105 protein-coding genes, 2 tRNA genes, 4 pseudogenes and 2 riboswitches (2 of these 113 cut by a window edge) are annotated in these 110,468 nt (G+C 60.6%); of the genes and pseudogenes, 68 read left to right on the top strand and 43 right to left on the bottom strand.

Going from position 1 to position 110,468, the window contains the following annotated elements; all coding sequences use genetic code 11:
- Window positions 1-328 carry the 3' portion of a MerR family transcriptional regulator gene (locus AQUI_RS0107130; protein WP_027256891.1) on the top strand. Its footprint begins 89 nt before the window's first position, so only the last 328 of its 417 coding nucleotides appear in the window; the start codon falls outside the window, past its left edge; its stop codon occupies window positions 326-328.
- A gap of 66 nt (window positions 329-394) precedes the next feature.
- Here AQUI_RS0107130 and aroC read toward each other — a convergent pair whose 3' ends face one another.
- The gene (gene aroC / locus AQUI_RS0107125) at window positions 395-1,495 is read right to left on the bottom strand and encodes a chorismate synthase (RefSeq protein WP_027256890.1); all 1,101 of its coding nucleotides are present in this window, start codon (window positions 1,493-1,495) and stop codon (window positions 395-397) included.
- A gap of 232 nt (window positions 1,496-1,727) precedes the next feature.
- Window positions 1,728-1,819, top strand: a riboswitch (TPP riboswitch).
- A gap of 32 nt (window positions 1,820-1,851) precedes the next feature.
- Between aroC and thiB the strand changes: the two genes are divergently transcribed.
- From thiB to AQUI_RS0107110, 3 genes are read left to right on the top strand one after another with little or no spacing between them, the layout of a single operon-like run.
- Entirely contained in the window at window positions 1,852-2,829 is a 978-nt protein-coding gene (gene thiB, locus AQUI_RS0107120; RefSeq protein WP_027256889.1) for a thiamine ABC transporter substrate binding subunit, read from the top strand.
- Window positions 2,805-4,361 (top strand): thiamine/thiamine pyrophosphate ABC transporter permease ThiP, encoded by a 1,557-nt coding sequence (locus AQUI_RS0107115; RefSeq protein WP_027256888.1) that lies wholly within the window; start codon window positions 2,805-2,807, stop codon window positions 4,359-4,361. Before thiB ends, AQUI_RS0107115 begins: the two co-directional genes overlap by 25 nt.
- Window positions 4,348-5,040, top strand: a complete 693-nt coding sequence (locus AQUI_RS0107110; protein ID WP_027256887.1) for a thiamine ABC transporter ATP-binding protein — start codon at window positions 4,348-4,350, stop codon at window positions 5,038-5,040. Before AQUI_RS0107115 ends, AQUI_RS0107110 begins: the two co-directional genes overlap by 14 nt.
- On the opposite strand, the gene AQUI_RS0107105 is transcribed toward AQUI_RS0107110, so the two are convergent.
- Complete coding sequence (locus AQUI_RS0107105) at window positions 5,037-5,474, bottom strand: 6,7-dimethyl-8-ribityllumazine synthase (protein ID WP_027256886.1); 438 nt, start codon at window positions 5,472-5,474, stop codon at window positions 5,037-5,039. The genes AQUI_RS0107110 and AQUI_RS0107105 overlap by 4 nt on opposite strands.
- Before the next feature lie 78 nt (window positions 5,475-5,552).
- Window positions 5,553-5,702: riboswitch (FMN riboswitch) on the bottom strand.
- 50 nt (window positions 5,703-5,752) lie between these two features.
- On the bottom strand, window positions 5,753-6,049 hold the full coding sequence (locus tag AQUI_RS0107100; protein ID WP_027256885.1) for an antibiotic biosynthesis monooxygenase family protein: 297 nt from the start codon (window positions 6,047-6,049) through the stop codon (window positions 5,753-5,755).
- 114 nt (window positions 6,050-6,163) lie between these two features.
- Between AQUI_RS0107100 and AQUI_RS0107095 the strand changes: the two genes are divergently transcribed.
- The 4 genes from AQUI_RS0107095 (at window position 6,164) to AQUI_RS0107080 (ending at window position 9,689) form a co-directional block, all read left to right on the top strand.
- Entirely contained in the window at window positions 6,164-6,766 is a 603-nt protein-coding gene (locus AQUI_RS0107095; protein WP_027256884.1) for a glutathione S-transferase, read from the top strand.
- 210 nt (window positions 6,767-6,976) lie between these two features.
- On the top strand, window positions 6,977-7,537 hold the full coding sequence (petA, locus tag AQUI_RS0107090; RefSeq protein WP_027256883.1) for a ubiquinol-cytochrome c reductase iron-sulfur subunit: 561 nt from the start codon (window positions 6,977-6,979) through the stop codon (window positions 7,535-7,537).
- A 12-nt stretch (window positions 7,538-7,549) separates the two neighbouring features.
- Entirely contained in the window at window positions 7,550-8,884 is a 1,335-nt protein-coding gene (gene petB, locus AQUI_RS0107085; RefSeq protein WP_027256882.1) for a cytochrome b, read from the top strand.
- A gap of 19 nt (window positions 8,885-8,903) precedes the next feature.
- Entirely contained in the window at window positions 8,904-9,689 is a 786-nt protein-coding gene (locus AQUI_RS0107080; protein WP_027256881.1) for a cytochrome c1, read from the top strand.
- A 150-nt stretch (window positions 9,690-9,839) separates the two neighbouring features.
- Here the strand turns inward: AQUI_RS0107080 and AQUI_RS0107075 are convergent, their stop codons facing one another.
- On the bottom strand, window positions 9,840-10,277 hold the full coding sequence (locus tag AQUI_RS0107075) for a glyoxalase superfamily protein (RefSeq protein WP_027256880.1): 438 nt from the start codon (window positions 10,275-10,277) through the stop codon (window positions 9,840-9,842).
- 262 nt (window positions 10,278-10,539) lie between these two features.
- Here AQUI_RS0107075 and AQUI_RS27415 point away from each other — a divergent pair, with 262 nt between their 5' ends.
- Window positions 10,540-10,953: a nuclear transport factor 2 family protein gene (locus AQUI_RS27415; RefSeq protein WP_051371845.1), complete on the top strand. Its 414-nt coding sequence runs from the start codon at window positions 10,540-10,542 to the stop codon at window positions 10,951-10,953.
- Between the two features lie 17 nt (window positions 10,954-10,970).
- Here AQUI_RS27415 and mtaB read toward each other — a convergent pair whose 3' ends face one another.
- Together mtaB and dapF are read right to left on the bottom strand one after the other, a co-directional pair.
- Window positions 10,971-12,233, bottom strand: coding sequence for a tRNA (N(6)-L-threonylcarbamoyladenosine(37)-C(2))-methylthiotransferase MtaB (gene mtaB, locus AQUI_RS0107065; protein ID WP_027256879.1), 1,263 nt, complete (start codon window positions 12,231-12,233; stop codon window positions 10,971-10,973).
- The gene (gene dapF, locus AQUI_RS0107060) at window positions 12,230-13,072 is read right to left on the bottom strand and encodes a diaminopimelate epimerase (protein WP_027256878.1); all 843 of its coding nucleotides are present in this window, start codon (window positions 13,070-13,072) and stop codon (window positions 12,230-12,232) included. Before dapF ends, mtaB begins: the two co-directional genes overlap by 4 nt.
- A 187-nt stretch (window positions 13,073-13,259) precedes the next feature.
- Between dapF and AQUI_RS0107055 the strand changes: the two genes are divergently transcribed.
- From AQUI_RS0107055 to AQUI_RS0107030, 7 genes are all read left to right on the top strand, one after another.
- Window positions 13,260-13,335, top strand: a tRNA-Lys gene (locus tag AQUI_RS0107055).
- Window positions 13,336-13,440: 105 nt separating this feature from the next.
- Entirely contained in the window at window positions 13,441-13,734 is a 294-nt protein-coding gene (locus AQUI_RS32440; protein WP_156916921.1) for a 4'-phosphopantetheinyl transferase family protein, read from the top strand.
- A gap of 339 nt (window positions 13,735-14,073) precedes the next feature.
- The gene (locus tag AQUI_RS0107050) at window positions 14,074-14,772 is read left to right on the top strand and encodes a fumarylacetoacetate hydrolase family protein (RefSeq protein WP_027256877.1); all 699 of its coding nucleotides are present in this window, start codon (window positions 14,074-14,076) and stop codon (window positions 14,770-14,772) included.
- Between the two features lie 326 nt (window positions 14,773-15,098).
- Complete coding sequence (locus AQUI_RS0107045; RefSeq protein WP_027256876.1) at window positions 15,099-16,142, top strand: TRAP transporter substrate-binding protein; 1,044 nt, start codon at window positions 15,099-15,101, stop codon at window positions 16,140-16,142.
- Window positions 16,143-16,222: 80 nt separating this feature from the next.
- The gene (locus AQUI_RS0107040) at window positions 16,223-16,804 is read left to right on the top strand and encodes a TRAP transporter small permease (protein ID WP_027256875.1); all 582 of its coding nucleotides are present in this window, start codon (window positions 16,223-16,225) and stop codon (window positions 16,802-16,804) included.
- Window positions 16,801-18,306 carry a TRAP transporter large permease gene (locus tag AQUI_RS0107035; RefSeq protein ID WP_027256874.1) on the top strand — a complete coding sequence of 502 codons (1,506 nt, stop codon included), beginning with the start codon at window positions 16,801-16,803 and terminating at the stop codon, window positions 18,304-18,306. The genes AQUI_RS0107040 and AQUI_RS0107035 overlap by 4 nt, the downstream gene beginning before the upstream one ends.
- A 9-nt stretch (window positions 18,307-18,315) precedes the next feature.
- Window positions 18,316-18,762 (top strand): acyl-CoA thioesterase, encoded by a 447-nt coding sequence (locus AQUI_RS0107030; protein ID WP_027256873.1) that lies wholly within the window; start codon window positions 18,316-18,318, stop codon window positions 18,760-18,762.
- A gap of 6 nt (window positions 18,763-18,768) precedes the next feature.
- On the opposite strand, the gene AQUI_RS0107025 is transcribed toward AQUI_RS0107030, so the two are convergent.
- Together AQUI_RS0107025 and AQUI_RS0107020 are read right to left on the bottom strand one after the other, a co-directional pair.
- The gene (locus AQUI_RS0107025; protein WP_027256872.1) at window positions 18,769-19,971 is read right to left on the bottom strand and encodes a winged helix-turn-helix domain-containing protein; all 1,203 of its coding nucleotides are present in this window, start codon (window positions 19,969-19,971) and stop codon (window positions 18,769-18,771) included.
- Entirely contained in the window at window positions 19,971-20,996 is a 1,026-nt protein-coding gene (locus AQUI_RS0107020; RefSeq protein WP_027256871.1) for a LacI family DNA-binding transcriptional regulator, read from the bottom strand. The genes AQUI_RS0107025 and AQUI_RS0107020 overlap by 1 nt, the downstream gene beginning before the upstream one ends.
- 147 nt (window positions 20,997-21,143) lie before the next feature.
- Here AQUI_RS0107020 and AQUI_RS0107015 point away from each other — a divergent pair.
- From AQUI_RS0107015 to AQUI_RS27410, 5 genes are all read left to right on the top strand, one after another.
- Window positions 21,144-21,220: transfer RNA gene (locus AQUI_RS0107015), tRNA-Arg, on the top strand.
- Between the two features lie 277 nt (window positions 21,221-21,497).
- Window positions 21,498-21,947: a helix-turn-helix domain-containing protein gene (locus AQUI_RS0107010; RefSeq protein WP_027256870.1), complete on the top strand. Its 450-nt coding sequence runs from the start codon at window positions 21,498-21,500 to the stop codon at window positions 21,945-21,947.
- A gap of 301 nt (window positions 21,948-22,248) precedes the next feature.
- Window positions 22,249-22,587: a plasmid mobilization protein gene (locus AQUI_RS31855; protein WP_245596880.1), complete on the top strand. Its 339-nt coding sequence runs from the start codon at window positions 22,249-22,251 to the stop codon at window positions 22,585-22,587.
- On the top strand, window positions 22,581-22,796 hold the full coding sequence (locus AQUI_RS31850) for a hypothetical protein (RefSeq protein ID WP_051371844.1): 216 nt from the start codon (window positions 22,581-22,583) through the stop codon (window positions 22,794-22,796). The genes AQUI_RS31855 and AQUI_RS31850 overlap by 7 nt, the downstream gene beginning before the upstream one ends.
- Entirely contained in the window at window positions 22,793-23,461 is a 669-nt protein-coding gene (locus AQUI_RS27410) for a relaxase family protein (protein WP_051371843.1), read from the top strand. The genes AQUI_RS31850 and AQUI_RS27410 overlap by 4 nt, the downstream gene beginning before the upstream one ends.
- Here AQUI_RS27410 and AQUI_RS27405 read toward each other — a convergent pair.
- The 4 genes and pseudogenes from AQUI_RS27405 to AQUI_RS27400 form a co-directional block, all read right to left on the bottom strand.
- Window positions 23,417-24,430 (bottom strand): annotated as a pseudogene (locus AQUI_RS27405) (IS3 family transposase); the annotation flags it as partial. The gene AQUI_RS27410 and the pseudogene AQUI_RS27405 sit on opposite strands and share 45 nt — an antisense overlap.
- Window positions 24,431-24,592: a hypothetical protein gene (locus AQUI_RS31845; RefSeq protein ID WP_245596879.1), complete on the bottom strand. Its 162-nt coding sequence runs from the start codon at window positions 24,590-24,592 to the stop codon at window positions 24,431-24,433.
- Between the two features lie 26 nt (window positions 24,593-24,618).
- On the bottom strand, window positions 24,619-25,794 hold the full coding sequence (locus tag AQUI_RS0106985) for an IS110 family RNA-guided transposase (RefSeq protein WP_027256868.1): 1,176 nt from the start codon (window positions 25,792-25,794) through the stop codon (window positions 24,619-24,621).
- Window positions 25,795-26,019: 225 nt separating this feature from the next.
- Window positions 26,020-26,262 (bottom strand): annotated as a pseudogene (locus tag AQUI_RS27400) (transposase); the annotation flags it as partial.
- A gap of 91 nt (window positions 26,263-26,353) precedes the next feature.
- On the opposite strand from AQUI_RS27400, the pseudogene AQUI_RS30625 reads away from it, so the two are divergent.
- Window positions 26,354-26,509, top strand: a pseudogene (locus tag AQUI_RS30625) (IS110 family transposase); the annotation flags it as partial.
- A 270-nt stretch (window positions 26,510-26,779) separates the two neighbouring features.
- Here AQUI_RS30625 and AQUI_RS31480 read toward each other — a convergent pair.
- Window positions 26,780-27,814 (bottom strand): annotated as a pseudogene (locus AQUI_RS31480) (IS5 family transposase).
- 262 nt (window positions 27,815-28,076) lie between these two features.
- On the opposite strand from AQUI_RS31480, the gene AQUI_RS0106960 reads away from it, so the two are divergent.
- Both AQUI_RS0106960 and AQUI_RS0106955 read left to right on the top strand, forming a co-directional pair.
- On the top strand, window positions 28,077-30,266 hold the full coding sequence (locus AQUI_RS0106960) for a dehydrogenase E1 component subunit alpha/beta (protein WP_027256866.1): 2,190 nt from the start codon (window positions 28,077-28,079) through the stop codon (window positions 30,264-30,266).
- Entirely contained in the window at window positions 30,263-31,297 is a 1,035-nt protein-coding gene (locus AQUI_RS0106955) for an acyl carrier protein (RefSeq protein WP_027256865.1), read from the top strand. The genes AQUI_RS0106960 and AQUI_RS0106955 overlap by 4 nt, the downstream gene beginning before the upstream one ends.
- 244 nt (window positions 31,298-31,541) lie before the next feature.
- On the opposite strand, the gene AQUI_RS0106950 is transcribed toward AQUI_RS0106955, so the two are convergent.
- From AQUI_RS0106950 to AQUI_RS0106940, 3 genes are all read right to left on the bottom strand, one after another.
- Window positions 31,542-33,116, bottom strand: a complete 1,575-nt coding sequence (locus AQUI_RS0106950) for a DUF427 domain-containing protein (RefSeq protein WP_027256864.1) — start codon at window positions 33,114-33,116, stop codon at window positions 31,542-31,544.
- Between the two features lie 142 nt (window positions 33,117-33,258).
- A complete protein-coding gene (locus tag AQUI_RS0106945) occupies window positions 33,259-33,960 on the bottom strand; it encodes a winged helix-turn-helix domain-containing protein (protein WP_027256863.1) in 702 nt (233 codons plus the stop codon).
- A complete protein-coding gene (locus AQUI_RS0106940; RefSeq protein ID WP_027256862.1) occupies window positions 33,932-34,225 on the bottom strand; it encodes a hypothetical protein in 294 nt (97 codons plus the stop codon). The genes AQUI_RS0106945 and AQUI_RS0106940 overlap by 29 nt, the downstream gene beginning before the upstream one ends.
- Window positions 34,226-34,394: 169 nt before the next feature.
- Between AQUI_RS0106940 and AQUI_RS0106935 the strand changes: the two genes are divergently transcribed.
- The 4 genes from AQUI_RS0106935 (at window position 34,395) to AQUI_RS0106920 (ending at window position 38,415) form a co-directional block, all read left to right on the top strand.
- Window positions 34,395-34,910, top strand: coding sequence for a hypothetical protein (locus AQUI_RS0106935; protein WP_027256861.1), 516 nt, complete (start codon window positions 34,395-34,397; stop codon window positions 34,908-34,910).
- Between the two features lie 95 nt (window positions 34,911-35,005).
- Window positions 35,006-35,623 (top strand): ribonuclease HII, encoded by a 618-nt coding sequence (locus tag AQUI_RS0106930; protein WP_027256860.1) that lies wholly within the window; start codon window positions 35,006-35,008, stop codon window positions 35,621-35,623.
- A 107-nt stretch (window positions 35,624-35,730) separates the two neighbouring features.
- Window positions 35,731-36,834, top strand: coding sequence for a site-specific DNA-methyltransferase (locus AQUI_RS0106925; RefSeq protein ID WP_027256859.1), 1,104 nt, complete (start codon window positions 35,731-35,733; stop codon window positions 36,832-36,834).
- A 192-nt stretch (window positions 36,835-37,026) separates the two neighbouring features.
- Window positions 37,027-38,415 carry an adenylate/guanylate cyclase domain-containing protein gene (locus AQUI_RS0106920; protein WP_027256858.1) on the top strand — a complete coding sequence of 463 codons (1,389 nt, stop codon included), beginning with the start codon at window positions 37,027-37,029 and terminating at the stop codon, window positions 38,413-38,415.
- A 3-nt stretch (window positions 38,416-38,418) separates the two neighbouring features.
- Here the strand turns inward: AQUI_RS0106920 and AQUI_RS0106915 are convergent, their stop codons facing one another.
- The gene (locus tag AQUI_RS0106915; protein ID WP_027256857.1) at window positions 38,419-39,552 is read right to left on the bottom strand and encodes an alkane 1-monooxygenase; all 1,134 of its coding nucleotides are present in this window, start codon (window positions 39,550-39,552) and stop codon (window positions 38,419-38,421) included.
- An 85-nt stretch (window positions 39,553-39,637) separates the two neighbouring features.
- Entirely contained in the window at window positions 39,638-40,702 is a 1,065-nt protein-coding gene (gene mutY, locus AQUI_RS0106910; protein WP_027256856.1) for an A/G-specific adenine glycosylase, read from the bottom strand.
- A gap of 84 nt (window positions 40,703-40,786) precedes the next feature.
- On the opposite strand from mutY, the gene AQUI_RS0106905 reads away from it, so the two are divergent.
- Both AQUI_RS0106905 and AQUI_RS0106900 read left to right on the top strand, forming a co-directional pair.
- Complete coding sequence (locus tag AQUI_RS0106905) at window positions 40,787-41,314, top strand: DUF721 domain-containing protein (RefSeq protein WP_027256855.1); 528 nt, start codon at window positions 40,787-40,789, stop codon at window positions 41,312-41,314.
- Window positions 41,311-41,982, top strand: a complete 672-nt coding sequence (locus tag AQUI_RS0106900) for a DsbA family protein (protein ID WP_027256854.1) — start codon at window positions 41,311-41,313, stop codon at window positions 41,980-41,982. Before AQUI_RS0106905 ends, AQUI_RS0106900 begins: the two co-directional genes overlap by 4 nt.
- A 106-nt stretch (window positions 41,983-42,088) precedes the next feature.
- Here AQUI_RS0106900 and lpxK read toward each other — a convergent pair whose 3' ends face one another.
- The 5 genes from lpxK to AQUI_RS0106875 form a co-directional block, all read right to left on the bottom strand.
- Window positions 42,089-43,090: a tetraacyldisaccharide 4'-kinase gene (lpxK, locus tag AQUI_RS0106895; RefSeq protein WP_027256853.1), complete on the bottom strand. Its 1,002-nt coding sequence runs from the start codon at window positions 43,088-43,090 to the stop codon at window positions 42,089-42,091.
- A complete protein-coding gene (locus AQUI_RS0106890; protein WP_027256852.1) occupies window positions 43,077-44,270 on the bottom strand; it encodes a 3-deoxy-D-manno-octulosonic acid transferase in 1,194 nt (397 codons plus the stop codon). The genes lpxK and AQUI_RS0106890 overlap by 14 nt, the downstream gene beginning before the upstream one ends.
- A 112-nt stretch (window positions 44,271-44,382) precedes the next feature.
- Window positions 44,383-45,186, bottom strand: a complete 804-nt coding sequence (locus tag AQUI_RS0106885) for an inositol monophosphatase family protein (protein WP_027256851.1) — start codon at window positions 45,184-45,186, stop codon at window positions 44,383-44,385.
- Window positions 45,173-46,519, bottom strand: coding sequence for a TldD/PmbA family protein (locus AQUI_RS0106880; protein WP_027256850.1), 1,347 nt, complete (start codon window positions 46,517-46,519; stop codon window positions 45,173-45,175). Before AQUI_RS0106880 ends, AQUI_RS0106885 begins: the two co-directional genes overlap by 14 nt.
- A 122-nt stretch (window positions 46,520-46,641) precedes the next feature.
- Entirely contained in the window at window positions 46,642-48,165 is a 1,524-nt protein-coding gene (locus tag AQUI_RS0106875; RefSeq protein ID WP_027256849.1) for a DUF2125 domain-containing protein, read from the bottom strand.
- Window positions 48,166-48,300: 135 nt separating this feature from the next.
- Between AQUI_RS0106875 and AQUI_RS0106870 the strand changes: the two genes are divergently transcribed.
- The 3 genes from AQUI_RS0106870 to AQUI_RS0106860 are packed head-to-tail and all read left to right on the top strand — an operon-like array spanning window position 48,301 to window position 50,341.
- Window positions 48,301-49,050, top strand: a complete 750-nt coding sequence (locus AQUI_RS0106870; protein ID WP_027256848.1) for an SDR family oxidoreductase — start codon at window positions 48,301-48,303, stop codon at window positions 49,048-49,050.
- On the top strand, window positions 49,047-49,658 hold the full coding sequence (locus AQUI_RS0106865; protein WP_027256847.1) for an enoyl-CoA hydratase/isomerase family protein: 612 nt from the start codon (window positions 49,047-49,049) through the stop codon (window positions 49,656-49,658). The genes AQUI_RS0106870 and AQUI_RS0106865 overlap by 4 nt, the downstream gene beginning before the upstream one ends.
- On the top strand, window positions 49,649-50,341 hold the full coding sequence (locus tag AQUI_RS0106860; RefSeq protein ID WP_027256846.1) for a VOC family protein: 693 nt from the start codon (window positions 49,649-49,651) through the stop codon (window positions 50,339-50,341). The genes AQUI_RS0106865 and AQUI_RS0106860 overlap by 10 nt, the downstream gene beginning before the upstream one ends.
- 62 nt (window positions 50,342-50,403) lie before the next feature.
- On the opposite strand, the gene AQUI_RS0106855 is transcribed toward AQUI_RS0106860, so the two are convergent.
- The 3 genes from AQUI_RS0106855 to AQUI_RS0106845 form a co-directional block, all read right to left on the bottom strand.
- The gene (locus AQUI_RS0106855; protein ID WP_027256845.1) at window positions 50,404-51,954 is read right to left on the bottom strand and encodes a TRAP transporter large permease; all 1,551 of its coding nucleotides are present in this window, start codon (window positions 51,952-51,954) and stop codon (window positions 50,404-50,406) included.
- Entirely contained in the window at window positions 51,951-52,448 is a 498-nt protein-coding gene (locus AQUI_RS0106850) for a TRAP transporter small permease subunit (protein WP_027256844.1), read from the bottom strand. Before AQUI_RS0106850 ends, AQUI_RS0106855 begins: the two co-directional genes overlap by 4 nt.
- A 65-nt stretch (window positions 52,449-52,513) precedes the next feature.
- Window positions 52,514-53,599 (bottom strand): TRAP transporter substrate-binding protein, encoded by a 1,086-nt coding sequence (locus AQUI_RS0106845; RefSeq protein WP_027256843.1) that lies wholly within the window; start codon window positions 53,597-53,599, stop codon window positions 52,514-52,516.
- A 204-nt stretch (window positions 53,600-53,803) separates the two neighbouring features.
- On the opposite strand from AQUI_RS0106845, the gene AQUI_RS0106835 reads away from it, so the two are divergent.
- Window positions 53,804-54,505 carry a GntR family transcriptional regulator gene (locus AQUI_RS0106835; RefSeq protein ID WP_027256841.1) on the top strand — a complete coding sequence of 234 codons (702 nt, stop codon included), beginning with the start codon at window positions 53,804-53,806 and terminating at the stop codon, window positions 54,503-54,505.
- Window positions 54,506-54,643: 138 nt separating this feature from the next.
- Window positions 54,644-55,843, top strand: a complete 1,200-nt coding sequence (locus tag AQUI_RS0106830) for a TIGR03862 family flavoprotein (protein WP_027256840.1) — start codon at window positions 54,644-54,646, stop codon at window positions 55,841-55,843.
- Here the strand turns inward: AQUI_RS0106830 and AQUI_RS0106825 are convergent.
- The 5 genes from AQUI_RS0106825 to AQUI_RS0106805 form a co-directional block, all read right to left on the bottom strand.
- Complete coding sequence (locus AQUI_RS0106825) at window positions 55,816-56,406, bottom strand: glutathione S-transferase family protein (protein ID WP_027256839.1); 591 nt, start codon at window positions 56,404-56,406, stop codon at window positions 55,816-55,818. The two genes, AQUI_RS0106830 and AQUI_RS0106825, sit on opposite strands and share 28 nt — an antisense overlap.
- Before the next feature lie 75 nt (window positions 56,407-56,481).
- Window positions 56,482-57,510 (bottom strand): DNA polymerase III subunit delta, encoded by a 1,029-nt coding sequence (gene holA / locus AQUI_RS0106820; RefSeq protein ID WP_027256838.1) that lies wholly within the window; start codon window positions 57,508-57,510, stop codon window positions 56,482-56,484.
- A complete protein-coding gene (gene lptE / locus AQUI_RS0106815) occupies window positions 57,507-58,022 on the bottom strand; it encodes an LPS assembly lipoprotein LptE (protein WP_027256837.1) in 516 nt (171 codons plus the stop codon). The genes holA and lptE overlap by 4 nt, the downstream gene beginning before the upstream one ends.
- Complete coding sequence (gene leuS, locus AQUI_RS0106810) at window positions 58,009-60,573, bottom strand: leucine--tRNA ligase (protein WP_027256836.1); 2,565 nt, start codon at window positions 60,571-60,573, stop codon at window positions 58,009-58,011. Before leuS ends, lptE begins: the two co-directional genes overlap by 14 nt.
- Window positions 60,574-60,661: 88 nt before the next feature.
- The gene (locus tag AQUI_RS0106805; RefSeq protein ID WP_027256835.1) at window positions 60,662-61,144 is read right to left on the bottom strand and encodes a DUF3576 domain-containing protein; all 483 of its coding nucleotides are present in this window, start codon (window positions 61,142-61,144) and stop codon (window positions 60,662-60,664) included.
- 310 nt (window positions 61,145-61,454) lie between these two features.
- Here AQUI_RS0106805 and AQUI_RS0106800 point away from each other — a divergent pair, with 310 nt between their 5' ends.
- Window positions 61,455-62,465, top strand: a complete 1,011-nt coding sequence (locus AQUI_RS0106800; RefSeq protein ID WP_027256834.1) for a porin — start codon at window positions 61,455-61,457, stop codon at window positions 62,463-62,465.
- A 123-nt stretch (window positions 62,466-62,588) separates the two neighbouring features.
- Complete coding sequence (locus AQUI_RS0106795) at window positions 62,589-63,239, top strand: YggS family pyridoxal phosphate-dependent enzyme (protein ID WP_027256833.1); 651 nt, start codon at window positions 62,589-62,591, stop codon at window positions 63,237-63,239.
- A gap of 57 nt (window positions 63,240-63,296) precedes the next feature.
- Here the strand turns inward: AQUI_RS0106795 and AQUI_RS0106790 are convergent, their stop codons facing one another.
- Both AQUI_RS0106790 and ribA read right to left on the bottom strand, forming a co-directional pair.
- A complete protein-coding gene (locus AQUI_RS0106790) occupies window positions 63,297-63,809 on the bottom strand; it encodes a L,D-transpeptidase family protein (protein WP_245596876.1) in 513 nt (170 codons plus the stop codon).
- On the bottom strand, window positions 63,806-64,894 hold the full coding sequence (gene ribA / locus AQUI_RS0106785) for a GTP cyclohydrolase II (RefSeq protein WP_027256831.1): 1,089 nt from the start codon (window positions 64,892-64,894) through the stop codon (window positions 63,806-63,808). The genes AQUI_RS0106790 and ribA overlap by 4 nt, the downstream gene beginning before the upstream one ends.
- A gap of 173 nt (window positions 64,895-65,067) precedes the next feature.
- Here ribA and AQUI_RS0106780 point away from each other — a divergent pair, with 173 nt between their 5' ends.
- Both AQUI_RS0106780 and AQUI_RS0106775 read left to right on the top strand, forming a co-directional pair.
- Entirely contained in the window at window positions 65,068-65,754 is a 687-nt protein-coding gene (locus tag AQUI_RS0106780; protein WP_027256830.1) for a response regulator transcription factor, read from the top strand.
- Between the two features lie 233 nt (window positions 65,755-65,987).
- Complete coding sequence (locus tag AQUI_RS0106775; RefSeq protein WP_027256829.1) at window positions 65,988-66,776, top strand: exodeoxyribonuclease III; 789 nt, start codon at window positions 65,988-65,990, stop codon at window positions 66,774-66,776.
- A gap of 179 nt (window positions 66,777-66,955) precedes the next feature.
- Here the strand turns inward: AQUI_RS0106775 and AQUI_RS0106770 are convergent, their stop codons facing one another.
- Complete coding sequence (locus tag AQUI_RS0106770; protein WP_342665619.1) at window positions 66,956-67,426, bottom strand: DUF6653 family protein; 471 nt, start codon at window positions 67,424-67,426, stop codon at window positions 66,956-66,958.
- 125 nt (window positions 67,427-67,551) lie between these two features.
- Here AQUI_RS0106770 and AQUI_RS0106765 point away from each other — a divergent pair, with 125 nt between their 5' ends.
- From AQUI_RS0106765 to AQUI_RS0106755, 3 genes are read left to right on the top strand one after another with little or no spacing between them, the layout of a single operon-like run.
- Window positions 67,552-68,478, top strand: a complete 927-nt coding sequence (locus tag AQUI_RS0106765) for a tetratricopeptide repeat protein (protein WP_027256827.1) — start codon at window positions 67,552-67,554, stop codon at window positions 68,476-68,478.
- 27 nt (window positions 68,479-68,505) lie between these two features.
- Window positions 68,506-69,150: an LON peptidase substrate-binding domain-containing protein gene (locus AQUI_RS0106760; protein ID WP_027256826.1), complete on the top strand. Its 645-nt coding sequence runs from the start codon at window positions 68,506-68,508 to the stop codon at window positions 69,148-69,150.
- Window positions 69,147-69,335 (top strand): Trm112 family protein, encoded by a 189-nt coding sequence (locus tag AQUI_RS0106755; RefSeq protein WP_027256825.1) that lies wholly within the window; start codon window positions 69,147-69,149, stop codon window positions 69,333-69,335. Before AQUI_RS0106760 ends, AQUI_RS0106755 begins: the two co-directional genes overlap by 4 nt.
- 26 nt (window positions 69,336-69,361) lie before the next feature.
- Here AQUI_RS0106755 and AQUI_RS0106750 read toward each other — a convergent pair whose 3' ends face one another.
- Window positions 69,362-70,588 carry an FAD-dependent monooxygenase gene (locus AQUI_RS0106750; RefSeq protein ID WP_027256824.1) on the bottom strand — a complete coding sequence of 409 codons (1,227 nt, stop codon included), beginning with the start codon at window positions 70,586-70,588 and terminating at the stop codon, window positions 69,362-69,364.
- A gap of 111 nt (window positions 70,589-70,699) precedes the next feature.
- Here AQUI_RS0106750 and AQUI_RS0106745 point away from each other — a divergent pair, with 111 nt between their 5' ends.
- From AQUI_RS0106745 to AQUI_RS0106730, 4 genes are all read left to right on the top strand, one after another.
- Window positions 70,700-72,031 carry an amidase gene (locus tag AQUI_RS0106745; protein WP_027256823.1) on the top strand — a complete coding sequence of 444 codons (1,332 nt, stop codon included), beginning with the start codon at window positions 70,700-70,702 and terminating at the stop codon, window positions 72,029-72,031.
- Between the two features lie 109 nt (window positions 72,032-72,140).
- Window positions 72,141-73,319, top strand: coding sequence for an aminotransferase class I/II-fold pyridoxal phosphate-dependent enzyme (locus AQUI_RS0106740; RefSeq protein WP_027256822.1), 1,179 nt, complete (start codon window positions 72,141-72,143; stop codon window positions 73,317-73,319).
- Between the two features lie 121 nt (window positions 73,320-73,440).
- Window positions 73,441-76,461, top strand: coding sequence for a DNA translocase FtsK (locus tag AQUI_RS0106735; RefSeq protein WP_027256821.1), 3,021 nt, complete (start codon window positions 73,441-73,443; stop codon window positions 76,459-76,461).
- Between the two features lie 79 nt (window positions 76,462-76,540).
- Window positions 76,541-77,125 carry a LolA family protein gene (locus tag AQUI_RS0106730; RefSeq protein ID WP_027256820.1) on the top strand — a complete coding sequence of 195 codons (585 nt, stop codon included), beginning with the start codon at window positions 76,541-76,543 and terminating at the stop codon, window positions 77,123-77,125.
- A gap of 222 nt (window positions 77,126-77,347) precedes the next feature.
- Here AQUI_RS0106730 and AQUI_RS0106725 read toward each other — a convergent pair whose 3' ends face one another.
- Entirely contained in the window at window positions 77,348-77,935 is a 588-nt protein-coding gene (locus AQUI_RS0106725) for a transglycosylase SLT domain-containing protein (protein ID WP_027256819.1), read from the bottom strand.
- A 73-nt stretch (window positions 77,936-78,008) separates the two neighbouring features.
- Window positions 78,009-78,890, bottom strand: coding sequence for an AEC family transporter (locus AQUI_RS0106720; protein WP_027256818.1), 882 nt, complete (start codon window positions 78,888-78,890; stop codon window positions 78,009-78,011).
- An 86-nt stretch (window positions 78,891-78,976) separates the two neighbouring features.
- On the opposite strand from AQUI_RS0106720, the gene hspQ reads away from it, so the two are divergent.
- On the top strand, window positions 78,977-79,303 hold the full coding sequence (gene hspQ / locus AQUI_RS27385; RefSeq protein WP_035920248.1) for a heat shock protein HspQ: 327 nt from the start codon (window positions 78,977-78,979) through the stop codon (window positions 79,301-79,303).
- 36 nt (window positions 79,304-79,339) lie between these two features.
- On the opposite strand, the gene AQUI_RS0106710 is transcribed toward hspQ, so the two are convergent.
- From AQUI_RS0106710 to AQUI_RS0106700, 3 genes are all read right to left on the bottom strand, one after another.
- Entirely contained in the window at window positions 79,340-80,914 is a 1,575-nt protein-coding gene (locus AQUI_RS0106710; protein ID WP_027256817.1) for a gamma-glutamyltransferase family protein, read from the bottom strand.
- Window positions 80,915-81,217: 303 nt separating this feature from the next.
- Window positions 81,218-81,667 carry an ATP-binding protein gene (locus AQUI_RS0106705; protein ID WP_027256816.1) on the bottom strand — a complete coding sequence of 150 codons (450 nt, stop codon included), beginning with the start codon at window positions 81,665-81,667 and terminating at the stop codon, window positions 81,218-81,220.
- Window positions 81,668-81,702: 35 nt separating this feature from the next.
- Window positions 81,703-82,047 (bottom strand): STAS domain-containing protein, encoded by a 345-nt coding sequence (locus AQUI_RS0106700; RefSeq protein ID WP_027256815.1) that lies wholly within the window; start codon window positions 82,045-82,047, stop codon window positions 81,703-81,705.
- Window positions 82,048-82,142: 95 nt separating this feature from the next.
- On the opposite strand from AQUI_RS0106700, the gene AQUI_RS0106695 reads away from it, so the two are divergent.
- The 11 genes from AQUI_RS0106695 to AQUI_RS0106640 all read left to right on the top strand — a co-directional run bounded on the left by AQUI_RS0106695 (window position 82,143) and on the right by AQUI_RS0106640 (window position 95,249).
- Window positions 82,143-83,315, top strand: a complete 1,173-nt coding sequence (locus tag AQUI_RS0106695; protein ID WP_027256814.1) for a thiolase family protein — start codon at window positions 82,143-82,145, stop codon at window positions 83,313-83,315.
- 93 nt (window positions 83,316-83,408) lie between these two features.
- The gene (locus tag AQUI_RS0106690; RefSeq protein ID WP_027256813.1) at window positions 83,409-83,864 is read left to right on the top strand and encodes a GAF domain-containing protein; all 456 of its coding nucleotides are present in this window, start codon (window positions 83,409-83,411) and stop codon (window positions 83,862-83,864) included.
- Between the two features lie 200 nt (window positions 83,865-84,064).
- Window positions 84,065-84,634, top strand: a complete 570-nt coding sequence (locus AQUI_RS0106685) for a helix-turn-helix domain-containing protein (RefSeq protein ID WP_027256812.1) — start codon at window positions 84,065-84,067, stop codon at window positions 84,632-84,634.
- Window positions 84,635-84,643: 9 nt separating this feature from the next.
- Window positions 84,644-85,015, top strand: a complete 372-nt coding sequence (locus tag AQUI_RS0106680; RefSeq protein WP_027256811.1) for a GFA family protein — start codon at window positions 84,644-84,646, stop codon at window positions 85,013-85,015.
- Between the two features lie 15 nt (window positions 85,016-85,030).
- Window positions 85,031-87,478: a GcvT family protein gene (locus AQUI_RS0106675; RefSeq protein ID WP_027256810.1), complete on the top strand. Its 2,448-nt coding sequence runs from the start codon at window positions 85,031-85,033 to the stop codon at window positions 87,476-87,478.
- A 122-nt stretch (window positions 87,479-87,600) separates the two neighbouring features.
- Complete coding sequence (locus AQUI_RS0106665; RefSeq protein WP_027256809.1) at window positions 87,601-88,497, top strand: homocysteine S-methyltransferase family protein; 897 nt, start codon at window positions 87,601-87,603, stop codon at window positions 88,495-88,497.
- Window positions 88,498-88,510: 13 nt separating this feature from the next.
- Complete coding sequence (locus AQUI_RS0106660; protein ID WP_027256808.1) at window positions 88,511-89,524, top strand: GlxA family transcriptional regulator; 1,014 nt, start codon at window positions 88,511-88,513, stop codon at window positions 89,522-89,524.
- A gap of 83 nt (window positions 89,525-89,607) precedes the next feature.
- The gene (locus AQUI_RS0106655; RefSeq protein ID WP_027256807.1) at window positions 89,608-92,058 is read left to right on the top strand and encodes a GcvT family protein; all 2,451 of its coding nucleotides are present in this window, start codon (window positions 89,608-89,610) and stop codon (window positions 92,056-92,058) included.
- A gap of 294 nt (window positions 92,059-92,352) precedes the next feature.
- Window positions 92,353-93,474: a DNA polymerase III subunit beta gene (dnaN, locus tag AQUI_RS0106650; protein ID WP_027256806.1), complete on the top strand. Its 1,122-nt coding sequence runs from the start codon at window positions 92,353-92,355 to the stop codon at window positions 93,472-93,474.
- A 60-nt stretch (window positions 93,475-93,534) separates the two neighbouring features.
- Window positions 93,535-94,632: a DNA replication/repair protein RecF gene (recF, locus tag AQUI_RS0106645; protein WP_027256805.1), complete on the top strand. Its 1,098-nt coding sequence runs from the start codon at window positions 93,535-93,537 to the stop codon at window positions 94,630-94,632.
- Window positions 94,629-95,249: a LysE family translocator gene (locus AQUI_RS0106640; RefSeq protein WP_027256804.1), complete on the top strand. Its 621-nt coding sequence runs from the start codon at window positions 94,629-94,631 to the stop codon at window positions 95,247-95,249. Before recF ends, AQUI_RS0106640 begins: the two co-directional genes overlap by 4 nt.
- Here AQUI_RS0106640 and AQUI_RS0106635 read toward each other — a convergent pair.
- Window positions 95,246-95,839 (bottom strand): TetR/AcrR family transcriptional regulator, encoded by a 594-nt coding sequence (locus AQUI_RS0106635; protein ID WP_027256803.1) that lies wholly within the window; start codon window positions 95,837-95,839, stop codon window positions 95,246-95,248. The two genes, AQUI_RS0106640 and AQUI_RS0106635, sit on opposite strands and share 4 nt — an antisense overlap.
- Window positions 95,840-95,946: 107 nt before the next feature.
- Between AQUI_RS0106635 and AQUI_RS0106630 the strand changes: the two genes are divergently transcribed.
- A complete protein-coding gene (locus AQUI_RS0106630; protein WP_027256802.1) occupies window positions 95,947-96,537 on the top strand; it encodes an NAD(P)H-dependent oxidoreductase in 591 nt (196 codons plus the stop codon).
- Between the two features lie 93 nt (window positions 96,538-96,630).
- The gene (gene gyrB, locus AQUI_RS0106625; RefSeq protein ID WP_027256801.1) at window positions 96,631-99,048 is read left to right on the top strand and encodes a DNA topoisomerase (ATP-hydrolyzing) subunit B; all 2,418 of its coding nucleotides are present in this window, start codon (window positions 96,631-96,633) and stop codon (window positions 99,046-99,048) included.
- A gap of 683 nt (window positions 99,049-99,731) precedes the next feature.
- Here gyrB and AQUI_RS0106620 read toward each other — a convergent pair.
- On the bottom strand, window positions 99,732-100,472 hold the full coding sequence (locus tag AQUI_RS0106620; protein ID WP_027256800.1) for a GntR family transcriptional regulator: 741 nt from the start codon (window positions 100,470-100,472) through the stop codon (window positions 99,732-99,734).
- A gap of 163 nt (window positions 100,473-100,635) precedes the next feature.
- Here AQUI_RS0106620 and AQUI_RS0106615 point away from each other — a divergent pair, with 163 nt between their 5' ends.
- The 7 genes from AQUI_RS0106615 (at window position 100,636) to ehuA (ending at window position 108,432) form a co-directional block, all read left to right on the top strand.
- The gene (locus AQUI_RS0106615; protein WP_027256799.1) at window positions 100,636-101,418 is read left to right on the top strand and encodes a maleate cis-trans isomerase family protein; all 783 of its coding nucleotides are present in this window, start codon (window positions 100,636-100,638) and stop codon (window positions 101,416-101,418) included.
- A 4-nt stretch (window positions 101,419-101,422) separates the two neighbouring features.
- Entirely contained in the window at window positions 101,423-102,601 is a 1,179-nt protein-coding gene (locus tag AQUI_RS0106610; protein ID WP_027256798.1) for a M24 family metallopeptidase, read from the top strand.
- Window positions 102,602-102,619: 18 nt separating this feature from the next.
- Complete coding sequence (locus AQUI_RS0106605; RefSeq protein ID WP_027256797.1) at window positions 102,620-105,076, top strand: GcvT family protein; 2,457 nt, start codon at window positions 102,620-102,622, stop codon at window positions 105,074-105,076.
- Window positions 105,077-105,361: 285 nt separating this feature from the next.
- The gene (locus AQUI_RS0106600; RefSeq protein WP_027256796.1) at window positions 105,362-106,210 is read left to right on the top strand and encodes a transporter substrate-binding domain-containing protein; all 849 of its coding nucleotides are present in this window, start codon (window positions 105,362-105,364) and stop codon (window positions 106,208-106,210) included.
- 69 nt (window positions 106,211-106,279) lie between these two features.
- Entirely contained in the window at window positions 106,280-106,945 is a 666-nt protein-coding gene (gene ehuC / locus AQUI_RS0106595) for an ectoine/hydroxyectoine ABC transporter permease subunit EhuC (protein ID WP_027256795.1), read from the top strand.
- A 3-nt stretch (window positions 106,946-106,948) separates the two neighbouring features.
- Window positions 106,949-107,617: an ectoine/hydroxyectoine ABC transporter permease subunit EhuD gene (ehuD, locus tag AQUI_RS0106590; protein ID WP_027256794.1), complete on the top strand. Its 669-nt coding sequence runs from the start codon at window positions 106,949-106,951 to the stop codon at window positions 107,615-107,617.
- Window positions 107,617-108,432, top strand: a complete 816-nt coding sequence (gene ehuA / locus AQUI_RS0106585; protein ID WP_027256793.1) for an ectoine/hydroxyectoine ABC transporter ATP-binding protein EhuA — start codon at window positions 107,617-107,619, stop codon at window positions 108,430-108,432. The genes ehuD and ehuA overlap by 1 nt, the downstream gene beginning before the upstream one ends.
- Before the next feature lie 3 nt (window positions 108,433-108,435).
- Here ehuA and AQUI_RS0106580 read toward each other — a convergent pair whose 3' ends face one another.
- On the bottom strand, window positions 108,436-109,311 hold the full coding sequence (locus AQUI_RS0106580) for a LysR family transcriptional regulator (protein WP_245596873.1): 876 nt from the start codon (window positions 109,309-109,311) through the stop codon (window positions 108,436-108,438).
- Window positions 109,312-109,437: 126 nt separating this feature from the next.
- Here AQUI_RS0106580 and AQUI_RS0106575 point away from each other — a divergent pair, with 126 nt between their 5' ends.
- Window positions 109,438-110,468 carry the 5' portion of a M24 family metallopeptidase gene (locus AQUI_RS0106575; RefSeq protein WP_027256791.1) on the top strand. Its footprint extends 112 nt past the window's final position, so 1,031 of the gene's 1,143 nt are visible here — the first part of the coding sequence; its start codon is at window positions 109,438-109,440; its stop codon lies off the right edge, out of view.

Below are 110,468 nucleotides of genomic sequence, written 5' to 3'. Positions count from 1 at the left end.
GGGCCGCAATGCCGGTAACCAGCGCCGGTACGGGCAGGGCGGCATGGATACGCTGGGCTTCATCAAACACGCCCGCGACCTTGGATTTTCACTGGAGGATATCAAATCGCTGATGGGTCTCGACGGACACCTGGGCGATGACTGTGCCGCAGCCGACAAAATTGCCCGCAGTCAGTTGGCCAATGTCCGCGACCGGATCCGCAAGCTGGAACAGCTGGCAACCGAGCTGGAGCGGATCAGCCATCTGTGCGACGACGGCAATGGCGGCTGCTGCCAAGTGCTGACGGCGCTGGGCGATCACAGGCTATGTGCGGGTGATCACAGCTAGAAAAGCTGCCTGAAGGACGTCGCGCCCGGACCTTTTCGGGCGATACACTTTATTAGAGCCTTAAGTTCAGCCGATCCGGCCCTGATTCTCGCCGATCTGACCGCGGTGCAGCAGCAGGTGGTCCAGAATCACACAGGCCATCATCGCCTCGGCCACCGGCACCGCGCGGATGCCGACGCAGGGGTCGTGGCGGCCCTTTGTGATGACTTCCACGGATGAGCCATCCTTGCGGATCGACTGGCGCGGGGTGAGAATCGAGGAGGTCGGCTTCACCGCAAAGCGTACCACCACATCCTGCCCGGTGGAGATCCCGCCCAGAATTCCGCCGGCGTGGTTGGAGGAATACTCCGGGCCTTTTTCACCCATGAAGATCTCATCGGCGTTTTCCGAGCCTTTCAGCTTTGCTGCATTCATGCCCTCGCCGATCTCCACGCCCTTCACTGCGTTGATCGACATCATCGCAGCGGCCAGATCAGTGTCCAGCTTGCCGTAAACCGGCGCGCCGATGCCTGCGGGGACATAGCGGGCCACAACTTCGACAACAGCGCCAACCGAATCGTGCGCCTTGCGCAGGCCCTGCAAATAATCTTCCCATTCCTGCACTGCGCCTGCGTCAGGGATCCAGAAGTCATTCTGCTCTATCGCGTCCCAGTCGAACCGGCTACGGTCGATCTCCAACTCGCCCATCCGGGTCATGTAGCCCTTGATCTCCAGCCCCGGCGCCAGCGCCTTGATTGCTTCACGTGCAACACCGCCCGCAGCCACCCGCGCCGCGGTCTCGCGCGCCGAGGAGCGGCCGCCGCCGCGGTAGTCGCGATTGCCGTATTTCTGGAAGTAGGTGATGTCGGCGTGACCGGGGCGGAAGGTCTGGGAGATCTCGCCATAATCCTTGGAGCGCTGGTCGGTGTTTTCGATCATCAGCTGTATCGGGGTGCCGGTGGATTTGCCGTCGAACACGCCTGACAGGATTTTCACCGCGTCCGGCTCGTTGCGCTGGGTGGTGTTCTTGTTCTGGCCGGGGCGGCGCTTGTCGAGCCACTGCTGCAGCATCTCCGGCTCCAGCGGCACGTTCGGCGGGCAGCCGTCGACGGTGGCGCCTAGCGCGGGCCCGTGGCTCTCGCCCCAGGTGGTGACGCGGAAGAGGTGTCCGAAGCTGTTGATCGACATGAGGCGCTGTCTCCTTTGCGGCGTGCTTAGCGGGCGGGGGCGGCTCTCTCAAGGGGATTCCTGTGTTGCAGCGCGGGTATTAGGGGCGCTACCCCCGCCGCCTGCGGCGGCTCCCCCGGGATATTTTCAGCCAGATGAACAGGGGATCCGGGTTGCCAGCGGTCCGGTTTGGGCAAGCGGTAGGTCCTGGCCTGACTTTGGCTTGTCATTGCCGCTCGAGGGGCCTAGGGTGCGCGCCACCTCGGGGTGCGCGGCAGCGCTGAGATGACACCCGTTGAACCTGAACCGGCTCACACCGGCGGAGGGAAGGTACTGGACAGCCTCCACCCTTGCCCGAAGCCGCAAAGGAGGATGCCATGAAACATCTTGTTTTTGCAGCGGGACTGCTCGGCGCATCGGCAGCTTTTGCCGAAACGCCTGAACTGGTCGTTTACACCTATGACAGCTTTGTCTCCGACTGGGGTCCGGGCCCGGCGGTGGAAAAGGCGTTTGAAGAGGCCTGCGGCTGCGACCTGAAACTGGTCGGCACGGGCGACGGCGCGGCGCTGCTGGCGCGGGTCAAGCTGGAGGGCGAGCGCTCTGACGCGGACGTGGTACTGGGCCTCGATACCAACCTGACTGCGGCGGCCAAGGAAACCGGCCTGTTTGCGGAGCATTCGGTCAGCGCCGATTTTGCGCTGCCGGTCGAATGGAACGACGCGACCTTTGTGCCTTATGACTGGGGCTATTTTGCCTTTGTTCACAACGCCGATGCAACGGCACCTGCGGATTTCAAGGCGCTGGCTGCCAGCGACAAGAAAATCGTGATCCAGGACCCGCGCTCCTCGACTCCCGGTTTGGGCCTGCTGTTGTGGGTGAAGGCCGCCTATGGCGACGAGGCGCCGGAGATCTGGAAGGGCCTCTCTGACAACGTGGTCACCGTGACCAAGGGCTGGTCCGAGGCTTATGGAATGTTCCTGGAGGGCGAGGCCGACATGGTGCTCTCCTACACCACCTCGCCCGCGTACCACCTGATTGCTGAGGAAGACGGCTCCAAGGCTGCTGCCGCCTTTGGCGAAGGTCATTACATGCAGGTGGAAGTTGCCGGCAAGCTAGCAAACACCGACCAGCCGGAGCTGGCCGACCAGTTCCTGGCCTTCATGGTGTCTGATGCCTTCCAGTCGATCATCCCGACCACCAACTGGATGTACCCGGCGGTAACGCCGGAGGGCGGACTGCCGGAAGGGTTTGACACATTGATCGCGCCGGAGAAATCGCTGCTGCTGAGCGAAACCGAAGCCGCGGAGGTGCGCGATGTGGCGCTGGGCGAATGGCTGGACGCGCTCAGCCAGTAAGCGCCTTTCTAGGGATCTGTGCGGCCCTTTTGGTGGCTGCGCTGATCCTCGGAACCCTTGGGGCAGTTGCCCTAAGGGCTGAGGCCGGAAGCGGATTCGCAGCCAGCGACTGGGCCGCGGTCCGCTTTACGCTGACACAGGCGAGCCTGTCGGCGCTGCTGAGTGTCGGCCTCGCCATTCCCGTTGCCCGCGCTTTGGCGCGGCGGCGGTTTCCGGGGCGGGGGTTTCTGATTGCCCTGCTGGGCGCACCGTTCATTCTGCCAGTTATTGTTGCCATTCTTGGGCTCCTCGCGGTCTTTGGCCGGGCTGGCTGGCTGAGCAGCCTTCTTGGCCAATTCGGGATGGAACCGGTGCAGATCTACGGGTTGCACGGCGTGGTGCTGGCGCATGTCTTTTTCAATCTGCCGCTGGCGACCCGGCTGATCCTGCAGGGCTGGCAGGAGATTCCTGCCGAGCGCTTCCGCCTTGCGGCGCAGCTGGATGCCGGGGCGCTGGCGATGTGGCGGCTGCTGGAAGGGCCGATGCTGCGGCGAGTGGTGCCCGGCGCACTGGCGGTTGTCTTCGCCATCTGCCTCTCCAGCTTTGCGGTGGCGCTGACATTGGGCGGCGGGCCCAGAGCCACAACCATTGAACTCGCCATCTATCAGGCGTTCCGCTTTGATTTCGATCTGGGCCGCGCGGCGCTGCTGTCGGGCATGCAGTTGCTGCTGACCGGCGCCGCTGCGCTGGTGGCGCTGCGGGCGTCGGCAGGAGAGGGCTTTGGCGCTGGTCTTGACCGTGCGGCGCGGCGCTGGGACGGGCAGGGTGCGCTGGCGCGCGGCTTGGATGTTTTCTGGATTATCCTGTCTGCGGCGTTCCTGCTGCTGCCGTTAGCCACAATCGTGCTGGCGGGACTGCCGGGGCTGGCAGATTTGAAAAGCAGTATCTGGCAGGCCGCTGGAAACTCCATACTGGTTGCTGCGGTCAGCACATTGATCCTGCTGGGGCTGGCCCTGCCGATGGCCGCCGCGGTGGCCGCCGGGCGCAACGGCATGACTGAACTGTCGGGCATTCTGGGCCTTGCGGCCTCGCCTCTGGTGATCGGCACCGGGCTGTTCATCCTGATCTACCCCGTTGCCGATCCCTTTGTCTTGGCTGTGCCGGTGACGGCGCTGGTCAATGCGGTGATGGCGCTGCCGTTTGCCATGCGGATCCTGGTACCCCGCGCCAGCGAGGTGCTGGCGCGCTATGGCCGGCTGTCGCTGTCGCTGGACATGCGGGACTGGGCTTTTGTCCGTAGGGTTTACTTGCCCCGGATGCGGGCGCAGACAGGGTTTGCCGCCGGGCTGGCCGCGGCCTTGTCGATGGGAGATCTGGGGGTGGTGGCGCTGTTTGCTGATCCGGATTTTGCAACGCTGCCCTTGCAGATCTACCGGCTGATGGGGGCGTACCGGATGGAGGCAGCGGCGGGTGCGGCGCTTCTGTTGCTGATGCTGTCGATGGGCGCATTCTGGATTTTGGACCGCGGAGGACGCTGGCATGCTGAGGCTTGAGAACTGCCGGATCATGAACGGCGACTATGCGGTCGAGGCGGATCTGGAGATCGCGCCCGGTGCTTGCGTGGCGGTGATCGGCCCCTCCGGTGCTGGGAAATCCACGCTGGTGGAGGCTGTGGCCGGTTTCCTGCCTGTCACCCGCGGGTGTATCTTGTGGAAGGGCGCGGACATGACCAACCGGCCGCCGGGCAAGCGGCCGGTGGCGATGCTGTTTCAGGACGGCAACCTGTTTCCGCATCTGGCCGTGGCGCAAAACGTCGGCTTGGGGCTGCATGCCAACCTTCGGCTGAGCCGGGCGGAGTGGAGCCGGGTCGATGCAGCGCTGGAGCGGGTCGGCCTTGGCGGCATGGGTACACGCAAGCCTGCGGCGCTGTCCGGGGGGCAGCAAAGCCGGGTGGCACTGGCGCGGGTTCTGGTGCAGGGGCGGGGCATTCTGCTGCTGGATGAACCCTTTGCCGCGCTTGGCCCGGCGTTGAAGGCAGAGATGCTGGATCTGGTCGCGGAGCTGGCCCGCGAAAGCGGTGCCACGGTGCTGATGGTCAGCCACGATCCGGATGATGCGCGCCGGATTGCAGATCAGGTGGTCCTGGTGACGGATGGCACGGCGCATCCGCCGCAACAGACGGCGGAGCTGCTGGACAACCCGCCGCCTGCCTTGAAGGCCTATTTGGGTTAGGCGGCCAGCGCCGCTTCTCGAGTTTTGGTGATCATCAGCGCGGCGCAGGCGGCTTCTTTGCCTTTTTGAATGAAGTGCTGGCGGTAGATGGCGACGTGGTGATCGGTTTCCTGAAATTGATGCGGGGTCAGCGAGACCGACAGCACCGGCACTCCGGTTTCCATGCCTGCACGCATCAGCCCGTCGACAACTGCCTGGGCGACAAAGTCATGCCGGTAGATGCCGCCATCCACCACCAATGCGGCGCAAGCCACGGCGGCGTATTTTCCGGTCTTGGCAAGCTCCTGCGCCAGCAGCGGCATTTCAAAGGCGCCGGGCACGTCGAAGACATCGACTTGCGCTTCCGGGATCAGCTGCAAAAACCCTTCCAGCGCCCGGTCAACAATATCAGCATGCCATTGCGCCTTGATGAAGGCATAGCGGGTGTGTGTCATATCGTAATCTCCTTTGGTTCTGACACGTCACCCAAGGCGATCACGAACAGACGGGCGCGTTTCTGGCGCCGCCCTTCTGCACGTTCTCTTCCATCCGGACTGTGACCGTCGGCTCTGGAGTTGCACCAAATCTGCTGACACTTCCAAATCCTTGGAAGCCGCTCGCGGGCTTACGGGATTGGCCCGCTTACCGCCGGTGGGGAATTCCGCCCCGCCCTGAGAACGGCGGGACTGTGCCAACCAGCAGGGATGCCTGCAAGCGGGAATTTCACAATGAGTTAGGTTTCCACCAGATCATAGTGTTTAATGGTGCGCGACTCGACCAGTTCTGCCTCAGCCGGGTCGATATGCGGGCTGGTGTAGTCCTCGCCCGCGAAGGCTTTGAGCGACGCCAGATCCTTCCACACCATCACAAAACTGAACTCCCGCGGAGTTTCGGCGCGGGGTGCGCCGGGCAGGACGGAAACGATGCCTTCGGTGCCTTTCATCAATGGAATTGCGGTTTCATGAAAGAACTTGCTGAACTCGGCTTCCTTGCCGGGCCGGATGACAACCTGGAATATCCGCATGATCATTTGGAGACCCTCCTGACACTGGTTTTGCCCGCCCAGCGTAACACAGAGTGATGATTGCCCCTTTCCCTTGGCAGGGCTTGCAGTAGGCTGCAGCCAAACAGCGGAGGATTTTCCATGAAGCTTACATATTCACCGGCGTCGCCCTTTGCCCGCAAGGTTTTGGTGCTGCTGCATGAGACCGGGCAGATTGAGGATGTTGAAATCCTGAATGTGACCACAACGCCCCTCAGCCCCAGTGCAGAGGTGAAAGCCAGCAACCCGCTGGCCAAAATCCCGGCGCTTGAGCGCAATGACGGCCCGGCGCTTTATGACAGCCGGGTGATCTGCGCCTATCTGGACGACCGCGCAGGCGGCATGCTGTATGGCGGCGGTTGGGACAGTAAGGTTCTGGAAGCCACCGCCGACGGTATTATGGATGCGGCGATCTTGATGGCTTATGAAAAACGTCTGCGACCTGAGGAAAAACAATGGGATGGCTGGCTGGATGCGCAGCGCAGCAAGGTCCTGGGCGGCTGTGCCGCGCTGAATGCGCGCTGGATGAGCCACCTGCTGGGGCCGCTTGATATTGGCCAGATCGCGGTGGCCTGTGCGCTGGGATATGTCGATCTGCGCCACCCGGATGCGGGCTGGCGCCAGGGCAACGAGGCGCTGGCGGAGTGGTTTGCGGGCTTCGAATCGCGCCCCTCCATGCAGGCTACAAAACCGCCGGCGGGCTGAGAGCGCCCTTGATAATGACAGGTGCCGCACCGATATGGGTGCGGCACGGTCACACAGTCGTGACAGAATTGCCGTCTGCGGCTTTCTGCGCGCCTATGACCGCTGGACGAATGCCCTTCTCCCCGCTAGACACGCGCCTGAGTCACTGCGAGCAATCGCGGTGCATGCGCATGTTTGCCCTAAACGGGCGCTGGAATTGGAGAAAACCTCGTGTCCCACGCAGAAGACCACGAAGGAACCCGGAGAGATTTCCTCTACTACGCCACTGCCGGCGCCGGGGCAGTGACCGCGGGTGCCGCCGTATGGCCCCTGGTCAACCAGATGAACCCCTCCGCCGACGTGAAAGCACTGTCCTCGATCCTGGTCGATGTCAGCGGCGTGGAAGTTGGCACGCAAATCTCGGTCATGTTCCTGGGCAAGCCGGTGTTCATCCGCCGCCGCACCCCGGAAGAGATCGAAGAAGCCCGTGCCGTGGAGCTGTCCGAGCTGATCGACCCGCGGTCGGAAAACCCGAACAAGCCGGGCACCGACGCGGCTGACGCCAACCGCACCATGGACGAGGCCGGCGAATGGCTGGTGATGATGGGTGTCTGCACCCACCTGGGCTGTGTGCCGCTGGGCGACGGCGCCGGCGAATTCAACGGCTGGTTCTGCCCCTGCCACGGGTCGCACTACGACACCGCAGGCCGCATCCGCAAAGGCCCGGCGCCGGAGAACCTGCATGTGCCGGTGGCTGAGTTCACCGACGCCAACACCATCAAGCTGGGATAAGGAAACGCGCTCATGTCCGGTATTCCGCACGACCATTACGAGCCGAAGACAGGCGCAGAAAAGTGGCTGCACAGCCGCCTGCCCATCGTCGGTCTTGTCTACGACACAATCATGATCCCCACCCCCAAGAACCTGAACTGGTGGTGGATCTGGGGCATCGTCCTGGCTTTCTGCCTGGCGCTGCAAATCGTCACCGGCATTGTCCTGGTGATGCATTACACCCCGCATGCTGATCTGGCCTTTGCCTCGATCGAGCACATCATGCGCAACGTGAACGGCGGCCATATGCTGCGCTACCTTCACATGAACGGCGCCTCGCTGTTCTTTGTTGCTGTCTACATCCACATCTTCCGCGGCCTGTACTACGGCTCCTACAAGGCGCCCCGCGAGATCACCTGGATCGTCGGCATGCTGATCTACCTGATGATGATGGGCACCGCCTTCATGGGCTATGTGCTGCCGTGGGGCCAGATGTCCTTCTGGGGCGCAACCGTGATCACCGGCCTGTTCGGCGCCATCCCGTTCATCGGCGAACCGATCCAGACCTGGCTTCTGGGCGGACCGGCGGTGGATAACGCCACGCTGAACCGCTTCTTCTCGCTGCATTACCTGCTGCCCTTCGTGATTGCGGCGCTGGTGATCGTGCATATCTGGGCCTTCCACACCACCGGCAACAACAACCCCACCGGTGTTGACGTCCGCAAGGGCTCCAAGGAAGAAGCCAAGAAAGACACCCTGCCGTTCTGGCCATACTTCGTGATCAAGGACTTCCTGGGCCTGGCCGTTGTGCTGGTGATCTTCTGGGCAATCGTCGGCTTCATGCCGAACTACCTGGGCCACCCGGACAACTACATCGAAGCCAACCCGCTGGTAACGCCCGCGCACATCGTGCCCGAATGGTACTTCCTGCCGTTCTACGCGATCCTGCGCGCCTTTACCTCGGAAGTGTGGGTGGTGCAGTTCGCCTCCTTCGTGACCGGCGGCATTGTTGACGCCAAGTTCTTTGGTGTTCTGGCGATGTTCGGTGCGATTGCCGTGATGGCGCTGGTGCCCTGGTTGGACACCTCGCGCGTCCGTTCGGGCCGTTACCGTCCGATGTTCAAATGGTGGTTCGCGCTGCTGGTGATCGACTTCTTTGCCCTGATGTGGCTGGGCGCGATGCCGGCGGAAGAGCCCTATGCATCGTTCTCGCTGATCGCATCGGCCTACTGGTTCGGCTACTTCCTGGTGATCCTGCCGCTCCTGGGCGTGATCGAGAAGCCGACGGCGCAGCCTGCTACCATCGAAGAGGATTTCGACGCCCACTACGGCAAGAAGTCTTCTGCTGAAGCCACTCCTGCCGAGTAAGAAGAAGGAACACCTGACTATGTTCAAGAAACTGGCAACCGGTGCCGCCTTCGCTCTGGCCCTGATCCCTGCGGCGTCTTTCGCAGCAGGCGGCGAGCAGCACATCACCGACTACGCCTTCTCGTTTGAAGGCCCGTTCGGCACCTATGACCGCAACCAGCTGCAGCGCGGCCTTCAGATCTACACCGAGGTTTGCGCAGCCTGCCACGGTCTGAAGCTGGTGCCGCTGCGCACCCTGAGCGACGAGGGCGGCCCGCAGCTGCCTGAGGATCAGGTGCGGGCTTACGCAGCTGACAATTTCAGCGTTTATGATGCGGAACTGGATGAGGACCGCCCGGCAAAGCCGGTCGACCACTTCCCGGAAAACAACAACGCCGGCGCCCCGGATCTCAGCATGATGGCCAAGGCGCGCGCGGGCTTCCACGGTCCCTACGGTTCGGGTCTGAACCAGCTGTTCAAAGGCATGGGTGGTGCCGAGTATATCGCCTCTCTGATGGCTGGCTATACCGGCGAAGAAAAGGAAGAGGCTGGCACCATCTTCTATCAGAACACTGCCTTCCCGGGCGGTTGGATTTCGATGGCGCCGCCGCTGTCGGATGAACAGGTGGAGTTTGCAGATGGCCACGCCAATGACGTGGACGCCATGGCGCAGGACGTCGCTGCATTCCTGATGTGGACTGCTGAACCCAAGATGATGGCACGCAAGCAGGCCGGCTTTGTCGGCGTGCTGTTCCTGACCGTTCTGTCGGTGCTGCTGTATCTGACCAACAAGAAGCTGTGGGCGCCGCACAAGGGCAAAGACTGATCCTTGTCTGACTGACAGCGTGAAACATCAAACCCCCGCAAGTGTCTCTTGCGGGGGTTTTCGTTGCCAGGGGAACAGGGGCGCTGCCCCTCTGCCCTGCGGGCATTCACCCCGGAGTATTTGGGACTAGAAAGAAGACAGGCCTTTGGGTCACAACAGCGGGCTGACCGTCAGATGGGGCAGCCCGTTGGCGGTTTTCTGCGGCGACCGGTCGTCTGCGCCAATCACCGCGGACACCCTTTGGCGCCAGGATGAAAAGCTGTCGAACCGGACCACATCCACCGGAGTATCGAACTGCAGGGTTATCCGGCGGTGGCCGTTGGTGCCGCAGGCCGAGAGACCGTGGATATAGCCGGTGAAAGGCTGGCCCAAGTACTTGCCTTCGACTCGCATCCCGACCTGCAAATCGAGGATGTTTGATGCACGCGCGCTAAGGGTGTTCCAGTCGCGGAAGCCGTAGTATTGCGCGATTCGCTCCAGGGAGGTGCTGTGGCTGATGGGTTGGCCCTGGGCCTGTGAATGCTTGCGCAGCAGGCGCGCTTCGGCCTTGAGCTGCGGAACAGGTGGGAGAGCAGGCTGTTGCTGCATGGAGTTACCTTTCGCGTGAAGGTGCAGTTGCCGATACAGACAGGGCTCGCGTTGCTATCCGGGCATGCACCCAGGCGTCAGGAATATTCCTTGTCCGGGTTTCACCAAAGCTAAAGGCTGCGAGCGGCAGGTATCCGGGACCTTGTTGAAGTCATAGCGCAGTTCAGACTGCGCTGCAATTGCGGGCAGGCACGCTTGACGGATGAGGAGACCGGAGCGCACCCTTTAGAGGTTGTATCAATACGAGTTGGGAGGCGTTGCAATGACGGGACTATCGAATGCAGAGATCCTGCGTGAGGTGATGGCCAAGTGGAATGACTGCAAGGCGGGCGATTTGACCATGTGGGACGGCTACACAACCGAAGACATGTGCATGCGTTCGATGGGAGAGGGCGCGCATGGGCTGGATTTCAGTGCGGCACGGAACGGGCGCGCGCAGCTGCAGAGCTATCTGAGTGAGCTGACCAGCGCCTTTGAAATGGAACATTGGACGTTGGAAGAGACGGTTTCGGAGGGCGACCGGGTGGTTGGGCTGGGCACCACGGCCTGGACCTGCAAGGCCACAGGAAAGCGGGTGGAGACGCCTGTTGCCATTGTGTGCCGGTTCCGGGACGGGCGCATCTGCGACCTGCACGAGTTCTACGATTCCGCTTCGGTGGCGGCCGCAACTTGCTGACGCATTCAGCGCGCTGATCAGGCGGTGAGCTGGCTGCCGCTGGCGCCTGTTATGGCGGCGGTGACGATCCGGCCCTCTGCCTGCGGCGCGGCAAAGGCCACTTCGGTGAACTGCTCAGTGCGGCCCATATGCGGGTTTTCCATCAGGATGCGGTGGGTCTTGCCGAGCTGTTCAGCCAGATGGCGGTCGATCTGGGCGTCGCCTGCCGCACGCAGACGGGCGGCGCGCTCCTTGACAACGTTGCCGTTCACCTGATTGGGGATCTTTGCGGCCGGGGTGCCGTCGCGTTTGGAGTAGGGGAAGACGTGCAGCCATGTCAGGTCGCAGTCAGTGACCAGTTTCAGTGAGTTCTCAAAATGAGCGTCGGTCTCGGTTGGAAAGCCGGCGATGATGTCTGCGCCAAAGGTCATCTCCGGGCGCAGGCGCCGGGCCTCCTCGCAAAACGCGATGGCGTCGCCGCGCAGATGGCGCCGGGCCATGCGCTTGAGGATCAGGTCGTCGCCATGCTGCAATGACAAATGCAGATGCGGCATCAGGCGCGGTTCGGTGGCAATCGCCTGCATAAGATTCTCATCCGCTTCAATCGAATCGATCGAGGAGATGCGCAGGCGGGGCAGGTCCGGCACCAGCTTTAGAATGCGCATCACCAGATCGCCCAAACGCGGCTGCGCAGGCAGATCAGCGCCCCAGGAGGTGAGGTCCACTCCGGTCAGCACCACCTCATTATAACCCTTGTCCACCAGGCGCTTGATCTGGTCGATCACCACGCCTGCAGGGACGGAGCGGGAGTTGCCGCGGCCATAGGGGATAATGCAGAAGGTGCAGCGGTGATCGCAGCCGTTCTGGACCTGCACATAGGCGCGGGATCGGGTGCCGAATCCGTCGATCAGATGGCCTGCGGTTTCCGTCACCGACATGATGTCGTCGACCTGCACCTTTTCCGTGGTGCCAATGAAGTCCGGGCCCTTGGCGATCTGCTGCCAAGTCTCGGCCTGCATTTTTTCAGTGTTGCCGATGACGCGGGTGACTTCTTCCATCGCGGCAAAGGTGTCCGGTTCGGTCTGGGCGGCGCAGCCGGTCACGATGATGGGCGCCTCTGGGTGTTCCCGGCGCAGCTTGCGGATTTCCTGGCGTGCCTTGCGCACCGCCTCTGCGGTCACCGCGCAGGTATTGACGACCACAGCCTTCTCAAGGCCCGCCTGCTGGCTCAATTCCTTCATCGCCTCGGTCTCATAGGCGTTGAGGCGGCAGCCAAGGGTGGTGAACTTGGGTACGCTCATTTCAGTGTCTCCAGAAATTCGCGTGTGAAGCTGCCGTCGAACACATGCATGGTTGGGCCGGTCATCCAGACTCCGTCCTCCGCCCAGTTGATCCACAGGGTGCCGCCATCGAGATCAACCTGCACCTTGCGCCCTGTCAGCCCGCGGCGGGCCGCAGCAACGGCTGTGGCGCAGGAAGAGGAGCCGGAGGCCAGTGTCACCCCCACACCGCGCTCCCACACGCGCATGCGGATGCGGTTGGGGCCAGTCACCTGGGCAACTTGCACATTGGTGCGCTGGGGGTACAGGGGGTGATGCTCGTAGCGGGGGCCGAATTCTTCCAGCGGAATGATCGTGGCATCCTCGACAAAGAATGTGCAGTGCGGGTTGCCCATGCCAGTTGCAGCAGGGCCGCCTTCAATGGGCAGTTCCAATGTATCCGCGTCTTCGGCCAGCGGGATGTCCTGCCAATCAAGCTGTGGCTGTCCCATGTTGACAGACGTAAGGCCATCGCCGGCATCGCGTGCATAAAGGTCGCCGCGATCGGTGGTCAGATGCAGCTCGGACTTGCCGCTTTCCAGGATCAGATGGCGGGCAATGCAGCGGGTGGCGTTGCCGCAGGCTCCGGACGTGGATCCGTCGGCGTTATAGAAGGCCAGATGTGCGTCCCCGGCGCCGTCCGAGATGACGGTCAGCTGGTCAAATCCCACGCCGAACCGGCGGTGGGCAATTCCCTTGGCCATCGCCGGGGTGATGACGATGTCCTGCGCGCGCGCGTCGACAACAACAAAGTCATTGCCCAGCCCGTGCATCTTCATGAAGGGGAGTGCGGTATCTGCTTGGGTGTTCATTCCGGGCATATAGACCTGTGCTGACGATGAATCCAGTCTTCGGTGAGAAAAGTTGAAAAAAGGGGTTGACCCCTCGCTGCACTGGCCCTAGATACGCCGCCTATCGGGACAGCATGACACAGGCTGCCAGGCAGTCCCGAAGCGAAATAAGTGCTTGATCCTTCTGGAAAAAACACTTAGACCGCAGCGAAGAAGTGGGCCGTTAGCTCAGTTGGTAGAGCAACTGACTTTTAATCAGTGGGTCGCAGGTTCGAATCCTGCACGGCTCACCACTTCCTCCAGTGAAATCAAAGAGATGCCGGTAGAGTGCATTAACACTTTGCTTGGGGTGCCGACTTTGGTGAAAAATAAGTGCAAATCTCTCCTGAAATCCACTAATCTGGACGACAACCAACATCGCCAATGCCGCCGCAGCCCTTTGCCTGACACCCGAAGAAACCCGGATTTTTGATAGTCCCTGCGCGGTTTTATGTGCTTTTTCGGCCAAAGAGGCGGTGTTTAAGGCGATAGCACCGGACTCTACCTCCCGGTTTTGGCTCGCAGGGATAGATCTGACACGTGATGCGTCAAATCTACTGTCCTGGACCATTCCGGAAATATACGCATCCGGACACACACATCTCTATCTGGCTGGAGATCTGGTGGTGTCACTGTGCATGGCACCCGGTTGAACCTAGTCTGGGACTCAGATGGCGGTAGCCAGAGCAGTATCCGTAATGTGATAGAAGCGCCTGTTTCTGGTCTTGTTTTTTGCAGGAACGCAACTGTTCGTGACCCCAGTTATCATGTTGAACTCAAATTGCGATTGCCGCAGCTTGATTGTTGCTTTGGGGCCGGTCTCAATCAAGCCGCAAATACGTGACCGCAAAGCAGTTGCTGGCGTTCCGAAAATATGGATGGGTACGGGCATTCAAATCATTTCAAGCCGAACGCGGGGTTTACAGGCTCTTGGATTGCGGCTCTGACTTGGGGCGGCGGAATGTGGCTTCAACTTTACGAGGGATTCTTTGATGGGTAAGCTTCTGTTCACATTACCGGAAGCGCCGGTGGTTCCGGTTGCCGGAGAACCGGCTGGATACCCGGTAGGGCGGATTTTCTGCGTTGGGCGCAATTACGCGGCTCATGCTGCCGAAATGGGCAACGAAGTGGACCGTGAGGCGCCATTCTATTTCACCAAGGCGGCGGCCAATGCGGTGCTGACAGGTGCGGTTGTGCCCTATCCACCTGGGACTGAAAACTTCCACTACGAGATGGAGCTCGCTGTGGCGATTGGCGCGCCGGTGTTCCGCGCATCCGCCGAAGAGGCGAAAGCTGCTGTCTTCGGCTATGGATGTGCGCTGGATATGACCCGGCGCGATCTGCAGATCCGTGAGCGGCAGAAGCAGCGCCCCTGGGATCTGGGCAAGGATTTGGAAAATGGGGCAGTGTTTGCGCCCCTGACCCGGGCAGCAGATTGGGGCAACCCGTCTGGCCGGCGAATTTGGCTGGAGGTGAACGGGGAGATCCGGCAGGACGCCGCGCTGGAGGAAATGATCTGGTCCGTTGAGGAGATTATCTGCCATCTGTCCGGCTTTTATCACTTGCGGCCCGGAGATGTGATTCTGACCGGCACGCCGGCCGGTGTTGGAGCCGTTCAGGCAGGCGACCGGATGAGCGGCGGGGTTGATGGGCTGCCACAGGTCGACTTGACGCTGGCTGCTGCGGAATGACGCAAGGCGTCGCAAAGCCATGATTTTTGTTGCCATGCGGCCATCTCAATATGTATCAATTTGGATGTGATCGCTGGGGGCTTTGTAACATATGAACTGTGAAACTTGTTTGCGATCAGGAAGCGCAGTCAGATTTCATGAGTAGAAAATGCATAATCCGCTGTTGATAGTTACAAATGCACCTAATAGCAGAGAGGCAACTGGTTCGTTAAACGAACCCTGTGCGGGGCTCTGGCGGCGAAAACGGAAAGAATTCTGCCATCTGCTGCAGTAATGTTGCGAAAGCAGCGGGTCTGGCAAATGATTTGGTCAAAGGGAGGACAGACATGACCACTCGGAGAAATATTTTGGGGGCAGCGGGTGCAGCGGCCCTGGCAATGTTCGGCGCAATGCCGGCATTTGCCCAGGAAGTGACCCTGAAGCTGCACCAGTTCCTGCCGGCACAGGCAAACGTGCCGAAACTGATCCTGGATGTCTGGGCGGACAATGTCGAGGAATCCTCGGGCGGGCGCATCAAGATTGATCGCTTCCCGTCGATGCAACTGGGGGGCAAGCCGCCTGAGCTGATGGACCAGGCCATTGATGGCGTGGCGGATATCGTCTGGACCGTGGTGGGCTATACCCCGGGCCGATATCCCTCGACCGAAGTGTTCGAGCTGCCGTTTATGATGACCAATGCGCGCGCCGTGTCGCATGCCTATTGGGAAATGTTCGACAAGCACATGAAGGACACTGAGTTCAAGGATGTCCACATCCTGGGCACCTGGGTGCATGGGCCGGGCCTGATCCATACTTCGGATCCGGTGGAAACGCCCGAGGATCTGGAAGGCATGAAGATCCGTGGCGGCGGACGGTCGGTCAACGCGTTGCTGACCGAACTTGGCGCAACACCGGTGGGGATGCCGGTTCCGGCCATTCCGGAAGGGCTGTCCAAGGGCGTGATCGACGGCACCACCATTCCCTGGGAAGTGACCGCGGCGCTGAAGGTTCCGGAACTGGTGGAAAACCACACCGAGTTCACTGGCAAGGCGCTGTACACGCTGACTTTTGTTCTGGCGATGAACAAAGAGAAGTATGAGAGCCTGCCGGATGACCTGAAAAAGGCCATCGACGACAACTCCGGCTTGGAATTCTCGGTCTTTGCCGGCGGCACCCAGGCGGATTCGGATGGTCCCTCGCGCGAGATGGCGCTGGATCTGGGCAACACTGTGATCACCCTGGACGAAGAACAGACCGCCGTCTGGCGAGAACGTTCGCAGCCGATCTATGACAAGTGGATCGCCGACATGGCCGAAAAGGGCATCGACGGCAATGCGCTGATCGAAGAAGCCAGCGGGCTGATCGAGAAATACACGCCGCAATATCAGTAAGGCGTTTTGATGATAAAAGTGAAGGGCCGCACGGCATAGGCACTGCGGCCCTTTGCATACCGGAATAAGGCAACTGAACGATGCATAAGCTCATGATGCGGCTGGCCAAATCCATGGCCTACCTGGGCGGTGCGGTCCTCACTCTTCTGATCATTCTGACATGTGTTTCGATAGCCGGGCGTTTGCTCAATGGCGTCTTCCATGGTGACCTGATGGAGCGGATTGCACCCGGGTTCTCAAAGTGGATGACCGGTTGGGTTGGACCGGTCAACGGCGACTTTGAACTGGTCGAGGCCGGCGTCGCCTTTGCGATCTTCGCCTTTTTGCCTTTGTGCCAGATCACCGCAGGCCATGCTTCGGTCGATGTGGTCGCCAATGCGTTTCCACGCGGAGTGAATCGGTTTTTGCGGATGGTGACTGAAATTGTCTTTGCCGCAGCGCTGATTCTTATCGCCTGGCGGCTGGGGGCCGGGCTTGCGAGCAAGTTCTCCAATGGCGAGACCTCCTTCCTGCTCGAGTTTCCGGTCTGGTGGGCCTACGGCATCAGCATGGTGGCAGCGATCGTGGCGGCCATTGTGGGCATCTACATGGGTGCGGTGCGCACCATCGAATTTTTTACCGGCCGGATCCTGATCTGGGACGGCGTGGAGGGCGAACAGTGACGGCTCTTGAAATTGGCATCGCGTCCTTTCCGGTCCTGATGCTGCTGATCTTTCTGCGGGTGCCCATCGGGCTTTCGATGTTTCTGGTCGGTCTCGGCGGACTGATCTGGGTCACGGATGGCACCCAGGTGGCGTTCGGGCGGCTGAAAAGCGAGACCTATTCGACATTCTCCTCCTATTCGCTGACCATTGTGCCGATGTTCCTGCTGATGGGGCATTTCGCGACGCTGGGCGGCATGTCCACCGCGTTGTTCAAAGCGGCTGAAGGATTCCTCGGCCACCGCAAGGGCGGGGTTGCGATGGCGGCCATCGGCGCCTGCGCAGGCTTTGGTGCGATCTGCGGCTCATCCTTGGCCACCGCAGCCACAATGGGCCGTGTGGCACTGCCGGAGCTGAAGCAATACGGTTATGCCGGCGGGTTTTCGACCGCAACGCTGGCGGCGGGTGGCACGCTGGGCATCCTAATTCCGCCCTCTGTGGTGCTGGTGATCTATGCGATCCTGACCGAACAGAACATCGCCAAGCTGTTCCTGTCGGCCTTCATCCCGGGATTGCTGGCGGCATTGGGCTATGTGATCGCGATCTCTGTCTATGTGCGGCTGTTCCCGGAAAGCGCCGGCACCCGCCCGCCCGTGCCGATGCGCGAGCGATTTGCTGCGCTGGTGCATGTCTGGCCGGTACTGCTGGTCTTTGGCCTGGTCGTCGGCGGTATCTACCTGGGCTGGTTCACCCCGACCGAGGGCGCGGCCGTGGGTGCATTTGGCACCGGTTTCATTGCCTGGACCAATGGCGGGCTGAACCGCGAAACACTCGCGGACAGTTTCCTGGTGACCGCGCGGTCCACCGCGATGATCTTCTTCATCGTGCTGGGCGCGGGGTTCTACAACGGCTTTCTGGCGCTGACCAAGGTGCCGCAGGAATTGGCAGACTATGTCGTAAGCATGGGGCTTAGCCCCTGGGTGGTGCTGGCGCTGATCCTGGGGTTCTATCTGGTGTTCGGTTGTTTGATGGACTCGCTGTCGATGATCCTTCTGACGATCCCGATTTTCTTTCCTGTGATCTCGGCAATGGATTTCGGCCTGCTGTCCCTGCCGGCGATGCAGGCGGATGCGGCGATGGAGGTGCTGAAGGCCGGCGTGCCCGAGGGGATGGGGGCGGAGACTCTCGCCTCAATCAAGGACGCCATTGCTGCCGGAGCCGAATTGACCCGTGAGCAGATGAAAGAGCTGGGCATCCGGGTGACCGAAGGCCGGGTGAACCGGATCGAGGCGGAATATGTCGCCATCTGGTTCGGGATCCTAGTGCTGATCGTTGTGGAAGTGGGCTTGATCACCCCGCCGGTTGGAATGAACCTGTTCATCATCAATGCGATGGACCGAAAGACCAAGATGATCGACACATACAAGGCGGTGATGTTCTTTGTTGCTTCTGACCTTATCCGGGTTGTCGTCCTGGTGGCTTTCCCAATCATCACGCTATTGCCTCTGATGCTGATGCAATGAGGAACAGGAATGACTGAACATACTTCCGTTTCAGCACAGCAGGGTTTTACCCATGAAATCCGTGTCGGCTGGGGGGACTGCGATCCGGCCCGGATTGCCTATACCGGACGGCTGCCTGTCTTTGCATTGGAAGCGATTGACGCCTGGTGGGAGCATCACTTGGGTGGCGATGGCTGGTATCAGATGGAGCTGGACCGGGGCACCGGCACGCCATTCGTGCATATGAGCATCGATTTCCGCGCGCCTGTGACCCCGCGTTACCGGCTGATGTGCGATGTCTGGCCTTCCGCGTTGGGCGGCAAGTCGGTGACTTTCCGGGTGAATGCGCGGCAGAATGGGGAGCTTTGTTTTGAAGGCAGGTTCGTTTGCGTATTCATTGCTCCGGAGAGCTTCACAGCAATACCAGCGCCGGAAGATTATCGCCGGGTAATCGAGGCGCAGTTGCAGCCAGAGTAGCTTCTGTCAGCGCAGCCAGCCGTCTGTGAAACACACTCTGCTGAGGCCCGCAAAACGTGCAACCCGACCCAGTTCAGCCTCCAGCCGCCTGGCGCGGACCGGTGACCACTTCACATCCCGTTCAGGCCATACGGCGGTGACGCGAAGGACGTCTGCGTCCCGGTCCGCCTTCATATCAATCCGGCCAACCAGACGTATGCCTTCCAGCAGTGGAAAGACGTAATAGCCATACTGGCGCCTGAGTGCTGGGGTGAAAACCTCGATCCGGTAGTGGAAACCGAACAGCCGTTCCGCTCGCTTGCGGTCGCGCAGGGCTGGGTCAAAGGGGCTGAGCACCCGCATCCGGCCTGGTGCCGGACCCAATTCCGCGGCGGCTTTCACGGTGCCCGGACGGGCGAACACTTTGCGCAGCTTGCCGTCCGCCTGTTCGACTTCAATCTCTTCCAGCTCTCCACGGCGCAGCTGTTCGGCGCACCATATCTTGGCTTCCACCGGAGAAGCGGTGTCCCAGAACGCCGCGAGCTCGCCGGAGGTGGCAAAGCCCAGCCGGTCCATCGCAGCGGAGCAAAGCCAGTTAATGGTCGCAGTCTCGTCGCAGGAGGTGCCAGGGCGCAGATGCTCCTCAATCACTCGTTCGGTCAGGTCATAGCGTTTCTGGAAACCTTCACGCCCCACCACTGTCAGCGCGCCTGAGCGCCAGAGATATTCCAACGCAGTCTTAGACGGGTGCCAGTCCCACCAGCCGCCGGAGCCCTTCTTTTCATCCTTGCCAAGGTCAGAAGAACTGACTGGACCGTGATCCCGCACATGGTTCAGGACGGTTTCGAACTGCGCCTCAAACCCGTCGCGCCGCCAGTTGCGCCAGCGATTGCGCAGCAGCTCGGTATCACGCAGAAAGCGCAGATGCCAATGAGGGTAGAACGCCATCGGGATCATCGCGGCGTCATGGGTCCAATGTTCAAACAGCCCGCGGTCCCGCTCGTAGAGCTGCTTCAGATGTTTGGCGCGATAGCCCGGGCGGCGTGAATAGAGGATCACGTCATGCGCGCGCGCCACCGTGTTGATACTGTCGAGCTGTACAAAGCCCAGCCGCTGGATCAGCGCCAGCAGATCCGCTCCCTTGGCCGGACCTGCTGGCTGTTCAAGCAAGGCATGGCGGTCCAAGAACAGCCGCCGCGCGCTTTGATTGTCCAGCCGCTGCAGCGCCATCAGCGCCGTTTCAGCGTGTCGCCATAGGAAATGGTCGGGGTCAAAGTGACTTTGTTTTCAATCTCCGCGTCCGGATCTTCCAGCTGCGCGGCAATGATTTCCGCCGCTCTTCGGCCAATCTCCTGACGGCAGGCATCCATGGTGGCAAGCTTGCGCGGCAGCCCCTGCAACAGCTCCACCCCGTTGAACCCGGCCAGGCCGATCTGGCCCGGCACATCAATGCCCTGATCGAGCAAATACAGCAATCCACCCGCGCCGATCATATCATTGGAAAAATAGAGGAAATCCAGTTCCGGCGATCGTTCCAGCATGGCCTGCGTCATCTCGCGCCCCTTGGCCAGGGCCGAGCCGCCTGAGTAGAATTCGCGGTCCTCGATCTCCACGCCTTCCTTGGCCAGCGCCTCGGTGAAACCTTCGAACCTCTTTCGCGCCCGGTGGTCAAGCGGCATTTTGGTGCCCATGAAGCCAATGTGCTGATATCCGGCCTTAAGGATCGCCCTGGCCATTTCGCGGCCCGCGCGACGGTGGGAAATACCGACCATCGCATCCACCGGCTTGCCGTCAGTATCCATGATCTCCACCACCGGGATGCCGGCGCTGTTCAGCATGGCGCGGGCGGCTTCGGTATGCTCCAGCCCGGCAATGATAACACCTGAGGGGCGCCACGAGAGCATCTCGTACAGCACTTTTTCCTCTTTCTCGGGCTGATAGTCAGTCACCCCGACCACCGGCTGCAGCTCGGTGTTCTCCAGCACCTTGTTGACGCCGGTCAGAACCTCAGGGAAGACCATATTCGACAGCGACGGGATGATCACCGCCACCAGGTTCACCCGGTTCGAAGCCAGCGCGCCGGCGATCTTGTTGGGCACGTAGCCCAGCTCCTTGGCGGCACTCAGCACCTTTGTGCGGGTCTTTTCCGACACATCGCCGCGATTGCGCAGAACGCGGCTCACGGTCATTTCGGAAACACCGGTTGCTTCGGATACATCGCGGAGGGTGAGAGGGCGCTTGCTGTCCGTGGTCACGTTCCTGAGCCTCTTGTTACTGCTGTGTGCAACGTTAGCGCAGACATCGGTTGCTGCACAATGGAAACTGCGCGCGGCAAATCGGCAATCGGGCCCGCCCATCCCATTGTGATCGCAGGAGGGATTTGTTATCGCGTAATCAAGCGCGGCCCCGTGGCTCAACTGGATAGAGCAGCCCCCTCCTAAGGGGCAGGTTGCAGGTTCGAATCCTGCCGGGGTCGCCAAATATTCATTATAAAACAATATATTGCCGCAATTCGGTTGGTGGAACTTGCAGAAGTCTGCAGGACAAAGCAGCAGTATACGGTCTGAGATCACCGTTTTTCCGTACAAAACCTGTACAATTTCTCTGTGCTCTGCTCACCCCTGGCGACCAAGAGGCAAACAAAAACCCCGGCTCGGCGGCAACCGAAACCGGGGCAAAAGCTCATTTGAAAGCTTCCCACTTTCATCGCTTCAATAGCATGTTTCCGGGTCCTGCTGCAATCGCGGGAGGGGCGCATGCCTAAGCTAAATCGGTTTGAATGGCTGAAAGCCGTCCTGCAATGCGCGGATTTGAACTCGTCGACAAAGGCTGTCGCGTCTGCGCTTTCTGTACAATTCGCCAACGACAAAACTGGGCAGCTTAATCCGTCTTTGAAGACGCTAGATGAGTTCCTGGCGGGCATGTCGTTGGCCACCATCAAGCGATGCCTGCGTCAGCTTGTAGAGTTCGGCTGGCTCCTTCGTACCGAGGGTCGTGGGGCCGGAAACAACACAGAATATGACTTCCGCGCTCCTTGCAATATCACCCCATTCCGCCCCAAGAAAAAGGGTGCACCTGCGACCCTTTCAACACCTCAAAAGAGTACACCTGTGACTGAAAAGAGGCTTACTGGTGAGCTTTCTTATATAAAGGATCAACAATCCAAAGAACAAAACCCCGCGGCTGAACCGGATCTGCCGGATTGAGGGCCATCCGGCTCGGCACGCGGGCGCGTTCCGCAAGCTGTGTTCGTTTCGCGCAAGTCTTTCGGTTGCCGGCAATGGGAGGACTATACCCAGCGAATGTTCTATACCCGGATTGAGCGCGCCTTCTCTGATGCTGTAGAGAACGGAGAGCGAGGCTACTGGCTTCCGGACAACTACCCACCCATTTGCAAAGACGAGTGGCCAGCGTGGCGGAACAGGCTAATCATTGAAGGTTGGGGCTTGTTCGCACCAGCGGAACGGGAGCGTCGTCATGCGTGTTGAGCAAAGAGCAAGGCGACCCATGTCATACGCTGGCGCTGTTGACACGGGACCTTGCGAGGGGTGGCAAGCCTCCCCTTCGAACCCCACCGGCGGGGGCAAGCCTCACGCCAAAGCGCCGCTCACCGAGACCTTCGTCTTTCGGTGCACGGCTGCTGAAAAGGCCGAACTTCGCGCCAAGGCCGAAGCGGCGGGCGTTCCCGCTGCGACGCTCCTACGTGAAGCACTTGGCCTTACAGACGCCCGCCGCCGCAAGCCAGCCCCGCGCGTTGATCCGGCGCAGGTGCTGGCCGTGGCCCGCCAGCTTGTTGTGATCGAACGCCAGCTTGCCCGGATCCTCGAAGAGGCGCGGCAATGCTGATCAAGTTCTTTCCCAACGGCAAGGGCGCGGGTGCTGGCCCTGTCGGCTATCTGGTGGTGCGGGAAGTGCTGGACTATGACGCCAATCGCGACCTGATCCGCGATGCCGACGGCCAGCCGATGACGGTCGCACGTGACCCGCTGCCAGAGGTGCTGCGCGGAGATCCTGTCCGCACCGAGGCGCTGATCGATGCCGGCCGCCACCAATGACCTACCGCGCGGGTGTCGTCAGCTTTGCCAATGAAGACGCGCCTACCGAAGCCCAGCAGGCCGAAGTCATGGATGCTTTCGAACAGCCGGCTTTTGCGAGGCTGGATGGTGAGCAATTTGACATGCTCTGGGTTCGTCACAGCCACGAAGACCGTGTTGAGCTGCACTTCTGCACGCCACGTTTGGTGCTGACGGCAGGCAAGGCCCTCAATATTGCTCCGCCTGGCTATCAGATTGCCTATGACAGCCTGCGCGATCTGATGAACAAGACGCACGGCTGGGCCGATCCCATGGATCTGGATCGCGCTCAGGAGGTGCAGGCTACCGTCGAGGCCTCAACGCGGGCGCGAGGTCGCGAAGAGCTGCACGAGTGGATCTTGGACCAGATCAGTATCGGCGTCATCAGCGACCGCGCCAGCATGGTCGACGCCCTGACAGAAGCAGGCTTCGAAATTCCCCGCGCCAGCAAAAATTACATCACCGCCAAAGACCCCGACACTGGCGAACGCTGGCGATTGAAAGGAGAAATTTTCCATGACGATTGGCAAGCCGAACCGACTAGCCGGGAAATTGAACGCGGACTGTACGTGTCACGTATTAGTGCCGCCCCAGGTGCTCGTTTAAGCCACGTTCCGTTCGAAAGCGACTGGGCTTTTCCAGCCTAAGGCAGAGTGCCGTCGGCGCGGATTGTAGAAGCCGTTTATGTAGTTGAAGATTGCCATCTCTGCTGTTCGTCGCGTTGGCCAGGACTGCCGCCAGATCAATTCAGCCTTGATGGTCTTGAAGAAGGTTTCCACCGCGGAGTTGTCATAGCAATTGCCCTTCCCGCTCATCCACTGCCCCAGCAGTGCATGTTTACATGCATGAGAGGGGACGCCTGGAACCCATGCCGGCGCAGGATCCTCTGGTAGTCGTGCGAGCAGTACTGACTGCCCCTGTCCGCGTGGTGAATGCAGCCTTTGGGCGGCTGCCGTAAGGCTATGGCCATGTTCAGTGCGCGGATGGCAAGGTCGCGTTTCATCCGGTTTGACACAGCCCAGCCGATCACTCGCCGTGAATGCAGGTCGAGGATGACGGCCAGATAGAGCCACCCCTCTCGCGTCCAAACATAACTGATTTCTCCCGCCCATTTCTGATTGGGCCGGTCCGCATGGAAATTGCGGTTCAGCAGATTTGGCGCGATGTTGAAGGCGTGATTGCTGTCCCCCTCTCGGCAGATTGCTTTGCAATCGCCTGCCGGGCAATGGTCGTCACCTTGTATTTCTTTAACCGTTCGACCCGTATGCCGTTTTCGCGCAGTGACGAGGATTCCGCAAATGATCCGGGGGATCATTTGCCCGAGGAACGCTGCCAACCCGGCGGTGTCCAACGTTCAGACCCAGCTCTTTCAGCTCTTCAGTCATTCTCGGTCGACTGTAGCTGCCCAAGCTAAGGCAGGATTGTTCCTTGATGTGAGCCAGCACTACCAGATCAGTTCTCTGCCTCCGGCTGGCAGGACGGCTGCGGAATGCCCGCAAACCACGGGGGCTCACATCCATGACCTTACACATCTGTTTCGTTGAAAAGATGTGGCAGTGCTCTTCGATGAATCTAAATCTCATGGCCTTTGGCTCGCGAAGAACTGTGTTGCCTTCCTAAGAAACAGCCCATTCCCCTGGCATAGGCGCCAAGGCATAACCAAGTGTCTTGGCGCGGCGTTGGAGGTTGGAGAGCACACGTTGCCGATGTCGTTCGTCGTAGGCAGCCGCCCCCTGATCTTGATAGGTCATGCCATAGCGGATGGCGTTGTAGAACAAGACTGCGATCTTCCTTGCCGTGGCCGTCACTGCCTTCTGTTTGCCGATCCGTGCCGAGAGGCGTCGATAGAACGCACCCAAGGCCGTGTCACTTCGGCCAATCGTGACGGCTGCCAGACGCAGGAGCGCAGCCGCGCGCGGCTTGAAGATCTGCGTGTCCGTGAGGACATCAATTTACCACCCGATATTTTGTTGCCCGGGGCCAGACAAAGCCACGATGTGAAGTGCTTGGCGCTCTTCCAGGCGCGCAGGTCCGTGCCGCATTCGGCCACCAGCTTCAGAGCCAGCGATGGCCCGAGGCCGTGGATCTGCGTCAGATCTGTGCCCAACACCCCATATAGCGCAGCCCGCACATCAAAGGACGGGGCATTGTGCTGCTTGCCCCTGATCCGTGCCTTGGGCAGTGGAACCAGATCACCATCCGCCCGGACCGTCAGCGCTCCAACAGCTGCCTCCAGCCTGCGATCGCAGGCCTCGATCTGCGCTTTGTAGAAGTCGTAAAGTTCCAGCGACTGTGTCAGAGCAAAGACGTGTTCGTCACGATCGTTGCCGACCAGTGCGGCCTTGATCATGTCCACAGAAGATTTGCAGCGGATGTCCCGAAACGCGGCGAGAACTTCCGGGTCACGCTCACCATCGACGATGGCGCGGATGATCCGCATGCCCGTCGCGCCTGTGATGTCGGAGACGACATGATGCAGCTGCAGGTTCATCTCCATCAACGCCTTTTGCATGTGTTGAATATGCGCGGCGGCGTACTCAATGAGCCGTTCCCGTTGGCGCATGTAAGCCCGCAGCGTGGCGATCTCGGCCTCAGGCCGGAAGCTGCCGCGGAGCAACCCATAAGAGTGCAACTGGCGCAGCCATCCGGCATCGCTGACGTCGGTTTTGCGACCCGGTACATTCTTGGCATAGCGGGCATTGACGAGGATGACCTCGAAGCCGTGCTCTTCCAGGATCTCGAAGGCCGGTATCCAGTAGACGCCGGTCGATTCCATCGCCACAGTGGTGATACCGCACGACCGAAACCAGGCGGCGAGATCGTGCAGGTCCTGGGTGAACGTCCCGAAGGCACGCACCGGCATGGTGCCAGTGTCCGGGTTCACAGCTGCCATGTGCATGGTCGAACCGATGTCAATCGCCGCCGCATTGGGACTGACCATCTTCAAATCCGGGTGGTCAACGGTATTAACCTTTGTCATGGCATCTCCTCCGTTCCAGGCGAAGGGCGTGGGCCATGCAAGTTCGTCATCTTCCTAACCGGGATCGCCGCAACGGCGGCGTCACCACTCTCAAGTGCGCATCAGCCCATGTGCCACGTTTTTTAACGGGGTCTGACCTCCAATAAGCCATCGGCAACTACCCTTCGCGCAAAACGTAGCACAAGCTGTTGCTACCGCGCACAGGCGGGCAGCGGCCCGGAACGGTTTTTTTAAGATCTCCCTCTCCTCCTTGAGAATGCGGTTCTCGCGTCGAAGCCGTTCATTCTCGCGGGCAAGGTCCAAGTCTTTGTCCGGCACCACTTCCGTATCGCGGTGCGTCGTGATCCACTTGTTCAGCGTCGATACGCCAACGCCCAAATCAGACGCCACCTGTTTGCGTGTCAGTCCGCTGGTTAACGCGATCCGCACTGCATCAGCGCGGAATTCGCCCGTCCGTTTCGTTCCCATAGCTCGTCTCCTTTGCTGCAATAAATGCTATCAAAGGAGCGGCATCAAACCGCGACACGTCCAAAGATATGCCTTTCTTTGCGAAGCTGGAGCGTGCCTGATTGGCATGGAAACCTGCAGCACAGCTCACCATTGGGCTCGCGGGTTAAGAGCGTTGGGTCATGATGTGCGGTTGATCCCACCGGTGTGCATGAAGCCCTATGTGAAGCGTGGCAAGTCCGATGCCATTGACGCCGGGCGAATTTGCCGCCCAACTGAAGGAAGCCCGAAAGGTCGCATGAAGCCCGGACTAGAAACGGGATGAGCTCCAGCCGGTCATGCACTTACAATTAGACTGGAACACTTAGGTGGGCTGATCAAACTTCGAACTATCCTGGCAAAGAGCTAGCCGCACCCACAAAGGGGGATAGTGAACGCTCAAAACGCCCCGCGTTTGCGCGAGTATCCTTTCAAGGAATACTGTACTCCCTCAAAGGATTGAACCGCCCCGGGTTTGCCGGAGGCTGATTTCAGTTAGTTACGCGGCAATGTCCTCAGTTTCCAGGGCGGCGTAGAAATTGGCCTCTGCTTCTGCCGGCGGAATGTTCCCGATAGGCTCGAGCAGGCGGCGGCTGTTGAACCAGTCCACCTGCGTATTCCACTGCCTCGAAGTTGCGCCAAGGGCCGCGGCGGTGAACGGCCTCGGCCTTGAACAAGCCGTTGATCGTCTCGGCCAAGGCATTGTCGCAACTGTCTCCGGCGCTGCCGGCAGAGGGCTCGACCCGCGCAGCCGGGCAATCCTCTTTCCACGCGGGCCCGTTCTTGCGGATCGGGATGACCGGGGTGGCTTGCCGGCCGATGATGGCGGTGTGGCAGCGGCGCGTGTCATATGCCCGGTCAGCGGTCACGGTGCCGATCTGCTCGGCCTCGGAGATCTGACCGAGCAGGTCCGGCAGCACAGGCCGGCAGCACAGGACTGTCGCCGTCGCGGCTTGGAGTGAATTCCACAGCGCGCATGCCGGAGGTCGCCGTGTCCATGGCCAGATGCACCTTGCGCCCCTCTCATTGATTGCTTTGCAATCAACTGCCGGGCAGGGATTGGCGGCGGCCCTGCATCCCGTGCTTGCGGGCCTGCCATTCGCCATCCCCAAGCAACTTGATCCCGGTGCTGTCCATTGCCCGGCGGGGCATCACAGAGTGATGCCCGAGAGGGGACCAGCAGGTTGAGCGGGCCGTCCATGCGGCGATAGGGGATCTGCACCGCCAGTGTCTTCTGCCTGCGGCAGAGGGTGGAGAAGCCGGGCACGGGCCAATCCGGACCTGCCAGCCGGAGCGGACTCGACGCCATCCCGGCGGCCTGCCGCAAGAGCAGCTTGAACAGCGCTTTGATCGACAGGCAGAACTGGATCGCCGCGTCGGAGAAGACCGCAGGGCGGCCCGGACGGCATTCCTGCGGCGCGCGCCAAGTCATGTCCTTGTCCACCCAGATCAGCAGCGAGCCCCGCTTGCGCAACGCGGCGTTGTGGCTGGACCAGTTCGTTGTGCGATCGCGGGAGGGGGATGGTTTGTTCATGCGGACCGTGCAAGCGCATGGATTCCTGATGTGAATCCTCAGAAGTCAGAGTTCTGCAACAACGCCATGTATATCTGAAAACCTATTGAAAGATATTCATAATATTTGCTTCTCAATCAAGTTGGATCGTCCTGCTAGTACTAAAATGTCCTGATTTTACGTCACATCATTCCAATTGGGAATGAAACTAGTAGGCAATCTCATTGGCCTTGATGGCGCCTTCGCGGATAAATGCACCCAAAGTTTATCTCAAGGAGGCCGTATGGACCGCGCCCAGATTGTGCATAAGAATTTCCTGGACCGGGTTAAAGCCGCAGACTTCCCTGCAGGTGCGGCACCAGCAGGGCCGCTCGGCGTATCGGAGGCTGTCGGCACATTCCGTGCACAGGTGTTGAGCCGGGCGCTGGACCTGACCAGCCGGGCGATGCAAAAGGAGGGCGAGGGGTTTTACACCATTGGCTCCTCGGGGCATGAGGGGATGGCAGCGGTGGCGCAAGCGTTGCGCCCGACCGACATGGCGTTCCTGCACTATCGTGATGCTGCGTTCCAGATTGCCCGGGCGGATCAGGTGCCGGGTCAACGGATTGCTTGGGACATGCTGCTGTCCTTTGCCTGTTCCAGCGAAGACCCGACCTCAGGCGGCCGGCACAAGGTTCTGGGTTCCAAAACTTTAATGATTCCGCCGCAGACCTCCACCATTGCCTCGCATCTGCCAAAGGCGGTGGGGGCGGCTTATTCCATCGGCGCAGCCAAGCGGCATCAGCCGGAGCACCAGGTGCTGCCGGAAGACGCCATTGTCATGTGCTCCTTCGGGGATGCTTCGGCCAACCATTCGACCGCGCAGGGGGCAATCAACACCGCGGGCTGGAGTTCGGTGCAATCGACGCCGCTGCCGTTGCTGTTTGTCTGCGAGGACAACGGTATCGGCATTTCCGTAAAAACGCCGAAGGGCTGGATCGAGGCCTCGATGGCGCAGCGGCCGGGCATCAAGTATTTCAAGGCAGACGGGCTGGATATCTATAACGCCTTTGCAGTGGCGCAAGAGGCAGCAGAGTATGTGCGGACCCGCAAGAAGCCGGCCTTCCTGCATCTGCGCACCGTGCGGCTGTACGGCCATGCCGGGGCGGATGTTCCGACCACTTACCTCAGCAAGACCGAGGTTGAGGCGGATGAAGCCAATGATCCGCTGCTTCATTCGGTGCGGCTGCTGAATAAAGCCGGGGCGCTGCAGCCCAAGGAAGCGCTGAAAATTTACACGGACACTTGCGCGCGGGTGGAGCGAATCCGGGCAGAGGCGGTGACACGGCCGCATCTGAAGACGGCAGAAGATGTGGCTGCCAGCCTGATTCCGCCAACGCGGAACTGTACGCCCACCAATGGCCCGCGTTTAGAGGAGCGGGCAGCGGCGTTCGGCAGCGACATGCGGGCGATGGAGGAGCCGCAACCGATGTCGCGGCTGATCAACTGGGCGCTGACCGATTTGATGCTGGAGCATGGCGAGATCGTCATGATGGGCGAGGATGTAGGCCGCAAGGGCGGTGTCTACGGCGTGTCTCAGAAATTGCAGCAGCGGTTCGGACCGGACCGGGTCATCGACACCCTGCTGGATGAGCAGTCGATCCTGGGACTGGCGATTGGTATGGGGCACAATGGGTTTGTGCCCATCCCGGAAATCCAGTTCCTTGCCTATCTGCACAATGCCGAGGACCAGCTGCGCGGCGAAGCGGCGACTTTGCCTTTCTTCTCGGACGGGCACTTCACCAACCCGATGGTGCTGCGGATTGCGGGCCTTGGCTATCAGAAGGGTTTTGGCGGGCACTTCCACAATGACAACTCTCTGGCGGTGCTGCGGGATATTCCTGGAATTGTGATTGCCTGTCCCTCAGATGGGGCTGAGGCTGCAATGATGATGCGCGAGGCGGTGCGCCTGGCGCGCGAAGAGCAGCGGGTGGTGGTCTTTGTCGAGCCGATTGCGCTGTATCCAATGCGGGACCTGCATCAGGCGAAGGATGGCGGCTGGATGCGGACCTACCCCACTCCGGACCGGCGGATTGCTTTGGGCGAAGCGGGTCTGCATGGGGAAGGCACCGATTTGGCCATCGTGACCTATGGCAATGGACGGTATCTCTCGACCCAGGCGCAGGCGGAACTGGCGGTCCAGGGAGTGGACGCGCGGATTGTGGATCTGCGCTGGCTGGCGCCTTTGCCGGAGGCGGCGCTGTTGGAGGCGGTGAAGGGCTGTAAACATCTGCTAATCGTCGATGAATGCCGCATCACAGGCAGTCTGTCAGAGGCGCTGATGGCACTGTTTGCGGAACAAGGCGGTGCTCCAACGGCGCGGGTGGCGGCCAGCGATTGTTTCATTGCCACAGGGCCGGCCTATGGTGCCACGTTGCCGTCGAAGGATAGCATTGTTGCAGCTGCTTTGAAGCTGGCAGGAGGCAAGTCATGACCCGCACGGCTGTTCTGATCTGCCCGGGACGGGGCACTTACAACAAGGCGGAACTCGGTTATTTGCACCGCCACCATGCGGACAAGGCGGCGCTGTTCGCCGGATTTGATGCGCAGCGGAAGGACGCCGGGCAGGAGGAAGTCACGGCGCTCGACGGGGCAACCCGGTTTTCGGTGTCAAAGTATTCCCGCGGGGACATTGCTTCGCCATTGATCTATGCCTCAGCGCTGGCGGATGCACAGTCGCTGGCGGAGGACATCGACGTTGTCGCGGTCACCGGCAACTCCATGGGGTGGTATATCGGGCTGGCGGCGGCCGGGGCGCTGAGCGCGGCGGATGGGTTCAAGGTGGTGAACACCATGGGCACGCTGATGCAGCAGCAGCTGATCGGCGGCCAGCTTGTCTATCCCTTTACCGGTCCCGAGTGGCAGAATAGCCCGCATCGCAAGACGGAGCTGCTGGACTTGGCGGCAGAGATCAATGTGCGCGAGGGGCATGATCTGGGGCTGTCGATTGACTTGGGCGGAATGCTGGTGCTGGCCGGAAATGAGGCCGGGCTGAAAGCGTTTGAGGCGGCGGTGCCAGTGCTGAACGGCCGCTTCCCCATGCGGCTGGCCAACCACGCCGCGTTCCATACAGTGCTGCAAGCGCCGGTGGCTGCTGAGGGGCGCAAGCAGCTGGGGGCAGAGTTGTTCCAGCAGCCGGAGGTGCCGATGATCGACGGTCGCGGGCAGATCTGGTGGCCGGGCGCTACGGATACGCAGGCCCTGGCGGACTACACGCTGGGGCATCAGGTGGTGAAGCCGTATGACTTTACCCGTGCGGTACAGAATGCCGCCTGTGAGTTCGCGCCGGACCTGTTCATCGTGACTGGCCCCGGTACCACGCTGGGCGGCGCAGTTGCGCTATCTCTTGTGCAATGCGGCTGGCAAGGGATGACAGGAAAGCCGGCTTTCAAGGCGCGGCAGGCGGAGGCGCCGCTGTTGATTTCGATGGGGGATGAGGTGCAGCGCTCTTTGGTAACGGGGTGAGCCCGGCCCGGGCAGCGGAACTCCCGCGCCTGATGCCTGCATCATAGATGCAGGCAAAGCAGCCTTGGGCGTTGCACTGCCCTGGGGGGCAGTGCGGAAGGTTTTTTCTGAGAAGGCTTTCAGGGGCAACGGTGCCCTGAAGGCCCCGTTTCCAGTGTGGCGTGTTTATCCTCGCCTCAAGGGTGAGCTGTGTAAGGCGCTGCGGCTGCGCCGCCCTTGACCTGCAGCTGAACACAGGAAGCGGTTATTCGGCCGCGGCCTGCGGTTCTGCCGCTGCTGGAACTGCGAAACAGGTGACAGGCCGGGAGACATTGTGCAGGCTGACGGCGCCCAGGGACAGGCCTTGTGATGGATCGCTCAGGATGTCCTGGCTGACAACGACCGGGTGGTTGACAGTCTTGCCGTAGTCGCCCAGCCGGGCGGCGATGTTGGCGGCCTGACCGATCACCGTGAAGTCCAGCCGTTCGCGGGAGCCGACGTTGCCGTAGGTCACGCGCCCGTAAGCGATGCCGATGGCGGCTTCGCAACGGTGGCCGTTCTCCTCGGTGGCGATTTCCTCTAACCGGGCCACGATAGTGCGGGCGCTGTTCAGGGCCTGCGTGCGGGCCTTTTCAGCATCGCTGCCGGCCGGGAACACCGCCAGCACAGCGTCGCCGATGAATTTAAGCACTTCGCCGCCATGATCATGCACGATGGTCGAGGCAGTCTCGAAGAACTGGTTGAGGAGCGCGATGTAGTCCTGGCGGCCCAGCTGCTCTTCCAGCCGGGTGGAACCGCGCAGATCGCAGAACATGATTGCGGCGTCGATCTCATCTCCGTCACCGCGGCGGATTTCACCGCCTAGCACCCGGGCACCGGTGCGCTTGCCGACATAGGTTTCCAGCAGCGACTGTGCGTTTTCGCGCTGCATGAAGATTTCATAGTAGCGGGCAATCACATCGGAGCATTCGAATATCAGCCCCAGGTTAGCAGTGGAAAAGCCGTTCGGGTGATCACTGGTGAGGGTCAGAACATTGATGCGCCCGTCAGAGAACCGCAACGGCATGGCGACATAATCAGTGGCCCCCTCCTTGCGCAGGTCTTCAAGGATCGGGAAGGCATCCGCGGATTTGCAGCAGCCGAGCCGGTGGCGCACTCCGCCCAAGCCGTTGGAGACATGGCGCAGCGGGCTGTTCTGATAGGCAGGGTGGTCGTGGATTTCGTAAGACGGCGCGTAGGTGGTGACCTCGCCGGTTTTCTTCTGCCAGATGAAGTTCTTGCCCGCGATCAGCGGGTGCAGCGACCAGGCCATGACTGAGAGGCGGGACAAGTAGATGCCTTGCTCAACGAATTTTTCTGCCAGAGCGGCCGTCAGGTCCTCAGGGGTTTGAACCAGGGCGGCGTCCCGTAGCAGCCAATCGATCACCGGGCCGGAGATATTGCCGTAGTCCGGCATCTCCACCTTGTTGCTGCCCACGTCGAATTCGGCTTCGGCGCCAGGCATAAAACCAATATGGCCAGAGATGGGTGCTGCCTCCGGCATCGCCTCCTCATAAGACCAGACACCGTTTTGAACTCCGCCCCCAGTCAGCAGCACATCGCGGTAGCTGGCCGTGCCCTTGAATGGGCAGAATGTCTGCAAGGGGGTGTGGGACGACAGCGATGCAGTCACGTCGTCAGCCGGGAAATAAATTGCAGGTGGAAGGCGGGTTTCATACATCACCTTGGCGCGGGAGCTTTGCGCCAGAACGGTGCCATTGCGCCGGGCTATGACCAAGCCTTGAAGCGGCTCGATAACAATGCCGTAACCCCGATGCGGTGCCTGTACTTGTGCATCCATCCCTGTGGTCCTTGTCATTTGCGCCGGATATGTGCCGAAAACCAGGACCGGCCGGCGTGGGCCGGTTCTGGGTTATGTGGGGTCAGGGACCAGAAATTCCAGAGTTGAACACATGATGTTGTGCAAAGCGGAGCCAGACAGTTCAGACCATACGGATCACGTCCCTGCTGATGGCCAGCACATAACCGCGTTTGGCGATGTTTTTGACCAGCAGTTCGCTCACCATCTGGTTGCCCAGCGTGTCCCGCAGGCGTTTGATCCGGGTGGCGCCGGCGGCCTCCTCGCAGTCGGCAGAGGCGCGGCCGGAAATTACGGCTTCGATTTCCGCGCCCGACAGCACGTCGTCGTCCAGCCGCGCCTCTGCCAAAACAGATAGAGTTTCCATCGCGGCGGGGGTCAGTTTGAACCCCATATTGTTGAGATAGACAGTGTTTTCATCCCGGCTGATCAGCAATTCATTAACCTGAATGCCTGACCGTTCGATCTGCGCCATGCGCCGGTTCAGCATCACCAGCATGCCCAGCACCGTCAGTGCAGCCACCAGCATCGCGGTTGCAAAGACCAGCAGCACAAAGATCACCATCCTGTAACTGGTCAGAGTATCGGCAAAGGCGGTGCCGGACTGGGCCAGGATTTCCAGCAGCTTGATCTCGGCTTGGGCTGTCAGATCGTTTTCGACAAACAGCCGTTCGACCCGTGCATTGAAGGCATTGGCATCGGGCAGCGTCAGCAGAAGAACAGTGCCGGCAACCACCAGAAGCGCAACAATGGCAGCAATGCCAAGCGCGACCACCCTGCTGCCGGCCGCCCGGGCTTCAGAAACGGAGATAGTAAGATCCGGCATTGGCCTTCCTTTGCTGCAGACCTTCGGGGCCGAAGATGGACAAGACATTCAAAAGCTTCCAGCCGCCGGGTGCAATGCGGGCTTGGATCTCGCTTCGGGCAGCCTTTTTCTTGCAGGTACCGGAGAGTTGGATCACGCCATAGTGCAGGCGCAGCGGGTTGTCTTGCTTGGCCTTGTAATCAGCATAGCAATCAGCCGCCTGGGCCGGCGGAGAAAGCGCCAGAAGGGCAGCCGCAAGAGCGGGTATCAGGAGGTGCTGTTTCATGGGGGCATCCTGCGGCGGCGAGCTTTGAAATTCAATAACCGCAGGGGGTTGAGGCAGCTGATATCCGATAACAAGCGGCCGATATTGCCTGTCTGAAGGGGGTGGGGACAGGTTGGGGTCATCAACGGCGCACAGGCTGCGCATCCACAATCAAAAGAAAGGTCCCAACATGGCCCAGACATATGGTTCCAAGCCGCACCGCAAATTCATCGCGCTGATCGTGGCAGCCTCAATCGCCATCACCGGCTTTTCGGCAGCGCCGGCACGCGCAGACGAGGATGTCGCCAAATTCATCGCCGGGATGGCTCTGCTGGGGATCCTGGGCGCTGCAATCAATGATGCCAGGAAGGATGACGACCGTCATGTCACGCGGACCTATAACCCGCCGCGCGGCCATGGGCATGGCGGCCATAGGCACAATTCGCACAACCGCCATGGCGGGTATGTGAAGCCGCTGCCGCCGCGGGTGCACCGCTATGACTTGCCGGCACAGTGTGTCCGTTACTTTCCGCGCTACAGCCGCAACTATCCGCTGGCCGGCAAAGGCTGCCTCGACCGCAATTACGGGTACACACCGAATCTGCCGCGAGCCTGCAAGGTGACCTTCTGGAACGGCAAACGCAACCTCACCGGATACAAGCCCCGCTGTCTGAAGCAGCATGGCTACCGGATGGTCAACCGCTAACAAAATCCGCTTTCGGGCAGCAGAAACTTGGGGGCTTCGGTCCCCTCCTTTTTGTGCGGGTTGAATTTCGGGCCTGAATTGGCTTTGTGACTGGCATGACAAAACCTGACTACTGCCTGGAAGATGCCGCCCTTGCCAAAGGGTACCTGAGAATTGCCGGTGTGGACGAGGTGGGCCGCGGCCCGCTGGCCGGGCCGGTGACTGCCGCAGCGGTGGTGCTGGACATCTCTGCCATTCCCGAGGGGCTCAACGATTCCAAAAAACTGAGCCTGAAAAAACGCGAAGCGCTGGAAGGAAAGATCCTGACCGCCGGTCAGGTGTCCGTTGCGCATGCCTCAGTCGAAGAGATTGATTCTCTGAATATTTTACGTGCCTCGCATCTGGCGATGGAACGTGCGGTGGCCGCACTTGATCCGGCGCCGGATTACCTGCTGATTGATGGCAACCTGATCCCCAAAAAATTGCGATTGCCTGCAGAGGCTGTGGTCAAAGGAGATGCCAAATCTGTCTCCATCGCAGCTGCTTCGATTATCGCCAAACTTGCGCGTGACAGGGTCATGGTGGATTTGGCGCAACAGTTTCCGGGATATGGCTGGGAGAAAAACGCAGGCTACCCCTCGAAACAGCACCGCGCGGCGCTAGTTGATTTAGGTGTGACCCCACATCATCGGCGGTCATTCAGACCCGTACACAACATCTTGTATCAAGAGTGAACCGTAGGGTGTTGTTCTAATAAACAAATTGACCTCGAATCCGCGATGACTCATCCTGTGGACAACCTAATGAGCGCAAAAATGCGCCGCGGGTATGAGGCAGAGCAATGAATAAAACTATGACAAAGGGCGCGGCAGCGCTCCCTTTAAACACGATTATGGGCGGAGACTGCATCGAAGCGATGAACAGCCTTCCGGCCAATTCGGTGGATCTGATTTTTGCGGATCCGCCGTACAACCTTCAGCTGAAAGGCCAGCTGCACCGCCCCGACAATTCAAAAGTCGATGCCGTGGATGACCACTGGGACCAGTTTTCCAGTTTTGCGGTCTATGACCAGTTCACCCGCGAGTGGCTCAAGGCGGCGCGCCGGGTGCTGAAACCGAACGGTTCGATCTGGGTGATCGGCTCCTACCACAATATCTTCCGTGTCGGATCGGCGCTGCAGGACCAAGGCTATTGGGTGCTGAACGATGTGGTCTGGCGCAAGTCGAACCCGATGCCGAACTTCCGCGGCAAGCGCTTCACCAACGCGCATGAGACGATGATCTGGGCGTCCAAGTCGGAAGGTGCCAAATACACCTTCAACTACGAAGCCCTGAAGGCGCTGAACGAAGGTATCCAGATGCGCAGTGACTGGGTGCTGCCGATCTGCACCGGCCATGAGCGGCTGAAAGACGAAAACGGCGACAAGGCGCATCCGACGCAAAAGCCGGAATCGCTGCTGCACCGGATCCTGGTCGGCTCGACCAACCCGGGCGACGTGGTGCTGGATCCGTTCTTTGGCACCGGCACCACTGGCGCAGTTGCCAAGATGCTGGGCCGCGAATTCATCGGCATCGAGCGCGAGGAAGCCTACCGCAAGGTGGCGGAAAAGCGGATCAAGGCAGTGCGCAAGTTCGACCGCGAGGCGCTGGAGGTTTCTGCCAGCAAGCGCGCGGCGCCGCGGGTGCCGTTCGGCCAACTGGTCGAGCGCGGCATGCTGCGCCCGGGTGAAGAGCTCTATTCGATGAACCGCCGCCACAAGGCCAAGGTGCGTGCAGATGGCACCCTGGTGGGCGACAACGTCAAGGGCTCGATCCATCAGGTGGGGGCGCATCTGGAGAACGCGCCATCCTGCAACGGCTGGACCTACTGGTGCTTTAAGCGTGAGGGCAAGACAGTACCGATCGACGTGCTGCGCCAGCAGATACGTGCTGAGATGCAGAACTGAGGCCCGGGGCGTTCTTAGCGTAAAAACCTATTGCAGGTGCTTGTGCTTAATGCACAGGCGCACACCTTGCCCCGCCTGCATCAGGCGGGGTTTTTTGTGCTTTTGCCCAGTGATGCGCTATTCCCTGTTCATATCAGCGCAACTATCTGCAGTACTAACGCTGCAACAGCCAGCGGGAAGAGGGGAAAGCCCATGACCGACACCGCGTTTGCCTCCGGAAACGAAACCGTTTCAGCGTTCCAAGCCGGTAGCCAGCAGCTGTCATCTGCGGAAAGCAAATTTGCCGAGGCTGCTCTGGATGCCCACAAGCGACGGGGGTTGCAGTTGGCGGTACGGGCGCGTTGGATCGCGATGCCCATTATCGCGGTCTTCATCGTCTTCCTGAACCCGGCCTGGGAAATCCTCTATTATCATGGAATTCTTGCACTTTTATGCGTCAATGGCTGGTTCATCAGCCGCGCAGGAAAAGTAGGAAAGTCGCGGCTGGAGCTGTTCCTGATTTTCCTGGACCTTCTCATCATGACGTTTGGCCTGGTTGTGCCCAATCCGTTTGACAGCCGCAGCATGCCGGTTGCCATGCAGTACAGGTTTGACAATTTTCAGTACTTTTTTGTCATCTTGGCCGCGGGCACCATGGCTTACTCCTGGCGCACAGTGATTGCGATCGGGACATGGACGGCTACGATGTGGCTGGGCGCGCTGGGGCTGGTCTGGTGGTTCTCCAACCCGGTTCCCGGGCTTACCGAAGTCATGAACGCCGCCTTGGGCTTTGAGCCTGAGTTGGCGGAGTTTTTCGACCCTAACAGTTTTATGGTTCAGTTGCGTGTGCAGGAGGCAGTGGTTTTTGTGCTGGTGGCAGTGACGCTGGGCTTTTCAGTGCGCCGGTTCAACGGGCTGCTCAGAAGCAATGCCAGCCTGACACGGGAGCGGGCGAACCTGTCACGCTATTTTTCACCCAATGTGGTGAATCAACTGTCGCAGAACGACGAACCGCTGAAACAGGTTCGCAGTGAAAATGTGGCGGTTTTGTTTCTCGATATTGTGGGTTTCACCCGATTGTCTTCAGACATGGATCCGCGTTCGGTGATTGACCTGTTGCGGGAATTCCACGGCCGGATGGAGCGGGAGGTGTTCCGCCATCACGGCACGCTGGATAAATATCTTGGAGACGGGCTGATGGCGACTTTTGGAACGCCGGTTGCTGGCCGGCAGGATGCCACCAATGCCCTGGCCTGTGCTCATTCCATGCGCGAGTCGCTGGTGGCATGGAACAGGGAACGCGCCCGCCACGGCAAGCCGGAGATCCGCGCCGGAATCGGAATTCACTATGGCGAAGCGTTGCTGGGTGACATTGGTTCCAACCGGCTGGAGTTTGCGGTGCTGGGCATGACGGTGAACATCGCCGCCCGGTTGGAGAACCTGACCCGCAAGCTGCAGGCCGGGATTGTGATCAGCGAAACGCTGGCCGCACAGGTGAGGGCGGAGCAAATCGGCCTGGATCTGCTAGAGGGCAACACCCGGCATCCGGACCAAGAGGTGCGCGGGCTGGATCAGCCGATGACGGTTCTGGCCTGGGCGTAAGCCCTATCGGGGCACCGGGTTCCGCGCATTGTTGTAGGCGTGCCAATCGGTGATCTCGGGGTAGTACGTTTGCCGCCAACGCCGCACCCGCGGGTTCATCACCCGGCGCCATAAGGGCGGGACCATCGCGGCAATGGTCATTACCGGGTAGCCATAAGGCAGCTGCGGTGCGTCGGCTTCAGTATAGTTCTGCAGCAGCGGAAAGCGGCGGTTTGGTTTGTAATGATGGTCTGAATGGCGCTGCAGGTTGATCAGCAGCCAGTTCGATGCCTTATGCGCTGCATTCCAGGAATGGCGCGGCTGCACGGGTTCGTATTTGCCGTCGCCAAGATGTTTGCGGGTCAGCCCGTAGTGTTCGACATAGTTGACGACCTCCAGCTGCCAGATTGCGACGCCGGCTTGCACCAAAAACAGCAAGACGCCGGTCACGCCGCCCAGTATAAGCGCCAGCATGAGCATGGCTGCCTGCAGCGCCCAATAACGGAAGAACGGGTTCGTACGGTCGGTCCAGGGGCGGCTCTTCTTCGCCAGCTTTTCCTTTTCGGCGCGGAACGCGGAATGCCAGCATTGCCGCAGGACCCGCGGGTAGAAGCGGTGAAACCCCTCGTTGTAACGGGCGGTCACCGGGTCACGGGGAGTGCCCACATAGCGGTGATGCACCAGCAAATGCTCGGAACGGAAATGCGAATAAAGCACCATCGCCAGCAGGATATCTCCCAGCCAGCGCTCAATCCGGCTGGACTGGTGCATCAGCTCATGGCTGTAGTTGATACCCACGGCGCCGGTAACGACGCCGACGCCAAAGAAAACAGCGAATTTGCCGAATGCACTCAGATGATCGGCACCGCTGACGTACCAGATTAATCCGAACAGCGTGACGAATTGCAGTGGCACCCAAGCAGCGGTCAGCGCCTTGTACCAGGTGAGATCACTGTCCGGCGTTTCCGGGTCGGCGTTCTCCAGGTTCAACCCGAATGCCCCGTCCAGCACCGCAAACAGATGCCAGGTCACCAGCGGCGGCAGGACCAGCGTCCAACCACCGTAAACTGCAGAAATCCAAACCAGCGGCAGCAGCAAAAAAGACATCCAGAACGGCAGGGCGCTTTGCCAGCGGGCAAGGGTTTCGGGGGCGATCATGCCTGTGTCTCCCAAATCAATCAGCGCGCGTTTGCGCCGACACTATGCCCTAAAATCTGAAAACCCAAGAGCGGCGCCGGATACCTTAGAGGCCCTGATACAAATCGAAGGCCTTGCGCATTACTGTGGGCAGGCTGGAGGGGCGGAAGTCGCGGTGTGGTATCAGTTCCTGCGCTGCATTCTGGTTAAAACCTTCAGGCAATTCGGCCGTCATCACCCGTAGGATCAGATGGAAATGAGTAAAGGTGTGGCGCACTTCCCCATCCGCCTCTTGCCAAACCGCTTCAAAAGGCGGGTTCGGACCCGGGGCGTCACTCCACTCCGAACCGGGCCAGCCAAGCATTCCACCCAGCAGCCCTTTGTCCGGCCGCCGTTCCAGCAGCCATAGGCCGCCGGCAGATTTCGCCAGGTAAACGATGCCCTTCCGGGTGGGTTTCGGTTTCTTTGGCGTCTTCTTGGGCAGCTCAGCTGCAGTGCCTGCAGACCGCGCTGCACAGGGATCGCGCCAGGGACAGATGCCGCAGGCCGGGTTGCGCGGGGTGCAGATGGTGGCGCCCAGGTCCATCACCGCCTGGGCGTAGTCACCGGGCCGCTGAGATGGGGTCAGTTCTGCCGCGCGTTCTTTCAGTACAGGTTTCACACCAGGAAGCGGGTCGTGAATGTCGTGCAGCCTGGCCATCACCCGTTCCACATTGCCATCCAGAACAGTCTCGGGGCGATTAAACGCAATTGAGGCGATGGCGGCGGCGGTATAGGGGCCGATACCGGGCAGTTTGAGCAGGCCATCGTAATTGTCCGGGAATTCTCCGCTGAAACCGCTTGCGACCACACGGGCGCATTTCAGCAAGTTGCGGGCCCGGGCGTAGTAACCAAGGCCGGCCCATTCGGCCATGACTTCTGCGTCCTCAGCCGCTGCAAGATCGGACACCGTCGGCCAAAGGTTGGTAAAGCGAAGAAAGTAGTCCCGCACCGCCGCCACCGTGGTCTGCTGCAGCATCACTTCGCTGAGCCAAACTTTGTAAGGATCGGGGTAGCTGCCTGCCGCTCGATCTGCCGGGCCCACCCGCCAGGGCATCGCGCGCGCATGCACGTCATACCACGCAAGCAATTCTTCGCTCATCGCGGCGGAATTGCTGTTCAAGTCACGCATTCGTTATTCCCTGGCTCGCGGTTTGGCTGGCGCCTGCATTCCGGCTCTTTACAATAGGGCAGGCAGTCACGCAAAAGCTAGATCATGGCATTCAGACGCAGCACCACACGCGGGTTCGCAAGAACCTCCAAGCTCCTCAACGAGCAGATCCGCAAGGCGGGGGAAAGCCGTGGTTTTGGGGTGTCGCGGCTGCTGACCCACTGGGAAGAAATCGCCGGTCCGGATCTTGCCGCAATGGCGCGTCCGGTGAACGTCGGCTACGGGCGCGGTTCCTTTGGCGCAACGCTGACGGTGCTGACGACCGGAGCCAATGCGCCAATGCTCGAAATGCAAAAGGAACGCCTGCGTGAGCGGGTGAATGCGGTTTATGGCTTCAATGCCATCTCCAAGGTGCGGATCACGCAAACGGCACCGACGGGATTTTCCGATGGCCGCGTGGAATTCAAATATGCCCCCAAAGTGCAAGCGCCCCGACAGCCCGACCCGCAGGATACTGCGGCTGCCAGCCAGGCGGCTGCTGGTGTGGAGAACGACGATCTGCGTGCCGCCCTGGAACGCCTGGGGCAGAACGTGCTGACAAAACAGAAAACGCAAGGAAAGGGGTTCAAATGACCCGTCTTATGTCTGGTGTCTTTGCCGCGGTTGCGGTTGTTGCGGGCGGTTATGCCCTGTCGGGATTCAACACTCAGAACAATCTGCCGCAGAACCCGCTGGTTGGCGCCGCTATTGCGCAAGAGGCCGAGGTGGACATCTCAACAATCGCCGAGATGACGTTGGGGGCCGAGGACGCGCCGGTCACGCTGATCGAATACGCCTCCTACACTTGCCCGCATTGCGCCAGTTTCCACAATGAAACTTTCAAGAAGCTGAAGGCTGACTACATTGACACCGGCAAAGTGAAGTTCATCTACCGCGAAGTCTATTTTGACCGTTACGGGCTGTGGGCCTCGATGATTGCGCGCTGCAGCGGACCGGATAAGTTCTTTGGTATTTCCGATCTGATCTACAAGGGCCAGTCCGAATGGGCGCGGGCCGGAGGCGCAACCGAGATCGTCGATGAGCTGCGCAAAATCGGCCGCCTGGCGGGAATCGGGAATGAGCAGCTGGAAGCCTGCCTGCAGGATGGAGAGAAAGCGCAAACCCTGGTGGCCTGGTATCAGGAAAACGCCACCGAGCACGGCATTGAGGCAACGCCGTCGTTCATCCTGAATGGTGAAAAGATTTCCAATCAATCTTACACAGAGTTCAAGACGCTGTTGGACGCAGAGCTGGAAGGTTAAACTCTTCCTGCAGAAGAACTTTTAAGCCCAGGCCGTGTGCCTGGGCTTTTCAGGGCAGAGCAAACCGGGAAATTTCTCTTTCGGCAGCCTCTGCGAGAGCTGGAGGTCAGCGAGCTGGCGCCGCCTTCTTCAATAGATCCCTTAATCGGTCATCTCCAGCAACCTGCAGCCGCACAGGCAGGGTAATGACCTTGGAGCGGAAGCTGTCTGGCAGGCGGACGGCGTCTTTTTCCGTAGTGACCAACTGGGCGTTAAGCAGTTTGGCTTCATTCTCCAGCCGGTTCATTAGCGCGGATGAGAGCGGCTGATGATCGTCAAGCGCTTCGGCCCGTGCAATGTCAGCGCCAAGGCTGCGCAAAGTGTTGAAAAATTTCTGGGGGTGGCCGATGCCAGCAAATGCCAGAACGCGGGTACCGTTCCAAGGCATCCCGGTCTGCAAGGGCTCCAGTGCGCCAGCGAAATGCGGCAGGCCCTGCAATTGGCTTGCCCAGGCAGTGGCAAAAGCTCTCTGGGCCTCTTCCGGTCCAAGCGAAAGCACCGCGTCAGCCCGTTTCAGGCCAACGCCAACAGGCTCCCGCAACGGGCCGGCGGGCAGGCAGCGGCCATTGCCAAAGCCCTGCTGCGCATCCACCACGATCAGCGACAGGTCCTTGCCCACGGCGGGGTTCTGAAACCCGTCATCCAGTATGATGATGGTAGCCCCTGCATCCGCGGCGGCGCGTGCGCCAGCGGCGCGGTCCTTGGAAACCCAAACTTCGGCAAAGGCGGCCAGAAGAAGCGGTTCATCCCCCGTCTGCGCGGCCTTGTGCCGGCCAGGGAAGACTTGCACCGGTCCCTCCAGCGTGCCGCCATAACCGCGGGTCACAACATGCGGCTCATGCCCCTGGTCGCGCAGCGTTTCCAGCAGCCAGATCACAGTGGGCGTCTTGCCGGTGCCGCCAGCATTCAGATTGCCAACGCAGATCACCGGGACATTCGCACGCATCGGGTTGCCTTTGGCGACCCGGGAAGCTGTGGCGCGTGCATAGACCCAGCCCAGCGGCGCCAGCAAAGCTGCCCGAAGATCAAAATCACCCGGCGGTTTGTGCCAGAAATCAGGTGCCCGCATCGGTAACCTCGCGTTGATCCAGCAGGGTCTGGACCTTTTCCAGTAACATGTCGGTTGTGGCGGCGCTTTCGGTGACACTCTGCCAGCCGGCCAGCGCCATTTCGGCAGCCTTGTCCGGGGCGGAAAGCGCAACAACCGCATCGGCCAGTTCCGATTGAGTCAGCACCGGCTGGGCAGCGCCCGCCGCGGCCAGTCTTTCATAAAGGTCGCGATGCGCGTGGATACCCGGTCCGTGCAGCAAGGCCGAGCCTAAGGCCGCTGCGTCCAAAGGCGACTGGCCCTGTGCCACAGGATCCAGGCTGCTGGCAATCAACGCGGCTGGAGATAGCCGGTACCACAGACCCAAATCCTCGCTGCCTGCCAACAGCACCTGGGTCAGGTCCTCAGGTTCACCGCCATCTTCCCAATCGGCAAAAGACAGTCCGCTGTCCTGCACCAGCCGACGGGCTGTTTCAAGATCCGCGCTGTCCTCCAGCGCGACCACCAGCAGCAACCGGTGCAGCAGCCGCAATGCAGCGCGATGGGCGTCCAATATACGGGGCAGCTCGCTGAGCGTGGTATGAGCGGCCAGCCAGACCGGGCGGCTGCCCAGGGTCTGCTGCATGGCGGTAAGTTCTTCGTCATTGCAACCGGGCGGAATTGCCGACACCCGCAGCTTGCTGGCCAGCTGCACCCGCTCCGCTGGAAATCCGATCCGGGTCAGCCGCGCCTGAACAGCCTTGGAGGGGGTCAGGATGCAGGTCAGCCCGTCCAGCAGGCGCCGCCTCTGGTCCGGCAGCCAGCGGCTGGCGCGGTTGGGCATTTCATCCTCTAGCAGATCCGCCAGCAGCACGCCGGTGCCGCGCTCGCGCATTTGCCGAAGCAGCACCCGTCGTGCTGGCGAGCCGGTCCAGATGCAAGCGTCGGGCTGCCAATGGTTTAAAAACTCGCGGGCCTCGGCCATGGTGTCCTCAGGCAGCGGGCCAATTGGAACATCGCAGCCAACTGTACCTGTCAGCCGCAGTCCGGGTTCCCAGCTTGCCAGTACGGACAAGTCCGGGCGCAGGGACTTGAGACGGCGGCCGATATCGCAAAGCGCTTGATAGCGTTCAGGGGTGGTAGCGTGCACCCACAACAGCTCTCCTTTGGGGCGGGGCTGCAGAACGGAGGTGCGGTTGGGAGCTGTGGTTCGCCGTTGCATCTGGCTCGATCTGAAATTTCCGGCCCAAGGTATCTGCAACATGCGGGTTTGTCTGTGAAAAATTTGCGTATGACGATAGCGCTGCTGCTGTGCCGCATAAGGCCAGTCTGGTTTAATGTCCAGCGATGCCAGGGCCGTTCGGGTCCAGCGCTGTCAGCAGCGAATTCTGAAGCGCCGAATTGCCCGCAACCACCCCATTCAGGCGGGGGTGCGGATTGTTGAAGCGCAAGGGGCTGCCGGTTTGATCTGTAAGGATGCCGCCAGCTTCGCGTATCAGCAAATCACCTGCCGCAATGTCCCATTCCCAGCTTGGACGCAGGGTCAGCATGGCGCCGAAACGGCCGTCTGCCACCTTGGCCAGCCGGTAGGCAAGCGATGGCCGGTAGCTGCGGATGAATTCAGGCGGGGTGCCACCCAGCCAATGATGGGCCTGCAGGTTAGGTTTGGCAGCCAGCACTTCAGAACTGGAAAGTTCTGTTGCAGGGGACACATGAATCGGGCTGCCATTGCAATTCGCTCCCTGGCCATTGGCGGCAGTGTACATCAGCTCCCGTTGCGGCAGATAGATCACGGCGGCGGTCACCTCGCCGTGTTCAGCGACAGCAAAGGAATGCGCCCAGGTGCGGGAACCCTCGGCGAAACTGCGGGTGCCGTCGATCGGGTCGATGATAAAAACCTTGTCGCGCAACAGCCGCGCGTCATTGTCTTCAGTTTCTTCCGACAGCCAGCCATAGCCGGGCCGCGCCTGTTGCAGCATGTCTTCGAGCATTGCATTGACGGCCAGGTCGGCTTCGGTCACGGGACCAGCGCCGCCGGGCTTGTCCCAGCGTTTGGCTTCGGGACCGGAAAAACGGCACGCAATATCGCCGGCCTGTTCCGCCGCTTTCACAAGCAGGGAAAGGTCAGTTGCCGGCAAGGGTCATTCCTTCGGTCAGCAGCGAAGGGACCACGGTTGAGAGGTGCCCGCGCGCGTCATTGGCGGGAACGATCCGCCGCAGCATGTCAAGCAGGTTGCCCGCGATAGTGCATTCGTTGACGGGATAGGCGATCTCGCCGCTTTCCACCCAGAAGCCCGAAGCGCCGCGGGAATAATCGCCGGTGTTCGGATTGATGGTCGAGCCGATCATCGACGTCACCAAGAGACCGGTGCCCATCTGCGCAATCAGATCATCGCGGCTGGCTTCCCCTTCAGTCAGAGCAAGATTCCAGGTCGCGGGCGAAGGCACCCCGCCGATACCTCGGGCGGCGTTGCCGGTGCTTTCCAAGCCCAGCTTGCGGGCAGAGGCGAGGTCCAGCGTCCAGCCAGTCAGCACACCGTTGTCAACGACAGTGCGCTGGCGCGTCGGCAGACCCTCGCCATCAAACGGGCGGGAACCGGAAATGCGCGGGCGGTGCGGGTCTTCAACAATAGAGAGAGTTTCGGGCAAAACCTGCTCACCCAGTGACCCTTTCAGCCAAGAGGACCCCCGGGCAATCGCGGCGCCATTGGCCGCAGACAACAGATGCCCGATCAGCGAGGAAGAGATGCGCTCGTCAAACAGAACTGGAAAACTGCCGGTTTTGGGTTTGCGGGCGCCAAGCCGGGCAACCGCGCGTTCGCCGGCGGTGCGGCCAATGTCTTGGGCGCTGCGCAGGTCGGTTTGAAAAGTGCGCGAATCTCCGTCGTAGTCACGCTCCATACCTGTGCCGCTGCCTGCAATCCCGGTGCAAGAGAGTGAGCGCCCGGTACGCTGGTAGCCGCCGGAAAAACCGTTTGTCGCGGCCATATGCACAACATGGCGGCCATAACCGGCCGCAGCGGATTGAACCTGGGTGATGCCGCTGATTTCCTGGCAGGCGGTCTCGGCAGCCAGCGCGTCAGACTGCAGAGCAGCAGGCGCCGGCTCGCCGTTGGGGTCTTCCAGCTCCAACGGTGCCAGGTTCCAGTTCTTGGCCAGCTGCGACGGATCGGCAAGGCCTGCATAAGGGTCCTCAGGTGCTTCCTTGGCCATGGCGACAGCACGCTCGGCCATCGCAGCGATGGTTTCCGGGCGCATGTCCGAGGAGGAGACCAGTGCCTGCCGTTTTCCTACGAACACCCGCAGGCCCAGATCGGTGCCCTCAGAGCGCTCCGCATGCTCCAGTTTGCCTTCCCGCACTTCGATGCTGAGGGAACTGCCTTCCGCTGCCATGGCATCGGCAGCATCCGCGCCGGACTTGCGGGCGGCATCAATCAGGGCGTGGCAAAGCGCTTCGGGGGATTGGGTCATGGGCACCTTCTGTTCTGCTCCCTTCCAGAGCTATCCAGTGAGGCGGCTTGCCGCAAGAGCGGGCAGCAAAAAAGGGGCCGCACTTGGCGGCCCCTTTGAAAAACCTGTCAGGGATTTGACGGTTATTTGATGCGCTGGCCATTGGCGTGGATCTGGCCGTCCTCGGAGATCGCAATTTTCGAGGTCAGGGTGTCTTCGCCCTCGCCCGGCACGGCCAGCATGCCCATCATCATCCGCGCGCCCATGGCGTCGCTGTCGGACATCAAGCCCATCCCGATCAGCTTGTCGATCAGGGTGTTGGCGCCGGTCAGTTTGAGGTCAGCCTCACCTGAGGGGGCAGGCATGCCGTCAAAGCTGACCAGGTCGTCGTTGTTGAAGGTGAAGTCGCCGGTGCCAGTCAACTCGGCGCCTGCTGCGGTGACCTGCAGCTGTTTCACGGTCAGCGCGTTCAGTTCGCCTGGTTGTTCTTGGCCGGATTCCACCGATTCCATGGCTTCCGGATCGAACAGGTCGAACAGCACCTTGCCCTTGCCGGCAAGATCCAGCACCACAGTGGCCGGATCATGCGGCAGCTGGCCGGTCGGGTCGACCATGCCCCACAGCATGTCCGGAACCGCAAAGTCGCGCAGGGTAATGCCCAGGGCAAAGTCCTGCTCTTCCTCAGATTTGGCGAGCGGCATCATCAGTTTGAAACCGGTCTCCGCCATGCTGAGCGCCAGCGGGAACGGGATCTCGGAGCCGGAGATATTCACATTGGTGCCGATTTGGGACACATCATAGGTCAGATGCTGCTTGTCCATCGCCACCGCGATCGAGCCGCCTTGGGAGTTGCTCTCCATGGCGAAGTTCTCACTGCCGTCCACACCGGATACTGCGCCGTTGCCGCCGGTAAAGGTGAAGGTGCCGTCAAAGGCAAATCCGGCCTCCAGCAGTGCAGCCATGTCGGGGCCTTCCAGACCAGCCGGAACGGTGCTGGTGCCGGTAACGTTCAGGCCCTGCAGGGCGCCTTTGAAGGAGCCTGTGCCGTTGCTTTCGGGATCGTTGAAACCCATGTCATAGCTTAGGCTGGAGGCAGTCAGCGTCTGGTCATATTTGCGCGCGCCAGCGATTTTCATATCGGTCTTGGTGGCAACGTCGTTCATGACGATCTGAACTTTCGCCACGTCCGCCGGCACGGCCTCGCCGTCTGCAGTCAGCCCGTCCAGCGTCATGGTGACCTTGGAAGAGCTGTAATCATAGCTCATGCTTTCGGCGTCGCCCGACACTTTCATCGGGGTGCCGTCATGGGCATAAATCAGTTTGCCCGCGAAGCTCTCGCCTTCGCCGGAGAATTTGAAGCCCATCGGGAATTCCGCGGGCAGCAGTACGTTGACAGTGCCATCGCCGTTTTCCACAAACTGGATCTCCGGGAAACTCACCGTGCCAGAGCCGTCCTCTTCCGGGATTGGCATGACCATCGAGACATCGGAGATGGTCAGAGTGCTGCCCGAAACGGCTTCAGTGCCGGACACAGTGTAGCCGGTGCTGGTCAGATACGCTTTCCAGTCAGCCCAGACGTCCTGGGCACTCAGATCTGCCAGGGCACCCTGAGCGGAAACAACAAAAATTACCGCTGCAACGCCACTGCGTGCAAAAATAACGGACATAAGAGAACCTTTCTCAGTGAGATAATTGAAATCATCGTCGGCCCGGCGGGCGGTGCCGTCAAGGGGGCCTTGGGCTGGACCGTTCCCCCTAACCGCTTTACCACATGGGTTAGCAGCCACTTGGAGGGACAGCCGATGGATTTCAATGGAAAAACAGTTGCAATTACAGGCGCCAGCCGCGGTATCGGCGCGGATACGGCCCGGGTTTTTGCCGCCGCCGGGGCCAATTTGGCCTTGCTGGCAAGGAGCGAGGAGGCGCTGCGGGAGCTGGCGGAGGAGATCGGCGGAAATGTGCTGACCTTTACCTGCGATGTATCAGACTACTCATCGGTGGAGCGCGCGCTGGCCAAGACGCACCAGCACTTCGGCGGCTTGGATATTCTGATTAACAACGCCGGTGTGATCGAGCCTATTGCCCGGTTGGCGGATGCCCAGCCCGGCGACTGGAGCAAGCTTATCGATATCAACCTGACTGGAGTGTTCAACGGTGTCCGCGCCGCCCTGCCGCTGATGAAGCCAGCGGGCGGCGGCACCATTATCACTGTCAGTTCGGGCGCGGCGCATCATGCACTGGAGGGTTGGAGTGCATATTGTTCATCGAAAGCGGGCGCAGCAATGCTAACCCGGGCACTGGACCTGGAAGAACGTGCCAACGGTATCCGCGCCATGGGGCTGTCGCCGGGAACAGTCGCAACCCGGATGCAGCGTGAAATCAAGACCAGCGGCATTAATCCGGTGAGCGAGCTTGATTGGGAAGATCACATCCCCGCCGAATGGCCCGCGCGGACGCTCATGTGGATGTGCACTGATGATGCGGACGATTGCATCGGCCAGGAAGTTTCGCTGCGCGAAGACAGCATCCGTCAGCGGGTTGGCCTGTTATGATTGATCTGGATATTGCGCGGACCGGTCTATGGACCCTCACTATCAATCGTCCGGACAAAGCCAATTCGCTGACCGAAGCGATGCTGACCGAGCTGGCTGAAATCGCCGAACGCGCGCAGGAGGCCCGCGGGTTGATCCTGACCGGAACCGGCAAGGTGTTCAGTGCGGGTGCTGACCTGGACGAGGCGCGGGCAGGCCTGGCGACGTCGCCGGTATGGGAGCGGTTGTCCAATGCTGTGGCTTCAATTCCCTGCCTGAAAGTGGCGGCGTTGAATGGCACCTTGGCTGGCGGTGCCAATGGCATGGTGCTGGCCTGCGACATCCGGATTGCGGTGCCTTCGGCCAAGTTTTTTTACCCGGTGATGAAGCTTGGATACTTGCCGCAGCCCTCGGACGCTGGGCGCATGGCGGCGCTGATCGGGCCTTCGCGCACCAAGATGATTCTGGCAGCCGGGCAGAAAATCACCGCGCAGGAAGCTTGCAATTATGGCCTGGTCGACCGGATCGTGGAACCAGACGCGCTGATGGATACTGCGCAGGATCTGCTGGCGCATTCACTTGAGGCCCAGTCCGAGATCGCGGCCGGGATACTGAGAATGTGCCGGTGAAACGGCTGTCGGGCCTGCGGCTGCAGGTAAAGAGTCCTGAACGTCTCGCCGGGTTCTATGCAGATGTGTTCGGTATGGACGTGCGGACCGAAGGTGAGGCCTGGCGAGCGGGTTACGTAGGACAGGATGCAGACCTGATCCTGCTGCCCGGCGGTGCCCAGGGTTCCCACACGCGGGACGAGCGGTATTGGAAGATCGGAATATGTCTGCCCGATTTGGACATCGCTTGCGAACAACTGCGTCAGAAAGGAGTTGAGGTCTCCGCCCCGCATCAGTTTCGCGACATCGGGTATATGGCGCATCTGCATGATCCCGAAGGTTTTGCGATTGAGCTGCTGCAGCATGATTTTCTTGGCAGCCGGCCTGACGGGGCAGGCGATGCTGCGCTACCGCTGGGCGGCGGGGCACATATCGGGCAGATCACCTTGCGAACCGGGGATATTGCGGCCGAGATTTCGGCGCATGCAGATATGAAGGTATTGTCGGTGCAGGATGTTACGGAATTCGGGTTCGACCTGCATTTTCTGGCCTTCACAGACGAAACACCTCCGGATCCGGATTTGCAGGCCGTGGCGAACCGCGAATGGCTGTGGCGGCGTCCATACACCACTTTGGAATTTCAGCATACCGCCGGTGCGCAGTTGCGGGAGAGTCCGGCGTTTCTGGGTTTGGAGACCTCCTAGCGGCTGCGCAGTTTTTCAGCCGCGGGAAAATTGAATGCGGCTGGCGGGGAAGGCGCCCGGCGTCAGAAAATTGCAGATGGCAGCCAGGTTGCCAGGCCGGGGATCAGCCAGACCAGCAGCACCCCAAGCGCCTGCAGGCCAATGAACGGCACGACCCCTTGGTAGATTTGACGGGTGGTGACCTCCTTTGGTGCGGCGCCGCGCAGGTAGAACAGCGAAAAGCCGAACGGCGGCGTCAGAAAGCTGGTCTGCAGGTTGATCGCGATCAGGATGCCCAGCCAGACCGGATCGTGCCCCATCAGAATCAAGGCAGGCGTCACCAGCGGCAGCACAATGACCGATATCTCGACGAAATCGAGGAAAAAGCCGAGCACGAAGATGAAAAGCATGCAGAACAGCAATGCGCCGGACGGGCCACCCGGCATGTTGCCAAGGATATGCGCCACCCGTTCCTCACCGCCCAGACCGATGAAAACCAGCGAGAACATGCCCGCAGCCAGGATAGTGGCAAAGATCATTGCGGTCATGGTTGTTGTCGACGTCACCGCTTCATGAAGAATACGTTTCTTCAAGCCGCTGCGCAGGGCGGCCAAAACGGCAATGGCTGCGACCGCGGCCAGAAGCGCATAGAACAGCCCCGCTGCGAGGTCGGCCTCGCTGAGGTCGCTGCGTTGCAGACGGACCGGATGAACCCCTGACAGAATCCCCAGCAGGATCAGCGCGGCGGCACCGGAAAGGATCAGCCGGGACGGTCCCCCTGCACGCGCTCCCGCCATCAGCAAGGCACCGATGCCGCCTACCGATGCGGCCTCGGTCGGAGTGGCGACACCGCCCAGGATGGCACCGAGCACGGCGAAAATCAGCAGGATCGGCGGCACCACAGCGCGCATGACCTGGCGTCCGCTGGGACGGGCCAGCTCCTCCGGGGCGGAGGGCATGTCCTGTGGCCGCAGCATGCCTCTAACCAGGATGTAAAGAAGATACAGCACCACCAGCACCAGTCCAGGCACCAGTGCGGCGGCAAAAAACTGGCCAACCGACAGTGCCTCGACCGAGAATTTTCCCTGCTCGTACTGGGCCTGCTGATAGGCATTCGACATCACGTCGGCGAGAATGATCAGCAGTGTCGAAGGCGGAATGATCTGCCCCAGCGTGCCCGCTGTGCAGACGATACCTGACGCTACCCGGGCATCGTACCCAGCGCGCAGCATCGCTGGCAGGGCGATCATGCCCATGGCCACGACTGTGGCGCCGACAATGCCTGTCGAGGCTGCCAGCAGCGCCCCTACCAGCACAACCGAGATGCCCAGGCCGCCCTTCAACTGGCCGAACAGCCGCCCCATGGTGTCCAGCAGTTCTTCGGCAATGCGGCTTTTCTCCAGGATCGCGCCCATCAGAACGAACAGCGGAATGGCTATCAGCACCTGGTTGCTCAGCAGGCCAAAAACCCGTTGGCCAAGCGCGCCTAGCAGCGAGATGTCCATTACCCCCAGTATCCACCCGAGGCTGGCAAAGATGATCGCAACGCCGGCAATGGAGAAAGCCACCGGAAACCCCATGAGGATCGCCGCCATCAGGGCTGCGAACATGATCAGGTCAAGGTATGCGGTCATCGGGCGTCACTTTCGGAAAACAGGCGGATCAGCAGGGCAGCAGATTGCAGCATCACCAGCACGCAGAACGCCGGGATCAATGACTTCAGCAGGAACACGGCTTCGATGCCGCCAACAGCAATCGGACCTTCGAAAATTGCCCAGGAATTTCGCACCGACGGCCAGGACCAGTACAGAAGCGCCGCCATTGATGGCAGCAGCAGGAACAAGTGGCCGAAAATATCGATGTGGCGCTGAGACCGGGGACTGAGGCCGGCATAAAACACATCAACACGCACATGCTTGTCGACAAGCAGCGTGTAGCCGGCAGCAAGCATGAACAGGGTTGCGTGCATATAGAGAACGCTTTCCTGTGCGGCGATGGAATTCACTCCGAACACATAGCGGCCGACCACGATCGCAAACTGCGTCAGCACCATGATCAGCGCCAGCCAGCGCACCACATGCGCCAGCCTCCGGTTGATACCGTCCAGCGCATCCGCAACCCGTCGCATTCTGCTCTCTCCCCATTAAAAAACCGGCGCCCGCCGTTCCGGGCGCCGGCGGCTGTCGCTGCCCGTCAGTAACCCATTACCGAGGCACGGGCGTTCATCTGGCCGTTATCGGCATAGGTCATATAGCCGCCGATGCTGTCGCGGTAGGCAAGGAAGCTTTCGGTGATGCGGCGCACCAGCTCGTCGTCGTCCTCTTGCAGGTCGGTGATCACCTCCTTGGCAGCGGCGCCCATTGCAGCGATCACATCCTCGGGGAACATTTTCACCTGCACGCCATCCTCTTCGACCATCTTCTTCAGCGCCAGGGCGTGTTTGGTGGTGTATTCCGTCCAAACCGGGTTGTAGAGGCTTTCGCAGGCCAGCGACACAACCTGCTGCAGGTCTTCCGGCAGGTTCCCGAAAGCCGCGGCATTGACGCCGCATTCCTCTGCCGAGGAAGGCTCGCCCACACCCGGCCAATAGTAGTTCTTGGCCACTTGGTAGTAGCCGAGTGCGCTGTCGGTCCAGGGTCCGATGAATTCGCCTGCATCCAGCGCCCCTGTCTGCAAGCCCTGGAACATCGCCGGGCCGCTGGTGGCCTCGGCCGCCATGCCAAGTTTCGATGCCATTTCCGAGGCCAGCCCGGTGGTGCGGAACTTGAGGCCTTTCAGGTCCTCGGCAGAGTTGATCTCGGTTTTGAACCAGCCGCCCCATTGCGGGCCGGAATTGCCGCACAAGAACGGTTTGATGCCGAAGCGGCCGTACATCTCGTCATAAAGGGCCTGACCGCCGCCGTGGTACATCCAGCCGAACTGCTCATCTGCGCGCAGACCGAAAGGCTGCGAGCCGAACAGCAGGATACCTTTCGATTTCGATCCCCAATAGGCCGGCACGGCGTGATACAGCTCGGCGGTGCCTTCAGAAACCGCGTCAAACACACCGCGGCCCGGAACCAGTTCACCCGCGGCGAACAGCTTCACCTCGATCCGGCCGCCAGAAAGCGTGGTGATCCGGTCCGCCAGCATTTGTGCCGCCACACCGGGTCCAGGCAGGTTCTTCGGCCAGGCGGTTACCATCTTCCATTGCATTTTGCCCTGGGCAATGGCGGGGCTGGCGAGCGCCGTTGCCGCTGCGCCCAGTGCGCCGGTTTTCAAAAACGCGCGTCTTTCCATGTCTCCATTCCTCCGTCTGTCGGTGCATCTGCGATGGGCGGATGCCGGCAGCGCAGACTTTGTTATGTTTTGTAGGCGCTTTACATTAATATGTAGCTACATATTAATGTCAATCACAGTTGCGCGGTTCAAATTCGCCTTTCTGCGCAGAATGCAATATGGAGCGGCGGCAAACATTTTCCCGTTTGACCTGGGGGATGAACATTGACGGACAAACCACGGCATTCCTGGGTAACCATCCGGGACAGCATCCGGGAGATGATCCTGAACTCCACCTACGGGCCGGGAGACAAACTGCCGCGGGACGAGGAGTTTGCCGCCCGGTTTGGCTGCGCCCGCTCCACCGTTCACCGGGCCATGCGGGATCTGGCTCAAAGCGGGCTGGTGGAGCGGCGGCGCAAGGGCGGCACTATGGTACAGCGCGATCCTGTGACCCGGGCAACCCTGAACATCCCGATCACAAGGCTTGAGGTTGAGCAGAAAGGCTGCGTGTACCGCTACCAACTGATCCGGCAGTCGGTACAGCGATCCAGCCCGGCCATAATGGCAAATTTCGGCCTGCACGAAGCCCGGCCGATGCTGCGGGTCGAAGCTTTGCATCTTGCTGACAGCCGCCCCTATATCTTCGAGGACCGCTGGATCTGCCTGGAGACTGTGCCGGAAATAAATACGGTGGACCTGACGCGCGAAAGCGCAAACGAATGGCTTGTCCGCAACCGCCCCTACAGCAGGTGCGATTTGCGCCTTTTTGCCCGCCCCGGAACCAAGAACGACAGTGAAATTCTCCAGAGTGAGATCGGGGACGCGCTGTTTGTCATGGAACGCACAACCTGGATCGGGGACGCCCCGATCACCAGCCTGCGCGCCGTTGCCCACCCGGGTTATCAGCTGTTCACTCAGGGATGATGGAGTATGTAACGCTCGAAAATGGCCGACCGCTGAGCGGGCAGATTGGATCGGACGTGCACGAGCCTCTGGGGCTCGGTGCCGTGAATTGAGACGCTGGCGCCGGGCGCTGAAAACAGGCACTGGCAAGGGGATGGCATGATGGAATCTTGGGATGCAGTGGTGATCGGCGCCGGGCCTGCAGGGCTGATGGCCGCCGAGGCGCTGGGCCGCGCCGGGTATCGCGTGCTGGTGGCAGAGGCCAAGCCATCAGTGGCGCGCAAGTTCTTGATGGCGGGCAAGTCCGGATTGAATCTGACCAAGGACGAACCGTTTGACCAGTTGATCACCCGCTATGGAGAGGCCGCAGACTGGCTGGCGCCAATGATCCGCGTCTTTGATGCAGAGGCGGTTCAGAATTGGGCGCGGGGACTGGGGAGCGAGCTGTTCACCGGCTCGACAGGCCGGGTGTTTCCGACGGTCATGAAAGCCTCACCGCTGCTGCGCGCTTGGCTGACACGCCTTGATGGTTTCGGAGCACAGGTCCGTACGCGATGGCGCTGGGCTGGCTGGGAGGGCACAGTGCTTGCTTTTGAAACGCCGGATGGGCCCAAGCAGATAAACGCCCGGGCTGTGGTTTTGGCACTGGGCGGCGCCAGCTGGGCGCGGCTTGGGTCGGACGGGGGCTGGGCCGCTCTGCTGGGCGAAAGAGCTGTGGAGATTGCACCGTTCAAACCTGCTAATGCAGGGCTTCTAGTGGATTGGTCCGATCACATGTCACCGCAATTCGGACAACCGCTAAAGGGCATCGCGTTGCATGCCGGCCCTTTGTCTTCACGCGGGGAAGCCGTGATATCGGAGCGCGGGCTGGAAGGGGGCGGCATCTACTCCGTCTGCGCCGCAGTGCGGGACGGAGAGACGCTGCGGATGGATCTGCTTCCGGATCTGGAACTAGCAGAAATTGCCCGCCGCCTGTCCCGCCATCGTGGCAAAGCAAGCATTTCAAATCATCTGCGAAAGGTGCTGAAGCTGGGAGCTGCACGGGCAACAGTATTGCAGGAATTCGGGCGGCCTTTGCCACAGGATACCAAAGCCCTGGCCAGGTTGATAAAGACGCTGCCAGTCAAACATGCAGGCCTGCGGCCAATGGACGAGGCGATCTCCACGGCAGGCGGTGTGCGGCGGGATGCGCTGGATGGAAATCTGATGCTGAAACAACTCCCCGGCACTTTCTGCGCCGGGGAAATGCTGGATTGGGAGGCACCGACGGGCGGCTATCTGCTGACCGCCTGCCTGGCTACAGGGCGTTTGGCTGGCCGGGCAGCAGCAGGCTACTTGGCGAGTGCGGCAACCCGCTGATAGGCGTCGCGTTTCCGCATCCGTTTTCCATAGTCCAGCAGCTTTTCGCCTTCGATCGGGAATTTGGCGCTATGGGCCCAATTCAGGCAATGGGTACAGATGATGTCGGCGATTGTGAATTCCTTACCCATCAGGAATTCCGCGCCCATCTTACCTTCAAGCCGCGCCAGATTATGGGAGAATTCCCACTTCAGGCTGCCTTTCACTTCCGGCACCCGCTGCTCTTCCGGCAAGATGAAGCTGTGGCGGGCCGCTGCCCACAGCACAGCATCCACTTCGTCCAGCAGGAGGTGCGTCATCGCATCCTGCTTGGCACGGGCTATCGTGCCAGCGGGTGCAGTCAAGGAGCTGTGCTTGTCGGCGAGATATGTGAGAATGGCAGTTGAATCGCTGATGGCCTCGCCTTCGGCCTGCAGTACTGGCACCTTGCCCGAGACATTCAGCGCCTGAACTTCGGGGCTGCGAGGGCCGTGCTGCTTCAATTCGTAAGGCTGCCCAAGTTCTTCAAGCGCCCAAAGCACCCGAAACGTGCGGGTGAGCGGAATGCCGGTGACGGTGTACATCGTCTCTCTCCTGTTATGTGTCCCTAAGATGGGCGGCGCAGCAGGGGGGATCAAGCCGGGGGAGACATTACCGGATCAGCGGGCGCGGCCCAGCATGGCCAGCCGGATCAGGGCGCGCTCCATCAGCGCCAGCGCCGGCGCGGTCTGGCCGGCGGAACGCAGCGCCAGGTCAGTATCGGTAATGATCATCAGCGCGGTCTCCAGCCGGTTTGCGCCCCAGTTCTGCGCCTGGCGCAGCATCCGGTCGCGGCGTTTGCCGTATAGCGGCGGGCGCAGCTGGCCGATGCCCTGGGCAGGGCCGCCGGGTGCAGCGGCAATGGTGTAGAGCGTGCGGAAATGCCGGGTTGCTCCGATGCAGAGCGTCACAGCGTTGGTGCCTTGCGCCTGCAGGCGGCGGATCAGCGGGCCGATTTCGGAACTGCGGGCTTCGGCCACCACATTCAGAACATCGTCCAGCGCGGCCTCGATCGATTGCGGGGCAACGGCGCCGATATCCTCCAGCGAAAGCGGGCTGATGTCGCCGTGTTTATAAAGCGCTAGCTTTTCGATCATGCGGGAGAAGTCGCCGGGGCCGATGTCATTGGCGATATCCGTCAGCGCTGACATGCTGTCGCCGGGAACGTCCCGGATACTTGCCTCCCCCAGAATCCGCTCGATCTCAGCGCGCGAAGGCGGGTCGTCGTAGATGCCTACGGCATAGGCGTTGCTGTGGCCTTCAAACGCCTTCCGCAGTTTCGAGGTGGCCTTGAGCTGCCCTGCTGTGACCACAATCTGCGCATCCCCCGGCTGCCAGTCTTCCAGCGCTGTCGCAATGGCAGGGGTGGCGGTGTCATTGGCGCCTTCGGCAAAAACCGCCCGGACACCGGGAAAGAACCCCACCGCCTTCACGGCATCCAGCAGTTGTGCTGGGTCCTTGCGCAGGTCGCTGCCGGGCAGGCGGGTCAGGCGCATTTCCTCTTCGGCACCGGGGCCAAGCAGGGCTGCCAGCACCTGCTGCCGTTTCAGCGACACGCGCATTGCGTCGGCGCCATAGATCAGGATGCCGGTCTTGCCCGGATCAGGCTTGGCGAAATAGCCGTCAGCTTCACGCGGAGAGAGCTTCATTCCGCCTGAGCGGAGAGATCCGCGGTCGCCAGAATCTGCGCAGTGATCTGATCGGCCAGGATCACCATCAGCCGTTCATGGGCATCACGCTCACCCGCCAGCGTCTCCACGGTGGAGCCAGTTGCGGAGTAGCCGGTGAAATTCTGCACTGTGCCGCTGGAAGTTACCTTGCCATCCGACAAGCGGGTCAGTGAAAATCCAGTACTGCCGATCACCGAATAGCGGGTGATCTCATTGCCCGCAGTGATTGCCTGGCCTTCTTCCTGGGTGCTGAGTGTCAGATCCAGCTTGTAAGCAGCACTGGCACCGCGGCCCAGGTGCTGCTCCAGATTCTGCACCAGGAAGTAGGCGTCGGTGCCGGTGGCGCCCTTGATCTCCTCCGGCGCCTGAACCTCGATTTGCCCATGCAGAGCGGAGCCGGTGCCGCCAGGGGCGTACACCGGGGTAAAGCCGCAGGCCGCTGCCACCAAGGGCAGTGCCATCAGCAGGGTTCTGCGGTTAAGCAACGACATTAACAATCCGGCCCGGCACCACGATCACCTTTTTCGGGGTGGCGCCGTTCAGCGCCTTTTGCACAGCTTCGTGTGCCAGGGCGCGTTTTTCAACCTCTGCCTTGTCCAGATCCTTGGCGACTTCGATTTCACCGCGGCGCTTGCCGTTGATTTGGATCGGCAGGGTGACGGTGTCCTCAACGAGCATGGCATCGTCTGCAACCGGCCAGGGCGCAGTGGCGCACAAGCCTTCGCCGCCCTGGTGGTTCCAGATGTCTTCGGCCAGGTGCGGGGTCATCGGCGCCATCAGCTGCGCCAGGGTCATGATCGCCTGTTTCTGCACCTTGGCACCTGCCTTGGATTTGGCGAGGGTGTTGGTGAAGGCGTAAAGCTTGGCAATCGCGGCATTGAAGCCAAAGGAATCGACGCCCAGGGTCACGTCGCGGATGCATTTATGTGTCTCGCGCAGCAACGCCTCGTCGCCTTCACCCGCCGCATCCGGGTCCATTTCGCCGATCCGGTCGCACAGGTTCCAGACCCGGTTCAGGTGTTTATAGGAAGCCTCGGCCCCGGCGGCGGTCCATTCCACATCGCGCTCGGGCGGCGAATCGGACAGCACAAACCAGCGCGCGGTGTCGGCGCCGAAGGATGAGATGATGTGCAGCGGGTCCACCACGTTGTTCTTGGACTTCGACATCTTGGCGGAGGGGATGATCTCCACCTCGGTGCCGTCCTTCAAGAAACCCTTGCCGTCGCGCAGCTCCACTTCCTCCGGGTAGTGGTAGACCGGGCGGTGATTGCCGCCGGTGGTCTTGTAGATCGCGTGGGTCACCATGCCCTGGGTGAACAGTGCATCAAACGGCTCCGCTGATTTCTCGGGCAGATGGCCGCAAATCTGCATCGCGCGGGCAAAAAAGCGCGAGTAAAGCAGGTGCAGAATCGCGTGCTCGATGCCGCCGATGTACTGGTCGACGTTCATCCAGTATTCGGCCTCGGCCATATCGGTCGGCGTTTCTGCGCGCGGGGCGGTGAAACGGGCGAAATACCAGGACGAATCGACAAAGGTGTCCATGGTGTCGGTTTCGCGCAAAGCAGGCTTGCCGCAGGAGGGGCAGGCGCAATCGCGCCAGGTCGGATGGCGGTCCAGCGGGTTGCCCGGAACCGAGAAGTCGATGGCCTTGCCGTCTTCGTCATAGGGCAGGGCGATCGGCAGGTTCTCTTTCTTTTCCGGCACCACGCCGCAGTCTTCGCAATGGACCACAGGGATAGGGCAACCCCAGTAGCGCTGGCGGGAGAGGCCCCAATCGCGGAGGCGGTATTTGGTGACGCCCTTTCCCCAGCCGGCTTTCTCGGCAAAGTCCACTGTGGCGTTGATGGCTTCTTCACCGCTGGCCTCGGTCAGCCCAGCGAAATGATCGACCCAGCGGACCTTCTCAGACTTGGCCGGCACGAACGCCTCGTTGGCAACCGGAGAATCATTGTCCAGCGCAAAGAAGGTATCGGTGACCGGCAGATCATACTTGCGGCAGAAATCCAGGTCGCGCTGGTCATGCGCCGGGCAGGCAAAGATCGCGCCGGTGCCGTAGTCCATCAGGATGAAGTTGGCGATCCAGACCGGCAGCACCCAGTCCGGGTTCAGCGGGTGTTTGACGCGGATGCCGGTGTCATAGCCCAGCTTCTCGGCGGTTTCGATGGCTTCCTCGGTGGTGCCGCCCTTGCGGCACTCGGCGACAAAGGCTGCGACCTCTTCCGATTCGGCTTCCAGCGCCTTGGCAATCGGGTGGTCGGGCGAAATGCCGACAAAAGATGCGCCCATCAGGGTGTCGGGGCGGGTGGTGTAAACCTCAATGGGCTCTGCGCCATCTGTGCGCTCAAACGAGAACTGCAGGCCGCGAGACTTGCCGATCCAGTTTTCCTGCATCAGGCGCACCTTGGCGGGCCAGTTTTCGAGAGCATCCAGCGCCGACAGCAGTTCTTCGGACATATCCGAGATCTTGAAGAACCATTGCGTCAGCTCGCGCCGCTCCACCAGCGCGCCCGAGCGCCAGCCGCGGCCGTTCTCGACCTGCTCGTTTGCCAGAACGGTCATGTCGATGGGGTCCCAGTTCACCACCGCGTTTTTGCGGTAGACCAGACCCTTTTCCAGGAAATCCAGGAACAGCGCCTGCTGCTGTCCGTAATATTCCGGGTCGCAAGTGGCAAACATGCGTGTCCAATCCAGCGACAGGCCCAGCGGTTTCATCTGCTCAACCATCGTATCGATATTGGCGTAGGTCCAATCCTTGGGGTGCCCGCCCGAGGCCATCGCAGCATTTTCGGCCGGCATGCCAAAAGCGTCAAACCCCATTGGGTGCAATACGTTATGGCCGGTAGACAGCTTGTAGCGCGCGATTACGTCGCCCATCGTGTAGTTGCGGACATGCCCCATGTGCAGTTTGCCCGATGGATAGGGGAACATCTCCAGCACATAGTACTTCGGCTTGCCGCCGGTGCGCTTGGCCTGAAAGATCCCGGCCTTGTCCCAGGCTTCCTGCCATTTTGCTTCGATTTCTGTGGCGGAGTAACGCGACATCAGAGCGGTCCTTTGCATGAAAACGCCGGGCAAGTGGCCCGGCGCTTCTGATAATGGGGTTTGGCTGGTGTTTCCAGAGCGCAGAGGGTCAGAGTTTTTTGTCTGCGATCCGCAGCTGCCGCGCGCGGGAAAGAATCGCGTCCTCAACCGCGCGGGACGTGCTGGCGCTGACCGGGCCGCCCTTGGATTGCAGCGCAACGTTCAGAGAGCGCGCGTCCAGGGCCGGGTCTTTGATGTGAACGGTGGCACGGTAAGTGCGGCCGCCGCCCGGCGGGGTGCCATAGCCGGTGGTGATCACGCCGGTAAAAGGATCAACCGATTGCACCGGCAAAAAGCTCAGCACATCCAGGCTCGCGGTCCACAGGTAGCGGTTCACCTGAACGGTCTGGTCCGGCTTGGCGTTCAGAAAGTCAAAGACGGAGGACTTAGTCGCTTCGCCCTGGATCTCTTCTTTGTGACTGATTGTGCGTGCAGTGCTCGAAGGGGCTTTGCCGCCCCGGCCGCCGCAGGCCGCAAGGCTAAGACAGATTGCGCTGATTACTGTAACCCGCAGGGTCTTTCCGTATTTCATAACCGCTCCCGGAGCCAATTTCTGCGCGAACACCTAACGCAAGCCGTGTTGGCGGAGCAAGGGCTTTGGCCTCCATGGCCCTGCACCTGTTCGTCATTTTCAGGGAAAACTGCCGGTAAGAGTGGCCAACGGTGCGGTTCTTGCCGCCGGGACAGTGCGGACTGTGGCAAAGCTGCACCATCCGGGCTTGCATCGTTTCCTGAGACTTTCCCAAGCCTTGCCAAAACGGGGGTGAAAGAGCGAAACCCCTTGGCATACCCACGCCGGATTCCCCGGTTTGGGCATAGGATTAGAAAACCGAGGGAAAAACATGAAAAAGGTTCTCTTCGCGACTACCGCGCTGATCGCCACCGCAGGCATGGCCGCGGCAGAAGTCAAAATCTCCGGCTACGGCCGTTTTGGTCTGGACTACAACGAAGCCAACAAAAACGTTGCTGGCCGTTCCGACACCAACATCACCAGCCGTTTCCGTCTGACCTTTGACGTGTCGACCGAAACCGACAGTGGTGTGACCGTTGGTGGTCGTGTCCGTGCTCAGTCCCGTAGCCGTGATGGTGTAGCAGGCACTGTTGGCTGGTCTGCACCGCAGTTCCACGTTGCATACGGTGGTCTGCGCGTGAATGTCGGCAACATTTGGGGTGCAATCGACTCCGCTCCCGGCCTGTATCTGAACACCACCTCGGTCGATACCGGTATTGACGGCATGGGCTTCCACAGCCTGGCCATCGGCAATGCCTTCAACTGGGATACCTTCACCTCCGCAGGCGCTGGCCGCAACGGTGTTGAAGCTCTGTACTCGGCAGGCGGCTTCAGCGGTCACATCTCCTACTCGCAGTCGAATGGCGGCACCACTCTGGGTTCCGCAGACGGCCTGCAGCGCACTGCAGTCATGCTGAGCTACTCCTTCGGTGACTACTTCGTGACCGGCGCATACCAGTCCGAAGACAACGGCACTGTCGTAGCCAAGACCGACGGTAGCACCGAGAGCTCTGGCGACGGCATGGGCTTCTTCGCAATCGGCGGCGACTTCGGTCAGTTCGGTGCAACCCTGTCCTACGGCACCACCGAAGAAGCCGACGCTGTGACTCTGGCAGGCGACGTTGAAATCGGTGCAGCCTCGACCCTCGTTGCATGGGTGAACTCCACCGACATCGAGACCGACGTGACCGCGGCAACCCAGACTCGCACCGACGGTACCTCCTTCGGCATCAACTACGAGTATGACCTGGGCGGCGGTGTGACCTTCGTTGCTGGCTATGTGAACAACGCAGCGGACGACGACGATCAGCAAGTTCAGGCAGGTCTGCACTTCAGCTTCTAAGCTGAAGCACGCCTAGCGTGAATTTAGGGCGGGTTCCTTCGGGAGCCTGCCCTTTTCTTTTGCCCCTTAACATTTGCAGGCAAACAGTGTTTTTTGCGGCCAAACAGCTATGAGGCCATATCCATGCCGCTTGAAGATATCAGTTCCCGAATCGCCAAAGCTGAACAGCAGGCCGGCCGTTTGCCGGGCAGTGTGCAGCTGATTGCGGTATCCAAGGTGCAGCCGGACGAGCGGGTCGAGGCGGTGCTGCAGGAAGGCCATCGCTGTTTCGGTGAAAACAAGGTGCAAGAGGCTGCTGGAAAGTGGCCGGGATTCGCGGAACAGTTTGACGGCATCTATTTGCATTTGATCGGCCCGTTGCAGACCAACAAAACCCGCCAGGCGATGGAGCTGTTTGACAGCATTCACTCAGTCGACCGGCCCAAGCTGGCCAATACGCTGGCCCGGCTGGCGCAGGAGCTAGGTAAGTGCCCGGAATTGTTCATTCAAGTGAATACTGGCGAGGAGGAGCAAAAGGCAGGCGTCATGCCGTCCGATGCAGATGCTTTCATCGCAGACTGCCGCCAGCTCGATCTGCCTCTCATGGGGTTGATGTGTATCCCGCCTGCGGAAGAAGAGGCCAGCCTGCATTTCGCGCTGCTGGCAAAGATTGCTGAGCGCAACGGGTTGAAGGGCCTGTCGATGGGAATGAGCGGCGATTTCGAGAAAGCCATTGCACTTGGTGCCACCCATGTTCGCGTCGGCTCTGCCATTTTCGGCGCTCGCACCTATTGAGGCCCAAAAGTTTTGGGCAAAACTATTGCCAAGACTTTTTGAAAAGTCTTGGCTGCGTCAGGTGCGTGCCAGCGGCGGGACAATGACCCGGGATCCTAGTTGCACCCGGTCAGCAAGCCAATGGAGATCAGTGCGTGAAAACGCGATGCAGCCTTCGGTGGGGTATCCAGGACGGCGCCATTGGTGAATGAAGATCGCAGAACCGCTTCCCGGAGTTGCGGCTGGCCAGTTCCAATCGGTGATCAAAACCAGATCATACAGCGGATCACTGCGCCGCAGTCTTTCATGGCTGAACGAGTGCGGTGCCCGCACATGATGATTGTAATTTTCATCTCCTGAATCATCCGACCATAGGTCCTGCGGACCAATGGGCTTGGCCCAGGAGGCAGGGCGGCACAGCCTGTCGGGGCGGTAATACATGCCTGCAATGCGATGCACTCCGACGGGAGTCGCGCCATCCCCTTCGCGTTTGTGCCGGGACAGTCCGCCTTTGCCGATTGTGCAAGGCAGCACACGCCCCAGAAAACGCACGCCGCAGGGTGTCAGGACCAGATCGGCAGGTGATGTCACAGCATATGCCCCGATTTGCGGGCCTTGGTCGCCAGGTAGTGCTGGTTGTGGGCATTCTCACCCACTTTCAGCGCAACGCGCTCGGCCACATGCACACCGGTCTTCTCCATCATCGCAATCTTGTTCGGGTTGTTGGTCAGCAGCCGTACTTGGGAGAATCCCAATTCTTGCAAAATAGAGGCGCCCAGACGGAAGTCGCGCTCATCGTCCTCAAATCCCAGCCGGTGGTTGGCTTCCACTGTATCAAAGCCCTGGTCCTGCAGGGAGTAGGCCCGCATTTTGTTGGCAAGGCCGATCCCACGGCCCTCCTGATTCAGGTACAGAAGGACACCCGCACCTTCCGCGCCCATCTGTGCCAGTGCGCCATGCAGTTGCGGGCCGCAATCGCATTTCAGGGAGCCCAGCACGTCGCCGGTGAAGCAGGCCGAATGCAGCCGGGCCAGAACCGGCTTGGATCTGTCGGGGCGGCCGACTTCCACAGCATAATGCTCCTCGGCGCCATCCTCCGGGCGGAAGATATGCAGCCTGCCGGCTTCGGCGGCATTCATTGGCAGGCGGGCAGCTGCGACCGGGTGCAGGGGAGAGCTTTCACTCAGCAAGGGTTCTGCGGCTGTACGCGAAATGGCGGTAAGGCCGTGGGCCGCGGCAAATCCGGACGGATCGCTGATGGGCACAAGAGCAGCAGCTGGCAGCAGGCGCGCGGATTTCACCAGTGCAATTGCCAGCCGGTGCAGGTCTGCATTGCCGCCGCGCTGGCTGGAAAGCGGACCCTTCATCGGTGTGTTCAGATCATCCGCCGGGTCGGCCAGCGACTGGATCCATTTCAGCCCCTCAGTGCCGGGAACAATAATACGGGCGGTGTCCGCATCATACACCCGGGCCTTCAAGGTTTCCGCCCGTCGGGCGGTCAGCGCCAAAGTCGGAACGCCCAAGAAACGCATGTCTGCCAAACGTGCGTCTGTCAGTGATTCAACGGCAATTGCCAGCGCGGCCTCCGGGCCATCGCTCAACACCACCGGCAGGCCCATACGCAGATCGACCCGGGCACGGGCCAGCAGTTCGATTATGGTGGGCATCAGGCTCATACGGGGATTCCGGTGTTATTTTGTAACAAAGGCTGGCTGTCTTTACGCCCAAATGCAACGGATGTGAAACATTTTCCCTGCCATGGACACGTCGGCGTGAGAGTATTGCAGCAAATCTTGCCGAGGGCGCAAGGGATGCGCATGTGTGGTCAAGTGAACAGGAGGGCGAGCTGATGGCGCAACTGAAGAAAATTCTGCTGGTTGATGATGATGAAGACCTGCGAGAGGCCTTGAGCGAGCAGCTGGTGATGACCGAGGACTTTGATGTTTTCGAGGCGGAGAACGGTCAAGGCGCAATGGAGCGCGCCAAGGAGGCCCTCTATGATCTGATTATTCTGGACGTGGGCCTGCCCGACACCGACGGGCGCGAGTTGTGCCGCTTGATGCGCAAGCAGGGGGTGAAAGCGCCAGTCCTGATGCTGACAGGCCATGACAGTGACGCCGACACCATTCTGGGTCTGGATGCCGGTGCCAATGACTATGTCTCTAAACCCTTCAAGTTCCCGGTGCTGCTGGCCCGGATTCGCGCTCAGCTGCGTCAGCACGAACAGTCTGAGGACGCGGTCTTTGCGCTTGGACCCTATACTTTCAAGCCGTCGATGAAGCTCTTGATCACGGAGGATGAGCGTAAGATCCGGCTGACCGAGAAAGAAACCAACATTCTCAAGTTTCTCTATCGCTCCAGCGATGGTGTGGTGCCGCGGGATGTCTTGCTGCACGAGGTCTGGGGGTACAATGCGGGCGTGACCACGCATACGCTGGAAACCCATATCTACCGTCTGCGGCAGAAAATTGAGCCCGATCCGTCGAATGCACGCCTGTTGGTGACGGAATCCGGCGGTTACCGGCTGGTTGCGTGATGTAATCGGCGTTGAGCCAGATCAAAGAAGACCCTGTGGTTCATCTTTATAACAGACCCTATCCCGCGCATATCCGGGTCACGGTATGCACCTCCCTGTTGGACTTGGCCGGGCGTGATGCCCGGCCTTTTTTTGTCTGGATGGTTTGAACCGCGGGCCAATTCATCTCTGGCCCTTCCCGGCCCGGACAGGCAGTATCGCGCCGGAACCCGGATTTCACGATGAGGCGCGCGATGCCATTTACTCTTGCCACCTGGAATATCAACTCGGTCCGCCTGCGCGAACCGATTGTGCAGAAGCTGCTGCAGGAGGAAGGGCCGGATGTGCTCTGCCTGCAGGAGTGCAAAAGCCCGGTGGACAAGATCCCGTTGGAAGGCTTTGCGGCTCTGGGCTATGGCCACATGGTTGCGCGCGGCCAGAAAGGGTACAACGGGGTGGCGATCCTGTCGCGCCTGCCGATCGAAGATGCTGGGGACCAGGATTTTGCCGGTCTTGGCCATGCCCGCCATGTGGCCGGGCGGCTGGAGAACGGAGTGGTGATCCACAATTTCTATGTACCGGCGGGCGGTGACTTGCCGGACCGGGAAAAGAACGAAAAATTCGGTCAGAAACTCGATTATCTCAAGGAGATGCGTGACTGGTTCCAGGCGGACAAACCGGAAAAGTCCATCCTGGTCGGCGACCTCAATATCGCCCCGCGCGAGGATGATGTCTGGGACCACAAGAAGCTGTTGAAGGTTGTCAGCCATACGCCCATTGAGGTGGAGCATTTCGCAGAAGTGATGGATGCGGGCGGATGGTCCGATGTGACCCGGAACGATATCCCCGACGGCCGTCTGTACAGCTGGTGGAGCTACCGGGCCAAGGATTGGGATGCCGCCGACAAGGGGCGCCGTCTCGACCACGTCTGGGCGACGCCGGACATCAAAAACGCGGCCCATTCCAGCCGGATCCTGAGGGGTGCCCGGGGCTGGGAAAAGCCCAGCGACCATGCGCCGGTGTTTGCAACGTTTGATCTGTAACGGCAGACGGAGCGCTCCCGCCTGATCCGCAACATCCGCAGGATGTTTCTCCTCCGTTGGGCATGGCACTGCGCTGACGCGCAGTGCGGTTCCGCCGCGCGTCAGCGCGGCGCCCGGCCCAACACCGTAAGGGTTCTGGCGCAGCCTGGGCGCGATGACGGGGACGGGAGCACTGCCGCTCAGCGCAGCCAGAGGGCGTATTCGGGGTGTCTGTCCTGCATGTCCTGGTAGAGCCAGACCATCCGGTCCACAAACCACAGCTTACCGCCAATCATCAGCGTCAGACCGCCAAGGATGAAACCGGGATCCAAGATCCAAAGACCATAGATCCAGGGAAAGGCTCCAATACCTGAGATCCACGCCAGGCCCTTAGCCCAGCCTAGGTGATGGCGCGGTATGGGAACTTGCGCCCGGTTCAGGAATACCCGCTCGCCAAATGTGCCGCGGGACGCCCAGGTGTCCGTGCTGGCAGGTCGGCCAAAGGCGCGCGGGTTCCACCAGATCCACAACAGCACCAGCGCTATGGGCAGAACCGCCACCCAACCCAGCCATACACGGGACCAGATGGCGAGAGTCATCAGAGGTAGAGCAGTCATTCTACTCACAACGCTCCACGGGTTGGCGTGCCGCGCCCAAGCGGCGTCATCCATACGCATCATCTTTTCAGAAAGGGCAAAGAGATCGAACCTGCGGCTGGCCATCGGCAAACTCCTCTCTTGGTTTCCGGCGCTTAGGATTCCATATAGGGGACAAGTTCCAAGCGGAGAACAATTTGATGACCGAAATTCTTGGCAGCACCGCACCGGCGGGTGATCTGATCAAAGACGTGACCGAAGCCACTTTTATGCAGGACGTTGTCGAAGCGTCGATGCAGGCGCCGGTGATTGTCGATTTCTGGGCGCCTTGGTGTGGCCCGTGCAAAACCCTTGGCCCGATGCTGGAGGCGGCTGTCACCAAGGCCAAGGGCGCCGCGACCATGGCCAAAATCAACGTGGACGAAAACCAGCGCCTGGCGCAGGCACTGGCGCAGCAGGGGCTGCCGCTCCAGTCGATCCCCACCGTGGTTGCCTTTGTAGAGGGCCGCCCGGTCGACATGTTCCAAGGGGCTCTGCCGGCATCGGAAATCGAGGCATTTGTGAACAAGGCCATCGAGGCAGGGGGCGGATCAGCCGACGGCGGTCTGGGCGAAGCCCTGGAAGCGGCCGAACAGATGCTGACTGAGGGTGCCGTGGCGGATGCCGCGCAGACCTTTGCCGCAATCCTGGGCGAAGATGACAAAAATGCCGCGGCTTACGGCGGATTGGCACGCGCGCATATCGCGCTCGGCGATCTGGATCAGGCGGAGGCCGTTTTGAATGGCGCACACGCCGAGATTGCGGATGCCCCCGAGATTGAAGCCGCGCATGCGCAGATTGCCCTGGCGCGGCAGGCCGAGAACGCTGGCCCGGTGGGGGAATTGCGGGCTTCGGTGGACGCCAGACCGGATGACTTGCAGGCGCGTTTCGACCTGGCGCAGGCGCTTCATGCAGCAGGAGATGCGGAAGCGGCAGTAGATGAGTTGCTGGAGCTTTTCCGCCGTGACCGCGAGTGGAACAAAGGCGCGGCCAAGGTGCAGCTCTTCACCATTTTTGATGCGCTCAAGCCAAACGATCCTGTGGTTCTTAACGGGCGCCGGAAGCTTAGCTCAATGATATTTGCCTAAGACCGGGGCAGCACTACACTCTGTCCCATGATCCAACCAGCTGATCTGCCGGACACGATTGCCGTGTTCCCATTGCCCGGGGCGCTTTTGCTGCCCCGGTCGCGCTTACCGCTGCATATCTTCGAGCCGCGCTACCTGCAGATGCTCGAAGATACTCTCAAAACGCGTCAGCGGCTGATTGGCATGGTGCAGCCCTGTCCGGGTCCGCAAGGGACCGGAGAGGAGCTGCATGTGATCGGCTGCGCCGGGCGCGTTACGCAGTTCTCCGAGACAGAAGACGGAAGATACCTGGTCACGCTTTCAGGCGTATCCCGGTTCCGTATCACCCGCGAAGCCAATGGATTTACCCCCTATCAGCGTTGCGACGTTAGCTGGACGGGGTTTGACCGCGACCTTGGCCGGTCCGAGGCGGATGATACCCTTGACCGGCCCTCTTTTCTGGATCTGCTGGAGCGGTTCTTTTCTTCCCGGAGCTTGTCGACCGATTGGGAAGCATTGAAAGACGCGGACGACGAGCTGCTGATCAATTCTCTGGCGATGCTCTTGGAATTTGACACTGAGGAGAAACAGGCCTTGCTCGAAGCGCCTTGCCTTGCCACAAGGCGGGAAACGCTTGTCACTTTGATTGAATTCGCCCTGCGCGGCGGCTCTCAGGAGGAAACCCTGCAATGACCGAGACACAGGCGCCTGCCTTTGACCGCCGGATGCTGGAAGCGCTGGTCTGCCCGCTGACTCAGGCGGTGCTGGAATACGATGCCCAGGCGCAAGAACTGATTTCGCGTGCTGCCAACCTGGCCTTTCCGATCCGCCATGGCATCCCGGTGATGCTGGTAGATGAGGCGCGCGCGCTGGACTGACGCTGCACTATGCCGGCGTCAACGCCTTAGATTGGCTGCCCTTTCAACAGCTTGGGCAAGTCGCCGGTCAGGCCTGCTGCCTCGCGCACGAAATTGCGGCGCAGGCCAGGGATCGCTCCAGCCAAACCCATGCCGATGTCCCGTCCCAGACGCAGCAGCGGGTTATCGTTGGAAAACAGCCGATTGAAAACATCCGTGGCTGCAGCCAGTGACGCTGTGTCGAACCGGCGCCATTGCTGGTAGCGCTCCATCACCAGGGATGAGCCGATATCCTCACCGCGCCGTGTGGCCTCGGTGATCACTTCCGCCAGCGCACCGACATCCCGCAGGCCTGCATTCAGCCCTTGACCTGCAATCGGGTGCATCCCATGCGCCGCATCACCCACCAGCGCCATGCGGTCGCCGATAAAGCTGTTGGCGATGGTCAGGTTCAGCGGATAGGTGAAGCGTTTGCCCGCCAGGGATATCTCTCCGAGAAAATCACCAAAGCGCGGCCGCAGCGCCTGAATGTATTCGGCGTCATTCAGCGCGTGGATGGCCTTGGCGGTCTCCTTCCGCTCGCTCCACACGATGGAAGACCGGTTGCCCGGCAGCGGCAGGATCGCCAGCGGCCCCGGCGGCATGAAAAACTGATGCGCGATGCCGTGATGTGGTTTCGCATGGTCGATGGCGCAGACCAGGGCTGTCTGTCCATAGTCCCAGCCAGTGCGTTTGATGCCTGCGCGCTGCGCGGTGCCGCTGCGGCGCCCGTCCGAGCCGACCAGAACCTGGCCGCGCAGCTCTCCGCCGTCATCCAGGGTGACAGTTACACCGGTCTGATCCGGTGCCTGGGCGACCACAGTGCGCCCGGACACCAAGGTGATGCCCGGCGCGTCCTCCATGGCCTGCAGGAAGGCCCGGCGCAGGAAACGGTCCTCAACCATATAGCCCATTGGGCCTTCTTCCAGCTCGGCGTGGTCGAAGTGGATAAAGAAGGGCGATGGTCCCTGGCCCGCATGGCCGTCGGTCACTTTGATCTCCAGCATGGGTTGCGCGTTGCCGCCGGCATGCTGCCAGACGCCGGTCTGCTGCAGCAGCCGTTGCGACGCCAGTGCCAGCGCATAGCCGCGTCCGTCAAAGCCCTCGTCAGCAAGCTTGTCCGGGGTAAGCGCGTCAACCACGGTGACGCTGTGGCCGGTCTGCGCCAGGGCCAGGGCCAGCGCGGGGCCGTTCAGCCCGCCGCCTACGATCAGGATATCAGACGCATTTTTCATGCCCCGCAATATGCGCCTGCTGACGGGATTGTCCATCCGGGAAGCGCGGGATTGTGCCTGTGTCTTACTGCCGCTACCGTTTGCATCAACTGCATTTGGGGAGACGGGCTGATGCAAGACTGGCTGACAATGACCGCCGCTGATCTGGGGCGGGGGATCGAGGCGGGTGATATCGGCCCGGTGGCGCTGACCCGCTGTTATCTGGACGCTATTGATGCGCACCCGCTGAAGGACCGGATCTATACCCAAGTGACACATGATCGCGCCCTTGCTGAGGCAGAGTCTGCGCAGGCGCGTGCGGATCTGGGCCTGCGCCGGTCCCTGCTGGATGGGGTGCCGGTCAGTTGGAAGGATCTGTTCGACAGCGCAGGCACCGCAACCGAATCCGGTTCGGATCTGCTGAAAGACCGGGTTCCGGAACACGATTCAGCGGTCCTGCACAACGCAACCCATATGGGGGCGGTCTGCCTGGGTAAAACTCATATGAGCGAATTGGCGTTCTCAGGCCTTGGCTTCAATCCTATTAAGGAAACGCCGCCTTGCGTGAACAATCCGGACGCTGCACCAGGCGGTTCGTCTTCCGGGGCGGCTGCGTCGGTTGGCTTTGGTCTGGCCGCCGCCGGGATCGGCTCTGACACGGGCGGTTCGATCCGTATTCCGTCAGCCTGGAATGATCTGGTGGGCCTCAAAACCACCTCAGGCCGGATTACCCTGGAAGGCGTGGTGCCGCTGTGCCTGAAGTTCGATACCATCGGTCCGCTGGCCCGCTCGGTTGAGGATGCCGGACTGCTGCTAGGGATGCTGGAGGGAACGGCGGGACCGGATCTGCGCAATCCTGCGCCGCTCAAAGGGCGCCGTTTTGCTGACCTGCAGACCGTGGCGCAGAACGATCTGGATCCGGCAGTTGCGGCCGCACACCGTGAGACACTGGACAGGCTGAGACAGGCCGGCGCCGGGATCGTGCCTTTGGAGGTGCCAGAGCTTGAGGAGGCGATGGGCCTTAGCCCGATTCTCTACACCACCGAAGCCTACGGCCTGTGGAAAGACGTGATCGAGGCGACGCCGTATCTGATGTATTCTGAAATCCTTGAGCGCTTCCGCTCGGGTGCGCAGTTCAGCGGTTCGGATTATGTCGCGGCTTGGGGTAAACTGGAGCAATGCCGGATGGCCTGGGATCTGGCGGCAGCCGGGTTTGATGCGGTGCTAAGCCCGGTATCGCCGATCCTGCCGCCGAACTTGGACAGGCTGCAAAGCGATCATGACTTTTATGTGCAATCCAACCTGCTGGCACTGCGCAATACGCGGATCGGTAACTTGATGGGGCTGTGCGCGCTTTCGCTGCCCACGGGCAGGCCCAGTTGTGGACTGCAAGTGATGGGCCAGCCGGATTGCGAAGAGGCTCTGCTGCGCACCGGGGCTGCGATTGAAATGGCCTTGGCCTGAAAGCCACATTCGGCCCATGGGGCACTTCACTGGGTGGACGCACCCGCCCGCCACCTGTAACCTGAGGCGCAAACGGGGCGCCAATGATCCCGTGACCGAGGCATTAGATATGGATTTTCCTGAGCGGTTTTCAAACCTGCCAGCTTATGCGTTTCCGCGCCTGCGGGCGTTATTGGACCATCACACCCCCGGCGGGGATGTGGTGCATATGACCATTGGCGAGCCGAAACATGCATTTCCGGCCTGGGTCACCGGTGTCATCACTGAAAATGCTGCCGGGTTTAACCAGTATCCCAACAATGACGGCACGCCTGAGCTGCGCGGTGCTATCGCCGACTGGATAGCCCGCCGTTACGGCGTGACGGCAGACCCAGAAACGCAAGTCATGGCGCTGAACGGGACCCGCGAAGGGCTGTACAATGCCGCAATGGCGTTGTGTCCGGAGCAGAAGAACGGGCAAAAGCCGGTGGTGCTGATCCCGAACCCCTTCTACCAGGTCTATATGGTGGCTGCGATTTCGGTCGCAGCAGAGCCGGTATTCGTGCCCGCAACGGCGGTCACCGGTCATCTGCCGGATTATGAGAACCTGCCCGAGGACGTGCTCAACCGCACCGCCGCGGCCTATATCTGTTCGCCTGCCAACCCCCAGGGCGCTGTCGCGTCGCGCGACTACTGGACCAGACTGATCCGGTTGGCTGAGAAATACGATTTCCGCATCTTCGCAGATGAATGCTATTCCGAGATTTACCGCGACGCAGCCCCCGTTGGCGCTTTGACTGTAGCCCAGGAACTGGGCGCCGATCCTGAGCGTGTGGTCTTGTTCAACTCTCTGTCGAAACGCTCAAATCTTCCGGGGCTGCGATCTGGACTGATAGCTGGCGGTCCAGAAACCATCAAACGTGTTAAACAGCTGCGCGCCTATTCCGGTGCCCCGCTGCCGGCCCCGTTGCAAGCGGCCGCGGCCAAGGTCTGGGCGGATGAGGCGCATGTGGTGGAGAACCGCGCGCTTTATCAGGAAAAATACACAATCGCCGATGAGGTCTTTGCCGGTCTCAACGGCTATATGGCGCCCGAAGCGGGCTTCTTCCTTTGGCTTCCTGTGGAAAATGGCGAGCACGCCGCACTGAAGCTGTGGCAGGAGACCGGCGTGCGGGTGCTGCCCGGCGCCTATCTGGCACAAGGCGCGCCCGGACAGAATCCGGGTGAAAACTACATCCGGGTGGCGCTGGTCGCCCCCGCCGAGGACACCCGCACGGCGCTAAGCACACTGCGCGGGTGTCTTTACTGAACTGAACTTTCGCTGCGCGGTGCCTGGCTGGGGGCCGCGCAGCCAAGACCAATAAACGGACAGGTTCGTGACCTTGCGGGCAACAGCGGGCACGGGCAAAAGAAACGGAACTGAGGTAGGCATGGCATTTCAAACCCGCAGCCGCGATCCGCTGCTCGACAGCAATATGCAGGCGGCTATTGAAAAGCGCGGCAAGGAATTAATCGGGATTGCATTGATCCTTGTGGGGCTGATGGTTGCCGCCATGCTGGGATCTTATACGCCGGACGACCCGAACTGGACCGTGTCCACGGATGCGCCAGTGCAGAACTGGCTGGGCCGTCCCGGCGCTTCTGTCTCTTTCATCCTGATTACCTTGTTCGGCAAAGCCAGCTGGGCCGTGCCTCTGTTTCTGTCAGCCTGGGGTCTGCGGTTTGTGCTGCACCGGGGCGAGGACCGGGTGGTCTGGCCGCTGCTTTTGTCGGTGCCGTGGCTGCTGGTGGTGGCGCTGCACATGGAAACCCTGAACGCCAGCTCCGCTTGGCAGCAGAATTATGACTTCGGTCTTGGCGGGATGGTTGGCTATACCTTCCTGGGCGCCTTGCTGGCGCTGCTGCCTGTCGGTCTGCATTTCATGGTGAAAATCATGTCGCTGCTGAGTGCCGCGGGAATGCTGGCGCTTGGCTGTGCGGTTCTTGGGTTCACCTGGCCCGAGGTGAAGAAGGGCCTGCACAAGGTAATGATCGGCCTGATCCTGGGCTATGGCGCTGTGGCCGCATTGCTGGGGCGCGGGGCCTCCAGCGGGCTGCAGGCCGCAATGAGCTACCGTAAAGAACGGGCGCAGCAAGCGGAAGAAACTGCCTATGACGCTGCTGATGCCGAGCCGGAGATGTTCGAGGACTACGCTGAAGACGCATACATTGCGGACAACCAGCAGGAAGAGCCGGAAACGCCTGCCAAAGGCGGTCTTCTATCGCGTGTGCCTGGCCTGATCCGCCGTGTTGCACCTGCGCCGGAGGCGGACAGCGCCTATGCGGCTGACATGCAGGATGAGGACGAGGCTGAATTCCTGGCTGATGGCGAGGGCGGCGAAGATCGGATCTCCCAGAAAATCGCCAATGCTGTGCGCATTCGCCGGGCAGCAGATGTGCCACCGGAGCAGGATCCGGCGCTGCCGCTGACCAAAGGCCGCGGTCAGCGCCCTGCACCGCTGATCTACAACCCTGCCATGGCCCAGGACGGCCTGCCGCCTGAACCGCCGCTGACCGCTGCGCTTGCAACGATGCCGCCGCTGCCGGAAGACCCATCGCTGTCCTGGCAGGTTTCCACAGATGACGCCTTTGGTTCGGAAACGTTGAATGCTGACCTGCGGGGCGAAGCTGAGATTGCAGACACCGCTCCGGATCACAGTATGATAGCTCCGGACTACGTGCCGTCCGAGGATCTGCCGGATGCTGCGGAACCGCCTGCGCCAGTTCCCGCCGCGCCCGAACCGCGCCCGGCGCCGGGACCGCGCCTGACTGTTGATTTGCCCGTCGCGGAACCGCGCAAGGCTGTGGTTGAGCAGCCGGCCCGTAAAACCGTCCAGCCCTCGGCGCGTGCCAAGGCCGAAGCGCAGCCCAACCTGGCCTTCGATGACAGGGGCAGCGATTTTGAACTGCCGCCGCTGAGCTTGCTGACCAATCCGAGCGGCATCGAGCGCCATCACCTGAGTGACGAAGCGCTGGAAGAAAATGCGCGGATGCTGGAAGCCGTTCTGGATGACTATGGCGTCAAGGGAGAGATCACCTCGGTCCGTCCCGGTCCCGTTGTCACTATGTACGAGCTGGAGCCGGCACCGGGCCTTAAGGCCTCCCGCGTGATCGGCCTGGCCGATGACATCGCCCGCTCGATGTCGGCCCTATCGGCGCGGGTTTCGACCGTCCCGGGCCGGACGGTGATTGGCATCGAACTGCCAAACGAGAAGCGCGAAAAGGTGGTGCTGCGCGAGATTCTGTCGTCCCGGGATTTCGGCGACGGCAACCATGCGCTGCCGCTGGCACTGGGCAAAGACATTGGTGGTGATTCCATGGTGGCCAACCTCGCCAAAATGCCCCATTTGCTGATCGCGGGCACCACGGGCTCTGGTAAGTCGGTGGCGATCAACACCATGATCCTGTCGCTGCTGTATAAGCTGACACCGGATGAATGCCGCCTGATCATGATAGACCCCAAAATGCTGGAGCTTTCCGTCTATGACGGCATTCCGCATCTGCTCTCACCCGTTGTGACCGACCCGAAGAAGGCCGTGGTGGCGCTGAAATGGGTGGTGGGCGAGATGGAAGACCGCTACCGCAAGATGTCCAAGATGGGTGTGCGCAACATCGCTGGCTACAATGGCCGCGTGAAGGAAGCACTGGCCAAGGGCGAGATGTTCTCGCGTACTGTGCAGACCGGTTTTGACGACGACACCGGTGAGCCGGTGTTCGAGACCGAAGAGTTTCAACCCGTTGTTCTGCCCTATATCGTTGTGATTGTTGACGAGATGGCAGACCTGATGATGGTCGCCGGCAAGGAGATCGAGGCCTGCATCCAGCGCCTGGCACAGATGGCACGGGCCTCTGGCATTCACCTGATCATGGCCACCCAGCGTCCCTCGGTTGACGTGATCACCGGCACCATCAAGGCTAACTTCCCGACCCGGATTTCCTTCCAGGTGACCTCCAAGATCGACAGCCGCACCATCCTGGGTGAGATGGGCGCCGAGCAGCTCTTGGGCATGGGCGACATGCTGTATATGGCGGGCGGTGCCAAGATCACCCGCTGCCACGGGCCGTTCTGTTCGGACGAAGAGGTCGAGGAAGTGGTCAACCACCTCAAGCAATTCGGCCCGCCGGACTATGTCGGCAGCGTTCTGGATGGTCCGGCTGACGACAAGGCTGATAACATCGATGCAGTTCTGGGACTGAACACCGGCGGCAATACTGATACCGAGGACGCTTTGTACGACACCGCAGTTGCCATCGTGGTCAAGGACCGCAAATGCTCCACCTCCTACATCCAGCGAAAATTGGCGATCGGCTATAACAAAGCCGCGCGGCTGGTTGAACAGATGGAGGACGAGGGCGTCGTGTCGGCTGCCAACCACGTGGGCAAGCGGGAAATTCTGGTTCCCGAACAATGAGCTGACAAAAATCTGCCGATGCCGGCTCCGTAGGGGGCCGGCATCTTCACTTTTGCAGCAGCGTGCCTATGTTGAGGCCATGAAACGGATTGCACTCGCCCTTGCGCTGACCCTTGCTGCACCGGCCGCCTGGGCGGCTGAACAGCTTAGCCTCAATGAGATTTCCCGTTATTTGAACGGAATATCCACCGCAGCCTCCCCCTTCACCCAGATCAATGACGACGGGAGCCTGTCGACGGGCAAGCTTTACATGCACCGCCCGGGCCGGATGCGGTTTGAATATGACGGCAAGGGCGGCGGCACTGTGGTTGCCGGCGGCGGGGCGGTGGTGATCCACGATCCCAAATCTAACCAGCCGCCTGAGACCTACCCGCTCAAACGGACTCCGCTGTCAATTATTCTGGACCGCAACGTGAATTTAGGGCGCGCCAATATGGTGGTAGGGCACAGTTTTGATGGAACCTCCACCATCGTGCGGGCACAGGACCCGGAACACCCGGACTATGGCAGTATCGAAATGATGTTCACCGGCGCGCCGGTAGAGCTGCGCAAATGGGTGATCCATGACAGTGCGGGCGGCCAGACAACCGTGATTCTGGGTGCAATGGAAACCGGCCAGAAACTGTCCTCCAGCCTGTTCACAACCAGCGGCAGATCCCGCTGAAGCAGCGGCTCCCGCGCCCGCGGCTGCTCGGGCTTTGCCCGAACAGCCTGACGGCTTTGGCCCGGCACCAGGCTGGCGCCCGGTGCGGCTCCACCTGAATTCAGCAGTTAGGGAACACATCCCGGCCTGACGTTGCGCTTTGGCACAGTGCCGAGCCCAACGGCTGAGGAGCTTTCAAAACGAAAGCGCAGAAGCAGGGCGGGAAAACGCCCCTTCCGTATCTCAGCGGAACTTGCGGCAGGTTGCGAGCTGGGCTTGATAAGTCTGGGCGCGGGATTCGACCTGTCCGGCAACACGCTGCAGCCAAGGTTTGGACCGGTAGCTGCCGCGTGAGTAGCCATAATGCCCCTCGTGGTAGGCGAGGTATTGATTGCGCGCGTCATACAGCTGGATACCGTTCTTTTCGCGGCTCTTGCGCATGTACCAGCCCATGAAATCGGCCGCATCGCTGATCCGGTCGCGCTTGGCCCGCCGCCGGCCGGTATCGCGCCGGTAATCGTCCCAGGTTCCGTCCAGCGCCTGGCTGTAACCGTAGGCGCTGGATTGCCGGCCGACCGGGATCACTCCCAGCAGGTACTGGTGCGGCGTGCGGGCATCGCCGCGGAACCGGCTTTCGTGATAAATCGTTGCCATCTGCACATGCACCGGGACACCCCAGCGGCGCTGGGACGCGCGGAAGGCTTTCAGGTATTCGGGCCGCTGCTGAATGATGCTGCACGCATTATCCAGATTGCGCGGCGGCGCTTTGTGCCCGCCTCCGCAGGACGCAACCGCCATGAGGAGAACGAGGGCGCTGATTATTCTGCTCATTGCCTCTGCCCATTTTTGATTTGGGTTATTTTGCGGCAAGTTTAGCGGATTGCGGCAGGTGAGGAAATCACAATTACAGAAGCTGGGTCAGCAGCAGTGGCAGCAATACCGCTGACATCAGGGTTGAGACCACCACAAGCCCGGCCACAGCGCTTGAATCGGCCTCGAATTTCTCTGCCAGCAGATAGGCGGTTACGGCAACAGGTGTCGCGAGTTGCAGAATCAGCACGCCAGAGGCTGTCGGATCGAGACCGAAAACCAGCGCCAGCCCCCAGCCCGCCACGGCGCTGATCAGAAACTTCACCAGCGATAGTGCAACGGCGGTTCCTGTCTTGCCCGGGGTCAGCCGTGCCACCGCAGTGCCCAGGGTGATCAGCATCAGCGGCACCGCCATCTGCCCGGTCAATTCCAGCGCATTTGTCAGGAAACGCGGTGTTTCCCAATCCTGCCACAGGAAGAGCCCGCCTAGAAGCGTGGCCCAGACCATCGGTTCCCGGATTGCTTTGCTGCCCGCACTGCGGCCTGCCACCAGGTAGATACCATAGGTGAAAGACAGGATGGCAGAGACGGCAAGCATGACAACGGCGTAGCCAAGCCCGGCCTCGCCAAAGGCAAACAGCGACAGCGGAATGCCCAGATTGCCGGTATTGCCGAAGATGAAAGGCGCCAGATAGGTCCGGCGGTCCAGATGCGCTGTGCGGCAGGTAATTTCGCCTATGCCGGCCAGCACTGCATGGCCGGCGAGGGCGGCCAGCAAAAAGGCCCCGAGCGCGCCCTTGTCCAGCTCCGTTTTCATCAGTGCAGTGAAGATCAGGCATGGCACTGCCAGCGTCATCGCCAGCCGGGTTACAAACTGCGTCCGGTACTCAAATCCAAGTTTCACCCAGATGAACCCGGCCATGGCCAGCAGGAACACCGGGGCGGTGATTTCGAGTACTGTCAAAGCGAGGTTCACAGTCTGTTTCCCTGAAAATTTGCGTCAAGAGTTGGACAATTGCTTGGCGGGCGCGCTATTTACAATGTACGGGGGCGAACATGACCATGATGAGAACACGCGCAAAATACAACCTCGGGCAGGTCGTCCGCCACCGGAAGCATCCCTTCCGCGGGGTGGTCTTTGATGTTGATCCTGAGTTCTCCAATACCGACGAGTGGTATGAGGCGATCCCGGAAGACAGCCGCCCGGTAAAGGACCAGCCGTTCTACCACCTGCTGGCGGAGAACGACCAAAGCTATTATGTCGCCTACGTCTCAGAGCAAAACCTGGTGGCGGACTATTCCGGCGAGCCAATAGGCCACCCGGATGTCCCTGAAATGTTTGGTAATTTCGATGGTGGCGCCTATGCGTTGCACTATCAGCTGAACTGAATTCCGCTGTTTCCGGCCGGCCGGAACTCCCCTTCATCAATATCCCAGCGCGCAGCCGTCTTTGCGCGGATCACTGGCGCCTTCCAGCACGCCCGAGGCATGGATCCGGATCGCCTGCGCGCCGCCCAGCGGAGTGTCCGGAACCATCACGCGATGCCCCATATCCGCAAGCTTCTGGCGAACCTCAGCCTTATAGCCGCGCTCAATTTTCAGCACTCTGTTATCGGCAAAGCAGCGGGGGGCATCGACAGCGGATTGCAGATCCATGCCAAAATCAACGAGGTTGGAGACCAGCCGGGCGTGGCCGGTCGGCTGATAACCGCCGCCCATCACGCCAAACGGCATGATCACCTCTCCGTCTTGCTGCAGCATGGCGGGGATGATCGTATGCATCGGCTGTTTTCCTGGTCCGAATTCATTCGGATGGCCCGCTTCCAGCGTAAAGCCAGCGCCGCGGTTCTGCAGCAAGATGCCGAATTGTTCAGACGCAATGCCAGAGCCGAAACCGTGGAAGATAGAATAGATCAGCGAGACCGCCATGCGGTCCTTGTCCACGACAGTTATATAGACAGTGTCCTTGTGCACCGCCTCGGTTAGCGGCTGCGCTGCCTGCAGGGCGCGCTTGGTGTCAATCAGCGCAGCAAGCCGGGCAGCCGTTTCAGGCGCCAGCATATGCGCCAGCCGGGCGGTACGGTCGGGGTCGGCCAGGAATCGGTTGCGGGCATCATAGGCGAGCTTGGCGGCCTCCGCCTCGATATGCGCACGTTCTGCGCCAAGCGGATCCATTCCGGAAATGTCAAAATGCTTGAGAATGTTCAGCAGCAAAATCGCGGTTGCACCCTGACCGTTGGGCGGATGCTCGGTCAGGCCCATGCTTTTGTACTGGCCGTCAATCGGCTGTGTTGCAAAGCTGCTGGCAGCGGTAAAATCCTCCAGAGTGTGGACGCCTCCAAGCGCTGCCAGTGCGGCCACCATATCTTCGGCCACTTCCCCGGAGTAAAAGGCATCCCGCCCGTCTTTGGCGATACGGCGCAGCACTTCGGCCTGCCCGGGCGCACGGAACACATCACCGCTGGTTAACGGCTGACCGTCTTTCAGGTAATGGTGCCGGGCCACGCCTTGCAAAGCTGATGCGCTGGTGCTCCAGTCGAACGCCGTGCGCGGCGCCACGGGAACACCCTCTTCGGCATAGTGGATTGCCGGCTGCAGCAGTGCATCAACCCCAAGCCGCCCTTCGCTTTCAGCCAGACGGCAGAACGCGTCAATTGCGCAAGGGATCGTCACTGCATCGGGGCTGCCCAGCGGCAGAGTTTCCAGCCCTTGTGCCCGGAGTGCAGCAGCGCTGGCCCCGGCGGGGGCGCGGCCCGATCCGTTCAGGGCCTGAACGCCGTGTCCGGGACGGGAATAAAGAACAAAGCAATCCCCGCCGATCCCCGTCATTTGCGGCTCGCAAATCCCCAGCAAGACCGCCCCAGCCAAGGCCGCGTCCATTGCATTGCCGCCGCGTTTCAAAATGTCGGCGGCGACACTGGCGGCCAATGGATGCGAGGTTGCGCACAGACCGTTTTGTGCCAAGACGGCTGATCGCCCCGGAAGATGAAAGTCGCGCATTTCCCTGCTCCTGCTGTCACCTGGCAAAGGCTAGGCGCACGCGGTGGGAAGGCAACTCAAATCCTCAACTGTTTTGAAGGAACGGAACGTCATCGTGGATCAGGAAAGCATGCCAAAGGAAGTATCCCCGGTGCCGTGCACTGGTGGGGGCTAGAACACGCGGCACCGGGGGAAGCTCGTTTCAGCTACAGGTTAAAAGTCGCATACCTATCGGGCTGAGGTGGGCCGGGATTGCGGCGCGATTATGGCGAAACGTTAAAATGCAGCAAACCGGCGGCCGTACCCCGCACAACGGGGTCTTGTTCAGACTTCGGCTGACGGGCTGGTCACTTTGATTTCGAAGCAGAGCGACAGATTGTTGTTTCCTTCTGAGCGCTCATATTGGACTTGGCTCGCCAATTCGCGGATCAGAAACCAGCCGAATCCGCCTTCGGGCAGGCATTCGGCCGGAACATTGACATCAGCAGGTTTGCCCTCCGGCAATTTTCCCCTGGGGAAGGGGGCACCTGCGTCCTGGATGTTGATCCACAAGCGTTCAGGATAAAGCTCGGCCCGGATCCGCACGTCTCCTGGTGGCGCGCTTTCATAGGCGTGTTCAACCACATTGTTCACGGCCTCGGTCAGAGCAATTTGCACCTCATCCGCACGGGCACCCGGAACTCCCAGGGACCGAAGCTGGGCCACAATCGAGGAAATGCCGGAACGGGCATCCATATTTGTAGCCGTGAACGAGCAGGCAAAGGTTTTTACCATCGATTTCTCGCTTTGCGCTGACAGCGCATTCGTCTTCAGGAGCTTGCGTCAGCCGGAGCGATTGCATCGCTAAGCGAACCATAAAGGTCAAAGATCGTATCCATGCGAGTCAGCCGGAACACTTTCTCGACCATGGGTGTCAGCCCGGCGAGATCCAGTTTGCGGCTGCCACCCAGTTGCTTCATCGCAGCAACAATTGCGCCAAGCCCGCTGGAGTCGATGAACTGCACCTCAGACAGGTCCAGGATGACACGGTCCGCACCGGAGTCTGTTTCCGTGCGCATGTCCTCCTTGAATTGGATGGCCATGGCGGCATCAATGCGTTCGGCATTGACTTTGACGATTTGCGCATCGTCCGTCATGGTGGTCGTCAGGCTCATTTCAGTCCCCCGGGATGTAACGTCATTTGTCAGCACTCTAGACCGCAAAGCTTACTATTCTGTAGGTATTATTTTGACGATTGGAGGAAAATTGCATGAAAGATGTTGTTATCGCCGGAGCGGCCCGGACGCCAATGGGCGGGTTCCAGGGCATGTATGACGGGGTGACGGCTGCAGAGCTGGGCGGTGCGGCGATCCGGGCGGCCTTGGAAGGCGCTGGCGCCGCCACCGTGGATGAGGTGCTGATGGGCTGCGTTCTGCCGGCAGGGCAGGGCCAGGCGCCCGCGCGCCAGGCAGGGTTTTCGGCAGGTTTGGGCGATGAAGTTCCGGCCACCACGCTTAATAAGATGTGCGGCTCGGGCATGAAGGCGGCGATGATTGCGTTCGACCAGATCGCGCTGGGCCACGCGGATACGATGATTGCCGGCGGCATGGAAAGCATGACCAACGCGCCTTATGTGCTGCCCAAAATGCGCGGCGGCGCCCGCATCGGCCATGGCCAGGTGATCGACCACATGTTCCTGGACGGGCTGGAAGATGCTTACGACAAGGGCCGCCTGATGGGCACCTTTGCCGAGGATTGCGCTGAGAAATACCAGTTCACCCGCGAAGCTCAGGATGAATACGCGCTTAAATCTCTGGCCAACGCACTTGAAGCTCAGGAGAGCGGCGCGTTTGACGGGGAAATTGCCTCCGTTACCGTGACGTCCCGCAAGGGAAGCGTGGTGACGGACACGGATGAGCAGCCAAAGTCGGCGCGCCCGGAGAAGATCCCGGCGCTGAAACCGGCTTTCCGCAAGGATGGCACTGTGACCGCAGCCAATGCCTCCTCTATTTCCGACGGCGCGGCAGCGCTGATGCTGGCGTCTTCTGAAGCCGCCAAGGCGCAGGGCCTGAATATCCGTGCCCGTATTCTGGGCCATGCCAGCCATGCTCAGGCTCCGGGCTGGTTTACCACCGCTCCGGTTCCGGCAGCGCTGAATCTGCTGAAAAACATTGGCTGGCAGGTTGAAGACGTCGATTTGTGGGAAGTGAACGAAGCCTTTGCTGTGGTTCCGATGGCCTTCATGCATGAAATGGGCATCTCCCGCGACAAGATGAATGTGAACGGTGGCGCCTGTGCGCTGGGTCACCCCATCGGGGCGTCAGGTGCCCGGATCATGGTCACGCTTTTGAACGCGTTGGAAAAGCGCGGCCTAAAGCGCGGCGTGGCCGCCATCTGCATCGGCGGCGGCGAGGGCACGGCGATTGCAATTGAGCGGGTCTGACATTCTCCTTCGAAAAATACTCTCGGGGGTGAATTGACCGTGAGGTCAAGAGGGGGCAGACAGCCCCCTCAATGCGTTGAAGGAGAGGCAGACATGCAGGCCGATTACGGAACCCTTGCCAAGACCATCGCGTCGCTGACCGAAGGTGAGACGGATGAGATCGCGCTCATGGCCACTGTCGCCTGCGAGGTGCACCACGCCGACGACCGGTTCAACTGGACCGGCTTTTACCGCGCCGTTGCGCCGGAGTTGTTGAAGATCGGCCCGTATCAGGGCGGACACGGCTGTTTGCAAATCTCGTTCTCCCGCGGTGTTTGCGGCGCGGCGGCACGCACCGGCGAGGTGCAGCTGGTGGCGGATGTGGATGCCTTTCCCGGCCATATCGCCTGCGCTTCATCCACCCGGTCGGAACTGGTCCTGCCGGTCTGGAATGCCGCAGGTGCGCTGATCGGGGTTTTTGATATCGACAGCGACCAGCCGGACGCATTTGCCGAGGAAGACGCAGAGCAGCTGGCTGCAATCCTGCGGAAGGTCTTCAGCCAGAGCTGATTCGCGCTTTCAGGGGCTTTGCCCCTCGGCCTGCGGCCTCACCCCAGGGTATTTTCACCAGAAAGAAGCAGCCCGGCGCCTGAATGCGTTGGGTTTTTTTCTTGGCTTGCGGGCGGCTCGTGAAAAAAGGCTTGGAAATTTCACGAACTCAAGGCATCGTGAAAAACGAGAGGATTTTTTCACGAACGGAGAGAGAGCCGGTGAACGATCAGACCCTGGCAGCGGCGACATTGGGGGCAGACATCCGGGCCTTGCGCAAGGCCCGCGGGCTGACCCTATCAGATATCGGCGCGATCCTGAACCGTTCGGTCGGCTGGCTCAGCCAGGTTGAGCGGGATATGTCCGAACCCTCAATCTCTGATCTGCGCCAGATTGCTGAGGCCCTAGGCGTGCCGATGTCTATGCTGTTTGCCCATTCCGGCGCCCCCGCAGATGAGCATGGCTACATCGTTCGTGCCGGTTCCCGCCGCCCGATGGGCTCGGGTGAAGAGGGGCTGATCGAAGAGCTGCTGTCACCCGACCTGACCGACGACTTCGAGATGGTGCACTCCACCTTCCAGCCGAATTCCCGGATGCAAACGCCCGCTAACAGGCCGACGCAAGAGGTTGGCTATGTGATTTCGGGCAAGCTGGACCTGCTGATTGGCGGCCGCAGCTTCACTGTCGGTCCGGGCGACAGCTTCCGGATTAAGCACGAACCTTACCAGTGGTCGAATCCCTATGATGAGCCCGCAGTGGCCGTCTGGGTGATTGCACCGCCGGTCTACTAGGAGGGGATAATGATCAACGGATCCTGCCTTTGCGGTGACATCCGCTTTGAAACCGCGGCGCAGCCGCAGGGCGCGTCCATGTGCCATTGCAGCCAGTGCCGCAAACAATCGGGCGGCATTTGGTCCTCGGCCTATGTGCGCGACCAAGATCTTAACATCACTGGTCCGGTCAACTGGTTTGAGGCCAGCGCAGCGGCCAAACGCGGCAGCTGCCGGCGATGCGGATCCTTCCTGTTCTGGAAGGCACATGACGAAGACACCACAAGTTTTGCTTTGGGCTCTGTCGACGGGAACACCGGTCTCAGCGTCGAAAAGCACATCTTTGCCGCCTCCAAGGGCGACTACTACGAGATTGCGGACGGCGTGCCGCAAGAAGACTGAGATTAGGGAGCGAACATGTCTGATTTTCCAACCAAGGCCCGTGTGGTCATCATCGGCGGCGGCGTCATCGGCGCATCGTCTCTGTATCATCTGGCCAAGAAGGGCTGGACCGATTGTGTGCTGCTGGAGAAGAACGAGCTGACCGCCGGCTCGACCTGGCACGCCGCGGGCAACGTGCCGACCTTTTCGACCTCCTGGGCGATCATGAACATGCAGCGCTACTCGACCGAGCTCTATGCGCGCCTGGGTGAAGAAGTCGATTACCCGATGAACTACCATCAGTCCGGCTCGATCCGCCTGGGCCACACCAAGGAGCGGATTCAGGAGTTCGAGCGCGCCTGTTCGATGGGCCGCTACCAGGGCATCGAAATGGAAATGTGGACACCGGAACAGGCCAAGGAGAACTACCCGTTCCTGGAGACCCATGATCTGGAAGGCGTGCTGTGGGATCCGTCCGATGGCGACATCGATCCGGCACAGCTGACCCAGGCGCTGGCCAAAGGCGCCCGCGATATGGGGCAGAAGATTATCCGCTTCTGCCCGGCCACCGGCGTCACCCAGAAGGAGGACAAGACCTGGATCGTGCACACCGAAAAGGGCGACATCGAATGCGACTATGTGGTGAACGCCGCCGGCTACTACGCCCAGCGTATCGGTGAGTGGTTCAAGCCCTATGGCGGCCGCACCGTTCCGATGATGGTGATGTCGCACCAGTACCTGCTGACTGAACAGATCGATGAAGTCGAAGCTTGGAGCAAGGAACACGGCAAGAAGCTGCCGCTGATCCGCGACGTGGATGTCTCCTATTACCTGCGCCAGGAAAAGAATGGCTACAACCTCGGCCCTTACGAGCCCAACTGCAAAGGCGAGTGGCTGACCGAAGACAATCAGATGCCAGACGACTTCTCGTTCCAGCTGTGGTCGGACGATCTGGACCGGATCGAGGACATCGTGACCGACGCCATGGAGCGGGTGCCGCTGATGGCATCCTCTGGCGTGTCCAGCGTCATCAACGGCCCGATTCCCTATGCCCCCGACGGGCTGCCGCTCATCGGCCCGATGCCGGGTGTCGACAATGCGTTCGAGGCCTGCGTCTTTACCTTCGGCATCGCCCAGGGCGGCGGCGCTGGCAAGGTGCTGGCGGAATGGATCGTCGATGGTCAGACTGAGTGGGACATGTGGGCGGTCGATCCGCGCCGCTACACCGACTACACCGATCAGGATTATTGCGACCAGAAGGGCATGGAAGTCTACGGCAACGAATACGCCATGCACTTCCCGCATCACGAATGGCCAGCCGCGCGCGGCAAGAAGGTCAGCCAGGTGCATGCCAAGATTAAGGAATTGGGCGGCGTGATGGGTGCTTACAACGGCTGGGAACGCGCCAACTGGTTTGCGCAGCCGGGTGATGACACGTCTGAAGAAGCCACCCACACCTGGGGCCGCTCCGGCCCGTGGCAGCAGCGCATCAAGGAAGAATGCGAAGCCGTGCGTGACGGCGTCGGTGTTCTGGATCTGCCGGGCTTCTCGCGCTTCAATCTGGATGGCGAAGGCGCCGCGGAGTTCCTGCGCGGCCTGGTGACCGGCGGGTTGCCCAAGGTAGGCCGGATGAACCTGGTCTATTTCTCGGACGACCGCGGCCGTATCCTGACCGAGATGTCCTGTGTGCGTCACGGCGAAGACCACTTCACCATGATCACCGCAGGCTCGGCCCAGTGGCACGACTTCGAGATCCTGCGCAAAGCGCTGCCGTCCGGGCTGACCCTGACAGACCGCACCACAGACTTCGCGACCATGATCGTCACCGGTCCGAAGTCGCGTGAACTGTTCGCGGGTATCTCCGACGCTGATCTGTCGCTCGGCTGGCTGACCCACCAGGAAGCCACCGTCGCAGGCAAGCCCGCCTTCCTGGCGCGGGTGTCTTACGCCGGCGAACTCGGCTGGGAGGTCCACTGCGCCAACGCGCATCAGGGTGACATCTACGCGGCCCTGATCGAAGGCGGTGCCAAGCCGTTTGGCATGTACGCGCTGAACTCCTTGCGGATTGAGAAGGGCTACCGCACCTGGAAGGGCGATCTCTCCACCGACTTCACCATGCTCGAAGGTGGCCTCGGCCGTTTCATCAAGCTGGACAAGCCGCAGGACTTCCCGGGCAAGACTGCGATCCAAAGCGAAAAGCAGCAGGGTCCGAAAAAGACTTTTGTTACCATGATCGTTGAGGCCGGCGACGCCGACGCACCCTATATGTCCTGCGTCTGGAAAGATGGTGAAATCGTGGGCGAAACCACCTCGGGCGACTGGGGCTACCGTGTGGGCGCCTCCATCGCGCTGGGCACCGTGCGCACCGATCTGGCGGTGCCGGGCACCGAACTGGAGGTCGAGATTTACGGGCAGAAATGCCGTGCAGTGGTTCAGAAAGACGAACCGCTGTGGGATCCGGCCAACGAGCGCCTGCGCGCCTGATCAACCAGCATCAGCCCGGGCCGCAATGATCCGGGCTGACACCCAATGAAAGACAGCCCGCGCCGCCGGATCATTTCCTGTATCCTGGCGGCGCAGGCGCACCAAGATAAGGACAGTTTGCTATGGCTGAGATCACGCTTCTGGATGGCTCGATCGGGCAAGAGGTTGTCAAACGGTCCGGCGACCGCGCAACACCTTTGTGGTCCACCGCTGTGATGGTTGACAGGCCCGAGGTGGTCGGCGGGATCCATGCCGATTACTTTGCCGCAGGCGCCACTATTGCCACTACAAACACCTATGCGGTTCTGCGCGACCGGTTGCAGCGCGCTGGTCTGGAAGATCATTTCAAAGAGCTTCTGAACAAGGCCGCCGCGCAAGCTGCTGCAGCGCGGGACGCCCATGGCTCGGGCCGTATCGCGGCGGCTCTTGGCCCGCTGATCGCCTCCTACCGCCCTGACATCTGCCCGCCGGCGGAAGAGGCAAAGCTTGCCTACGCCGAACTGGTCAAATTGCTCGGCCCGCAGTCTGATCTCTTCCTGATCGAAACCGTCTCCTCGCTGGAACATGCCAAAGGCGCGCTGCTGGGCTGTGCAGAAGCGGACAATCCGGTCTGGCTGGCGGTCTCTGTTTCAGACGAAGACGGCACAGTGCTGCGCTCGGGGGAGCCGCTGGCCGCGCTTGCCCCGCTGATTGAGAAATTCCAGCCCGATGCGGTTCTGCTCAACTGTTCCCGGCCAGAGGTCATCGGCGAAGGACTGAACATCGTGAGAGGTTTCGGTAAGCCTTTTGGGGCCTTCGCAAACGGCTTCACCCGGATTTCGGAGGGCTTCCTGCAGGACGCCCCCACTGTGGATGCCCTGGAACAGCGCCAGGACCTGGGACCCGAACCTTATGCGGAATTTGCGATGGGTTGGGTCGCGCAGGGCGCCACCATCGTGGGCGGCTGCTGCGAAGTTGGCCCGGAACACATTGCCGAACTGGCCCGCCAGCTGCGCGCGGCCGGGCATCGGATCGTCTGACAGGGGGATCAGCATGGCATCTCAAGGCAAACTCAAAGCTGCGGATCCGGCCCGGATCTGGAGCATCGACATTATCGTCAGCGAAGGGTTTGTGCTGACGGAGATGTCGGCTGTGGTCGAAGTGCTGCGGATCGCCAACCGGGTGCTTGCGCAGCCGCCGTTCAAATGGACCATGCGGTCCCTGCAGGGCGGGCGCGTCGGCTGTAAGGCGGGCCTTAGCGTCGACACCGAAGCTTTCGTGGTTAAGCCGACGGCTGATTTTGCTTTCTTTCTTGGCAACTCGGACCCGGACGATCCCGGCCTCAGTCTTGGCAGGGTAATCTCCAGCTACACCTGCCGCGGCAGCAAGGTCTACCTGCTGGCCGAGGCTGCGGCCCGCTACATCCGCGATCAGGGCGGCGCGTCCGGCCGGCTGACCACCCATTGGGAAAATTCCGCGCTTCTGCGTGAGCGCATGGGGCTGAACGATTCCAGCCATGCCCTGGCCAGCGAGGATGGACTGGTGGTGACCTGTGCCGGCATGGGGTCCACCGTTGATATCGTGTTGGCGCTGGTCGGGCGGCTCACCTCCGCCGCGGCGCAGATGACCGTGGCCAACATCATGCTGCACGAACAGGTGCGGGATTTTTCCTCGTTGCAGCCCTTTGCCGGTGCCAAGCCGACGATCACAGGCGACAGCGACCTGGACCACTGCATCCGGATCATGCAGGACAATATCGAAGAACCGGTGCCGATCAGCGAAATCGTGGATGAGCTGGGCATCTCAACCCGCTCGCTGGAGCGCAAGTTCAAGACCTTCCTCGGCACCACGCCCAACGGGTTTTACCGGGAAATGCGGCTGTCTAAGGCCAATAACCTGTTGCTGAACACCACCATGAGCGTGCGGGAGATCGGCCTTGCCTGCGGCTTCCCGAATGGCTTTTCCTCGCTCTACAAAAGCTTCTTCGGCATCACCCCCTTTGCCCTGCGCAAGCGCCGCCGGCTGGGGGAAGACGGGGCTGGAAATATCCTGAAAGCCGGAGAATAGCCGGGGAAACTTGGCGTTTTTGATGCATTTTGCGCCGCCTATCCATGATAATCAGGCGCAAACACTGACTGTGGAGCGATGACATGAGCGATCTTCCCAACAAGGCCCGCGTGGTCATTATCGGCGGCGGCGTGATCGGCTGCTCGGTGGCCTATCATTTGACCAAACTGGGCTGGAAGGATGTGGTGCTGCTGGAGCGCAAGCAGCTGACCTCGGGCACCACCTGGCACGCCGCGGGCCTGATCGCCCAGTTGCGCGCAACTGCCAACATGACCAAGCTGGCGAAATACAGCCAGGAACTTTATGGCGCGCTGGAAGAAGAAACCGGCGTTGCAACCGGCTTCAAACGCTGCGGCTCGATAACCGTTGCTTTGACCGAAGAACGCAAGGAAGAGATCTTCCGCCAGGCCGCCATGGCGCGCGCCTTTGGTGTCGAGGTTGAGGAAATCTCCCCCGAGGAAGTGAAAACCCGCTACGAGCACCTGAACGTCGGCGACGTGACTGCCGGTGTGTGGCTGCCGAAAGACGGCCAGGGTGATCCCGCCAACATCGCACTGGCCCTGGCCAAAGGCGCCCGCCAGCGCGGCGCGCTGGTCAAGGAACGCATTAAGGTCACCGGCATCTCCAAGGACGGCCGCCGCGTTACCGGCGTCGATTGGGTCAGCGACGACGGCCAATCCCAGGGCCATATCGAGGCCGACATGGTGGTGAACTGCGCCGGCATGTGGGGGCATGAGGTTGGCCGCATGGCAGGCGTCAACGTGCCGCTGCACGCCTGTGAACACTTCTACATCGTGACCGAAGGTATTTCCGGCCTGACCCAGATGCCGGTTCTGCGGGTGCCGGACGAATGCGCCTACTACAAGGAAGACGCTGGCAAGATCCTGCTGGGCGCGTTTGAGCCGAATGCCAAGCCCTGGGCGATGAACGGCATCCCGGACACGTTCGAATTCGACCAGCTGCCCGAGGATTTCGACCACTTCGAGCCGATTCTGGAAGCCGCCTGCAACCGGATGCCGATGCTGGCCGAGGCGGGTATCCATACCTTCTTTAACGGCCCCGAGAGCTTCACCCCGGATGATGCCTACCATCTGGGCCTGGCGCCCGAGATGGACAACTTCTGGGTTGCCGCAGGCTTCAACTCGATCGGTATCCAGTCGGCAGGCGGCGCTGGCATGGCGCTGGCGCAGTGGATGGAAGACGGCCAGAAACCCTTTGATCTGGGCGACGTGGACATCTCCCGGATGCACCCGTTCCAGGGAAACAAGCACTACCTGTTCGAGCGCTCCAAAGAGACCTTGGGCCTCTTGTACGCCGACCACTACCCCTACCGTCAAAAGGCCACCGCCCGCGGCGTGCGCCGCACACCGTTCCACCATCACTTGCTGGATCAGGGCGCTGTGATGGGCGAAATCGGCGGCTGGGAGCGTGCCAACTGGTTTGCCAACGAAGGCCAGGAGCGCGAATACCAGTACAGCTGGAAGCGCCAGAACTGGTTTGAGAATTCGGCAGCTGAACACAGGGCTGTACGCGAAAACGTCGGCATGTACGACATGTCCTCCTTCGGCAAGATCCGCGTCGAAGGCCCGGATGCCGAAACCTTTCTGAACTACATCTGCGGCGCCAACCTGTCAGTGCCGGCAGGCAAGATCGTCTACACTCAGTTCCTGAACTCCTGCGGCGGGATTGAGGCAGACGTTACTGTCACCCGCCTGACCGAGACCGCCTATCTGGTGGTGACCCCGGCGGTGACCCGTCTGGCCGATCAGACCTGGATGATGCGCCATGTGGGCGAGCACCGCGTGGTGATCACCGATGTCACCGCAGGCGAGGGCGTGCTGGCAGTGATGGGCCCGAACGCCCGCAAGCTGCTGCAAAAAGTCTCACCCAATGATTTCTCCAACGAGGTGAACCCGTTCGGCACCGCGCAAGAGATCGAACTGGGCATGGGCCTTGCCCGTGTGCACCGGGTGACCTACGTGGGCGAACTGGGTTGGGAAATCTACGTTGGCGCCGACATGGCGGGCCACGCGTTCGAAACGCTTCACGAGGCGGGACAGGACATGGGGCTCAAGCTGTGCGGTATGCACATGATGGACAGCTGCCGGATCGAGAAGGGCTTCCGCCACTTCGGCCACGACATCACCTGCGAGGACAATGTGATCGATGCAGGTCTGGGCTTTGCGGTGAAGACTGACAAGGACGATTTCATCGGCAAAGCCGCGGTGCTGGAGCGTAAGGAAACCGGCCCCAAGAACCGCATGGTTCAGTTCAAACTGACCGACGCCGAGCCGCTGCTGTTCCACAACGAGCCGATCATTCGCGACGGCAAATATGTGGGCTACCTGAGCTCAGGCAACTACGGCCACACCCTAGGCGCTGCCATAGGAATGGGCTATGTGCCGTGCGAAGGCGAAAGCGCGGCGGATGTGCTGGGCTCCACCTATGAGATCGACGTCTGCGGTGTGAAGGTGAAGGCCGAGGCCTCGCTTAAGCCGATGTATGATCCGAAATCGGAGCGGGTGAAGGCCTAAGCACCTCTCCAGTGTTTTCACCTGCCCCGTATTACGCCCCGGTCCAAGCGCCGGGGCGTTTTTCGTAAGTGTCCCCATGGGAACAAGCCTGGGTTCTGCAGCTCTGTCCCCGCGGGGACAGTTCCGGGTTCTGCTGCAACGTTTCCTCGGGTTTCGCGGCCCAGCCGCGCAGCCCCCCTTGACCCCGCCGGGAAACCCTTGGAGAAATCCATAAAAAGCCTTGTACGGCAGGGGTAAACAGGTAGGTTGCTTGTCCCGGCTACTGACACGGGCATGACGAAGAGGATTTGGGACATGAAGATCAGCATCGAACGCGGCACGCTTCTCAAGGCTGTGGCTCAGGCACAGTCGGTGGTAGAGCGCCGCAACACCATTCCGATTCTGGCGAATGTGCTGATCGAAGCCGAAGGCGACAGCGTCCAGTTCCGCGCCACTGACCTGGATATCGAGGTGGTCGACAAGGCCCCCGCCCAGGTCGAGCGCGCCGGGGCAACCACTGTGGCCGCCACCACCCTGCACGAGATTGTCCGCAAGCTTCCTGACGGCGCGCTGGTCACACTGAGCGCAGATGCAGCGACTGGCCGCCTGACGGTTGACGCGGGCCGGTCGAACTTCTCGCTGGCGACACTGCCGCGGGAAGACTTCCCGGTGATGGCGTCGTCGGAGTACCACTCCAACTTCGCCGCCAAGGCCGCGGTGTTGCGACGCCTGTTTGACAAGTCGAAGTTTGCAATCTCCACCGAGGAGACCCGGTATTATCTGAACGGTGTCTATCTGCATGTCTCCAACAGTGCCGAAGGCGGCAAGGTTCTGCGTGCTGTTGCCACCGACGGCCATCGCCTGGCGCGGATTGACTCCGAGCTGCCGCTGGGTGCCGAGGACATGCCGGGCGTGATCGTTCCGCGCAAGACCGTGGGCGAACTGCGCAAACTGCTGGACGATGACGACATGGACATCGCGGTGTCGGTTTCGGAAACCAAGGTGCGCTTTGCCACCCCGAACATCACCCTGACTTCCAAAGTGATCGACGGCACCTTCCCCGACTACACCCGGGTGATCCCTGCCGGCAACACCCGCCGCCTGGAAGTGGATGCCTCCGAGTTCGCGCAGGCCGTGGACCGGGTGGCAACGGTGTCGTCGGAGCGTTCCCGCGCGGTGAAACTGCAGCTGGAAGAGGACCGTTTGATCCTGTCGGTCAATGCGCCGGACAGCGGCGCTGCCGAGGAAGAGCTGGCGGTGGCTTATAACGACGAACGTCTGGAAATCGGATTTAACGCCAAGTACTTGCTGGAAATTGCCAATCAGGTGGACCGCGAAAACGCTGTGTTCATGTTCAACTCCTCCGGCGATCCGACCCTGATGCGCGAAGGCAGCGACGAAAGCGCTGTTTACGTCGTGATGCCGATGCGTGTCTGAAGCGCCTGTCGGCGCTGCCTCCGGCGGGGATATTTTTAGCAAGAGGAAGAGGGCGCCTGCGTGCTGGCTCTGACCGCATTGACCCTGTCCCATTTCCGCTCGCATTTGCGGGCGGAAATGCATTTGGACGGTCGCCCGGTGGCCATTCACGGCAGCAATGGCGCGGGCAAGACCAATATCCTGGAAGCCGTGTCTCTGTTCTCGCCGGGCCGCGGGTTGCGCCGCGCCAGTGCCGCCGACATGGCGCGCCAGCCCGAAGCGCTCGGGTGGAAACTGAAGGGTGAACTGCGGGCACCCTCGCAGGCCTATGAGGTGGAAACCTGGTCCGAAGGCGGCAATGCACGGCAGGTGAAAATCGACAATAAATCCGCCAGCCAGATTGCCCTGGGGCAGGTGGCCCGGGTGGTCTGGCTGATCCCGGCGATGGACCGGTTGTGGATAGAAGCTGCCGAAGGACGGCGCCGGTTTCTGGACCGGATCGCGCTGAGCTTCGAGCCCGCCCATGCCGAGGCCTCGCTGGCCTATGAAAAAGCAATGCGGGAACGTAACCGGCTGTTGAAGGAACAGGTGCGTGATGCCGGCTGGTACCGGGTACTGGAAGAGCGGATGGCCGCCGCCGGGCACCGGATCCACACCGCCCGCGTGCAGTCGGTGGATCTGCTGCAAATGGCGCAGGCGGAGGCGGAAACCGCCTTTCCGGCGGCTGAGCTGGAGCTGCTGCAATCGGAAGGCAGCATGCCGTCTTCTGAGGCGGACTTCAAAGAGGCGCTGGAGGAAAGCCGGTTCCGGGATCTCGCGGCAGGAAGGACCCTTGTCGGACCGCACAGGACAGATTTGATCGGCACCTATCAGGCCAAGGGTATCCCGGCCAAGGATTGTTCGACCGGCGAGCAGAAAGCGCTGCTGGTGTCGCTGATCCTGGCCAACGCGCGGGCGCTGGCGCAGCGGGAAGGCGCGCCGCCGATCCTGCTTTTGGATGAGGTTGCCGCGCATCTGGACGCTGGCCGCCGCGCTGCCCTGTATGACGAGATTTGCGCTTTGGGAACCCAGGCTTGGATGACGGGCACCGGGCCGGAGCTGTTTGGTGAACTGGCAGGCCGGGCGCAGTTGCTGGAAGTCTCTGACAGTGGCGGCACGTCGGAGGTTCTGCAAATATGACGGTCTCAGCCTGGGATCTTACCCTCTATGCGGGGGCCTTGCTGATCCTGTTTCTAACGCCTGGCCCGGTTTGGCTGGCACTGATGGCGCGCTCGGTGTCCGGCGGGTTTCAGGCGGCTTGGCCGCTGGCGTTGGGGGTTGCCTGCGGTGATATCCTGTGGCCGCTGATCGCAGTTGCGGGGATGTCCTGGGTGGTGTCCGAATTCACCGGCATCATGACTGTGCTGCGCTGGCTAGCCTGCCTGATGTTCCTTGGCATGGGCTTTTTGCTTATCCGCCATGCGGGCGAAGCGGTGCAGGAAAGGCGGGGCCTCACCCGGCCCGGTGTCTGGGCCGGGTTCATGGCGGGAATTGCCGTGATCCTGGGCAACCCTAAGGCAATCCTGTTCTATATGGGCGTTCTGCCGGGGTTCTTCGATCTGTCAGGCACAACCTGGCCGGACATTGCCGCCATTGTAATGCTGTCCTTTGCAGTCCCGCTGGCTGGGAACCTCGCGCTGGCCGGGATGGTGCACCGGGTCCGGCGGGCGATTGCCTCGCCCCGGATCCTGCGGCGCATCAATCTGGTTTCCGGCGGGCTGCTGATCTGTGTGGGGCTGGCGATCCCGGTTCTTTAGCCGGGCGGTTGCAGCCAGGCCTGCAAGTAAGGTTCAAGCGCTTGGGCCGGGCGCGCTTCGTTCTCATGCTCCATGCAGAACCACACGCCCAGCACATGGTTCAAAAACGCCTGAATGCCTTCCGCCAGCAATGCCGGCGGCTGGTTGCGGCGAACCTCGCCCGCAGCCTGCATGTCCTGCAGCCAGCCTGTCAGCAAGGTCACCTGACGGGTGAAGCTTGCGGTGACAACTTCATCCGGCTCATCCGCAGTGGTGCCTGAATAGCGGAGCAGCAGATCGAAAATCACCCGGTCTTGCGCGACATAATCAAGATGCGGTGCAAGCCGGGCGGTCAGCTCAGCGACATCCGAGGGGACACCTGCGGTTTCCATCCCGTCAAGCAGCCGTGTCACTTCCTCCCCGATCAGGACGGCCAGCAGCCCGTCCTTGTCCTTGAAATGGGCAAACAGGGTGCCCTTTGCGACGCCAGCGCGGGCAACCACATCTTCAACCCGCAATCCGCTATAGCCCTGATCCTGGACGATAGCGGTTGCAGTGCTGAGCAGTTTTGCGCGGGTTTCCAGCCGCCGCTTCTGTGGTGCGCGTGTCATGCTTCATCCTCACGGGTTCGTTACTGACCGCGGTCACTTTTACAATTGACCGCGGTCATTTTTTTTCAATAAAGTGACCGCGGTCAACTTAACTCATGGAGAATGGCATGTCTGCCCGAAAAATACTGATCTTGAACGGCCATCCGGCTGAGAACACTTTCACGCAGGCGCTATGCAAAGCCTACGCATCCGCAGCAGAAGGTGCAGGGCATATTGTGCGCATGCATAATCTGTCTCAATTGGAGTTTGATGCAGATTTCGGCCAGGCCGGGTTTTCCGGTGCAAAGAGGCTGGAGCCCGAGATCGAAACAGTGCTTTCAGACTTTGAATGGGCGGAGCATATGGTCCTCGCCTTTCCGCTGTGGTGGGGCGGGATGCCGGGGAAACTGAAGGGGTTGTTTGACCGCATTCTGCTTCCCGGCCGCACGTTTGATCCGCGCACTGTGACCGATGGCCTGCCGAAACCGCTTTTGGCCGGAAAATCGGGCCGGGTGCTGGTGGCGTCGGACACGCCACCTGACCTAATGGAGCAGTTCTATGCCAATGCAGCGCATGTTCAGGTAGAGCGCCAGATTATGAATTTCGTGGGAATTGATCCGGTGGAGACCTGCCATTTCGGTGCATTGCAAGGGTCAAGTGCGGATGAGCGCGCGGCCTGGCTGAGCACCGCGTCGGAGCTTGGCGCCTTAGCAGCATAATCGTCTGAAACAGCCATGGAAAAAGGGGGCTTGCGCGTGACAATCCCGGACAGACTCCGTATAAAATCCTGAAGCAAAGACAGGAAGATGTGAATGTCCGGAAACGAGCAGGCCCCCGCAGAATATGGCGCGGATTCCATCAAGGTTCTCAAAGGGTTGGAGGCTGTTCGAAAACGCCCCGGCATGTATATCGGGGACACCGACGATGGCTCGGGCCTGCACCACATGGTGTATGAGGTCGTGGACAACGGCATCGACGAGGCCCTGGCAGGCCACGCCGATCACGTGACCGTCAAGATCCACGCCGATTCCAGCGTATCCGTCAGCGACAACGGCCGCGGCATTCCGGTGGGTATCCACGAGGAAGAAGGCGTCTCGGCGGCCGAGGTCATCATGACCCAGCTGCATGCCGGCGGTAAATTCGACAGCAACTCCTACAAGGTGTCTGGCGGCTTGCACGGTGTCGGTGTTTCGGTGGTGAACGCGCTGTCTGATTGGCTGGAGCTGCGCATCTGGCGCGACGGCAAGGAGCATATTGCCCGCTTTGAGCGCGGCGACACGGCCAAGCATCTGGAAGTGGTTGGCGATTGCGGCGATCAAACCGGTACCGAAGTTCGCTTTATGGCATCGACGGGCACCTTCTCGAATCTGGAATACTCGTTCGAGACACTGGAAAAGCGTCTGCGCGAGCTGGCCTTCCTGAACTCCGGCGTGCGGATCATCCTGGAAGATGAGCGGCCTGCCGAGAAGCTGTCAACCGAGTTGTATTATGATGGCGGCGTTAAGGAATTCGTCAAATACCTCGACCGCCACAAGACCCCGGTGATGGAGACCCCGGTCTACATCATCGGCGAGAAGGACGAGATCGGTGTTGAGATCGCGATGTGGTGGAATGACAGCTATCATGAAACGGTGCTGCCCTTTACCAACAACATCCCGCAGCGCGATGGCGGCACCCATGTTGCAGGATTCCGCGGCGCGCTGACCCGGACCATCAACAACTACGCCCAGTCTTCGGGTATCGCCAAAAAGGAGAAAATCTCCTTTACCGGTGATGACGCCCGCGAAGGCCTGACCTGCGTGCTGTCGGTCAAGGTGCCGGATCCGAAGTTCTCCAGCCAAACCAAAGACAAACTGGTCTCTTCCGAGGTGCGCCCGGTGGTCGAGAGCCTGATGGGGGAAAAGCTGGCCGAATGGTTTGAAGAAAACCCCAATCAGGCCAAGCAGATTGTCGGAAAAATCGTGGAAGCCGCACTTGCGCGCGAGGCTGCCCGCAAGGCACGCGAACTGACCCGCCGTAAAACGGCGATGGATGTGAACTACCTTGCCGGCAAGCTGAAGGACTGCTCTGAGAAAGACCCGTCCAAGACCGAAGTCTTCCTGGTTGAGGGTGACTCAGCCGGTGGTTCCGCCCAGACCGGCCGGGACCGGATGACCCAGGCGATCCTGCCGCTGCGCGGCAAAATCCTGAACGTGGAGCGGGCGCGTTTTGACCGGATGCTGGGCAGCCAGGAAATCGGCAACCTGGTGATGGCGCTTGGCACCGGCATAGGCCGTGATGAGTTCAACATTGAAAAACTGCGCTACCACAAGATTGTTATCATGACCGATGCGGACGTGGACGGTGCCCACATCCGTACGCTGCTGCTCACCTTCTTCTACCGGCAGATGCCGGAGCTGATCGAGGGCGGCTACCTCTACATTGCGCAGCCGCCGCTCTATAAGGTCGCGCGCGGCAAGTCTGAGGTCTACCTCAAAGACCAGGCAGCACTCGATGATTACCTGATCAACCAGGGTGTCGATGGCGCAGTGCTGAAACTCGGCGACGGCTCCGAGATGGCCGGTGCCGACCTGACCCGGGTGGTGGATGAAGCCCGTCAGCTGAAGCGCGTTCTGGATGCCTTCCCGACCCACTATCCGCGCCACATCCTGGAGCAGGCCGCGGTGGCTGGCGCCTTTGTGCCCGGTGCGGTGGATTCCGATCTGCAAGGCGTAGCCGACAAAGTGGCGCAACGGCTTGACTTGATTGCGTTGGAATATGAGCGCGGCTGGCAGGGCCGGATCACCCAGGATCACGGCATCCGCCTGGCCCGCATCCTGCGCGGTGTCGAGGAAGTGCGCACCCTGGACGGCCCGATGCTGCGCTCCGGCGAGGCGCGAAAGACCGGCAGCTTTACCCAGAGCCTGCAGGAAGTCTACGGCACCACTTCCCAGCTGATCCGCCGCGACCGCAGCCAGATAATTCACGGACCGCTGGATCTTTTGAAAGCGATCCTTGAGGAAGGCGAAAAAGGCCTCTCGCTGCAGCGCTACAAAGGCCTGGGCGAAATGAACCCGGACCAGCTGTGGGAGACCACGCTGGACCCGGACGCCCGGACGCTTCTGCAAGTGCGGATCGACGATATGATCGAGGCGGATGACCTGTTCACCAAGCTGATGGGCGATGTTGTCGAGCCCAGACGCGAGTTCATCCAAAAGAACGCCTTGAGCGTCGAAAACCTGGATTTCTGATCGGTTGTAGGATTGCCCAAAAGCGTGTTTTAGACCCATACTTTTGCGCAAGTTGCCCATAGTTTTGGTTCTCGCACACGGTAAAGGTGAGGTGGGCGCTGAAAATTGCGAAATATTCTTTCTTAAGTTGATCGCAGGTCTTCTTGCTCTACGGGATCTTTTCATGATTGCCGCTCAGGCTAACTGTATTCGCCATGAGCACGGTGAGCTGTGGGCTGCCGAAAGGGGATTCCAAGCGCAATGAAGGCCCTAGAGGGTTTCCAGGAAGCCCTGTGCGGCTGAGACTAAACTTCCCCTACGCACCACCATTGTTTGTCGTCTTCTAAGAACCCTTAGCGGTCGTCCACTGCTAGGCAGCCCCTGGCATGTGCAGCAGGGGATCATTGGCGCAATAGGAGTGTTCGGGGCCCGGCTACCTAAAGGCTGCTGACGGGACTTTCCTGACATTCGCTGCAAGCGCGCAATCCTTGCTGCAATTGCGAGGGTATTTGAAGGCCAGGCGGGAACCCGTCTTTTTCTGCAAACGCGAAACTTTGTCTTAGATCCGCGAAAAGCAGACATTGGCCCTCCTGCCATCTGCCGCGAATGGCATCATCGCACCGGCGATCATAAAGATCGAAGCGGTCCGGGTTGGGCATGTGCAGTTTGAAGAAGCCAATCAGAAGCCGCTGTCTGACTGCAAATTACCCTGTTACGATGGCATGTGCAGAGAATTCTGCGAGCTCGCCACGCCAGATCTGGCGGCCAAAGCAGAATGGCTTGCCGTCCGATCCGTAAATCACCTGTTCCAGTTCAATGCCGGCGTGATAGGTCGGCAAGCTCAGCAGACCGGCCTCTTTCTCGTTCAACGCGCGCATGCGGATGGTGATGTCACCGGAATGCGGCGGCATGTTGTATACCTGTTCCATCAGCACCGTGGTTGATTGTTGCAGGTTGTGGTCAAACAGATTGGGGAACACGCGGGCGATGGCGTATTCCTCCTCAATGAAGGCGGGATGGCTCTTGAGCAGAAATACCCGGGTGTATTTATATAGCGCCTCGCCTTCCGCGATGGTCAGCTTGGCGGACAACGCCGCATCGGCTGCAATCATCTGTTTCGAAACCACCTTTATCGTCAGGCCGAGCTCTTCCTTGCCGGCGAGAGCCGAGAGGCTGACAGTCTTGCTGATGTCATAGGTCAGCCTTTGCGGCGAGACGAATCGCCCCCGGCGCCCGGCACTATAGGCCAGCCCTTCCATTTCGATCGCCAAAAGCGCACGGCGGGCGGTCATTCTGCTTATGCCGAACTGCTCTCCGATGGTTCTTTCCGATGGCAACGCAGCATGGTTCTGCAGTTCTCCGCTACGGATCTGATCGCGCAAGTGGTTAATAACGCTCTGAAAAGCAGGCATTTTCTTTCCTTCGGCCGGGTTGTTCGCGCTCATACTGTACCGCCTTCACAGTTTTTATTTGGTATATACCAGTTTATTGGTATATACCAGCAATTGAGAGTTCTTCTTCCTGACTGCATGGCCTGCCCATGGATTGCAAGGCGGCGGGGCAACGGGGAGGGGCTGCTGCAGCCCGTACATTTCTGGAGGCAAGCGTATGGACGGGGCGCCGGATATTCAGGCACTTGAGTTCGCAGCGGATGGTGGTCTGGGCACAAAGGCGCGGATCGGGCTGATCGTATTGCAAACGGACCAGACGCTTGAGCACGAGTTTTCCACGCTGCTGCGGCGCGATGATGTCGCCTTGTATCACGCACGGATACCGAACGAGATGGAGGTAACCTGCGAAACGCTGCGCAAGATGGAAGCAGACCTGCCGGCCGCTGCTGAGTTGCTGCCATCAGCATTTGATTTCGATGCAATCGGTTATTGCTGCACATCCGGTGCAACGATGATCGGCGAAACCCGGGTGGACGGCCTTCTGCGCAGCGTGCACCCAATGGCGAAAACCACCAACCCGCTGACCGCCTGCAAGGCAGCGCTTCAGGCCCTGAAGCTGAAAAGGATTGCGCTGGTTACGCCATACGCTCCCGAAGTGACCACGGAAATGCGGGACAACCTGGCGGCTGCGGGTTTCGAGGTGAATGCCATCGGAACCTTTAATCAGTCGGATGATTTCAAGGTCGCTAGGATTTCTTCGAACAGTATTCTGGCTGCGGTCAGGGAAGTTGGCCAGCGCGACGATTGCGACGGCGTGTTTGTGTCCTGCACCAGCCTGCGGGCCCTGCCCATTATTGCCGAGGCTGAAGAAGCTTTGGGCAAGCCGGTTCTGTCCAGCAATCAGGTCACCGCCTGGCATCTCGCCCGTCTGGCCGGGCTGCGCGACAGCGTCGCCGGTGCGGGCATGCTTTTCCATACTCAGCTGAAACCTCAGGACTAAAGCAATGACGGATCTGCACCCGGCTGCCGAACGCGGCTTCTCCACCAGCGAATTTGAGCAGCGGACCGCGGCAGCGCAAGAGATCATGGCGGGCCTTGGGCTGGATGCCCTGCTGCTGACCACCGAGCCGGAAGTGCGCTATTTCACCGGCTTTGATACGATTTTCTGGCTTAGCCCGACACGGCCCTGGTTCGTTGTGATCCCGGCCAGCGGCGCGCCCATTGCGGTGATTCCGGAAATCGGTGGGCCCAGCATGTCGCTGACCTGGATTTCCGATATCCGCACCTGGCTGGCGCCGCAGCCGGGGGATGACGGTATTTCCCTGCTTGCTGATACTTTGCGCGAGGTGATGCCGGGCGGCGGAACATTGGGTCTGCCGATGGGCCATGAAACCCATGTGCGGATGCCTGCGGCTGACCTTCAGAAACTGCAGGGCAGGCTGGCTGGCATTTCAATTGCAGACTGCACCGATGCGGTGCGCCGCCTGCGGATGGTGAAGTCCCCTTCTGAAATCGCTAAGATCGCACGGATCTGCAGCATCGCCTCCGCCGCGTTTGAGGATCTGCCGAATTACATCAAGGCGGGCGACACCGAACGCCAGGCCTTTGCTAAGTTCAAGATCGACCTGCTGCAGAAAGGCGCTGATGACGTGCCGTATCTGGTTGGTAGTTCAGGTGTGGGCGGTTTCTCAGACGTGATCAACCGGCCCACCGACCGGGTGATTGCAGACGGCGATATGCTGCTGCTCGATACCGGCTCCCTTTGGGGCGGCTACAGCTGCGACTTCGACCGGAATTATGCCTTTGGCCACGCCTCGGACGAAGCCAATACAGCTTATGATCTGGCATGGCGGGCGACAGAGGCCGGCCTGCGGGCCGCGCGTCCTGGCATCACCACTGCGGAGCTGTGGGCCGCCATGGCCAAGGTGCTGGAGGACGGCGGCTACAGCGGCCATCAGATCGGCCGGATGGGTCACGGGTTGGGCATGCAGGTGACCGAATGGCCCTCGCTGATGCCCGGTGACAATACCGTTATCGAAGCGGGCATGGTGCTGACCCTTGAACCCGGTTTCGCCTTCGGCGGCAACAAGATGATGTTGCATGAGGAAAACATCGTCATCCATGAGGATGGCGCCGAACTGCTGTCGCGCCGTGCTGCGCGTGAGCTTCCGATCATTACTTAAGCCACGGATATCACCAGAATGACCAAGCAACTCCCGTCCCACGCGCAGGTTGTCATCATCGGCGGCGGCATTCACGGCTGCTCGGTGGCCTATCACCTGGCCAAACAGGGGCTGACGGATGTCGTGCTGCTGGAGCGCAAGCAGCTGACCAGCGGCACCACCTGGCACGCCGCGGGCCTGGTGGGGCAGCTTCAGGGCAGCCACGCCACCACTGCCTTTGCCAAATACGGCATCGAGCTGCTGGAGGAGATCGAAGCGGAAACCGGTCAAAACCCCGGCTATCGCCGCTCAGGCTCTATCTCGGTGGCGGTCAATGAGGAGCGGATGGCCGAGTTGAAGCGCAAAGCTGATTTTGCCGCTCTTTTTGGCATCGAGGCACATTACCTGAAAACCGCTGAAATCCAGGAACGCTGGCCGCTGATGAACCCCGACGGCGTGCTGGGTGGAATCTACATGCCCAGCGACGGCTCTGCCAATCCGGTCGATCTGACCACGGCGCTGGCCAAGGGTGCGCGGATGCGCGGTGCGAAGATCCTGGAGAACATCAAGGTCGAGGAAGTGCTGACCCGCGGCAGCAAGGCAGTTGGCGTGCGCACCGATCAGGGCACGATCAGCGCCGACTATGTGGTCAACTGCGGCGGCATGTGGGCGCGGGAGGTGGGTCGCCAAAATGGTGTCGGCGTGCCGTTGCACGCTTGTGAACACTATTATCTGGTGACCGAGGCCATTGATAACCTGCCCAGCGATCTGCCCGTGCTGCGTTCGTATTGCGACGGCACCTATTGGAAGGAAGACGCGGGTAAACTGTTGTTCGGCTTTGCCCATTTTCAGGCCAAACCCTGGGGCATGAACGGCATTTCCGAGGACTTTGAATTCGACAGCCTGCCATTTGTCGAGGACGATGTGATGGAGGTGCTGGAACTGGCAATGAACCGGGTGCCGTTGCTGCAGGAAACTGGCATCCGCACCTTCTTTAACGGGCCGGAGAGTTATTCTTACGACGGGCGCTTCATCCTGGGGCAAGCGCCGGACATTTCGAACTATTTTATGCTGGGCGGGGTGAACTCCACTGGCATCCAGTCGGGCAGCGGCGCCGGCCGGGCCTTGGCGCAATGGATTATCGACGGCCATCCGCCGATTGACCTCAGCGAAATGGACCCCAAGCGCTGCGAGAAATTCCAGGCGCGCGATCCCTATCTGCAGGAACGCTGCCCGGAAACCCTGGTGCTGACCTATGCGATGCATTGGCCGAACCGCCAGCGCGAGACCGTCCGCAACCTGCGCCGCACCCCGTTTTATCACCCGATGAAGGCCCGCGGCGCCTGTTTCACCGAGGCTCAGGGCTGGGAACGCCCCGGCTGGTTTGCGCCCGAAGGGGTTGAGCCGAAGTATGAATACAGCTTTGGCCGCCAGAACTGGTTCCCCCATGTGCGGGAGGAACAGAAGGCCGCACGTGAAGCGGTTGCCATGATCGACTATACCATGCTGGGCAAGCTGATGGTCGAGGGCCGCGACGCCGAAAGCTTCCTGCAGCGGGTCTGCACCAACAACATGACGATGGCCAATGGCCGGGTTGCCTATACGCTGATGCTGAACGAACGCGGCGGTATCGAAAGCGATGTGACGGTGGCGCGCCATGGTGATGAGAGCTTCATGATGATGAGCTCAATCTCGCACACCCGGCGCGACTACCTGAATCTGCGCGACCTGATCCAGCCGGGCGAGGACGTGCGCCTGCGCGATGCGACAACCGCCTATGGCGTGCTGGGGATCATGGGGCCGAAAAGCCGCGAGCTGCTGCAATTGGTCAGTGATGCGGATGCCTCGCACGCGGCGTTTCCGTTCAACAGCCTGCGGCATTTCCACATCGGCCATGCCCCGGTGTTCGCGCAGCGCCTGTCCTATTCCGGCGAATTGGGCTGGGAGATTTTCATCACCCCGGATTTTGCCGAACATGTGTTCGAGGTGCTGATGCAGGCGGGCAAGCAGTTCGGTCTCCGCCTGATCGGCGGCGAGGCGCTGAATGCGCTGCGGCTGGAAAAGGGCTTTGTCCACTGGGGCCACGACATGGCCTATACCGAAGCGCCGCATCAGATGGGCATGGAGTTTGTCTGCAAGGCGGAAAAGCCCATCCCGTTTATCGGGCGCGACGCCTATCTGGCGCGCAAGGCGGAGAACAAGGGGCCGTTCCTGTGTTCGATCAGGCTGCGCGACCCGGAACCTTTGCTGCATCACAACGAGCCCGTCCTGCGGGACGGCAAGATCGCGGGCTATGTGACCGCCGGCGCCTGGGGGCAAACGGTCGGGGCGGCTGTCGGCCTGTGCCTGCTGACCCTGCCGGACGGCGAAACTGACAAGGCGGCAGTTGAAGACGGCCGGTTCACGGTTCTGGTGGAGGGGCAAAGCATCGAAGCCGATGTCAGCCTGACGCCCTTCTATGACCCGCAAAGCAAACGGATGCTGTCCGGCACCTGAAGGAAAGGGAAACAAGGCGATCTTTCATAACTACCGGTTATCTAAGCGCGGTAAGAAAGGTCATTTTGAGTTGCGTATTTCCGGCAATAGGCTGGTTCGAATGCCAGGCAGGCGAAGCAGCCAGGCGCCGGGGGGCCGCATCGTAGGGAGGAATGCGCGATCCATGCACAGAACCTGATTTTGCGCTCAGGGGAGGCGCTGGATCGCGGTGACGGGAGTTCAAGGCCGGTCAAGGAACGGCCGCACGCTCCACATCAATGACAAGTTAAATTCTGGGAGGAACCTATGACTTACAAACTACTGAAGACACTTGGCGGCGCTGTTGCTGCAACGGTGATCAGCACCGTGGCTGCGGTTGCCGGGCCGATTGATGACCGGATTGCCGCGGGCGAGCCGATCCGCATTGGCTTTTCCAATATCCCAATCTGGGGTTTTCCGGATGAGAACGGCGATGCCAAGGGCTTTGTGAATGAAATCGCTTTGGGTATCCTGGCTGAAATGGGGCACACCGAGGTTGAAACCACGGTTACCGAATGGGGCGGTTTGATCCCCGGTTTGAAAGCCAACCGCTATGACATGATCACCGGCGGTTTGTATATTCTGAACAGCCGCTGTGAGAATATCGCCTTTTCCGAGCCGATCGGCTCCATGGGCGACGCTTTTCTGGTTCCTGCTGGAAACCCGAAAAACATCAACAACTACAAAGATGTCCTGAATGATGACGGCTCTGTCCTCATCATGTATTCCGGTGCCAACACGGTTGAAGCGTCGCGCAAGGAGGGCCTGACCGATGCTCAGATGATGCAGGTGCCTGGCCCGACCGAAACTTTGGCGGCAATGAAGGCAGGACGCGCGGATGCGGCGGCCTTGACCTATTTCGAGGCGCTGTACCTTGCAGACCAGTCCGAAGGGGTTTTTGAAGTCACCGATCCGGCGGCGCTGCCGGAATGGACCAAAAACTGGGTCGGCATCGGGTTCCGGGATGAGGATTCCGATTTCATGGCGAAATTCAACGCAGCACTTGCCGGTTACATCGGCACCGAAGGGATGCTGAATGCGGTGTCCGAATACGGCTATACCGCCTCGCATCTGCCCGGTGACAAATCTGCAGAATGGGTTTGCGGCAACCGCTAGGTCGTCCGGGCGGCGGGTTCCTGCAACCCGCCGCACCCTGCACGTTTCCCAAGATGACAGAGCGGAACTATGAATATCTTTGACTTCGTTATCCAGTACTGGCCGCGTCTGCTGGCCGGAACCGGCATGACGGTTGCCCAGTTCTTTTTGGCGGCCGTTCTCGGCGTGGCCATCGCCCTTTTGATGGGGCTGATGAAACTTTCCTCTAACAAGCTGCTGCGCGGGTCCGCGGTCACCTATATCGAGATATTCCGGGGCACTTCGCTTCTGGTTCAGCTCTATTGGATTTTCTTTGTTCTGCCGCTGTTCGGCCTGTCGATAGACAAGTTTACCGCAGGTTATGTTGCGGTGGGCATGAATATCGGCGCTTACGGGGCCGAGCTTGTGCGCGGCGGCATTCTGTCTGTCCCCAAGGGGCAGTGGGAAGCAGCACTTGCCATCAATATGTCGCCGGCGCAAAGAATGCGCCGGATCATCCTGCCGCAGGCACTGGTCAACATGCTGCCGCCCTGGGGCAATCTGATGATCGAGCTGTTGAAGGGGACGGCGCTTGTCTCGCTGATCTCAGTGGCCGATCTGATGTTTGAGACCAAGCAGATAAATGGCTCGACTTTCCTGTCCGCCCAGGCCTTTGGCGCGGCCTTGATCATCTACTATGTTCTGGCGCGCTTTATGGTGACGCCCTTCATGCGCTGGCTGGAAGCCTATATGGCGCGCAAAATGGGGAGGGCTTGATCCATGTTTGACTGGAAATGGGAATTTGCCTGGGAAATCCTGCCACGGCTGGTCTCGGCCACCGGCAACACACTGCTGGCGGCCGGGGCGGGTTATGCAATTGCGCTGGTGCTGGGGCTGGCCCTGGCCATCGCCCAACGCAGCCCGTACCGGGGGCTGACCTTTGTTGTCCGCGAATTCGTTGAATTCATCCGTTCCACGCCCTTGCTGCTGCAGATCTTCTTTATCTTCTATGTCGGCCCGCAGTTCGGCATCCGGCTCAGTCCCTGGATGTCGGGGATGATCGCCATTGGCCTGCATTATTCCTGCTACCTGTCCGAGGTTTACCGCGGCGGCATCGAAAGCGTGCCAAAGGGGCAGTGGGAGGCGGCAATCGCGCTTAACATGACCACGGTGCAAAAATACCGCCGGGTCATCATTCCGCAGGCCATTCCTTCGGCTTTGTCGGGCATGGGCAACTATCTGGTCGGCATTTTCAAGGATACGCCGATGCTGTCGGTCATCGGGGTTGCCGAGCTTATTCACACCGCCAACGCGATCGGATCAGAGCATTACCGCTTTCTCGAACCCTTCACGATGGTGGGTATCATCTTCCTGGCAATCTCTCTTCCTGCGGCCGGTCTGATACGGCTGGCGGAAGGGCGGGTGCGCCGCAAACTGGGACTGAAATAATGTTGGATATGTCAGGTTTTCCAATGGAGCTGAGCGGTGAAAACACACCGATGGTGAGTTTTCGCAAAGTGCGCAAATCATATGGCGCGCTGACCGTCCTTGATGATCTTGATCTCGATATCAACGCCGGCGAAATGGTGTCCATCATCGGCCCGTCCGGTTCTGGCAAAACAACTGTGCTGCGGATGCTGATGACGCTGGAGCAGATCAACAGCGGGGTGATTTATGTGGACGGCAAGCCGCTGACGCATATGCCCAAGAGCGGCAAACTGGTTCCGGCCAGTGAGCGCCATCTGCGCAGCCGCCGCGCCGACATCGGCATGTGTTTCCAGCACTTCAACCTGTTCCCGCATATGACCGCGCTGGAAAATTGCATGGAAGGGCCGGTGCAGGTTCTGGGCCTGCCCAAGGCCGAGGCGCGCGACCGTTCGGAAAAATTGCTGGAACTGGTGGGCATGATCGCCAAGAAGGATCAGCACCCGTCACGGCTGTCGGGCGGCCAGCAGCAGCGGGTTGCCATTGCGCGGGCGCTGGCAATGCGGCCCAAGGTGATGCTGTTTGACGAGGTGACCTCGGCGCTGGACCCCGAAGTGATCGGCGAAGTCACAAATGTGATCCGCGGTCTGGTGTCAGAGCATAACCTGACCATGCTGATGGTGACGCATCAGATGGGTTTTGCGCGCGACATTTCGGACCGTGTGTGTTTCTTCTACGGCGGCAAGATCGAGGAGCAAGGGCATCCGTCCGAGCTGTTCGGCAATCCGCAGCGGGAACGGACACAGCAGTTTCTGAGCGCGGTGCGCGAAGCGGTCTGAACCCTAGAGATCTATCCCAACGTCCCGCAGCAGATCGCGGGTGCGTTGGGATAGAGTACCGGTCCGCCAGATGGCAAAATAGGTGCGCCCGGTGTTCAGCTTGTAGCCCTCCAAGGGGGTCAGGCGCCCGGCTTCGATTTCAAATTCCAGGACGTCGGCGCTGCCCAAGGCAATGCCCTTGCCCCGGATCGCCGCATCCAGGGAACTGCCGTAAGATCCAAGGTTGACCCGCTGCGCCGCGGACAGTTCCGCGTGCCCGGACTGTTCGATGAAGTCGGGCCAATTGATCCATTTCAGCGCCAGTTTCTCGAAATCCAGCAGGGTGCTGGCCGAAAAGTCAGGGGCTTGGGCGATTAAGCCGGGCGCGGCCAAGGGCTGCCAGATTTCCTCGAACAATACGACGCCTTCCCAACCTGAAGGAATGTCGCTGCCGTAGTAGACAACGACATCGTGCTCTTGGTTAAGAATGTCCGATTCCTTGTTGGACGCGGTAACGGTCACTGGCACGGCATCATGGCTGAGCAGATATTCATTGACCTGCGGCGTCAGCCAGAACTGCGACACCGCGATATTTGAGGCGAGGGAAAGCTTGTCATGGCTGCCCTGGCGCAACTGTCCAATGCCCAATGCCAGGTACTCCAGAGCCTCGGAGGCGTTTGCAGCAAGCTTGTGCCCGGCTTTGGTCAAGTCGACATTGCGTCCGTTCCGGGTGAGCAGCTCTACCCCCAGCCAGCTTTCCAGAAACTTGATGCGTTTGCTGACAGCCGCCTGGCTGACATTCAGCTCCTCAGCTGCGCGCGTGAAATTCTTGTGTCGGGCGACCGTCTCAAAGAACAACAGGTAGTCCAGGGGCGGGAGCGTGCTGCGATAGTTTTTCATAACTATTGGTTATCATATCTTGATAAGAGAAGTCATTTTGAAAACTGGGTTTCCGGCAATAAGCTCATTTGAAACTCAAGATAACGCCAGGCTGCACAGGGCCTATTTGCACAGGGGAAGTCCCGCATGTTCACCGAACGATTGAACCGCCTGCAGTCCAAGCTGGCAGATGCCAACATTGATGTGGCGCTAATCACCGATGACGACAACGTCTATTACCTGACCGGGTATTATGACTATCTGCATATGGAGTTCGGCCGTCCGACTATTCTGGTGGTCCCCAAGGATGGCGGCGCGCTGCTGATCACCCCGACCATCGATCTCAACAGTGCCGAGGCCGCCGCCCGGGTAGGCCGGATTGCGCCCTGGAACGACGGCATGGGCAATGAGTGGCGCGAAGAACTGCCGGGTTGGGTCAAAAACGCGGCGAAGGTGGCGATTGAGCCGGGCCACATGCCGCCGCCGGTGCGTGCCTATGTGAACGATCTGGTGGATGCCGGGAAGATCTCCAGTGTGACTCCGATCCTGAACAGCATGCGGATGATCAAATCCGCAGAAGAGCTGCAGCTGGCCCGCCATGCAGGTCAGGTGGCAACAGCAATGATGAACGCAGGCCGCGCAGCAATCGGCGATGGTGTGCCGGAGTTTGAAGTCGCCATCGCCACGTCGCAGGCGGGCACCCGCAAGGCCGCCGAGCTGCTGACCGCGCATTACGATGATGGCGATATGTCGCCCAACACGCATTTCCTGCAGATCATGGCTTCCGGCAAGGACATTGTGAAGACGCATCACCGGGCCTCGACCCGGATCATGCGGCAGGGGGAGCCGGTGTTCCTGTGCTTCTGCGGCATGACCAATTTCCACCGCTTCAAGCTGGGGTTTGACCGGACCTTCTGGATTGGCGAGCCTGATCCGGCACAAGTGGCGGTCTATGAGGTGGCCGTGGCCAGCCAGAAAGCGGCGCTGGATGCCCTGCGTCCCGGCGTGACAGCGGAAAGCATCCATGCGGAATATGCCGAGGTCATCCAAGGGGCGGGCTATGAATATCCGTTCCGCTGCGGGCGGGCGACTGGGTTCAGCTTTTTGGAGGCGCCGCAACTGGTCACCGGGGATACCACCATCATTCAGCCGGGCATGGTTCTGGCAGTGGATGGGTC

Source organism: Leisingera aquimarina DSM 24565 (genome assembly GCF_000473165.1).
Lineage (GTDB): Bacteria > Pseudomonadota > Alphaproteobacteria > Rhodobacterales > Rhodobacteraceae > Leisingera > Leisingera aquimarina.
This window is presented reverse-complemented; position numbering and strand designations above follow the sequence as displayed.

What these genes read in the sequence shown, in the direction of transcription:
- AQUI_RS0106920 (WP_027256858.1), top strand. Translation starts at nt 37,027, where the DNA reads ATGACCGACACCGCGTTTGCCTCCGGAAACGAAACCGTTTCAGCGTTC.
- AQUI_RS0107080 (WP_027256881.1), top strand. Translation starts at nt 8,904, where the DNA reads ATGTTCAAGAAACTGGCAACCGGTGCCGCCTTCGCTCTGGCCCTGATC.
- AQUI_RS0106825 (WP_027256839.1), bottom strand. Translation starts at nt 56,406, where the DNA reads ATGTACACCGTCACCGGCATTCCGCTCACCCGCACGTTTCGGGTGCTT.
- hspQ (WP_035920248.1), top strand. Translation starts at nt 78,977, where the DNA reads ATGATGAGAACACGCGCAAAATACAACCTCGGGCAGGTCGTCCGCCAC.
- dnaN (WP_027256806.1), top strand. Translation starts at nt 92,353, where the DNA reads ATGAAGATCAGCATCGAACGCGGCACGCTTCTCAAGGCTGTGGCTCAG.
- AQUI_RS0106600 (WP_027256796.1), top strand. Translation starts at nt 105,362, where the DNA reads ATGACTTACAAACTACTGAAGACACTTGGCGGCGCTGTTGCTGCAACG.
- AQUI_RS0106985 (WP_027256868.1), bottom strand. Translation starts at nt 25,794, where the DNA reads ATGACAAAGGTTAATACCGTTGACCACCCGGATTTGAAGATGGTCAGT.
- AQUI_RS0106710 (WP_027256817.1), bottom strand. Translation starts at nt 80,914, where the DNA reads ATGCGCGACTTTCATCTTCCGGGGCGATCAGCCGTCTTGGCACAAAAC.
- mutY (WP_027256856.1), bottom strand. Translation starts at nt 40,702, where the DNA reads ATGCGTGACTTGAACAGCAATTCCGCCGCGATGAGCGAAGAATTGCTT.
- AQUI_RS0107100 (WP_027256885.1), bottom strand. Translation starts at nt 6,049, where the DNA reads ATGATCATGCGGATATTCCAGGTTGTCATCCGGCCCGGCAAGGAAGCC.
- AQUI_RS0106610 (WP_027256798.1), top strand. Translation starts at nt 101,423, where the DNA reads ATGACGGATCTGCACCCGGCTGCCGAACGCGGCTTCTCCACCAGCGAA.
- AQUI_RS31855 (WP_245596880.1), top strand. Translation starts at nt 22,249, where the DNA reads ATGTCATACGCTGGCGCTGTTGACACGGGACCTTGCGAGGGGTGGCAA.
- AQUI_RS0107075 (WP_027256880.1), bottom strand. Translation starts at nt 10,277, where the DNA reads ATGCAGCAACAGCCTGCTCTCCCACCTGTTCCGCAGCTCAAGGCCGAA.
- AQUI_RS0106795 (WP_027256833.1), top strand. Translation starts at nt 62,589, where the DNA reads ATGCCGCTTGAAGATATCAGTTCCCGAATCGCCAAAGCTGAACAGCAG.
- AQUI_RS0106845 (WP_027256843.1), bottom strand. Translation starts at nt 53,599, where the DNA reads ATGGAAAGACGCGCGTTTTTGAAAACCGGCGCACTGGGCGCAGCGGCA.
- AQUI_RS0106960 (WP_027256866.1), top strand. Translation starts at nt 28,077, where the DNA reads ATGGACCGCGCCCAGATTGTGCATAAGAATTTCCTGGACCGGGTTAAA.
- AQUI_RS27415 (WP_051371845.1), top strand. Translation starts at nt 10,540, where the DNA reads ATGACGGGACTATCGAATGCAGAGATCCTGCGTGAGGTGATGGCCAAG.
- AQUI_RS27410 (WP_051371843.1), top strand. Translation starts at nt 22,793, where the DNA reads ATGACCTACCGCGCGGGTGTCGTCAGCTTTGCCAATGAAGACGCGCCT.
- AQUI_RS0107110 (WP_027256887.1), top strand. Translation starts at nt 4,348, where the DNA reads ATGCTGAGGCTTGAGAACTGCCGGATCATGAACGGCGACTATGCGGTC.
- aroC (WP_027256890.1), bottom strand. Translation starts at nt 1,495, where the DNA reads ATGTCGATCAACAGCTTCGGACACCTCTTCCGCGTCACCACCTGGGGC.
- AQUI_RS0106580 (WP_245596873.1), bottom strand. Translation starts at nt 109,311, where the DNA reads ATGAAAAACTATCGCAGCACGCTCCCGCCCCTGGACTACCTGTTGTTC.
- AQUI_RS0106755 (WP_027256825.1), top strand. Translation starts at nt 69,147, where the DNA reads ATGACCGAGACACAGGCGCCTGCCTTTGACCGCCGGATGCTGGAAGCG.
- AQUI_RS0107040 (WP_027256875.1), top strand. Translation starts at nt 16,223, where the DNA reads ATGCATAAGCTCATGATGCGGCTGGCCAAATCCATGGCCTACCTGGGC.
- AQUI_RS0106915 (WP_027256857.1), bottom strand. Translation starts at nt 39,552, where the DNA reads ATGATCGCCCCCGAAACCCTTGCCCGCTGGCAAAGCGCCCTGCCGTTC.
- AQUI_RS0106640 (WP_027256804.1), top strand. Translation starts at nt 94,629, where the DNA reads ATGACGGTCTCAGCCTGGGATCTTACCCTCTATGCGGGGGCCTTGCTG.
- AQUI_RS0106660 (WP_027256808.1), top strand. Translation starts at nt 88,511, where the DNA reads ATGGCATCTCAAGGCAAACTCAAAGCTGCGGATCCGGCCCGGATCTGG.
- gyrB (WP_027256801.1), top strand. Translation starts at nt 96,631, where the DNA reads ATGTCCGGAAACGAGCAGGCCCCCGCAGAATATGGCGCGGATTCCATC.
- AQUI_RS0107045 (WP_027256876.1), top strand. Translation starts at nt 15,099, where the DNA reads ATGACCACTCGGAGAAATATTTTGGGGGCAGCGGGTGCAGCGGCCCTG.
- AQUI_RS31850 (WP_051371844.1), top strand. Translation starts at nt 22,581, where the DNA reads ATGCTGATCAAGTTCTTTCCCAACGGCAAGGGCGCGGGTGCTGGCCCT.
- AQUI_RS0106940 (WP_027256862.1), bottom strand. Translation starts at nt 34,225, where the DNA reads ATGAAACAGCACCTCCTGATACCCGCTCTTGCGGCTGCCCTTCTGGCG.
- AQUI_RS0106695 (WP_027256814.1), top strand. Translation starts at nt 82,143, where the DNA reads ATGAAAGATGTTGTTATCGCCGGAGCGGCCCGGACGCCAATGGGCGGG.
- AQUI_RS0106630 (WP_027256802.1), top strand. Translation starts at nt 95,947, where the DNA reads ATGTCTGCCCGAAAAATACTGATCTTGAACGGCCATCCGGCTGAGAAC.
- AQUI_RS0106725 (WP_027256819.1), bottom strand. Translation starts at nt 77,935, where the DNA reads ATGAGCAGAATAATCAGCGCCCTCGTTCTCCTCATGGCGGTTGCGTCC.
- AQUI_RS0106875 (WP_027256849.1), bottom strand. Translation starts at nt 48,165, where the DNA reads ATGTCCGTTATTTTTGCACGCAGTGGCGTTGCAGCGGTAATTTTTGTT.
- AQUI_RS0106700 (WP_027256815.1), bottom strand. Translation starts at nt 82,047, where the DNA reads ATGAGCCTGACGACCACCATGACGGACGATGCGCAAATCGTCAAAGTC.
- ehuD (WP_027256794.1), top strand. Translation starts at nt 106,949, where the DNA reads ATGTTTGACTGGAAATGGGAATTTGCCTGGGAAATCCTGCCACGGCTG.
- AQUI_RS0106690 (WP_027256813.1), top strand. Translation starts at nt 83,409, where the DNA reads ATGCAGGCCGATTACGGAACCCTTGCCAAGACCATCGCGTCGCTGACC.
- AQUI_RS0106635 (WP_027256803.1), bottom strand. Translation starts at nt 95,839, where the DNA reads ATGACACGCGCACCACAGAAGCGGCGGCTGGAAACCCGCGCAAAACTG.
- AQUI_RS0107025 (WP_027256872.1), bottom strand. Translation starts at nt 19,971, where the DNA reads ATGGCGCTGCAGCGGCTGGACAATCAAAGCGCGCGGCGGCTGTTCTTG.
- AQUI_RS0106765 (WP_027256827.1), top strand. Translation starts at nt 67,552, where the DNA reads ATGACCGAAATTCTTGGCAGCACCGCACCGGCGGGTGATCTGATCAAA.
- AQUI_RS0106935 (WP_027256861.1), top strand. Translation starts at nt 34,395, where the DNA reads ATGGCCCAGACATATGGTTCCAAGCCGCACCGCAAATTCATCGCGCTG.
- AQUI_RS0106800 (WP_027256834.1), top strand. Translation starts at nt 61,455, where the DNA reads ATGAAAAAGGTTCTCTTCGCGACTACCGCGCTGATCGCCACCGCAGGC.
- ehuA (WP_027256793.1), top strand. Translation starts at nt 107,617, where the DNA reads ATGTTGGATATGTCAGGTTTTCCAATGGAGCTGAGCGGTGAAAACACA.
- petB (WP_027256882.1), top strand. Translation starts at nt 7,550, where the DNA reads ATGTCCGGTATTCCGCACGACCATTACGAGCCGAAGACAGGCGCAGAA.
- AQUI_RS0106930 (WP_027256860.1), top strand. Translation starts at nt 35,006, where the DNA reads ATGACAAAACCTGACTACTGCCTGGAAGATGCCGCCCTTGCCAAAGGG.
- AQUI_RS0107050 (WP_027256877.1), top strand. Translation starts at nt 14,074, where the DNA reads ATGGGTAAGCTTCTGTTCACATTACCGGAAGCGCCGGTGGTTCCGGTT.
- AQUI_RS0106665 (WP_027256809.1), top strand. Translation starts at nt 87,601, where the DNA reads ATGGCTGAGATCACGCTTCTGGATGGCTCGATCGGGCAAGAGGTTGTC.
- lpxK (WP_027256853.1), bottom strand. Translation starts at nt 43,090, where the DNA reads ATGCGGGCACCTGATTTCTGGCACAAACCGCCGGGTGATTTTGATCTT.
- AQUI_RS0106880 (WP_027256850.1), bottom strand. Translation starts at nt 46,519, where the DNA reads ATGACCCAATCCCCCGAAGCGCTTTGCCACGCCCTGATTGATGCCGCC.
- AQUI_RS0107010 (WP_027256870.1), top strand. Translation starts at nt 21,498, where the DNA reads ATGCCTAAGCTAAATCGGTTTGAATGGCTGAAAGCCGTCCTGCAATGC.
- AQUI_RS0106705 (WP_027256816.1), bottom strand. Translation starts at nt 81,667, where the DNA reads ATGGTAAAAACCTTTGCCTGCTCGTTCACGGCTACAAATATGGATGCC.
- AQUI_RS0106855 (WP_027256845.1), bottom strand. Translation starts at nt 51,954, where the DNA reads ATGACCGCATACCTTGACCTGATCATGTTCGCAGCCCTGATGGCGGCG.
- AQUI_RS0106945 (WP_027256863.1), bottom strand. Translation starts at nt 33,960, where the DNA reads ATGCCGGATCTTACTATCTCCGTTTCTGAAGCCCGGGCGGCCGGCAGC.
- AQUI_RS0106655 (WP_027256807.1), top strand. Translation starts at nt 89,608, where the DNA reads ATGAGCGATCTTCCCAACAAGGCCCGCGTGGTCATTATCGGCGGCGGC.
- AQUI_RS0106605 (WP_027256797.1), top strand. Translation starts at nt 102,620, where the DNA reads ATGACCAAGCAACTCCCGTCCCACGCGCAGGTTGTCATCATCGGCGGC.
- AQUI_RS0106950 (WP_027256864.1), bottom strand. Translation starts at nt 33,116, where the DNA reads ATGGATGCACAAGTACAGGCACCGCATCGGGGTTACGGCATTGTTATC.
- leuS (WP_027256836.1), bottom strand. Translation starts at nt 60,573, where the DNA reads ATGTCGCGTTACTCCGCCACAGAAATCGAAGCAAAATGGCAGGAAGCC.
- AQUI_RS0106780 (WP_027256830.1), top strand. Translation starts at nt 65,068, where the DNA reads ATGGCGCAACTGAAGAAAATTCTGCTGGTTGATGATGATGAAGACCTG.
- mtaB (WP_027256879.1), bottom strand. Translation starts at nt 12,233, where the DNA reads ATGAGCGTACCCAAGTTCACCACCCTTGGCTGCCGCCTCAACGCCTAT.
- AQUI_RS0106850 (WP_027256844.1), bottom strand. Translation starts at nt 52,448, where the DNA reads ATGCGACGGGTTGCGGATGCGCTGGACGGTATCAACCGGAGGCTGGCG.
- holA (WP_027256838.1), bottom strand. Translation starts at nt 57,510, where the DNA reads ATGAAGCTCTCTCCGCGTGAAGCTGACGGCTATTTCGCCAAGCCTGAT.
- AQUI_RS0106735 (WP_027256821.1), top strand. Translation starts at nt 73,441, where the DNA reads ATGGCATTTCAAACCCGCAGCCGCGATCCGCTGCTCGACAGCAATATG.
- AQUI_RS0106750 (WP_027256824.1), bottom strand. Translation starts at nt 70,588, where the DNA reads ATGAAAAATGCGTCTGATATCCTGATCGTAGGCGGCGGGCTGAACGGC.
- AQUI_RS0106905 (WP_027256855.1), top strand. Translation starts at nt 40,787, where the DNA reads ATGGCATTCAGACGCAGCACCACACGCGGGTTCGCAAGAACCTCCAAG.
- thiB (WP_027256889.1), top strand. Translation starts at nt 1,852, where the DNA reads ATGAAACATCTTGTTTTTGCAGCGGGACTGCTCGGCGCATCGGCAGCT.
- AQUI_RS0106770 (WP_342665619.1), bottom strand. Translation starts at nt 67,426, where the DNA reads ATGGATGACGCCGCTTGGGCGCGGCACGCCAACCCGTGGAGCGTTGTG.
- AQUI_RS0106620 (WP_027256800.1), bottom strand. Translation starts at nt 100,472, where the DNA reads ATGAGCGCGAACAACCCGGCCGAAGGAAAGAAAATGCCTGCTTTTCAG.
- AQUI_RS0106870 (WP_027256848.1), top strand. Translation starts at nt 48,301, where the DNA reads ATGGATTTCAATGGAAAAACAGTTGCAATTACAGGCGCCAGCCGCGGT.
- AQUI_RS0106615 (WP_027256799.1), top strand. Translation starts at nt 100,636, where the DNA reads ATGGACGGGGCGCCGGATATTCAGGCACTTGAGTTCGCAGCGGATGGT.
- AQUI_RS0107030 (WP_027256873.1), top strand. Translation starts at nt 18,316, where the DNA reads ATGACTGAACATACTTCCGTTTCAGCACAGCAGGGTTTTACCCATGAA.
- lptE (WP_027256837.1), bottom strand. Translation starts at nt 58,022, where the DNA reads ATGTCGTTGCTTAACCGCAGAACCCTGCTGATGGCACTGCCCTTGGTG.
- AQUI_RS0106805 (WP_027256835.1), bottom strand. Translation starts at nt 61,144, where the DNA reads ATGAAATACGGAAAGACCCTGCGGGTTACAGTAATCAGCGCAATCTGT.
- AQUI_RS0106865 (WP_027256847.1), top strand. Translation starts at nt 49,047, where the DNA reads ATGATTGATCTGGATATTGCGCGGACCGGTCTATGGACCCTCACTATC.
- AQUI_RS0106675 (WP_027256810.1), top strand. Translation starts at nt 85,031, where the DNA reads ATGTCTGATTTTCCAACCAAGGCCCGTGTGGTCATCATCGGCGGCGGC.
- ehuC (WP_027256795.1), top strand. Translation starts at nt 106,280, where the DNA reads ATGAATATCTTTGACTTCGTTATCCAGTACTGGCCGCGTCTGCTGGCC.
- AQUI_RS0106745 (WP_027256823.1), top strand. Translation starts at nt 70,700, where the DNA reads ATGCAAGACTGGCTGACAATGACCGCCGCTGATCTGGGGCGGGGGATC.
- AQUI_RS0106680 (WP_027256811.1), top strand. Translation starts at nt 84,644, where the DNA reads ATGATCAACGGATCCTGCCTTTGCGGTGACATCCGCTTTGAAACCGCG.
- AQUI_RS0106740 (WP_027256822.1), top strand. Translation starts at nt 72,141, where the DNA reads ATGGATTTTCCTGAGCGGTTTTCAAACCTGCCAGCTTATGCGTTTCCG.
- AQUI_RS0107095 (WP_027256884.1), top strand. Translation starts at nt 6,164, where the DNA reads ATGAAGCTTACATATTCACCGGCGTCGCCCTTTGCCCGCAAGGTTTTG.
- AQUI_RS0106925 (WP_027256859.1), top strand. Translation starts at nt 35,731, where the DNA reads ATGAATAAAACTATGACAAAGGGCGCGGCAGCGCTCCCTTTAAACACG.
- AQUI_RS0106775 (WP_027256829.1), top strand. Translation starts at nt 65,988, where the DNA reads ATGCCATTTACTCTTGCCACCTGGAATATCAACTCGGTCCGCCTGCGC.
- dapF (WP_027256878.1), bottom strand. Translation starts at nt 13,072, where the DNA reads ATGCCCGGAATGAACACCCAAGCAGATACCGCACTCCCCTTCATGAAG.
- AQUI_RS0107115 (WP_027256888.1), top strand. Translation starts at nt 2,805, where the DNA reads ATGGCTGGACGCGCTCAGCCAGTAAGCGCCTTTCTAGGGATCTGTGCG.
- AQUI_RS0106900 (WP_027256854.1), top strand. Translation starts at nt 41,311, where the DNA reads ATGACCCGTCTTATGTCTGGTGTCTTTGCCGCGGTTGCGGTTGTTGCG.
- AQUI_RS0106830 (WP_027256840.1), top strand. Translation starts at nt 54,644, where the DNA reads ATGATGGAATCTTGGGATGCAGTGGTGATCGGCGCCGGGCCTGCAGGG.
- AQUI_RS0106730 (WP_027256820.1), top strand. Translation starts at nt 76,541, where the DNA reads ATGAAACGGATTGCACTCGCCCTTGCGCTGACCCTTGCTGCACCGGCC.
- AQUI_RS0107105 (WP_027256886.1), bottom strand. Translation starts at nt 5,474, where the DNA reads ATGACACACACCCGCTATGCCTTCATCAAGGCGCAATGGCATGCTGAT.
- ribA (WP_027256831.1), bottom strand. Translation starts at nt 64,894, where the DNA reads ATGAGCCTGATGCCCACCATAATCGAACTGCTGGCCCGTGCCCGGGTC.
- AQUI_RS0106955 (WP_027256865.1), top strand. Translation starts at nt 30,263, where the DNA reads ATGACCCGCACGGCTGTTCTGATCTGCCCGGGACGGGGCACTTACAAC.
- AQUI_RS0106760 (WP_027256826.1), top strand. Translation starts at nt 68,506, where the DNA reads ATGATCCAACCAGCTGATCTGCCGGACACGATTGCCGTGTTCCCATTG.
- AQUI_RS0106890 (WP_027256852.1), bottom strand. Translation starts at nt 44,270, where the DNA reads ATGCAACGGCGAACCACAGCTCCCAACCGCACCTCCGTTCTGCAGCCC.